The following is a 115,343-nucleotide window of genomic DNA, read 5'->3' as shown; positions in this document are numbered from 1 at the left end:
TCGTTGCCGGTTTCCTGCTTCCGTACGGGGCGCAGCTTGTTGCCGCGCTCCGGGGCTTCCTGTTGCGCATCGTGCCCGACCAGAGCGAGCACTTCCTGGAGCTCGCCGGGGCCACCATACGCGCGGTCTCACAGGGTGTCATCGGTGTCGCCATCGTGCAGGCCCTGCTGGCGGGCATCGGTTTCAAGCTCGCTGGCCTCCCAAGCGCAGGGCTGCTCGCAATCATCGTGCTCTTGCTATCGATCGTTCAGATCGGCGCGGCTATCGTGCTTCTTCCCGTGGTCGTTTGGATATGGATGGACAAGGACGTGACCGTAGCCCTGCTCTTGACGGTCTATCTCGTCGCCGTCGGTCTTCTTGATAACGTCCTGAAGCCGCTTCTCATGGGGCGAGGCCTGACGACGCCGACGCTCGTGATCCTGATCGGGGTCATCGGTGGTACGCTCGCGCATGGGATCATCGGCCTGTTCATCGGGCCGATCATCCTGTCGGTTGCTTGGGAGTTGGCGGCTGCATGGATCGGGATCGGCCGGGCTACGCCGATTCCGGTGGACCAGGCTGCCGTTGCCGAAACGGAAACCGTCGACGCGCCGTTGACCTAGATCAATCGTCCCCTTCGTCGATGGGCGCGAGCATGGTCACCATAGATACGATTCTCGTCGTCGATCATAACGAATTGGGTCTGCCGAATTGAGGTCGGGTTCGACGCTATGATGCTACAATTCCTTGTCGGCATCCTGGTCAGTGTGATCAATATCGGGCTCCACGCGCTGGTGACGGTGGTCGCGGTCGCCATCGCCCGCAGTGCGGGCCTGCGTCATACCAATCGGCCGAGGTTGCATCTCATGGGCGTCATGATCGCGGCCGCCGTCGTGTTGAAGATCGCCCACATGTTCGAAATCCTGATGTGGGCCGCGACCTACAATGTTGTTCAGGCCGCTGCCGCCGACACGGACTTGCTCTACTTTGCTTTCGTCAACTACACCACGCTGGGCTACGGCGACATCACGCCGGTGCGCGAATGGCGGCTGATCGGCCCGTTGACCGCCATGAATGGTGTTCTTCTGTTCGGCTGGTCCGCCGCCATTCTGTTCGAAGTCCTGCGCAAGACACTCGAACATCTCGGGCTGACGGAAGCGCCCGGCACAAGTTTACCACGGACCCAACGCAGTCGCGTGGACCCATCTTGATGGTCGTGGATTGTGGACCAGCACTCCGCCGGTTCAGGGCTGCAGATCGAGACTGGCGAGCTGGTGCCGGTCGAGCAGCACGATCTGACGCTGAGTGTTGCCGACGAAGCCGAGAACGCCAAGCTCATGGAGTCGCGACAGAGCGCGCGAGACAGTCTCCAGCGTCAGGCCGAGATAGTCGGCGATATCGCGCCTCGACATCGGAAGTGCCATGACGCCGGCGGCCGTCAGGCGCTTGTCCATTTCAAGCAGGAACGCTGCGACCCGCTCCAGGGAGGTCTTGCGGCCGAGAAGCAGCATGTGGTCTTCCGCATGCTGGAGGTTATCTGTCGTCATGCTGAGCAGGTTTCTGGTTACCATGACATCGCTCTCGGCCACGGTTTCAAGGCTTTGCCGTCTGATCAGGCGTACCGTGGTGTCGATGATCGCTTCCGTCGTGAACCGGTGCTCGCTGCCATTCTCGAGCCCGAAGATGTCGCCAACGAGGTGAAATGCGCCGATCTGCCTGCGGCCATCCGACAGCAGCTTATAACTTCGTACCGCTCCGGACTTGACCTGGTAAACATACTCGGCCGGCTCTTTCTCGCCATAGATCTCAGATCCCTTTCGGTAGGAGAACTCGCTTAAATTGACCAGCGCATTTGAATGATTTGTCATGCCGAGGTCGCGGAGGGTATTGGGACGCAGGGTGGAATCCGTTGTGATGCGAACGAACATGGGCCAACTCCTCAGCTTGTCGCCGAATTGGTCGGTCGGATGAAATATTCTCAGCCGGAAATGCGCCGCGCTACCCCACTCCCGCCGCAGTTGATTTTCGATCAAGGTGGTAGTTCAATCCATTGTCCCAAGGTTCATTGTACCATAGGACAGCAGCACTGGCGATTGCTGCGCAGGATGAGAAGTTTGCCGCGGTGGAGATGCGACATATTGCGAAGCAGATATTCCGACTTCCAAACGCGAAGATGTGACTTTGAAGAATAAGAGGGACGTCGAGCCGTCCTCATTAAATTGAGCGAGAGGTAAGAAAGTGCCAGGCCTCGTTCACGTTGTTGACGACGACGAGTCCTTTCGGACCGCGATCGAGCGCCGGCTGAAGCTCGCGGGATATGAGGTCGCGACCTATGCCTCAGCACTGGAGCTCCTGGATTCGGCGCCGGATGACGAGCAAGTGGGGTGTATCCTGCTCGACGTACGGATCCCGGGACTGAGCGGTCCCGACCTGCAGGCCCGGTTGATCGCGTCCGGTTCCGTGCTGCCCATTATCTTCCTGACCGGTCATGCCGACACGCCAACTACCGTGCGCGCGATCAAGGCGGGTGCGGAAGACTTCCTGACCAAACCGATATCCTCCGAGCAGTTGCTCGATGCGATCGAGCGCGCGTTGGCCAGTCAGCAAACGGCGCGCACCCAGCGCAGCAGGCTTGATGCTTTTCGTGGTCATCTGGCCACGCTGACGCAGCGCGAGCGACAGGTGTTTGATCTCATTGTGCGCGGCCGAATCAACAAGCAGATCGCGCATGAACTCGGAACCGCCGAACGCACAGTGAAGGCGCACCGTCACCAGGTGATGGAGAAGATGCAGGTTCATTCGCTGGCGGAACTCGTTTCGATCGCAGAGCGGCTCGGAATACTCGATTCGAACGAGCATTAGCCGCATCGTCGCAGCGGTACGGTTCTCCCCGCTCTGACTGCCCCAAAGGACAATACGGAGGCGTGTTGACAGTGCACGGCGAGCCGTATGCAATAGTGAATGTCCGCTCGTAAACGCGGCGCAATCGTATCCAGTATCCCACCGCCGTCTCCCGGAAAGGCAATCCCCTTGCCCCTACGCGAGTCCGTTTTCGTCGTCGATGACGATCCGTCCATGCGTGCCAGCATGGACAGACTTCTGCGCCGACACGGGTTCGACACTACGCTGTTCGACACCGCGGGTGCCTTGCTCGATCATGGCAAGTTCTACACCGCGATTTGCATCATCCTCGACATCAATCTTGGCGCAAAGTCCGGCATCGAGGTGCGGCGCAGACTGGCTGAGAACGGCGTCATCGTGCCGGTGATCTATGTAACCGGTAATGATTGCCCCGCGAACCGTACCGCGGCGATCGCGTCGGGCTGCTTCGCTTATCTGACAAAGCCATTTTCCGCAGAATCGCTAATCGAGTCGGTGATGCGCGCCGCCGCCGCATAGGCCGCGAGCGCTCACTCCTCGACATATTGCTCCAGCGTCTTCGCCGGCGCACCGTTGCGCACGGACGCGAACTGAGCCAGCGGAACCGAGGTCGTGAGGGCCAGGAGATTCGAATCGACGAGCTCGAGCGTCAGCGCCTTGCCTGATGCCATCTCCTTGAGGGTCTTTGGCGACGCCACGTCGGCTGCGATGCAGAGGTTGGTGACACACCAGGTATAGGGCACGCGGAAGGGAGTGCCTTGGTCGACCGTCAGCTTGGGGGCTTGTTGCAGGTACATGCCGATGGGCACGAACAACTGCAGCCGGGCTGTGGAAGCATCCTCGCGCTCGATCAGGTCGACGCGCACGGCCGTCTGACCGGTCGGGAATTTGCCTGTTATCGAAGTCCGGCACAGCATCGGCGCACCGCCGGCCTTGAAGCAGAGTTTCTGCCAGGCGCCATAGCTGATGTCCTTTGCTTCGCGCTGGCCGCGCGTTGCGACCTCGGCGGGCTTGTCGGCTTTCGCGGCCTCCTGCGCGGCGACGGTTGCGCTTGTGGCGGTCCCGACGACTGCAACCATCAAGAGACCGCAGAGACAATCAAGAGGGCGGGGCATAGTCGCGTGTCTGAAGTTTGCGCTCACTTCTGCGCATCCAAGAACTTCGTCACCAGCGGCGACCAGAGTGGGATCGCGTCCGGCGAGCCGATGAAGAAATGACCTTCATTGCCGAACGGCGGCATCAGATGATATTCGGCGCGGCCGCCGGCGGCGGTGAAGGCGGCATGCATGCGCTTGGACAGATCGGGTCCGAAGAACGTGTCGTTCTCGATGTAGATCCACAGCATCGGCACGCGCGAGGTGCGGCCGAAATCCGCGGTGGCCTCGACCAGCTTGTCGGGCGCGCAATTGTTGTTGGGCTTGCCGCCGACCCGGCCGCCGCGGCCTGCGGCGAAGGTGATGATTGCCTTCACCTGCGGCGGGTTCACGCTCGACAAGGCGATCGAAGCCCAGCCGCCGGCAGACTGCCCAACCACAATCACGTCCTTAGGGATGATCCGCTTCTCGGCGGCGAGGTAGTCGATGATCCAGAGATCGACCTGGGCGACAGCAAGGCCCGCATCATGAAAGTTGGGATTGGTGCACTTGCCGACTTTGGAGAAGAACGGGCCAAACAGTGCGCGCTCGGGAATGTCGATGGCGGCTGCGCCATAGCCGGTGCCGACCGGCGCCACCACCAGATAGCCGCGCTTGGCGAACCATTTGGCGGCATCACGGAATTCCACCAAAGGAAAGAAGCTGCGGTCGGTCGGGTTGAGCGAGACGCCGTGATTCATGATGACGAGCGGGAAGGAACCGTCGCCGACCGGACGCACCAGATAGGCGAACATTGGCAGCGGCAGCGGGAGCGCCCAGATCTCCTCCTGAATGCGGACCTCGTCCTCGGCGCGGGCAGACGATGCGAAGACAAGGATGAGGAGGGTGGTCGCGAAAGAGTAGAGGATCGCAGGCAAACGGCGCATCGCGACCTCCCTCAACCTTCAAAAGTTGCGGCGACCACGATCGGACCGAGCACCGTCAGCACGACGTTGCCGACCGCGTAGGGCACGGCGACGCCGAGCACCGGCGTCTGACTCTCGGCGACGTCGCAGGCGCCGGTGACGGCGGCATCGACCGTCATGGCGCCGGCCAGCGCGCCGCAGGTCACGACCGGGTTCATGCGCAGCAGGTAATAGGCAACGAGCGTTCCGACCGTCATCGGGATCAACGTGACGACGATGCCCATGCCGACCAGCAGCAGGCCATGGGCCTGGATCGCCGACCAGGCGGCAAGACCGTTGCCGAGCCCGACCGCCGCGATGAAGCCGCCAAGGCCGATGTCGCTCAAAGTCTGCTGCGCCGCCGGCGGTAGCGCGCCCATGGTCGGCTTGCGCGAGCGCAGCCAGCCGCAGACGAGACCAGCGATCAGCGCGCCGCCGCCGCCACCAAGCGTCAGCGCGACCGCGCCGATCTTGAAGCTGGCAACCCCGGCCAAGAGACCGACGGCGATGCCGGCGGCAAGGAAAGCGATATCGGTCCGGTCGCTCGCGTTCAGCGCGTGACCGACCTGAGCCGTCGCCCGTGCGATATTGCCGGTGCTGCCGACCAGCGTCATGACATCGCCGAGATAGACGCGCGTTTCGGGCCCGAGCGGCACTTCACGCCCCATCCTCGTGAGGGCGCGAAGGAAAACGCCGCGTGCACTGTCGCCGACGATATCGGCCACCTCCTTGATCGAGCGGCCGTGCAGCCTGCGGTTCTCCACGAGCACGTCGATCACGTTGCCTGGCAGGCTGCGCAAGAGCTCGTCCGCGTCGATTTCCTCGCCGATGACGGGCTTTGCCGCGACGATGGCCGCAGTCGGGCCGGTCAGGACGATGTCGTCGCCATTCTCGAGAGCGGTATTGCGGTGCGGCGCAATATCGGCGCCGCGGCGCACGATCCGCTCCACAATGGTGCGGCTGCCGATCTCCGCCTCGATGGCTTCGACCGTGCGGCCCGCCGCGGCCGAGATGCGATAGGCGCGGGCCTGGAATTTGCGATAGGACAGATTGTCCGTCTTCGCTGGCGCACCGCCGGCAAGCTCGGCCTCGAGCTTTTTCGCTTCCGCCTTCAAATCGATCCGCATCAGCCGCGGCGCGACGAAGGGAACGAACAGCAGCGTCAGGATGTAGCCGAGCACGTAGGTTACGGCGTAGCCAGCCGCGATGTTGGCCTCCTGCTGTTTCAACACATCGCCGGAGAGGCCGAGCTGCGCCAGTGCGCCCGATGCGGTGCCGATCACCGAGGATTGCGTCAGCGCGCCCGCGGTGAGGCCTGCGGCCGTTCCGGTGTCGAGCTTGAACGCATGAGCGAACATGAGCACGAGCATGAGGCCCGTCGCGCCGATCACCAGCGCCAGCACGACCTGCGCCAGCGTCCGCACACTCAGCGAGGCAAAGAATTCCGGTCCGGATCGGTAGCCGATCGTGAAGACGAAGAGGCTGAACAGGATCGCCCGCAGGATCGGTGGGAACGTGAAGCTGCCGAGCTGTCCGATCAAGACGGCGACGATCAGGATGCAAGCGGTGGTGCCGATCGAGAAACCGCGAACCTTGATGCGGCCGAGGATGGTGCCCACCGCAATCGCCAGCAGCAGGAATATCTCCGGTGCGGTGGTGATGATCCACCTGACGGTTTCCATGGTCGCATTCCCCCGGCGCTTTGGTGCGATTTGATTGGCGGTGCGGGGGACATTGCTTGATCCAGATCAAGCCTCGGCAGAGACGAGGCGATGCCTATGACCTCATGAAATGTTTGCGACAGCCCGTATTGCCGACATGAGCACCCTGTACGTCGCCGCCGGCGCGATCCGCCGCGATGAAACGGTCGAGATCGTCCTGCTGCTCGCCTTTGCCGGCGGCTATATCGACGCCTATACTTGGATCATCCACGGCGTAATGGCGAATGCCCAGACCGCCAATGTGATTCTTCTTTGGGTCTATGCGACCGCCGGCGATTGGACGAAGGCCTTTCACTTCGTGCCGCCGATTTTGGCCTTTGCGGTGGGAGTTGTGATAGCTGCATGGTTGCGCCGCATCGCCGGCGAACGAGCCAGCGCCATCAGCACGCTGGTAGAGATACTGCTTCTGGTTGCGATCGGAATCCTGCATAACCGCTTGCCGGATCTCGCAGGCACACTCGGAATCTCGGTCGTGGCGGCAATGCAGGCCGCGGCTTTCACAAGGGTCGAGGGCACGGCCTGCAGCACCGTGATGATCACCGGCAACATGCGCCAGGGGATCGAGACCATCTTTGCTGCCGCATGCAGGGGGGCGCCAGTCGGGGCGCTGCGCCGGTCGGGCATCTTCTTCGCATTATGTGCTGTGTTCGGGTTAGGCGCCGCAGTCGGTGCCTACGCCACCAAGACCATCCCCAACCTCGCGCTCGGCATTCCCGTGGTGGCGTTGCTGATTGTCCTGCTGCGTTGCGAAGCGCCGCATCGCGAGGTCTTGCGATGAATACTATCCTCAAACTGACCTGGACCCGGTTCTTTCCGCCGGCCGGCTGGCTTGGCGCTTACAAGCGCGAATGGCTGCCATCCGACGCGATCGCCGGCATCACGCTCGCCGCTTACGCCATCCCGGTCTCGCTCGCTTATGCCGCGCTCGCCGGCTTGCCGCCGCAGGTCGGCGTCTACGGCTACATGCTCGGCGGCATCGGCTACGCGTTGCTGGGGTCATCGCGGCAGCTTGCGATCGGCCCGACCTCGGCGATCTCCCTGATGATCGCCGCCACCGTCGGCGCGCTGGCCGGCGGCGATGCACTGCGTTATGCCCAGATCGCGAGCCTTGCAGCCTTTGCGGTGGCCGTGCTGTGCTTCATCGCCTGGCTGTTCAAGCTCAGTGTGCTGGTCCGCCTCGTCAGCGACAGCATTCTGGTCGGCTTCAAGGCCGGTGCCGGGCTCACCATCATCATGAGCCAATTGCCGAGTCTGCTCGGTGTTGCCGGTGGCGGCCACAATTTCTTCGATCGCGCCATCAAGCTGGGCGGTCAGCTCGGCGGCATCGAGCCGCTTGTGCTCGCCATCGGCGCAGTCGCGCTCTTGTTGCTCCTGCTTGGCGAGCGGCTTTTGCCGGGCAAGCCCGTCGGCATCACCATCGTTGCGCTTGCGATCATTCTGGCAACCCTTCTGGGCCTACCGGCCCTCGGTGTGCCCGTCACCGGGAAGATACCGGAAGGGCTGCCGGCGCTGGGAATCCCGACATTCGGCCTGTTGGAGTTCGACGATCTGTTTCCGCTCGCGGCAGGTTGCGTGCTGCTGGCCTATATCGAAGGCGTATCGGCAGCCCGCAGCTTTGCTGCCAAGCACGGCTATCCGCTCGATGTCCGTCAGGAGTTCCTGGGATTGGGCGCGGCGAACCTCGCCGCTGCCTTAGGCCATGGCTATCCCGTCGCCGGCGGCCTGTCGCAATCGGCCGTCAACGACAGTGCCGGCGCGCGGACACCGTTGGCGCTGGTGATCTGCTCGGTAGCGCTCGGGCTGTGCCTGCTGTTCTTCACGGGGCTGCTAACCAATCTCCCCAAGGCGGTGCTCGGGGCGATCGTCTTCGCCGCCGTCTACAGGCTGGTCGATGTTCGTGCACTGCTACGAATGTGGCAGGTCAGTCGGATCGATTTCTACGCCGCGGCGATTGCTCTGATCTCCGTGCTGCTGCTCGGCATCCTCCAGGGCATTCTGCTGGCATCGATCGCGTCGATCTTCCTGCTGCTGGCGCGGGCCTCGCGGCCAAACGTCGCATTCCTCGGACGCTTGCCCGGCAGCGGCCGGTATTCGGACAGTGCGAGGCATGAGGGCGTCGAGCCGCTGGTTGGAATCATCGCCTTCCGGCCCGAAGCGTCGCTGCTCTACATCAATGCCGAGACGATTCTGGAAACCGTCCTGATCGCCCTCGCGGGGTCGCCGGGCGTCCGGCTGGTGGCCTGCGACTTGTCGGCGTCGCCCTATATCGATCTGGCAGGCGCGCGCATGCTTCACGATCTCCATGACGAACTTGCATCACGCAGGGTGACCTTCTGCATTGTCGGCGCTCATGCGCAGCTCCGCGACCTCCTGCGCGCCGAAGGACTCGCGGCCAAGACCGACAGCGGCCAGTGGCTGCGGTCGCTCGATAGCCTGCTGAGCGATGATCAGGCGAGCACCGCGCAACGAACGGCCTGACGCCTTCCTATTGCGTTGCGAACGGCATGGCATTGGCTGTCACAATGCAACCGACCGTTGACTTGGATCAATGGAGCGACCGGCGCCGCACTCACGATCCCGCATCACCTTCGCCCCAAAGGATCGGGAGAGACAGATGTCCAAAGAGCCCAAGGCCGCGCACAAGCGCATCGACCAGTTCTTTTCCGGCCCCGGAGCGCGGGCGGACGACTGGCGTGATCTGGTCGAGGCCGCCAAGACCTGGGCCCGGGTCGGCAATCGCGCGATCTACGACGCAGCGCTGGCCGAGCTATCGGTCACGGAGGAGTTTCACGGCTATCCCGGTCTGCAATTGATGGCGGCGCTGCGGGAGGCCGCGGCTGCGGGCGACGGGGCAACCTCGTTGGCGCTTGCGAGCCGGATCAGCCAGGCACTGGCGACGCGATCCTTCCGCCAGCATGCCGGCGACTGGAGCGTGAAGGACGACGGCACTGGCGATGCGCCCGAACTGGTGCCGCCGAGCTTCGGCGCGCACACCGCACGCAGGCCCTATTTCGAGACCCTGATCGTCACCGGCGTGTCACCCAGCCAATGGCCGGCGCTCGCCGCCGAATGGCGCAAGCTGCGGCGTCCCGTCGATGGCTTCATCTATGAGCCGGTCATCGTCGGGAGCCTGGAGGATGCCTTCTGCGCGACGATGCTCAATCCCAACATTGGCGCCGTCATCATCAACGAAGGCTTCGCCCTGCGCTCGCGGCACGATGCCCCCGTGCTCCGCTCGATCACGGCCGCGGCCGGTCTCAATGACGAGGCCGACGCCTCCGCGCTGCGGCTCGCCCAGATCATCAAGCGCGTCCGACCCGAGCTCGATCTCTACATGATCTCGAACCGCGACGTCGAGGAGCTCGCTGGCAATCCTGAGGCCGACGTCGTCCGCCGCATCTTCTATTCCGTGGAAGAGCTTTTGGAGCTGCATCTATCGATCCTCGAAGGTATCCAGGATCGCTACGACACCCCATTCTTCGACAATCTCAAGAAGTACGCGCAGCGCCCGATCGGGACGTTCCACGCGCTGCCGATCGCCCGCGGCAAGTCGATCTTCAAATCCGACTGGATCCGCGACATGGGCGAGTTCTACGGCCCGAACCTGTTTTTGGCCGAGAGCAGCGCCACCACGGGCGGCCTCGACAGCATGCTCGAGCCGACCGGCAACATCAAGAAGGCGCAGGAGAAGGCTGCCCGTGCGCTCGGCGCCGATCGCGTCTTCTTCGTCACCAACGGGACCTCGACCTCCAACAAGATGGCGGTGCAGGCGCTGCTCGCGCCCGGCGACATCGCGATCGTCGACCGCAACTGCCACAAATCGCACCATTACGGCATGGTGCTGGCCGGCGCTCAGCCGCTCTATGTCGAAGCCTTCCCGATGACGGAATATTCGATGTATGGCGCGGTTCCGCTGAAGACGATCAAGCAGGCGCTTTTGAGCGCCAAGGCTGACGGCCGGCTGGACCGCGTCAAGATGATCGATCTCACCAATTGCACCTTCGATGGCCACATCTACAACACCCGCCGGGTGATGGAGGAATGTCTCGCCATCAGGCCGGACCTGATCTTCCTATGGGACGAGGCCTGGTTCGGCTTTGCGCGCTTCTCGCCGTTCCTGCGCCGGCGCACCGCCATGGGCGCCGCCAACGAGATCGAGGCGTGGATGCGCGATCCGAAGTCGGTCGCTGCCTATGAAAAGCAGCAAGCCGAGCTCGGCAAGAATCCGTCCGAAGAGGTTCTGCTCAAGACCCGGCTTATTCCCGACCCCCGGCAGATCCGCCTGCGCGTCTACCAGACCAACTCGACCCACAAGTCGATGTCGGCGATCCGGCAGGGCTCCATGCTCTCGGTCAAGGACATCGAATTCCACACGGTCGAGCAACAGTTCAAGGAGGCCGTGTTCACCCACGCGTCCACCAGCCCGAACCAGCAGCTCATCGCCAGCCTCGATATCTCGCGGCGGCAGATGGAGCTTGAAGGTTATGGGCTCGTCGCCAATGCGATGGAGATCGCGCTCGCGATACGCCAGGCGGTTAACAACAATCCGCTGATCTCGAAATATTTCCGCATTCTCGGCGCCGATGTCATGGTGCCCGCGCAATACCGTCAGAGCGGTTTTACTGACTATCTCGCGCCAGGCGTGAACTGGGTCACTGCGCTGAAGAGCCTCGACGACGACGAGTTCTGCCTCGACCCGACCCGCATGACGCTGGTGTGCGGCATGGCCGGCTATGACGGCACCCAGTTCAAGGGCATCCTCGCCAACGAGTACAACATCCAGGTCAACAAGACCTCGCGCAACTCGGTCCTGGTCCAATCCAACATCAACAACACCCGCAGCGACGTCGCGCATCTCGTGCGCGTGCTCGCTGAGATCGCGGGCGAAGTCGATCGCGGGCTGGCGCAAGGCGGCGCCAATGCGCGCAAGATGTTCGAGGCGCGGGTCAAGAGCCTGATGACTGACGTGCCGGACTTGCCGAATTTCTCGCATTTCCACCCGAGCTTCCGCGGCGATGCCGGCGCCAAGACCAACGAAGGCGACATCCGCTCCGGCTTCTACGCGGCCTATGACGTAGCGGGTTGCGAGCACATCCGCCTCAACGATCCCGAGATCGACCGGCGGCTGAAGGCCGGCCCCGAGCTCGTCTCGGCGAACTTCGTGATCCCCTATCCGCCGGGCTTCCCAATCATGGTGCCGGGCCAGGTCATCACCCAGGAGACCATCGACTTCATGCGCAAGCTCGATGTGAAGGAGATCCATGGCTACGACGCCAAGGAAGGGCTGAAGCTCGTGCGCACGGAAGCTCTGGCGAAACTCGGCCGGCCGAAGCCGGCCGCATCGCCCAAGCTCAAGGATGCCTCATAGGTTTGGAGGGGACGAACATGCAGGGCTTTTTCCAGTTTTTGCAGCAGTATCCGTATCTGCTGCTGTTCTTCGTCGTCGGTCTCGCCGTCTATATCGGCCGGGCCAGCATCAAGGGTTATGGCCTGGGCATGGTCGCCGGTGCCATCGTGGTGGGCGCAGGCATCTCGGTCTGGGCCTCCAGTTATGGCGTGAAGCTCGAGCTGAACAATTTCGCCAAGAGCCTGTTCTATTACCTCTTCATGTACGGGGTGGGCTTGCGCGTCGGTCCGTCCTTCATCAACAGCCTGAGGGGAGATGGCGTCAAGTTCCTGTTCCTCGCAGTCGTGTCCAGCATTCTGGGCCTGACCCTAGTCGTGCTTGGTGCGAAGCTCTTCGCGTTGCCGCCCGGTGCGGCCGGCGGCATGCTGGCGGGGTCGCAGACCATGTCGGCGGCGATCGGTTCGGCCGAGCAGGCGGTGACCTCAGGTGTCGTCAAGCTGCCCGAGGGCATGAAGCCCGAGGAAGCGTCCGGCATGATCGCGCTGTCCTACGGCATCACTTACATCTGGGGCACCGTTGGCATCATCCTGATCTGCAAATATCTGCCGCGCTGGTGGGGCGTCGACGCCAAGGCTGCCGCGAGGCGGTATGAGCAGGAGTTCGGCGTCAAGGATCTCGAAGGCGGGGCCCTGACCGGCTATCGGCAGTTCGGCCTGCGAGCCTACCGGCTGGAGAATCCAGCGACGGTCGGGATGAGCATCGCAAAATTCCGCTCGGTCAATCCGGAGTACCGGATCGTCAATGTGGGTCGTAACGGCGAGCCGCAAGGCGCCGATGCCGACCTTGTCCTACAAAAGGGTGACATCGTCGCGCTCGGTGGCGCGACCGAGCATCTCACCGAGAAGATGGGTCTGATTGGTCCGGAGGTCGCAGACGCCAAGACGCTCGGCGTTCCCATGGACCAGGCGGATATCCTCGTCACCAACAAGGAGATGGTGGGGCGCACCTTCGAATCCTTCCGCGACACGGCGATCGCCGGCCAGTTGCAGGTGACCAAGGTCGAGCGCGGCGGCGTGCAGATCCCGGCGGGTCTCAAGACCAAGCTGGAGCGAATGGATATCGTCTCCGTGGTCGGCTTGAAGTCCGCGGTCAACGAACTCGGCGAGATGTGGGGCCGCATCGCGCGCGCCAACACGTCGACCGACCTGCTGACTCTGTCTGTCGGCATGATCCTCGGCTTCCTGATCGGCATGATCGAATTCCCCGCGTTCGGGGCCAAGGTCGGGCTTGGCAACGCAGGTGGCCTGCTTCTGTCAGGCGTGATCGTGTCCTCGATCGTGTCGCGTCTGCGCTTCTTCGGCAACACGCCGAATGCGGCGCGCAACGTGCTCGAGGATCTCGGTCTCGTCGTCTTCGTCGCCATCGTCGGCGTCAACGCCGGCGCGGGCCTCTTGGCACAGCTCACCGGTGCGGTGGCCCTGAAGATCTTCATCGTCGGCTTCATTGCCTGCACGATCCCGCCGTTCATCGTCTGGGCGATCGGTTTCCACGTCTTCAAGATCAATCCGGCCGTGTTGATGGGCGGCGTCGCCGGTGCGCGGTCGCATTCGGGCCCGTGCCGCGAGGCCGCAGTCGAGATCCAGAGTTCCGTGCCCTGGATCGGATTCCCGGTCGGCTATGCCGTCTCGGGCATCCTCCTCACCATCTTCGGCTACTTCGCGATGATCCTGGCGCAATGACCATGACCACAAGAGAGGAAAGAAACGTCATGAGGAAAGTTACTATCGGCGCCGTCCTGATTGCATCGATCGCAGCCGCTACCGGATTCAGCACGCCGTCGCGTGCAGATACCGGCCAAGTTGCCGTCGTGTTCACCAAGGGCGGATTTATCGTCGGTGTCGGGGGTGGCGAAGGTGTCCTGCTATACCGGGGCAAGAAATATCCCTTCACTGTGTCCGGCATGAGCGTCGGCTTGACGGTCGGAGCGTCGACCACGAAGTTCGTCGGCCGCGCCCTCAATCTGAAGGGGCCGGCGTCCATCGAAGGCTCTTATGCCGTGGGGGGAGCGGGTGGGGCAGTCGCCGCAGGCGCCGGTGCCGTTCAGTTGCAGAACAGCAATGGCGTGATCCTCCAGCTCAGCGGCCCGCGGGTCGGCGCGGAAGTATCGGCGGCCGTCGGCGGCGTCACAATCCGCTTGAAGTGATCCGAACAGGCAACGGGCTGCGCCACCGCAGCCCGTTCGCGTTTCAATATCGCTCGGCGACGAAATTCATTCCCTTTAGGCTGGCCTGGTCGTTGTAGCGTCCCTTCTCGGAGCGCTTCGGCAGCTTGATCTTGTCCTTATTGATGCGCTTGTAGGGGATCGCGCCGAGGAGATGCGCGATGCAGTTCAGCCGTGCCTTTCGCTTGTCATCGGAGCGGATGATGTACCACGGCGCTTCCTTCGTGCTGGTCTGCTTGAGCATCAGATCGCGAGCTCGCGAATAGTCGTACCAGCGCCGGTAGGACTCTAGATCCATCGGGCTCAGCTTCCATTGCCGCACGGGGTCGTCGATGCGCGCATGGAAGCGGCGTTCCTGCTCGTCCATGCCCACTTCGAGCCAGATCTTGATCAGGATGATGCCGCCATCGATGACATATTTCTCCATCTGCGGGCACAGCGTGAGGAAGCGCTCGTGCTCGGCGGGGGTGCAGAAGCCCATGACGTATTCCACGCCCGCGCGATTGTACCAGCTTCGGTCGAAGATCACGATCTCGCCGCCGGCCGGAAATCTCTCCATGTAGCGCTGGAAGAAGAGTTGCGTCTTCTCGCGGTCGGACGGCGCCGGCAGGGCAACGACGCGGAACACGCGCGGGCTGACCTTCTCGGTGATCGCCTTGATCGTCCCGCCCTTGCCGGCGGCGTCCCGGCCTTCGAACAGGACGATGACCCGCAGCTTGTTCTCCCGCACATAATCCTGGAGGTGGCACAGCTCGACCTGGAGCTTTTCAAGCTCCTTCTCGTAGTCCTTACGCTTCATCCGCTCCGCAGATACGTCCTTGGCCATGCCGATCCTTCCTGTTGCTCGTCAATCGTCCCAGGAGATGGTCACGCCGATGTCGCCGGGCACACCGCCGGGGAACTCGATGATCTGATAGGAGATGCGATAGCCGCGCGGTTTCAGATAATCGGTCCAGAGCTGGAAGATCTCTTTGGGGATGCCGGTCAGGGTGTTCTCCCAGCCCTTTTCCATCTGGTTGATAGCGCGTCCCTTGTCGGTGCAGAGGGAGTTGGGGAAACGATAGACCAGCACCTCCGTCAGGCCATTTCGCACCGCACGCTGGATGATGGTCGAGGCGAGCTTGATCTTCTCCTCTTCGGTCTTGCCGGAGGGCTTGCGCAAGCGCTCGATCAGCGCGCGCTTCTCGGCCTCGGCAGCGGTTGCGAGACGGACATATTCCTCCGCCTTTTCGGCCTCCTTGAGGGCGGCTTCCTTCCGAATCTGGGCGGCGTTGGGGATGAGATCGTCGAGGCCGGGCATGGCTGCGGCTCCTGATGGTTATCCAATCAGCATCCGGGGAACGCTAAGTCCGGCGGAGGGCGTTCCCTTGATTCAAATCAAGCAAACCGGAAGCCTGTCCGAACACAGTGGCACACATGCGCATTTGACCGGGAGAGACGTTTGAGCGACCAGCTTCATCCGATGGCCCCGCACCATCTGCCATTCTATCTCGCGCCGGGCAGCGGGACCGATACGCTGATGGTGGTGATGGGCATATTTCTGATCGGGACCGTGCTCTGGGTCGGCACGCTCTATTGGAAGCTGCACAGCCTGCCGGAGCGGATGGCGCACAAATCGCAAAAATTGCAGTTCGAGCTCGTTGCAGTGCTCGGCCTGATCTCGCTGTTTACGCACATGCATATCTTCTGGATTGCGGGGCTTTTGCTCGCATTGATCGATCTTCCCGATTTCGGCACACCGCTGCGCAGCATTGCCGGGTCGGTCGAGAAGATTGCAGAGGCGACGCCGGCCGGCAGTGGCGAGGAAATCCCGACAGACGCTGCGGCTGCGCCACCTCCAGCGGAAAAGCTGGGACCCGCCAAGGAGAAGGAGCCGAGCCATGCTTGAGCTGCTGATCTGCTCCCTCGTCACGATCCTGCCGGACTACCTCTACCGTCGCTACGCCCAGGGCAAACGCTTCGGCAAGGAGATCACCTTCTTCTCGATCTGGTACGAGCTGCGCTGGGGCATCACCGCCTGCCTGATGCTGACGGTATCGCTGATCACGATGATCTTCTATTTCCATCCGTCCACGTCGTCGGCGGCTCTCTATTTCCGCACCGTGCCGATCCTGCCCGAAGGCTCGGGCCGCGTGGCGGAGGTCAAGGTCGGCTTCACTGCGCCGGTCAAGAAGGGCGATGTGCTGTTCACGCTGGACGCCTCGAAGCAGCGGGCCGCCTACGAGACGGCGAAGCGAAAGGTCGCGGAGGTCGACGCCGCCATGCAGACGGCGCAGGCCGACGTGGTCAAGGCCGAGGCGCAGATCGGCGAGGCGAAGGCGAACTATCAGCAGGCCAAGGACGAACTTGAGGTCAAGAGCGAGCTTCAGCGTCGCAATCCCGGCATCGTCCCGCAGCGTGATATCGACAAGCTCCAGGTGCTGGTTGACCAGCGCCAGTCCGGCATCGATGCCGCAACGGCCGCGAAGCAATCGGCATCCTTGCAGGTCACCACCCTGCTGCCGGCACAGAAGGCCAGTGCGGAGGCCGCGCTCGACCAGGCCCAGGTCGATCTCGACAAGACCCTCGTGCGCGCCGGCGTCGACGGGCGGGTCGAGCAGTTCCTGGTTCGTCCCGGCGACGTCGTCAATCAGCTGATGCGCCCCGCCGGCGTTCTCGTTCCCGAAGGTGCTGGCCGCAAGGCGCTTCAGGCCGGTTTCGGCCAGATCGAGGCGCAGGTGATGAAGGAAGGCATGGTGGCGGAAGCAACCTGCATCTCAAAGCCATGGGTGATCATCCCGATGGTGATCACGACGGTGCAGGACTACATCGCTGCCGGACAGTTCCGATCCGGCGAGCAGCTGATCGATCCACAGAACGCCGTCCGTCCCGGCACCATCCTGGTGTTTCTGGAGCCGCTTTACAAAGGCGGCCTGGATGGGGTCACACCCGGCAGCAGCTGCATCGTCAATGCCTACACCAGCAATCACGAGGAAATCTCGGCCAAGGACACTCCGACCAGCCGGAAGATCGCGCTGCACGTCGTGGACGGCGTCGGCCTCGTACACGCGCTGCTGCTGCGTATCCAGGCGCTGTTGCTGCCGATCCAGACACTTGTGCTGAGCGGTCATTGAGCGGGATCTGATCGCGTCTTCGGGCCTGTCCGCGTACCGCAATTCTCGCTAGAATTAACCGCAATGCAGCCGTTGGAAGCCGCGGGAACGGAGCTGAGCGGGCGGATGTCCAGTGTTTCGGTCAGGTCGTGGCCGGGCGCGGCCGCGTTGTTATGCCTAGGCCTGTTCGTCGCCCTGTGCCTGTCGCCCAAACGCGCCGAGGCAGTCGAGCGAAGTCTGCGCGGCGAGCTCAAGCGCGTGCTGGTGTTGCATTCCTTCGGTCGCGAATTTCGGCCGTGGAGTGAGTATGCGCGTGACATCAAGGCCGAACTGGAGCGGCAATCGCCCTGGCCGCTCGATATCCAGGAGCACGCGCTGCTCACCGCGCGCTTCAACAATCCTGGTCCCGAGGCGCCTTTCGTCGAGTATCTGCACTCGCTGTACCAGGGGGCGATGCCCGACATCGTGTTGAGCATCGGCGCGCCTGCCGCCCGGTTTGCGCAGAAATACCGCGCCAGACTGTTCCCCCATACGCCGTTGATTCTCTCGGCAGTCGAGCATCGACTGATCAATCGCGCCGATCTCGGCGACAACGATGTCGTCGTGGCGATCCGGAACGATTTCGTGGCGGCATTCGACAACATCCTTCAGGTTCTGCCGGACACCAGGTCGGTTGCGGTCGTCATCGGTGCCTCGCCGCTCGAGAAGTTTTGGCTAGAGGAGGTGAAGCGGGAGCTGAAATCTTTCGGCGAGCGGGTAGAGCTCGTCTGGTATTCGGATTTGTCATTCGAGGAAATATTGAAACGCGCATCAAAGCTCCCGCCGCACACTGTGCTGTTTTGGGGCCTGATGTCGGTCGATGCGGCTGGGGTCGTCCACGAGAGCGATATCGCCTTGCGCAGCTTGCACGCAGTCGCGAATGCTCCGATCTTCTCCTACCAGGAGCCGTTCTTCGGTAACAGCACGGTCGGTGGGCCGATGCATTTGATTGCGGACACGAGTTCGAGGACCGTCACCGCCGCGCTCGGCGTTCTCGGCGGCGCGAAACCGGCGAGCATCCATTATGAGCCGATCGGCTTCGCTGCGCCGAGATATGATTGGCGGGAATTGCAGCGCTGGGGCATCAGCGAGAGTCGTTTGCCTCCCGGCAGCCAGATCCTGTTTCGCGAGCCGAACATCTGGGTGCGCTATCGCTGGCAGATGTTGATGATCGCGGCGGTATTCTTGGTACAGGCAGGTCTCATCAGCGGGTTGCTGCACGAGCGTCGCCGCCGCCGCGTCGCCGAAGTGGAATCGCGCCAGCGGCTTACCGAGCTGGCCCACGTCAATCGCTATTCGACTGTCGGCGAGCTCACGACCTCGATTGCCCATGAATTGAACCAGCCGCTCGGCTCTATCCTGACTAATGCCGAGACGGCGGAGCTCATGCTCAAGGCCAGTTCGCCGGACATCAACGAGATTCGTCAGATTCTTGCCGACATCAGGCGTGACGATCAACGTGCAAGCGAGGTGATCCGCAGGCTGCGCAGCGTTCTGAGAAAGACGCCGTTTGAAGTCAAGGACATCGAGCTCAACGATACGGTCCGCGAAGCGATCGGCCTTGTGAAGGCCGTCGCCGACGGACGCCGGATTACGCTGATCTATATGCCTGTGCTTGCCGATCTGCACGTCAAGGGAGATCCGGTCCAGCTTCAGCAGGTTGTTCTCAACCTGATCATCAACGCGATGGATGCGATCTCCGATGCGGACACCGGAAAGCGCGAGGTCAGCGTTTCAACCCTCCGTGCCGGCAATCAAGCCGAGATCAGGATCACCGATACGGGACCCGGAATAGCCGCCTCCGATCTCGCAAACGTCTTCGATCCATTCTTCACGACCAAGCCGCAAGGCATGGGCATGGGACTCGCGATCGCCCGAACCATCATCGAGGCCCACCACGGCGCAATTGTCGCGGCGAACCAGCTCTTCGGAGGAGCCCTGTTCACGATCCGGCTTCCGATCACCCGCTGACAGGCGGTATTTTGATGATCATGCCTTTGGATCGGTGGGGGAAAGTCGTCCTGGCCTAAAATCTGGGGCGCATGATCGTGCGTCCTCGCGCTGCAGCAGCCGCGACGAACTCGTTTCGTTGATCTCGATCAACAAACGCCTGCGCTCCGGCTTGATCTTCCCACGTTGGAAGTCTGAGGGAGGATGTGATGTTTCGCTGCGGCACGACCCTGATGGCGCTTGCGCTCCTCATGGCGACTGCGGTCGCTGCAACGGCGCAGACCACAACGACACCTGCAGCCCCAATCCCGCAGGCGCAACCAGCGAGCCCGCCTGCGGCGACTGCCGAGCTCTTGAAGCCCGAGCAGCTTGAAGCCTTGGTTGCGCCGATCGCGCTCTATCCCGACGAGCTGCTGGCCAACCTGCTGGCGGCCTCAACTTATCCGCTGGAGGTGGTGCAAGCCGATCGCTGGCTGAAGGAGCGCAAGCAGCTCAAGGGTGATGCGCTCAAGACGGAGGTGGACAAGCAGGGCTGGGACGACAGCGTCAAGGCGCTGACCAGTACCGCCGACGTGTTGACCATGATGAGCGACCAGCTCGACTGGACCAAGAGGCTCGGCGACGCCTTTCTCGCGCAGCAACCCGATGTGATGGACGCGATTCAGCGCCTGCGCTCCAAGGCCTATGACAACAAGAAGCTGGTCACGACCAAGCAGCAGAAGGTCAGTGTCCAGGCCCAGGAAGGCAAGCAGGTTGTCGTGATCCAGCAGGCCGATCCTTCGGCGATGTACGTGCCGTATTACGATCCGGCGACGGTCTACGGCACCTGGCCCTATGCCGAGTATCCGCCGTACTATTGGGGCTATCCGTCCTATATCGGCGCCGGCATGGTTGCGGCCGGAATCGCCTTCGGCACCGCTTGGGCGATCGGACGCTGGGGCAATTACTGGGGCGGCGGCTGCAACTGGGGTAACCGCAACGTCTACGTCAACCATCGCACCACCAACATCGGCAATGGCTGGCAGCACAATCCGGCGCATCGCCAGGGCGTTCGCTACAATAACACCAATGTTCAGCAGCGCTTCGGCAACAACAATCTGAAGTCTGGCGTGTCGGACCGGATGGATTTCCGCGGTCGTGACGGCAATCAGGTGCTGCGTCCGAATCAAGGTGCGGGAGACCGGGCCGGTGATCGTGGGGGTCCGGGTGATCGCGCAGGTGACCGTGCGGGCAACCGCGGCGATCGGCCCGGCGGTGGCGATCGCGCTCGGGCCACGGATCGTGCCAAGGGCGGCGGCGACCGGGCCAAGGGCGCAAACAAGGGCGGCGGAGATCGCGCCAAGGCTGCCAATCGAGCCGGCGGCGGTGCTGCCGCCAACCGTGGCGGTGGTGGCAACCGCGGCGGGGCAATGAACGTTTCGTCGGCCCGATCGGCGGCCGCGGCATCGGCGCGCGGGCGTTCGAGCATGGCAAGCATGCCGCGCGGTGGCGGCGGCGGTGGCTTTGCTGGGCGGGGCGGTGGTGGCGGAATGGCCATGCATGGTGGAGGCGGTTTCCGTGGTGGAGGCGGAGGAGGCGGCTTCCGCGGCGGTGGCGGCGGCCGGCGCTCCGATATCGCGCTGAAGCACGACGTTGTCCTGCTCGGTCAGCTCTCAAACGGCCTCGGCTACTATCGCTTCAGCTACATCGGCAGCGACAAGGCCTATGTCGGCGTGATGGCGCAGGAGGTCGAGCAGGTGATGCCTGCCGCTGTGACCCGTGGCAGCGATGGATATCTGCGTGTCCATTACGAAAAACTCGGGCTGACATTCCGCAGCTATGCTGAATGGCTCGCCGGCGGCGCGAAGATTCCCGTGGAGGTGACGCCATGACGGGCCTGAAATCGTTCCGCCGCGCGGTGCTGCCGGGCATCATGGCGCTGGCTCTGCTTGGCTCTGCGTCACAGGCACAGCAATCCTATAAGACGCCGGAGGACGCGGCGGCTGCGCTTGCGGCCGCGGTCAAGAGCGGACCAAGCGACATTCTGAAGGTGCTTGGGCGCGCTGCCGAAGACATCGTCGCCTCCGGCGACGAGATCGCCGACAATGACATCCGTCAGCGCTTCTCGTCGATGTATGACGCCAAGCACGGCATCAAGGCCGAGGGCAACAAGACTGCGACCCTGATGCTGGGGCCGGACGATTTCCCGTTCCCGATTCCGCTGGTCAACACCAGGACCGGCTGGGAGTTCGACACCGACGAGGGACGGATCGAGGTGCTGCGCCGTCGCATCGGCCGCAACGAGCTCGACGCAATCCAGACCGCGCTCGCCTTTGTCGACGCGCAGAACGAATATGCCGACAAGGACCGCGGAGAGGGCGCCGGCGTCTATGCGCAGCGCATCGTCTCATCGCCCGGCAAGAAGGACGGCCTGTTCTGGCGCGACGACAGCGACCCGAGCCCGCTCGGCGCGCTGGCGGCCGAAGCCTCGAAGGAGGGGTATCGCGCGGGCGATGTCGGACCTGAGCCCTATCACGGCTATTACTTTCGCATCCTCAAGGGGCAGGGGCGGGATGCACCCGGCGGCGCGCTCAACTACGTCGTCAAGGGCAAGATGATCGGCGGCTTCGCCTTGATCGCCTGGCCTGCGGAGTACGGCAATTCGGGCGTGATGACCTTTCTGGTCAACCATGCCGGCACCGTTTACCAGAAGGATCTCGGCAAGCGCACGGCCTTCATTGCCGAGCGGACCACGCTGTTCGATCCCGACGAGACCTGGAAGAAGGTCGATGCCCAAAAACCGTGAATGGCGCCGGCGCGCATTTCGCCTGATCGCGCTCCTGCTGCTGGCAGTCGGACTAACCATGCCGGCGACGCCGTCCTTCGCGCAAGCGGCCGGTCATGTCAGAGTCAAGATCGTCAAGGCGGGCCTCCTGGTCGGCGGTGGCGCCGGCAACGGCGTGCTGACGTACCGCGGTAAGACCTATCCGTTCAAGATCAGCGGCCTGAGTTTCGGCATCACGGTCGGCGCCACGGTCGGCCGTCTCGACGGCTGGGCCTCGGGCATCCGCGAGATCAGTGATTTCGCCGGTACCTACAGCTCCGTCGGTGGCAGTTTTGCGCTGGTCGGCGGCGTCAGCGGCGTTCACCTCCGCAACGAAAAGGGCGTGACGATGGTGCTGCAAGGCCCGAAGGCGGGACTCGAGCTGGCGGCCAATATCAGTGAGATCACGATCGCCTTGAGATGAAGCTCAAGCCGGGCGCGGGGATGCAAGATCGAGAGTCAGGCGTACTGTCCTCGGATCATCGCTTCTCGCAGGCTTGAAGCCTGACTTCGCGAACACGCTGCGCATGGGCGCATTGTCGGACAGAACCTCGGCCGTAAGCTCTTGCATCCCATGCTCTTGCGCGATGTCGATGAGGTGCCGCAGCAGCAGGGAGCCGATCCCGCGGCCTTGCCAGGCATCCACCACGACGAAGGCCATCTCGGCCCGTCCGGGATCTGTGACGACATATCGCCCGCCGCCGATGATGGTGAGACGACCCTGTTCTTCGACGAGGGCGGCCAGCGCAACGTGATTGCTGAAATCCACGTCCATGAAGAAAGCGCGTTCCTTCTCCGAGAAGTATCGTTTCATGACGAAGAACCGGCTCTGGAGCGAGCTCGGCCCGGTGCGCTCGATGGCAGCAAGCATATCCGCCTCGTCGCTCGCTCGAAGCGCGCGGATCTGGACCGGAGTTCCGTCCTTCAGTACGGCTTGCGCGCTGTAACTTGCGATTTGTGACATGCCGATATCGTCCGGCGAAATCAGCTCGTCAAGTGAGCCGCGTCTCATGAACTCGATTGCAGGATAAGAGTCCTTCGAGCGTGCAGATCATCTTGACCTAGATCAACGTTCGTCCTTGCCCGGCGCCGTCAATTGTCGAACCCGACAAAGAGGTCGAAACATGTCAATAGACAAGGTGCAAATTCCGGGCGGTCCAATGTCGGGGCTGTTCGCCTCGGCGATCGAATACTTGGTCGATGCGGGACAACGCAGTGTCCTATTCCTGGATATCATGCGCCGGCGCGGTGATCAGTACAGGGAACACCTCGCGCAAACCGCGCCGCATGTTCTCCAATATGCGGCCGAACTGATCATGGACGGCCGCAAACTCGTCGAGCCGGTCAATTACGCGCTGGTGCGCATCGTTCCGCCGGACAATGTCGAGATCGACGTGAACCGTCGGCCTTTCATTGTGATCGATCCGCGCGCGGGCCACGGCCCCGGCATCGGCGGCTTCAAGGCGGACAGCGAGATCGGCGTGGCAATGAAAGCAGGCCATCCCTGCTATTTCATCGGATTTCTGCCGGATCCGATGCCCGGTCAGACCATTGAGCGTATCGCGCGTGCAGAAGCCATATTCATCGAAAAGGTCATGGGCCTTCACCCGGATGCCGACGGCAAGCCCTGTGTGATCGGTAATTGCCAGGCCGGATGGGCCGTCATGATCCTGGCCTCGCTGCGTCCTGAACTGTTTGGGCCGCTGATCATCGCCGGCGCGCCGCTCAGCTATTGGGCCGGCGTGCGCGGAAAATATCCAATGCGCTACTCTGGAGGCCTCTTGGGCGGGAGTTGGCTCACGGCGCTCACCAGCGATCTCGGCGCCGGCAAATTCGACGGCGCCTGGCTGGTGCAGAATTTTGAGAACCAGAACCCGTCGAACACGCTGTGGACCAAGCAGTACAACGTCTATTCGAAGGTCGACACCGAGGCAGATCGTTATCTCGAATTCGAGCGTTGGTGGGGCGGCCACGTCAATCTAAACTCTGAGGAGATTCAGTTCATCGTCGACGAACTGTTCGTCGGCAACAATCTTGCGGCAGGCAACATCGAATTGCCCGACGGCCGCAAGGTCGATCTCCGCAACATCAGGTCGCCGATCGTGGTGTTCTGCTCGGAGGGCGACAACATCACGCCACCGCAACAGGCGCTGCATTGGATCTTGGATTGCTACGCCGACGTCGACGAGATCAGGGCCTATGGGCAGACCATCGTCTACACCGTGCACAAGAGCATCGGTCATCTCGGTATTTTCGTCTCCGGTGGCGTTGCCAAGAAGGAACATGCGGAGTTTTCCAGCAACATCGACCTGATCGACGTTCTTCCACCTGGGCTTTATGAAGCCACCTTCGAGGCGAAAGGCGAGGAGACCGCGAGTTCGGATCTGGTGGTCGGTCAGTGGGTAATGCGCTGCGAGGCGCGGACCCTCGATGATATCCGTGCCATGGGCAGTAATTCTCCCGAGGACGAGCGGCGCTTTGCCACGGCCAAACGCGTCTCGGAGATCAATCTGGCGGCGTACCGGAAATTTCTTCAGCCATGGATCAAGGCCATGGTGACGCCCCAGATGGCCGAATGGGCCCACAACAGGCACCCGCTGCGGCTGCAATACGAGCTCTTCAGCAGCCGGAATCCCTATATGGCGATCGTGAAATCGTTGGCCGAGAAGGCCGTCGAGGAGCGCAAGCCGGTCGCGAAGGACAACCCGTTCCTGGCGTTCCAGGAGCAGATGTCGAAGCAGATCGTGCATGCCCTGGACAGCTGGCGCGATTCACAGGAGGCGCTCAGCGAAGCGATCTTCCTCAGCGTCTATGGGTCGCCGGCGCTGCAGGCCGCAGTCGGAATTGATCCCACTTCCGTGCCATCCGGGCGGCGTGAAATGTCCGTCGAGCATCGCGCCATGCTCGAAAAGCGCATCGACGATCTGAAGTCGCGGATCGGCGAGGGCGGCCTTCGTGAAGCGGCGCTGCGCGCCTTGCTCTATGTCGGCTCGGCGCGGGGGATGGTCGACGAACGAAGTATCGAGGCTCTGCGCCAGATCCGCCGCAAACATGGTGGCGCACGCATGAGCCTTGCCGAATTCAAAATGCTGGTGCGGGAGCAGTTCTTCATGCTGCTGCTCGATCGTGACGGGGCGCTCGGCGCTATTCCGAAGCTGTTGCCTGACGACATGAATCGTCGCCGCGGGGCTTTCGAGGCGATCGAGCAGGTGCTTTCGGCCAGTGAGGATGTCACGGGCGAGCGCGCAATCCGCCTGCGGCAGGTCGCCGGCTTGTTTGGCATCGACACAATGGAAGATGCCGAAAAGGCGTCGAACGTTGCCCCTTTCGATCCGAAAGCGAAGGCCTCGTAACGCGAGTTGCAACGATCGGGAGCGACATCATGTCACTAGATGCGACGGCCACGCACTCTCCCAGCAAGTATGATCGCCTGATCGCCGCGGCCAAGGCGATCCCGCCGACGCCGACCGTCGTCGTGCATCCCTGCGACGAGACATCGTTGCGGGGCGCCGTCGACAGCGCGGCGGCCGGCATCATCCGGCCCCTGCTGGTCGGGCCAGAACGGAAGATCAGGGATACGGCCGCCAGGTTCGGACTGAACATTTCGGGCTATGAGATCGTCGATGCCGCTCACAGCGACGATGCCGCGGCGAAGGGCGTCGAATTGATCCACGCCGCCCGCGGCGAACTGCTGATGAAGGGCAGCCTGCACACCGATGAGTTAATGCGGGCCGTCACCGCGAAGGCCGGAGGTTTGCGGACGGATCGACGTATAAGCCACGTTTTCGTCATGGACGTGCCGGCCTACGCCGAGACTATCTTTGTCACTGACGCCGCCATCAACATCTTTCCCGATCTGGATGCCAAGCGGGACATCATCCAGAATGCGATCGACCTCTACAACCAGGCCGGCTTCGGCCAGTCGCCGCGGGTCGCCATCCTCTCTGCGGTCGAAACGGTCACATCGAAAATTCCATCCACGATCGAGGCTGCGGCGCTCTGCAAGATGGCGGACCGCGGACAGATCACCGGCGGCGTGCTCGACGGACCGCTGGCGTTCGACAATGCGATCGACCTGGAGTCCGCGCGGATCAAGGGCATCAAATCCGAGGTCGCCGGCCGGGCACAGATCCTGGTCGTGCCTGACCTTGAATCGGGCAATATGCTCGCTAAGAATCTCGCCTATTTCGCCAAGGCCGACGGCGCCGGCATTGTGCTCGGCGCGCGCGTGCCGGTCGTCCTGACCTCGCGTGCGGACAGCCCGCGGGCACGGATGGCGTCCTGCGCGGTCGCGGCACTTTATGCTCACGCCCGGCGCCAGAAGGCGCCGACCATTGCGGCGTGACCGTCATGGACAGCATCCTCGTCGTCAACGCCGGCTCGTCGAGCGTCAAGTTCCAGGTCTTCGTGATCGAGGGGGAAGGCACGCTTCGCCGGTTGATCAAGGGGCAGGTGGACGGCATCGGCAGCCGCCCGCGCCTGCGGGCGAGCGGTGCGGGCAGCGATCCCATGGCCGACCGGGCGTATCCGGTCGAGGCCATTCCGGACGTTCCGGCGGCGATGAACGTGGCAGGCGAATGGCTGCGGAACGAAGTTCGTATCCATCCCATGGCGGTCGGGCATCGCGTGGTGCACGGTGGAGCGGACTATGATCGGCCGGTTCTGGTCGATCATGGCGTGGTGGCGCGGCTGGAGCGCTTCGTCGCCCTGGCGCCGCTGCACCAGCCACACAATCTGGCGCCGATCCGCTCGATCCTGGCCAATTTCCCGACCGTGCCGCAGGTCGCCTGCTTCGATACCGCGTTTCACCGCACGCACGGCCCGCTGGCCGATCATTACGCCATTCCGCACCAGCTCCATGCCGAAGGCGTGCGGCGTTATGGCTTCCACGGGCTTTCCTATGAATACATATCCAGAACGCTACCCCAGACTGCACCGGAGATCGCAGAACGGCGCGTGATCGTCGCCCATCTCGGCAGCGGCGCATCGATGTGCGCCATGAAGGGCGGACAAAGCGTCGAGAGCACCATGGGATTCACCGCGCTTGACGGGCTGCCGATGGGCACGCGCCCCGGCCAGCTCGATCCGGGCGTCGTGCTGTATCTAATGTCCGAGAAGGGCATGACTGCCTCGAAAGTGCAGGATTTCCTCTATCGCGATTGCGGATTGAAAGGTCTGTCCGGCGTCAGCAACGACATGCGCGAACTGGAGGCAAGCACCGATCCGCAAGCAAAGCTGGCAGTCGATTATTTCGTCTATCGCATTGGCCTCAACGCCGGGATGCTCGCCGCTGCGCTGCAAGGTGTTGACGCGTTCGTCTTTACCGCCGGCATCGGGGAGAACTCGAGCGGCATTCGGGCCCGCGTTGCGGCACACCTCGGTTGGCTCGGCGCCGCGCTTGATGCAACCGCGAATGCCCGCCACGCACGGCTGATATCGACGAAGAACAGTCGCCTCCCGGTCTACGTCATCCCGACTGACGAGGAGCTGATGATCGCGCAGCATACGTTGTCGCTGCTGATGAACGGCCAATCGCCGAACCCCAGACATGAGAGGGTGTCATGATTCCAGTATATCCGGACAGCAAAGTCGCCCTGAAGGGGAAGAAAGGTCTCGTCGTCGGCATCGCCAACGACCAGTCGATCGCCTGGGGCTGCGCCAGGGCGTTTCGCGCACTCGGCGCCGATCTCGCGGTCACTTACCTGAACGACCGCGCCAAGAAGCACGTCGAGCCGCTGGCGCAGGCACTGGCGGCGCCGATCTTCCTGCCGCTCGACGTCATGGTTGAAGGCCAGATTGAAGCGGTGTTCGAGCGGATCAAATCGGAGTGGGGCCAGCTCGATTTCCTGCTTCATTCCATCGCATTCTCGCCGAAGGAGGCGCTGCACGGCCGCGTCGTCGATGTCGGCCGTGACGGCTTCCTGAAGACCATGGACGTCTCCTGCTGGTCATTCCTGCGAATGGCACATCTTGCCGAACCCTTGATGAAGAACGGCGGCACGATGTTCACCATGACCTATTACGGCAGTCAGATGGTGGTGGAGAACTACAACATCATGGGCGTCGCGAAGGCAGCCCTCGAGGCCTGCGTCCGTTACGCTGCCGCCGAATTAGGCCCGAAAGGCATCCGGGTCCACGCGATCTCGCCAGGACCGCTCGCCACGCGCGCAGCATCAGGCATTCCCGAATTCGACGAGCTGATGGACAAAGCGCAGTCGAAAGCTCCCTCGCGCAGCCTCGTCAGCATCGATGATGTCGGCAATGCCACAGCGTTCCTGGCGCTCGACGGCGCCAAGCTGATCACCGGTGGTGTGCTCTATATCGATGGCGGCTATCACATCATCGATTGATCGCGCCGCCGCGTTGCCAAGCCGGGCTGGCAGTCTGGGCCATGGGCTGACGATGGCATATTGCCACTGTGTTGCCCGACGGGTCAACCTCTTTCGTAAAATAAGAAATCGTAATGCCCGTCAACCTCATGGCTACTGTGCATGGGGTTGTTTTTCGACTTTTTTGATTCAGCGATAGTGCAACGCGATCAACTCGGCGACGCAAGCAGGCTTCTTGCCGTGCTCGATCTCGATCACGAGGTGATAGTTGACGCGCAGCCCGTCCGGCGGCACGTCCTCGGCTTCGGCAATCGTGACGCGGCCGCGCAGTTTCGAGCCCGCCGGCACCGGCGCAAGATACCTGATCCGGTCGGCGCCGTAGTTGAGCGTGTTGCGCAGGCCCTTCAGGCCGATGACCGAGCGGATGAAGAGTGGGGCCAGTGCCAGTGACAGTAGGCCGTGGGCGATGGTCTTGCCGCCGGGCATCTCCTGCTTCGCGCGCTCCTGGTCGACATGGATCCATTGCTCGTCGCAGGTCGCCTCGGCGAATTGGTTGATGCGGTCCTGCGTGATCTCGATCCAGTCGCTGGCACCGATCTCGGAGCCGACGGCAGATTTGATCTCATCGAAGTCGCTGAATATTCGCATGGGTTAACCTGCTCAGAGTCTCATTTCCGGAACACTGTCGGGGATGGCGAGCTCGGCCTCCGTTAGCGCCAAGACCTCGCCGACGCTCATGCCGGGCGCGGTTTCGAGCAACGTGGCCTTGCCATCGGGGAAACCAATCACGGCCATGTCGGTCACAACCAAATTCACAGGACGCGCCGAGGTCAGCGGCAAGGAGCATTTTGCCACGATCTTCGACTTGCCCTTCGCCGCGTGCTGCATGGCGACGATCACGCGTTTGGCACCGCTGACGAGGTCCATTGCGCCGCCCATGCCCGGCACCATCTTGCCAGGGATCATCCAATTGGCCAGATGGCCGTGTGCATCGACCTGAAGGCCGCCGAGCACAGTGACATCGACGTGGCCGCCGCGGATCAGTCCGAACGACATTGCGCTATCGAAGGTGGAGGCGCCCGGCAGCGCACTGATCGGGCGCCCGCCGGCATCGGTGAGTGTTGGATGGGCCATGCCCTGCTCTGGAATCGGCCCGGTGCCGATCAATCCATTCTCCGACTGGAAGAAGACTTTCAGATCGGACGGCACGTAGTTCGCGACCAGCGTCGGAATGCCGATCCCGAGATTGACGAGATTGCCGCTCCTCAACTCCTTGGCGACGCGCCGGGCGATGATGATCTGGGGATCCACGATGTCACCCGTTGGTGATGAGATAGTCGACGAGCGGCGCGGGGGTGACGACGTGATCGGGCGCAATCACGCCGACCGGGACGATATGCTCTGCCGTCACGATGACGGTGTCCGCCGCCATCGCCATGACCGGGTTGAAATTGCGCGAAGTGAGCGCGTAGGCGAGGTTGCCGAGATAATCGGCAAGGAAGGCGTGCACCAATGCGAATTGCGCCCGCAGCGCCGTTTCCAGCAGGAATGGCTTGCCGTCGACTTCGATCTGACGCTTGCCTTCTGCAACCAGCGTTCCGACGCCCGTGGGTGTCAGCACGCCGCCGAGACCACATCCGCCGGCGCGGATGCGCTCGACGAACGTGCCTTGCGGAACGAGATCAACGGCGATCTGATTGGCGAGCATCTGCTGCTGCGCCTTCGGATTGAGGCCGATATGCGTTGCCGTCAGCTTGGATACCAACGCCTGATCGAACAGCTTGCCGACGCCCTTGCCGGGCGTCGCCGCGTCGTTCGAGATCAAAGTCAGGCCTGCCTTCTTCTGGCGAACGACTTCGTCGAGCAGCCGCTCCGGGGTCCCGACTCCCATGAATCCGCCAACCATGACGCTGGCGCCCGCCGGGATCATCGCAACGGCTTCTTCGACGGAAACGGCCTTCATGATTGAAACTCCCGGTCGGCCGACGATGGGCGGAAGGGCGGCAATGAGCTGATGTTGGAGCTCGACGATTGCTCTCCCTTGATCTGCATCAAGGCTTCCAATCATTCAATTCGGGGTGCGTGGATGCCGATGCTTCCGAGTATTTCGTGCCAGAGCTTGCGAACGCCGGCGTGACGCTGTTCGAGGACCGCATTCACCGCATTTCGATGCGGCGCCAGGTCCGCACCCGCTCCGCCAGCCGATAAGTAGCGAAGTTGTGTGTTTCTTTCCCTCCAGGAATGCGATCAACGAATCCATCTGCGGCCGGCTTGTGAACGAGATCGCCGAAATTGCCTTTGCGAGAACCGGCCCCGGAGAAGCTCGACCAACTCCTGACTGCCATTCACGGCCATACCAAGATGACGCTGGTCAAGGAAAGGTACATGCATGACTTGATTGCTACTGCCACGCGGGAGAACTTGGCGATCGCCAAAGCGCATATTGAGCGGATGGTAGCGATCGTGGAGGCGATCATACGCCAGGGCATCGAATCCGGCGAATTCCAGGTTGAAGATGCCGCGGAAGCCGCACGAGCGGTCAGGTTGGCGTTCATGCCATTCTTCCATCCGATTCTGATCGAGCACTGTGTTCAACAGCGCGGAGACACGGAGGCAGACATGCGCGGCCAGATTCGCTTTATCCTGAAGGCGCTCGGCAGGTCTGACCAAGCAGTCTGCCGTATTCCGGCATGATGCATTCACGCGCCGGCCGCGAGAGGTGGGACGCTCTTCCCCCGGAATAAACGTTTCTGATCCAAGAGTTCATCCTGACCCGTCGGCGAGCGTAGATTGAGGGTGCCGTTCTGGAACAAAGTCCCTCCTGGGCGTTGTTTTGGTATGGTTCGTGAAGGCCCAGCAGAGCCGCCCCCTCCGCCCAAGGAACCCTATCCGGCAGAGAAGGCAAGGGGCGGAGAGATCATTCTTCGCACGCCGGCGAGAAGAGCGATCTTCTTGGCCGGGCTTATCGGTGCCCTGGTGCTGGCGGCATTCTTCTTCGTTTTGGCCCGCTAGGTGCCGAGATCGGGCGGAGAGTAGCGGATGGCGCAGTCCCGAAAGGCTGGTGGCAGCTCGCCCGCGTTTCTCTTCGTGATGACGACGGGTATTGTCAACCTGTTCGGAGATATCACCTACGAAGGCGGCGCCAGCATTAACGGGCCCTTCATGGCGACGCTGGGCGCGAGTGCGGCCGTCGTCAGCGTCACGGCGGGGCTGGGTGAGTTTCTCGGCTATGCCTTGCGTCTGCCCGCCGGCTACGCCGCGGACCGCACCGGCCGCTATTGGCTGATCACCTTCGTCGGCTACGTGATCAACCTCTTCGCGGTGCCGGCGATGGCCCTCGCCGGGAGCTGGCAGTTGGCCGCCGCTCTCGTTCTCGCCGAGCGGATAGGGCGGGCGCTGCGGAAGCCGACGATCGAAGCCATGCTCTCCTACACGACGGGTGAGCTCGGCAAAGGCTGGGTCTACGCGCTGAACACCGCGCTCGACGAGATCGGCGCGACCTTGGGGCCGCTCATCGTTGCGCTGGTGCTCCTGCTGAAGGGGGATTTCAGGGCGGGTTACGCCTTCCTGACGATCTCGGCCGCGGCGGCGCTCATCGCGCTGGTGGTCGCCCGGGTGAACTTCCCGACACCGTCGCATCTGGAACAGGGCCGCACGGCACCGGCCAAGGACTTCTCCAAGGCCTATTGGCTGTACATGCTGGCCGGCGCGCTGTTTGCGTCCGGGTTGATGAGCTTCGAGCTGATATCCTACCATCTATCCAAGGCGAGGATTGCCTCCGAGCAGTGGATCCCCGTGATGCTTGCGATCTCGACGGCATTCGGCGTTCTTGCGAACTTGGCTTTCGGAAAGATCTACGATCGCATCGGGCTTCCCATCGTGATCGTCGCGGTGTGCATCTCGGCCGCGTTCTCGCCCTTCGTGTTCTTGGGTGGCTTCTGGCTGGTGCTGTTCGGCATGCTGTTCTGGGGCGCCGGCTATGCGATTCAGGACACGCTGCTCAAGGCGATCGTTGCCGAGGTGCTTCCCGAAGGAAAGCGAAACTTCGCGTTCGGGCTGTACTATGCGGGCTACGGCGTTGGGTGGCTCCTCGGCAGTATCGCGACCGGCCTGCTGTACGAAAACTCGCGAGCCGGATTGATCACGTTCTCGATCGCGATGCAGCTCGCCTCGGTACCGGTGTTTATAGTGGCGGAACGGCAGGGCGCCCCAACTGATGCTTCGAGGATGGTCTCCTAGGTGGTGCTGCTTCCGTAGACGATGTTCTTGATCGCATCCACGAACGCCTTCGGTGCTTCGCGAGGGACGAAGTGACCGACACCAGGAAGCAAGTGCCGCTCATAACGGCTGGTGAAATATTCCTCTTTGTTCTCGGAGGTGATCGGAAGATTGTCCCGGTCCTCGGCCCCCTGAAGCATGATGGTTGGCACGCCGATAGCGGGCGGCTCCGCCAGACGACACTCCACCCCTTGGTGCTCAGGAGCGCCCTGGGCATCGTGCCAGCGTTGGCGATAGGCATGGATGCTGATCGCGGCCCAGTCGAGATTGTCGAGCGAGTCTGCCATGGCATCGAATTCGGAGTCTCGGCTCGGCCACGCCGGCGACCAGGTCTCCCAAAGATAGTGACAGAGCCGCCTGCGATCGTCGCGGTAGGCTGTTTCGCCTCGCGACGTCGAACATACCATTCGTACCAATATGCCTTCGCTAGCTCATATGGCATTTCTCGCGGAGGAACGGCAGTGGCGTAACCTGCCGCCGCAGCAACCAGAGCGGCCACTCGACGTGGAAACAGCGCTGCCACGCCGTAACCGGCGCGCGCACCCCAATCGTAGCCGGCCAGCACGACATTGTTTAGGTTCAATGCATCCAGGAATTGCGAGAGGTCGAGCGCAAGTGCCGCAATCGCGCCGCTTCGCATCGTGGACTCGCGCAGAAACCGGGTTGGGCCACATCCTCGGAGATAAGGCACGTAGACACGGAAGTTTTGCTGGGTCAGTCCCTCGATCACCCTGTCCCAGCATCGGATGTCATCTGGCCAGCCATGAACAAGAACAAGCGGTTGCCCGCCGATCGGTCCGGTCTTTTCATATGCAATTTCCAGTTCATCTGTGCGGCAAGTGAGCTGCTCGTGGCGAGCCATGATTACACCTTCGGTTGGAACGGCGGTTAGGCTGGACGCGTCTTTGGAGCAGTTTGGTTCAGCGTACTTTGGTTGGTCGGTCAGGCGATGGCTTGCCATGCAGGATCGCGATGTTGTCGAGACCAGCTTCGCTGTTTCAACGATGAGCGCGGTCAACACCTATTGGCCTGGAACCGAAGTGCACAGAAGCCGGCTGATCTTCACGTCGGAGTGCGTATCTCGATCGTGCTGACCAGCCAACGCCTCAGAAAACCGCGACCATCGTATTCAACAGGACCCGCCCCTACCCGTTCCAGGTGATGCGTCTATTCGGGCCAACATCCCGCAACATAGTTCCAAATCGCCGATCTCGCCGAGTTGATCTCCACTGCGTCAGCTCGCTTGGATTGAGTTCATCAACGGCACCGCTTGCACCCAGTGGCACGAGGGCTGCCGTCAATCGGGGATCACTTATCCCGGTTTGACGGCTCCTCTTTGCAACCCCTCGAACGTCCGGGCGTTCGGCCCGCATGCGATGGACCACATTGAGGCGTTGCGAGATCTAAGAGGAGAGAACAATGGACGATAGGACGCTGCCGAGAAACTTGGTTACGGCCGGTTCGACGCCCGTCGAACGCATGTACTTTGCCTGGAATGATGCGCTGTCGCACAATGATGCGGATGGTCTTCTTGCACTCTATGCTGAGGACGCATGGTTCGAAAGCCCGCTTGTGCCGCACCTCATCAAGCAATGCTCTGCTATTACTCACAATCATAGATGTAAGGAGCGCTTGCCGCCGGACGTCTGCGGGGACGGCGAGCAAGGCCATCTGCGTCCGGTTCAACAACTGGGGAGGCGGCCGCGATACAGAGCTTGGGGATTAACTTGCATGTTCGCGGCAGCGCAGGTTCGGAAGCATGAGCAGGCGTTCGAGTTGGGTAGGCCGATCAGCATCCGCCGTATGAGGTAATCGGCTCCCCTGATCAATGATTCTCTGCCTAGTGATCAGTGTCGGCGGCTGCCGGTGTGAGCAATTGCAAAAACGATATTGCTTGCTCTCGAGCGCCCACGCGATACGCTGCATTCATTTGCAGATCGGGTTCATTTGAGACGGGCTAGGGCATTGCCGTGACCAGTGATACTGCGGTTTTCGATGCGTTGCGTTTTGATGCGGAAAGTGGCGACAGAGTCGCGACGGGTCTGATAGGCACTCGCGAAGCGATCGTTCGAGACGGGCTTATCATCGATCCGTTATCGCTCGGCTATTGTCCCCACGAATGGATCGATGGGAGCGGGTACGTCGACCCTGAACTTGCGCGGAAGTTCTGCTACTTGCTGGCATTTTGAGGCCGCGGCCGTTGAATCGGCACAGCAATCATACCATAAGCAACGTCCAAGCCGGAGACTGACAATGCGAACGCTCCTTCTACTCTGTGCTGCTTTGGCATGTTTTTCTGCATCGATCATTCTGAGTACGTCCGGCGCTCATGCGGTATTCTGGCGCGGCCTGACTGCACCAACCAACATCGACTATCACGGCTGGGTTATCGTCAGGGAGCTTCCGCCCAGCCCCTGCCAGTGGATACGGGTGAGTGGCGGCTACTACGTCCGGCAGTGCGTCTACTAGAGACGTGTCTTTCTAGCTGCAGGCGTAAGCGCTTACCTTGGAAGGCATTCGCTTCCTGCGGGGATCTGGTCGCCCGTCAAGTACTCGAAAGCCTAAATGACCAACGACAATCGTCGCATCTGACACGGCCTTGGCTGGTATGTGAAAGCATCCTGACCGGCCGTGGAGGAGAGGAAGGGCGGCTGCCGGTGGGCAACAGAGTTGATGGAGAAGACTTGCCCGACGTATCGATCGAGGATGTGGAGGCGACCCGAAGAAGACCCGCCATTGAAATGGAGGCGACCAACAGTCGCGTTAGGTGATCTTCTGCCTACGCGGCGATGTTGAACGACGCAATCAGAGCACGCACGTGGGTTTGCCAGCTCACGATGGTGCTGGCCCGCACGGAGATACAGCTCGCGTTACATCCATCCACTCGTTTGGCGATCAACTCGCATTCGACAGCGAGGTTTTCAACACGTTCCAGCTTGGCTTGGAAACCGGTCATTGGGCTTGAACTCTTTACTAAAGGAAGGCAACCGCACAGTTTTCCAACTCAGCCGGAGCCGAGCCCTAACGCGTAGCTCTTATTGCGCCTGGGATTGCACCGGATCCAGCGTAAGTGTTGGCCAGCCGGCTGGCCTGTTGCCTGGCTGCGTTCCGCGATGCGGCCGGTGAGTTTGGTCGCAATCATCAACAATTCTATCCCGTTCGGGATTGCTCGGAATACCGGGCCGGCGCCTGTATGCACCCTCTGAGGCGCGCGGCCGTGCGCAAGCGATCCCGCCAGAACTGTACTTCTAGGATTATCGACTTGGGTAAGTTCACGATCCTCGCTTGTTAGGATGGCAACTCGACAGATTCCAGCCACAGAACACGGCGTACAGCGACTGGTCGAATCCGTGCGCCATTTTATTGAAGCCGACAAATTAATGAGGCTGCGGAAAAAAAGAGTGAGCGGTTTAATTTGACGTCGCGCCGGCGAGGTTGCTGCATTCTTATCCTTGAAATGCGCTCTGCTTCAGTGAGGGAAAATGCCGTAGATTCCCGGGGTCTGTCGGAATCTTTTGGCATTAACGAGTAGATAATTTTCATATAGACAGCGTTGAAAATTTAAGTCACGTTGAATTTAATTTAGATTATTGGACTCGAGAATCGTGCTGCTGCGGATGAGCAGACCAAGTCTAAAGCTAGTTGCCAACAAGGATTGCGGTGTGTGCGGTGTGCAGCGCCGGACACAAAACAGGGCAGGGATGAGGGCGTTCCGAGTCTTTTCACGTTAGGTCGATACGCAAATCGAAAACAGGCAATTGCCTGTCGACCGCGCTTGCGACTTTTTGGAGCAGGCGTCGGCAGTGAATTGATTCTTCGTCGCACCCGCTCTGCGGCAGCGGAGTTTGAGGGAGTGCGTATTGACCAGCGTAAGTTTTTTCCTGCGGCCCCCAGCATCACTTGGCTGGTCGACGATCGAATCGCGCCTGCGAGCGCTAACGAGCTCCACTCCTTCCTCATCATTCGATCATGTGATCGACAGCGTTTTCCACGTGGACAATCCGCCGGCTCTGACCAATCGGGCGGCTCTCGAGCCGGCCTCTGATTGTGGCGAGCGATCGACGCCCACCGATCGGGAGCCTCTTGGCGACTTGTCCATCGTAACACCCATTCGATCTAGGCAACCGTTGCACGTGATTTTGTGAATTGTGAGGACCTAAGCCATGGCGACGCAGACGAGCGGTGGAAGCACGACTTCGTTTGGAAATACCCCTCAAGCCAACAACGACATCTTCACATTCACGGAAGAAGCCAACAACATTCTGATACTGAATGTGATGGCGAACGATCTGGGCGGCGCAGCAAAGACGCTGTTCTCCCTGGATGATGGAACGAGTACCTCGGCGTCGACCAAGTCCTATGCACCTGCGGATCTGCTGGTCAAAGACGTAAGCTACAGCAGTGACGCAGCTGGTGCGGCCGGAACGAGCGATCATAGTGCGCTGGGTGCGAGGATCTGGATCGAGTCGGATGGCACCGTTCACTACGACAAGGGCGACATCAATTCCCTTCTTCAGGGGCTCGCCGTTGGTCAAACACTGAATGATTCTTTTACTTACGCCATTCAGCTCGGCAACGGTACGCTCAGCTGGGCCACGGTGACGCTGCAGTTTAGCGGCGCAAACGATTCGGTTTATATTACGTCGAGCCCACAGAGCGGCGCAGTTGTGGAGGACGCGGCGACGACGCCGGCCCCTTCAGATTCGCTGACCGCGGCCGGAACGATAAGCTTCACCGATGCGGACCTGAGCGATACGCACACCGCAAGTTTTGTGGCGTCGCCCACGAATACGACCTCGCTGGGGATGTTTTCGCTCGATCCGGGTAACGAGGCAGCCAACGCAGCGGATGGTTCGGTGCAGTGGCACTACGCGCTGAATAGTGCCGCTGCGCAGTATCTCGCACAAGGCCAAAGTGTGGCCGAGAGCTATGTAGTGACGGTCAATGACGGCCACGGCTCGACCACGACCCAGACGGTGACCGTCACCATCACCGGCACCAACGACGCGCCCGTGATCACCGCGCAGGATCTCAGCGGCGCGGTCACCGAGCTCGTCACCCCGGCCGGCAACCTGGCCGACAGCGGCACCATCAGCTTCACCGACGTCGACCTCACCGACGTGCATCTGGTTTCCGCCACCGGCACCCCGATCGGCTCCGTGCTCGGCTCGCTCACCGCGGTCAAGGACAGCGACACCACCGGCACAGGCACCGGCGGCCAGCTCACCTGGACCTACACGGTTGCGGCCTCGGCCGTGGAGTATCTCGCCGCCGGCCAGACCAAGGTCGAGAGCTTCACCATCACGCTCGACGACCAGAACGGCGGCCTGATCACCAAGCAGATCGACGTCACCATCACCGGCACCAACGACGCGCCCGTGATCACCGCGCAGGATCTCAGCGGCGCGGTCACCGAGCTCGTCACCCCGGCCGGCAACCTGGCCGACAGCGGCACCATCAGCTTCACCGACGTCGACCTCACCGACGTGCATCTGGTTTCCGCCACCGGCACCCCGATCGGCTCCGTGCTCGGCTCGCTCACCGCGGTCAAGGACAGCGACACCACCGGCACAGGCACCGGCGGCCAGCTCACCTGGACCTACACGGTTGCGGCCTCGGCCGTGGAGTATCTCGCCGCCGGCCAGACCAAGGTCGAGAGCTTCACCATCACGCTCGACGACCAGAACGGCGGCCTGATCACCAAGCAGATCGACGTCACCATCACCGGCACCAACGACGCGCCCGTGATCACCGCGCAGGATCTCAGCGGCGCGGTCACCGAGCTCGTCACCCCGGCCGGCAACCTGGCCGACAGCGGCACCATCAGCTTCACCGACGTCGACCTCACCGACGTGCATCTGGTTTCCGCCACCGGCACCCCGATCGGCTCCGTGCTCGGCTCGCTCACCGCGGTCAAGGACAGCGACACCACCGGCACAGGCACCGGCGGCCAGCTCACCTGGACCTACACGGTTGCGGCCTCGGCCGTGGAGTATCTCGCCGCCGGCCAGACCAAGGTCGAGAGCTTCACCATCACGCTCGACGACCAGAACGGCGGCCTGATCACCAAGCAGATCGACGTCACCATCACCGGCACCAACGACGCGCCCGTGATCACCGCGCAGGATCTCAGCGGCGCGGTCACCGAGCTCGTCACCCCGGCCGGCAACCTGGCCGACAGCGGCACCATCAGCTTCACCGACGTCGACCTCACCGACGTGCATCTGGTTTCCGCCACCGGCACCCCGATCGGCTCCGTGCTCGGCTCGCTCACCGCGGTCAAGGACAGCGACACCACCGGCACAGGCACCGGCGGCCAGCTCACCTGGACCTACACGGTTGCGGCCTCGGCCGTGGAGTATCTCGCCGCCGGCCAGACCAAGGTCGAGAGCTTCACCATCACGCTCGACGACCAGAACGGCGGCCTGATCACCAAGCAGATCGACGTCACCATCACCGGCACCAACGACGCGCCCGTGATCACCGCGCAGGGCGGCTCGCTGTCCTATACCGAAAACCAGGCGGCGACAGCCATCGACACGGCACTTCTGGTGTCGGACGTCGATAGCCCGACTCTGATCGGGGCAACGGTGTCGATCACCGGCAACTTCGCATCCGGCCAGGATGTGCTTGACTTCACCAACCAGAACGGCATCACCGGCAGCTACAACGCCTCGACCGGCCTGCTGACGTTGAGCGGCACGACGACGGTTGCGAACTACCAGGCGGCCCTGCGTTCGGTAGCCTACTTCAACTCGAGCGACAATCCGTCCGGCGCGAGCCGCACCATCAGCTACCAGGTCGATGACGGCTCCGCTTCGAACCATGCCAGCAACGTCGCAACCGCCACGGTTGCAGTTACCTCGGTGAACGACGCGCCGACGCTGACAGCGACGGCATCGAGCCCGGCCTTTACGGAAGGGGCGGGCAGTTCGCAGGCGGCAGCGGTGACGGTGTTCTCCGGAACGAGCATCAGCACGGTTGAGGCCGGCCAGACCATCAAGACCCTGAAGTTTACGGTGAGCGGGCTGGTCGATGGCGCCAACGAGAAGATTGCCGTCGACAGCTCGACGTTCAGTCTGACCAACGGAACGAGCGGCACGACGACAGGTGGCAACAGTCTCGGCTACAGCGTATCGGTGAGCGGCGCCACCGCAACCGTAACGCTCACAAGCGCGGCCGGTATCTCGGCGTCCACGGCGCAGACGGTCGTCAACGGCATCGCCTATCAGGACACCAACATCAATGACCCGACCGCAGGCACACGGACGGTCACGCTGACCTCGATCCAGGACAGCGGCGGGACCGCCAACGGCGGCACCGATACCACAGGTCTGTCGATCGCATCCAACGTGACGGTCACGCCGGTGAACGACGCGCCGACGCTGACAGCGACGGCATCGAGCCCGACCTTTACGGAAGGGGCGGGCAGTTCGCAGGCGGCAGCGGTGACGGTGTTCTCCGGAACGAGCATCAGCACGGTTGAGGCCGGCCAGACCATCAAGGGCCTAACCCTCACGGTCGGTGGCCTGGTCGATGGCAGCAACGAGAAGATCGTCGTCGACGGCACCACGTTCAGCCTGACAAACGGGACCGCCGGCACGACCAGCGGTGGCAACAGCTTGGGCTATAGCGTCTCGGTTAGCGGTGCGACCGCAACAGTGACGTTGACCAGCGCAGGCGGGATCTCGACCTCTGCGGCCCAGACAGTCGTCAATGGCATTGCTTATCAGGACACCAATGTTGGTAACCCAACCGCGGGAGCGCGGACGATCACGCTGACCTCAATCCAGGACAGCGGTGGGACGGCAAATGGCGGTGTAGACATCAAGAGTCTGTCGACCTTTGCTGAACTAACCGGATCCAACAATCCTCTCAACGGTGTCGATGTCGGGGATTATGCGAACCCCGCATTCGTCGACCTGAATGGTGATGGCAAGCTCGATGTGGTGATCGGGGCTGACAACGGGACGCTGCTGTATTACCGCAATACGGGGACTGCCACCGCTCCGGCTTATGTACAAGAGGCCGGACCCAGCAACCCATTCAATACAGTCGATATTGGGCTACACGCCGATCCGACCTTTGTCGATCTTGATGGTGATGGCGACCTCGACGCGGTGGTAGGCGAGTTCGGTGCGACGCTCCTCTACTTCAAAAATACTGGCACGGCGACCGCACCGGTATTTACCCAGCAAACTGGAGCCAACAATCCATTTAATGGGATCACGGTAGGCGGTTCGGGCAGCCACTATTCCGCTCCAGTTTTCGCCGATCTCGATGGCGATGGCGACAAGGATGCTGTCGTCGGAGCGCAAGACGGCACGCTCTACTACTTTAAGAACACGGGAACGGCATCGGCGCCCGTTTTCACCGCCCAAAGTGGCGCTAACAATCCCTTTAATGGCATCACTGTCGGATCCTATTCGAACCCGACGCTCCTCGATGTCGACGGTGACGGCAAGTTGGATGTCGTCGTCGGCGCAAGCGATGGAACGCTCCACTACCTTAGAAACGTTGGAACCTCCACTGCACCGGCCTTTGTTGAGCAAACCGGTAGCAACAATCCATTTAATGGGTTGGACTTTGGAGATTTTTCAGGCCCAACGTTTGTCGATATCGATGGAGATGGCAAGCCGGATGCCTTCATCGGTACTTCGAACGGCCAACTTCATTACCTCCACAACGTTACGGCTTCGAGCACTGTAAACGTCTTTGCCGTGAACGACGCACCGGTGAATTCAATTCCTGGAGCTCAAGGCGTCGGAATCAACACGAGCTTCTCGTTCAGCAGTGCGAATGGAAGTGCGGTTTCCATCTCAGACGTTGACGTCGGCGCCGGGAGCGAGAAGGTAACGTTGAGTGTCAGTCATGGCACGTTGACGCTTTCCACGACGAGCGGTCTCTCCTTTACTGCGGGAGACGGTACATCCGATGCGTCGATGACATTCTCAGGAACCATCACTAGCATAAACAACGCCTTGAATGGCTTGGTCTACACTCCAACGGCGTCGTTCACCGGGACAGATACCTTCACAATCACCACCGACGATCAGGGCAGCACGGGTTCCGGCGGCGCCCTTTCCGATACAGACAACGTCACAATCAATGTACAGAACACGGCGCTCACGTCCGGTCCCGATATTCTAACCTTTACGGCAGGAACGAATTCGGTGACCGCAACAAATAACACCCTAAACAATGGGGATAAACTAACCGGAGGAACAGGCGTAGATACCCTTACGATTCCGAACAACCAGCCAGGGCCATTCACGTTTGGCGATGGGACTGGGAGCACAGTGGGTGTAAGGAACTTCGAGAAGATCGTGCTGAATGACACCAGCACGGGAACTCATACCGACACCGTGACTTTTGCCGCCTCATTCAGCAACGGCAGCACCATCACAATCGATGGGACGCCGATCACGGGCAACGCGAAGCTTAGCTTTGATGCTTCCGCGACCTCCAATGCCTTTGTTGTTCTGGGAGGATCGAACAATGATACGATCGTGGGTGGTTCCGGGAATGACATATTTATTGGTAAGTCGGGCAATGACACGCTGACCGGGAATGGTGGTGCCGACCAGTTCCGTTTGCAAACCAACGGTGGTACGGACGTTATAACCGATTATACGCAGGGCACCGATAAGATCGGGCTTCTCGGCGGCGCTGCTTTGGGTGGCGTTAGCTTTACAAATACTAGCGCCAGTGCTGCTGGTACGACGCTTAACAGTGGTGACTTTAATAACACACGGACAAGCATCGCTGGCATCAATGCTGCCGACGACAATCACGTAGATGTTCTAACTTCTTCGCAAACAACTTCCAACATCACGACCAACAATGGTGGAGCTGCGACCAATGCGTATGTGATTGTGTTTAACTCAACGACGGGACACGGGGAGATTTGGTTCGACACGGACTGGAGCAATACAGCAAACAGAGTCCAAGTTGCGACGCTCAGCAACATCATGACCTTGGCTGGTGTGACAGCGATCACGAATACGGACCTGGTCGTTTACGATAGTACCCTTGGGCCAGCTGGCGTAGCTGGTTCGTCGATGAACATGGGTCTGCTCGGTTCGATCTCAGGCCTTGTTGGACCGGCAACTATCGCACTAGACGCGGTGCCCGCGGATTGGGTGCTATCCGGCGGGATTCAATCCGCTGGTAGTTGGACCATTCAAACTAACGATCTGTCTTCGGTAAATTTGAATACCCCGGTCAATTTCACCGGGGCGGCTCTCCTAAACGTGACTGTGAGTTGGTCTAATGCGGATGGAAGCGCAGGGCTGGCAACGCTTCAGGAAAACATCGAGGTCTATGCCCCAGGCACACCGATTTTTGCTCTTTCTGGAGATGATCATCTCACTGGGCACCCAGGTAGCGATCTCTTCGTGTTCTCGCAGCCGATCGGCAAGGACGTCGTGCACAGCTTCGAGGTGTCCTCCGACGTCATCGACCTGATCAGCTACGGCTGGCAGAGCTTCGCGGACGTCCAGGCCCACACCGCGGACGACACGAGCGGTAATGCTGTGATCACGCTGGCCGACGGCCAGACGATCACTCTCGATGGCGTGCATGCGGCGGACCTGACCGCGGCGAACTTCGAATTCGACGTGACGCCGACTGTCGACAATCCAGGCGCGATGACGATCGGCGACGGCGCGATGCTGCCGCTGTCCGGGATCATCCACAACACGGGCGAGATAGACCTGCAGAGTTCGGGCGATGACACGCTGCTGCAACTGATCCAGACCGGCATCAAACTGGAAGGCGGTGGCCTCGTGACACTGTCGGACGATGACCACAACATCATCGCCGGCACGGCTTCCAACGTCACGCTCGACAACGTCGACAACGTGATCTCTGGCGCGGGCCAGATCGGCCAGGGCAGCCTGACGCTCAGCAACGAACGCACCATCGATGCCACGGGCACCCATGCCCTGGTGATCGATACCGGTGCCAACGTGATCGCCAATGCCGGCACGCTGGAGGCGACCGGTGCGGGTGGGCTCGTCCTTGAGAGTGCTGTGGCCAACAGCGGCATGATCTGGGCCAATGGTGGCACCGTCACAGCAGAAGGCGAGGTTACCGGCAGCGGCAATGCACTGATCAGCGGGGCCGGCACCATCGAGTTCGGGGCAGGCTCGACGGCAGGCGTCACCTTCGATGTGACGGCCGCCGGCCACCTGATTCTGGACGACGCCTTCCACTTCTCCGGAGCGGTGAGCGGCCTCGATGGCAATGACGACATCGGCATCAAGGGCATCGCCTTCGGCGCGGCCACGACGGTGAGCTTCACGGAAAACGAGGCGGGGACGGGCGGTACTCTGACGGTCTCGGATGGCGCTCACACCGCAAACATCATCCTGCTCGGGCAATACGATCCGACGGGTTTTAGTACAAAAGGAGACGCCACGAACGATGCCGTGATTGCCTATGACCCGCATCACATCGCCTGAGCGGCATAACGGCTAGTGGATAGCTGCAGACTTTGGATGTTCTTAATGAAGTCGATTGCGTGAGGTATCAGACTTGATGAAACCGTCCAAAAGACATGATGAGTTGCGGCGACTGCTGAAGCCTTCGCAAGGCTACTTCGTCACCGCAGCCATCTTCAGCCTGGCGATCAATCTGCTGTATCTGGCCGGGCCGCTGTACATGCTGCAGGTCTATGATCGCGTGATCTCGAGTGCGAGCGAGATCACGCTCGTGATGCTCACGATCGCGCTGCTCCTCGCACTTGTCGCACTTGCAGGGCTCGACGCGGTACGCGCACGGGTGCTTACGCGCACCAGCATCCGCCTCGATGGGAACATCGCGCCTCGCGTTATGACCGCCATCGTCGAACGCTCGGCAAATTCCGGTGGAGCGCGCAGCCACCTGCTGCGAGATTTCGATACGTTCCGCCAGTTCATCACCGGCACAGGGGTACATGCCATTCTCGATTTGCCCTGGACGCCGATCTACATCGCGGTGATTTTTGCCCTGCATCCGTTCCTGGGCGCGTTTTCGCTGGGCAGCGCGATCATTTTGATCCTGATGGCTCTCTTCAATGAGTGGATCGTCAAGCCTCCATTGTCGGAGTCAAACGAGGCCGCAACCCGAAACTACAATTTTACCGAGATGAGCTTGCGCAACACCGAAGTGGTGCGCGCGATGGGCATGACGGCAGGACTGCTGAAACGCTGGAGCAGGGACCGCAACCGAATGCTCGAGCGCCAGGTCACCGCAAGCGACCGCGCCGCGACGATGCAGAGCATGATCCGCTTCTTGCGGCTTTCGATGCAGTCCTTGATCCTTGGCCTTGGCGCCTATCTTGTAATCGAGCGGCTCACCACCGCCGGCGCGATGTTCGCCGCCAGCATCCTGCTTGGCCGGGCCCTGCAGCCGGTCGAGCAGATCGTGGGATCATGGCGCGGTCTTGTCTCGGCGCGCGGCGCGTTCTTGAGGCTGCGCGAGCTACTGGCCGGCCAAACGCAGGATCCTCGGCTCATGCTTCCGCGCCCCGAGGGCCGCCTTTCTGTTGAAGCACTTTCTTGTGCACCGCCCGGCCTTTCGAAGCCGATTCTGCGGAACGTCTCGTTTCAGATCGAGCCGGGCGAGGTGCTGGGAATCATCGGGCCGTCCGGTGCCGGCAAATCAACACTGGCGCGCCACATCGTGGGTGTGCAGGTGCCATCGGCAGGCGCCGTTCGCATTGACGGAGCCGATGTGTCCAGCTGGATCAAGACCTCGCTCGGCCAGCATCTCGGCTACCTACCGCAGGACGTCGAATTATTCGCCGATGGCGTCGCAGCCAATATCTGCAGGTTCAATGACGGAGGGGACAGGGAGATTATCCTGGCGGCTCGTATGGCCGGGGTGCACGAGATGATTCTGCGACTTCCCGAGGGCTATGACACGCAAATCGGAGAGGGGGGTGCGATCCTCTCAGGGGGTACCGCCAGCGCGTTGGGCTGGCGCGGGCGGTCTATGGCAACCCCAGCCTGGTTGTGCTGGACGAGCCAAGTTCGAACCTCGATTCCGATGGCGATGCTGCCCTCGCCGACTGCATCATGCAGCTCAAGAAGCGCGGAACGACGGTCGTGATCATTTCCCATCGGCCATCCACCATCGGCGTGGTCGACAAGATATTGGTGCTGCGCGACGGCGTCGTCGAGATGTTCGGGCCGCGCAGCGAAATTTTGGCTCGCTTGACACGGCCCGTACCGATTCACGCAGTCCGGGAAACGACTAGCTAGGACACAGCAGATGGCGCTGTTGGATTTTGCACACCGATCGCAACGACCCGCTCAGGCCCCGGGCTGGACGAGAGATGAGAACAAGGACAAGACGCCGAACGATTCTATCCGCCATGTGGCGCTCGCAGGGTGGCTGATCATCGCGATCTTCTTCGGCGGCATCGGCACCTGGGCGCTGACCGCACCGCTGAACGGCGCCGTGGTCGCCAACGCGGTCATCAAGGTCGACGGTAACCGCAAGAGCGTCCAGCACCTCGATGGTGGTATTGTCAAGGAATTGCATGTCAGGGAAGGCGAGCGGGTGCTGGCGGGCGACCTCCTGATCGTTCTCGACGAAACTCAAGCCCGCGCCGAGTATGAGGTGCTCACGCAGCAATACGCCGTGCTTCGTGCGACTGAAGTACGGCTTCTGACCGAGCTCGATCATGGATCCGATCTCGGCATGCCATCGGATCTGAAGGCACGCTCCGCCGATCCCTATTTCAAGAGCGTCTGGAGCGGTCAGCTCAGTCAGTTCGAAAGCCGGCGGGCGTCGCTGGAAGGGCAACGAAGCGTCATCCGCGAGAAGATCAACCAGCTTCGGTCGCAAATCGTTGGTGCGGAGGCGCAAGTCAAGGCGTTTACCGATCAGATCAACTCTGTCCGCAACGAGGCAAAGGATATTGCGCCGTTGGTCGAGCGCGGGCTGATCGCGCGTCCGCGCATCCTGCAATTGGAGCGGACTGCGTATGGGCTTGAAGGCCAGATTGCCGATACAAATGCCAACATTGCCAGGGCACGGCAGGCGATCGCCGAGCAGGAGCAGCAGATCTCTCAATTGGACAACGATCGAATGACCGAAGTCACCAAGGATCTCCGAGATACGCAAGCCAAACTCCTGGAGGTCATTCCGAAGGCGCTGAGTGCCAAAGCAATATTGAGCCGAATGGAAATTCGCGCACCCTATACCGGGCGGGTCGTGGGACTGAATGTCTTTTCCATGGGAGGCGTGATTCAGCGCGGCGACAAGATCCTTGACATCGTACCTGACGAGGATTCGCTCACGATCGAAGCGCAGGTTGCCGTCGAGGACATCAGCGACGTGCATCCGAACGCGCGCGCAGAGGTCCATCTCACCGCCTACAAGCAGCGCATCGTGCCGATCATTCACGGCGACGTCATTCAGGTCTCCGCCGACCGCCTCACGGACCCGAAAACGTATGCGCCGTACTACACGGCCTTTGTCCGGATCGACCAGGGCGAATTGGCGGGCATGCCGAACATCCGCCTCTATCCGGGCATGCCGGCGACCGTTATGATTCCGACCGTACAGCGCACGGCATTTGAATATATTGTCGGGCCGCTCGTGATGTCTTTCAACCAGTCGTTCCGGCAGAAATGACGCAGATGCCAAACCGGAAAGTCGTGTGCTTGCTCAAGCGTGCGAATGGCGCAGCATGAAAGCTGATGCGCGCAACCATGTGCTAGTTACAAAGAGTAGTGTTCCAGTTGCTTTCACCACGCACAGTGGTGGAACTCATCGCGGCTGGTTAATTACGGCGCAATTCAATGAAACAGCGATCTTGATCATCTACTGCTTCCGCAATTTTTAATATATTGTCCCATCTCTTCCGTATTAATACGGCGATTTTTATTTACTAGATGTCCATCTCCGAAGTTGAGCGCATTACGATCTGATGTTTATTATCTCGTTATATGCCGTGGGTTTTTCACCAGAGTTGCGTGCGACCTGTCGATGATTCATTTTTAGGAATATCAAAGGTAACGTTAAATGCCGCCGTCGATTTAATTTTCAATATTAAATATTGACTCGCTTCTGGATTTAACACAAAATTTATAAAGTGGTGCATCGGACATAGTCCGCAGCCGCTGAATCACCTGGCTGGCAGTTGCCCGCTAATGTTGCGATCGAACATTTCATCTCAAAAGAAGGAATTCTTCCTATGTTGAAGTACTATATTCAGACCACGGAAGCCTTGAAGCGCCTGCGCGCGGACACGGAAGGCGTTGTGTCGTTCGAGTACGTGATCGTCGCCGCGTGCATCGTCGCAGCAGTTGCCGCGGCGTTTGGCACCACCACTGCCAGCGGCATCGGCGCGGCGCTGACTACCGCGATCGGCAAGGTCACGACTGCGGTCACCACTGCCGCCTAATCCACAGCCTGTAGCCGGGAGGCCAGCTCTGGGCTGGTCTCCGACCGGATGCCGTTGGCAGCGTTTCCTGCCAACGGTCGCCTCGCAATTTTCACAAGGCACATTCTCAAAGCAGGATTCACTCTTAATTAGGGTTCACTCCTATGCGAAAATATTACGTTAAGGCGCAAGAAGCCCTGACACTTCTGCACAACGACGAGATCGGCGTTGTGTCGTTCGAGTACGTGATCGTTGCCGCCTGCATCGTCGCTGCAGTGGCTGCTGCGTTCGGTACAACGACTGCCAGCGGCATCGGCGCGGCGCTGACCACCGCGATCGGAACGGTCACCACCGCCGTCACTACTGCCGCGTAGGGTAGCGACCGTCCGGCGCTCGGGGGCGTTGCAACGCGCCCCCGTCTCGTCTGGGGCAAATTCTCATGAACTGGATTGCATCCACGACCGCGTGTCTGGAGATCGCATTGTTGTTGTATGTCGCAACGATCGATATCGCGACACGATTGATCCGAAACGAAATTTGTCTGGCGCTGGCGTTCCTTGGGATCGTCTGCCAATTGGCCAGCCCGATGCAAGTCGGTCAGTCGCTGATTGTCGCCTCGATTCTGTTTCTGTTTCTCTTCGTGGTCTATCAGCGCAGAATGATCGGCGGCGGCGATGTCAAGTTGCTGATCGCCCTGGCGATCGGTGTCCCGTTGACTGGCGTGATTGAGCTGTTGACCGTAACCGCACTCGCCGGTGGCGTCCTGGCCGCGATGCATCTGATGATGCGCCGCCTGCCGCACCCGAAGCTGGCGCCTGCGGGATCGTCGCTGATGCGCCGGGTTTACGCCGTCGAGCGCTGGCGTCATTTGAGACATGCACCGCTGCCCTATGGGGTCGCCATTGCATGCGGCGGTATCTGGACCATTTTGAGCAAAGGATTTTGACATGTCGTCGGCACTGCGCGTCTCGATCATCATGGTGCTGCTGCTTGCGGCTACGGCGCTCGGGATTATTGCCTATAACGTGAACCAGCCGAAAGCTCCGGTTGTAGCGGAGGTGGTCGCCGAAAAGCCGCCGGCCGCGGCGGCGACCGTCGGCTACTTTGTTACGACACGTCCGCTGTCGAAGGGAACGTTGGCGCGGGACGAAGATTTCAGCGTGCGTCAGGCGGCACCCGATCGCGTCCCTGCAGGAGCGATCCTCGAAACGCCTGACACCAAGGCCGGACTTCCCGGTTCTCTGGTTCGCAAGTTCGTCGACGCCGGCAGCGCCATTACATTGCAGGACATCCTGCGCCCGAAGGATCGCGGTTTCCTCGCCAGCGTCCTGGCACCGGACAGCCGCGCCATCAGCATAAAGGTTGACGAGGAGACTGGCGTCTCGGGTCTGATCAGGCCGGGCGACAATGTCGACGTAGTGTTGACCCAGGTGTTCGAGAAGGCGGATCCGGTGCGTCGGGCTGTCAGCGAAACCGTGCTGTCAAACGTGCGCGTCATCGCAATCGATCAGGAGATTGCGCAGGGCGGGCGCCCCGTCAGCAGTGCTCTTCCCGGCAAGACGGCGCAAACTGTATCGTTGGAGCTGAAGCCGGAACAGGTCAAGAAGGTCGCCGTTGCAAAGCAGCTTGGAACGCTCTCACTCGTCGTCCGATCTGCGGCCGAGCAGTGGGAAAAGGCCGACACGAGTGCGACATCCAGCTGCGATGTGTCGCCAGAACTGGCGCGCCAGAGTGCGGTTGCCGGTCAGAGCACGACGGTCGCGATCTATTCTGGTGGCGGGGTCAAGCAATACTCGGTCAGGAAGCAGGATGCGGACGATGACGCTCTGGCGGGCTGCAACGGGCAGTCCGAGGTCGAACGTCAGACGACGGCGGCGGCAGGTGACGTTGGCAAGGGGGCGGAGAAGCGCTGATGAGTGTGAACATGGCAGTGGTGGAATCATCTGAAGACACGACGTCTCTTGTCGCGCGCAACCGGATCGTCTGCTTCGTGAACGACGAGCTGAGCGCTGTGGCCCTTCGTAAGGGCCTCGACGGCAGCAATTTGGTGATCCGGCGCGGCAGCATCCGTCATGCGACACGAATGCTCGAGACCGACACCGATTTGTACGCGCTGGTGACCGACATCAGCGGGATGGATGATCCTTTCACCGAACTGGAGCGCCTGGCCAGTGTCTGTCCGCCAGATGTGAAGGTGGCCCTGATCGGCGACAACAGGGAGATCACCTTCTACCGAGAGCTGATGGAAGTCGGTCTCACCGAGTACCTTCCAACGCCGATCACCCGCGATATGGTGCTGGACCAGCTCCGCCCGAAGCTGCTTGGCGACGTCGCGCCCACTCACAATGACCGGGGCGGGCATGTGGTGTCGATCTGTGGCGCGCAAGGTGGGGCTGGAGCGACGAGTGTGGCGATCAACCTCGCGCTGCAATTGGCAGAAACCACTAAGGCCAAGGTCGCACTGCTCGACCTGCATCTGCAGGGCGGCGAGACAGCGGTGATGTTGGGTGTTCGCCCCGGGCCCGGCCTCCGCATTGCCCTAGAAAATCCGATTCGGGCCGACACGCTCTTCCTCGAACGGGCGGCGATCGAGGTGAACGATCGGGTTTGCCTGATTTCCGGCGACGAAGACCTCGATGCCAAGCTCGATATCACCGAGGCGGGCGTGCGGCACGTGCTGGGTCTGCTCCGGCAGCGGTTCAATTACGTCGTTGTCGACGTGCCGGTGCCGTTTCCGGCGTCGATCTATCCGGTCATTCAGATGTCCCGTCATGTGCTGGTGCTGCTGGAGGCCGAGGTGACCGGCCTGCGCAATGCCCATGCGCTGCGCAACGCCGTCACCAACATCGCCGGCAAGGACCGGGTCTTTACCTTGCTCAATCGCGCCGATCGCGCCGGCGGCCTGCCCAGGGCGGCAATCGTCAAGGCGCTGGGCGCAGAACCGGACATGGTGATCCCGGATCTCGGCAAGGGAATGACTCAGGCGGTCAACCTAGGCGTTCCGGCTCTCAAGCACGTATCCGGGCTACGGCGTCACCTCGCTCCGATCGTACGGGAGATTACTGGCGTCGGCACCAAGAAAAAGGCAGGATGGAAGAGGTGGCTCGGGCTATGAAAAAGTTCGGCAGGCGCGCAGACGAGATGCCAATACGTTTGCCTACGCTGATGGCGACCTCGCCGGCGGTGGCGCCCAGCGCGCCGCCCGAGTTGCCTCCCACGCCGCCGACTGCGCCAAGCGTGATATCGTCGGCGCCGAGTGCGGAGCCACCCGCGCTGCCCGCGTCGGCGCCGAAGCGCGAGGAATCTTCGAAACATCATAGCGTGATGTCAGCGTCGTTGCGCGAACGGGTCATCGAGCAGATCGAGCCGGCAGTGGCCGCGTCGGTCTCGCGCGATGTTCTTCGCCGGCAGATCGAGGAAATCATCCACGGCATTGCCAACCAGGAGCGGCTCGAGCTGTCAGGTCGCGAGCAGCTTCTGCTGGCGGAAGAAATAGCGGACGATATGACCGGTTACGGTCCGCTTCGTCAGCTTTTGCTGGATGAGACGATCAACGACATCATGATCAACGGGCCCAGCAATGTCTATGTCGAGCGCGGCGGCAAGCTGGAACGCGTCGCGGTGCGATTCCGCGACAACAACCATATTGCCGCTGTCGCGCAGAAAATTGCTGCGCAAGTCGGCCGACGCGTCGACGAATCCAGCCCAATGGTGGACTGTCGCCTGCCGGACGGCAGCCGCGTCAACATCATCCTGCCGCCGCTGGCCATCCATAGCCCCTGCGTCTCGATCCGAAAATTTCCAAACCGGCGCTTGAACATTGCCGGCATGATCGAAAACGGCACGATGACCGCTGCCCTCGGACAGCTGTTGGAGATTTCCTCTCGCTGCCGGCTCAATGTTTTGGTCTCCGGAGGCACTGGTTCGGGCAAGACGACGCTGCTGAATGCTCTCAGCCAGTTCATCGACCACAGCGAACGCATCGTCACAATCGAGGATGCGGCGGAGCTGCAATTGCAGCAACCGCATGTGATCAGCCTAGAGACGCGGCCGCCCAGCCTCGAGGGTACGGGACAGGTCACGCAACGCGATCTGCTGTGGAATGCCCTGCGCATGCGCCCCGATCGCATCGTAGTGGGTGAGGTGCGCGGCGCCGAAGCATTCGACATGCTGCAGGCGATGAACACCGGCCATGATGGTTCGATCTCGACGGTGCATGCCAACAGTGCGCGCGATGCGCTGACGCGCGTCGAGAACATGGTGCAGATGGGCCAGGTCAACCTGCCGTCGCGCGCTATCCGCGCACAGATTGTCGCTGCCCTCGACCTTATTGTGCAGGTCGAACGCATGCGGGACGGACAGCGCCGGATCGTGCAGATCACCGAGGTGATTGGCCTCGAAGGCGAGGTGATCACCACCAATGACGTCGCGGTGTTCGAGTACAAGGAGGAGGATGTGCACGGGCGCATATCGGGAACCTACCGATCCACCCATGCAGTTCCGAAATTCAAGAGCCGGCTTGTCTATTACGGACTTGACCGGGCCTGGGCAGAAGCGATGAGGCAGATCTGATGTCGACGCCCCTGGTCATCGTGCTGGTGCTTTTGCTGTGTGCGACGGTCAATACCCTGTGGCTCGACGCGCGGGAGCGGCGGCTGGAGCGCCGGGTCGAGAATGCTCTGCCGGAAGACGTGATCGCGAGCCTGCCGTCTATCCGTCGTGCGGCGCAAGCCGAGCGTTGGGATCTGCTCTATCGGCTCGTCAACTACCGCACCGACATCGTCTACGCGTGGCATCCGGCATACGTGTTTCTCGCCGGCGTCTTGGCCGCCTGCGTCGTTGTTTACGCCAATCGCATCCTGGAATTTTCGGCGTCCACGGTGTCGATCGCTGCTACTGTCGTCGCCATCCTCGTGGTGCGAGGCCTGTTCGGATGGCAGCGCAATCGCTTCATCAATCAGCTTTTCCGTCAGCTCCCCGACGCAATTCAGCTGGTGACCAGCACTGTCCGGTCGGGCTTGCCAGTCAACGAGGCGTTTCGCACCATCGCGCGAGAGATGCCACAACCGACCTCCGGCCAGTTCGCGATCGTCTGCAGCGAGCTGGCTCTGGGAAGGGCTCCGGAAGAAGCTGTCGAGGGGATTTATCGGCGAACGCGGGTTTCCGAATACGCCATGTTTGCGGTGACGCTCGCGGTCCAGTTGAAGGCAGGCGGCAGTCTGGCTGAGACGCTACAGATACTGGCCGAGACCGTGAGCCAACGGGTTGCGCTGGCTGCGCGCGCGAAGGCGCTGGCCGGAGAGGTCATCTTCTCGTCGCGTGCACTTTCAGTGTCGCCGCTCATCGTCGGCGGATTGCTCTACATGGTCAATCCGCAATCGATCGACATGCTGTTCTATGACCCGACCGGAAACACGCTGCTGGCTTACGCGATCGCGTCGGTTATTGTCGGACACTTCGTGATACGCTGGATGATCAAGAGGGAGACTGCACTATGACTGCGGGTCTCGGACTCGCTGCCCTTGCGACGGTCGTTGCGGCCGCGACGTTCATCCTGATCATTCGCGAGATGCATCTTCGCGCGCTGGATGCACGGGTATCGAACGCTGTGCTGGGCATTCCTGACCGGAAGGGCTCCTCGCCGGACGTGATCGGCTGGCTTTCTTCGATAGGCGTCCGCTACAAGCGCTTCTATGCGGAGGAAAATCTTGAGCAACTCCGGACGATTATTCAGTCGGCGGGTTTCAACCATTATCGCACCTTGCCGATCTGGATCGGCGTCAAAGCGGTCTGCATGTTCGCGTTTCCGCTCGCGGCTTACTTTACAGCCCTGGTTCTCGGAAAGCCGCTGTCCGATGCGATGATCTTCACGCTGCTTGGCGTCGTCGTCGGAATCATGGGACCACGTCTGATCCTTTTCTTCCTGAAAAGGCGCTTTGATACGGCCGTTCGGCTGGGGACCCCGGATACCATCGATCTGCTCGTTGTATGCAGCGAGGCGGGGATGGGTCTCGAGGGCGGCCTCGAGCGTGTTGCGGAGGAGATGAAGGAAACCAATCCCGCGATGGCTCAGGTATTGCGCGGACTGCTCGACGATCTCCGCATATTGCCAAGTCGCACTGAAGCGTTCGAGAAGTTGGGCGCCAGGTCGGAGGGGCTTCGCCGCTTTGGAACGGTGATCGGCCAAAGCCTGCAGTACGGAACGCCGCTGGGTCAGGCCCTGCGCGGTATCGCCGTCGATCTTCGAAGAGAGCGCATCACCAAGCTGGAGGAGCGAGCCCACAAGCTCGGCGCCAAGCTCACCATCCCGATGGTGCTGTTCATGCTTCCGGCCATGTTCGTCATTCTGGGCGCGAGCCCGTTCCTGCACCTCGTTCGTGCATTCAAGTAGGTAGTCGTCTATGAGTACCCTGACTTTATCCAACAGGTCGACTTACGATCGGACGATGCAGTTGCTCGGCGGCATGTGGTTCATGCTGCTGGCGCTTGGCCTCGCCATCAAGATCGGATCGCTTTCCGAGCCGTGGCCCCAACTCCTGTCGAGCCTTTGCCTCGCTAGCTTCTACATGCTTCTGGGGTTGCTGGTCATGACGCGGCCACCTGCAAAGGCGCACGCGGATGGCTTGCTGCCAAGAATAGCGGCATTTGTCGGCACCTATATGCCATGGACGATCGGCTTCTTCGGCGACACCGACCAGGCGCTGCCAAACATTGCATCCACGGTCTGCGTGTTCATCGGCATGACCATGATGCTCGTCACGATCAGGCATCTCGGCAAATCGTTCAGCCTGGTGCCGCAGGCGCGCTCCGTAGTGCAGACGGGTCCGTACCGGTGGATCAAGCACCCGCTCTATCTGGCGGAGGAGATCGCGGTGTTGGGTGTGGTGCTCAAGAGCCTTTCGTCGGTGACGCTGGCCCTGTTCGTGCTGCACATCGGCGTTCAAGTGTGCCGGATCTACTACGAAGAAGACCTGCTGCGTCGCAATTTTCCGGAGTACGCGAGTTACGAAGAGTCGCGCTGGAGAGTGATACCCTATGTCTGGTGAACGGCGTGTGCCCGCCGGATTTGTCGCGGGCAATGCACGATGGGATGCATCGGTCTGGCTGTAGCGCAAAGGTGCTAACGTGCTGATTTTTATGCCCCAGCGAGAAGGACCTGTGAGACGCCGACAATCTCTGATGACGGATCAACGCGGCGCCGTCGCGCTTGAGATGCCGTTCGTTTACCTTTTCCTGATCATGTTAATTCTTCTGCCTTTTGCTGATCTTGCGGTGGCTGGCTTCCGGTACATCTCAGCGCTGGCGGCACTGCGCGCATTCGGGCAATCCATCCAGTATTCCCCTCCACCCGACGTCACGAATGCGTCCAGTTGGGCGTCGGCAGCGCTCGCCAAGGCCGATAGCCGTTATCCGATCCCCAGCATTCAGCTCATTTGCGGCGAGAGCAACGCGGTCTGCTCTTCAGCCAACTCTGATCCTTCGCAGCCGAAGTACTATGTGTACTCAACAACGGTCACGCTGACGCCCATGGTGTTGACGTCGGTGTTGTGCACGAGCGGCAATACCAATCCCTGTTCTTTCACGTTTTCTTACTCAGAACGGTTTCAATAGGATGTGCCATGCGTAACATGCTCCGTTGCCGTCGAGGATCAGCCGCGTTCGCAACCGTGGTTGCGTTGGTACCGTTGATCGGAATGATGGCACTTGGTGGTGAGGCCGGGTCCTGGTACGTCACCAAGCAGCGCGCCCAGGGTGCGGCTGATGCGGCCGCCTATGCGGGCGCCTTGCGGTTGGCGTGCGACAACGCCCCACAACCTGGCGTGACCTGCAACAATACGCAAACAGTCGATTATCGCGGCAAGCAGGTTGCAGCCCAGAACTCGTTTTGCAATTCAGGCGACACCAGCTATCCCGGTGCCACGTGTGCCGTGAGCCTGCCGCAAGGCGTGTCGAAGTCGGTCCAGATCGCCTCGCTGACGTCGTGGAACGGGACCGCGGGAACTTTCGTCCAGGCCACCGTCAGCCAACAGCAGCCAGCATACCTGGCTCAGGTGCTTAACTTATCGACGGTGAATATCGTCGCGACGGCGGTCGCCCAAGTTGATAGTTTGGCGAAACCTCCATGTGTGTTGGCCTTGAAGGACGCTGTTACCTTTCAAGGTAGCCCTACCGTATCGTCGGCAACGTGCGGTATTTCGTCGGACAGTGCCGGTTCAAATGCGATCGGCTTCGTCGGCAATTCCGGCATCCAGGTGAACGCGCCGAGCTACACGGTCGGCGGCTGTTCCCAGACAGGCGGCACCCAGTGCACGGGCGTGTTAACCTACCAGCAGCCGATCCCCGATCCACTCAGTGGAGTGGGCGCGGCGATAGCCAATTTGAAGGCGTCGGATTTCCCGGGCGGGACGGCGGGGCAATGCGCATCATTGCAGTCGTATGAATCTGGTTTCTGCTACAACGCCGGCAACCAGACCTTAAATGGCACATTAAATGGCACCTACTACTTCATGAGCGGAAACATTAAAATTACTAGCTCTTCGACGACTCTAACATCTGGCATACTTGGGGCTACCTTGATAATTTTCGGAAGCGCAACGCTGACGATCAATGGGGGGCCATTGATTCAGCTTACGGCAGTGAAGAATCCTGCCGGGCCGCCGGCGCTTTCGTCGGTCAGCAGTAAGATGACAGATCTGCTCATCTATGATGGTGAGGCCTATTCGAAGCAAGGCGTTAACATCACTGGCAACTCAAGTAGCTATTTCAATGGCACGGTTTATGTACCAAATGCTCCCGTCACGTACGGAGGCAACAGCTCGTCGAGTGCCCCCACCACCGGTTGCTACCAGGTCATAGCCTATGCGGTGAATTTCCAGGGCGATACGACGCTCGACAACAGCAAATGTAAGTCGGATTCGGCAGCGACGCCGACTGTTCAAACTGTGCGTTTGGTGCAATGATGAGAACGCTCGACCAGCGCGGGGTGGCAGCTTTCGAGTTTTGCCTCGTCGGCGGAGCCTTGTTCATCCTGATCTTCGCCATCTTTGATTTCGGACGCTATGCGATCACGATGCAATCGTTGCGCATGCTTGCGGATGCCAGCGCTCGGGCGAACATGCTCAGCTGTTACTCGCCTGCAGTGTTGGCGTCCAATTCACCATCCAGTTGTACGGGTGACTATCTGACGGCCGCACAGAAGCAGGCCATTGCTCCGTTCCTGTACAATGGCGGTCTGTCGCCGACAGTGACGACGACCGCGGGGACCTCGGTGCTTACGGTGACCGCATCTCAGTCGGGCTTCACCATGCTATTTCCGGTGTGGGGCACATCGCTCAACGCCCCGAGCGTGTCGACCCAGATTCCGTTCTGAGGAGAGCCGAATCGTTCGGGCTGATCGGGGTCGGTTGTTCGGGGCCGGCAGCCCCAGAGCGGTCGTGGCCCGTTGCGTGGCTGGCGATTGGCCCTGACGGGCTACGAAGTGGTGCGCGCTGGCAACATCGGAGAGTTTTCTCAGGGGGGGCGCGGCTTGGCGAAGTTCTTTCCTTGCAATCAGGGCGCGTGGCGGAGGATGATCCTAGAGCCGCCATTTAGCGGCCTGGCGCGGGGGACGTGTCCGTCTGGAACCGGGGTGTACCCGGCTTGGGCGTGCCAGGGAATCGGAATTCGTTAGTAACTATTTGTAGTCGGACAGACTGTAAGCTCTAGGTCGTGGTGCGAAGGAGAGCGATCAGGAAGTCGTAGGCCGTGAAACTACGGATTTGGCCGTAGGTAACACGGCGAAGGGGATTCGGATGCGCGTTTGGGGTAGCGCGGGACGCGCGATTGTCGCCTTGGGAATGACAGCTCTTGGCGCTGCGGTTGCCTTGTTTGATTCCACCGACCGCGCAGGGGCCGCGGACCGCCGGGCTCCTTCGTCGGGCGGCGTCTTCGTCAGCGAGATGAACGACGTCCAGCGCGTCAGGGTGACGGTCAACAAGTCACGCACCTTCAGGGTCGATACGCCGTTCTCGACGATCGTCGCGGGGTCGCCTGATATCGCCGACGTGAAGTCGCTGAGCGACCACCTCGTCTACGTCCAGGGCAAGAAGACCGGCACCACCAACGTCATCCTATTCGACAGCTCGATGAAGCAGATCGGCATTCTGGATGTCGAGGTGACCGTCGACATCGGCAATCTGCAGCAGAACATCCAGTCCGGCACCGGCACGCGTGGCATTCGCGTTTCTGCATCCGAAGGCCAGGTGGTGCTGAGCGGCATGGCCGCCGACGCGGTCGCGGCGGAGCGGGCAATGACGATTGCCAAGGGCAGCGTTCCCGAGGGTGGAATCGTCGTCAATGCGATGAGCGTTGCGGCGCCGCAGCAAGTGATGCTTGAGGTGCGCTTCCTCGAGGTCGCCCGGCACGCGGGGCGAGACCTCGGCGTGAATCTTTATGCCGCGAACGCGAACGGGACCAACGTCGGCGTTTCGGGGCTGGGCGGCACCACAAACGTGGGCCGGATCCCGATAGGCGGTATCAATACCACCAACGGTGCCCTGGGTGCCGGGGGAGGGGCCGTTGGCTCCCCTCCCACCGGCAGCCTTCCTGTGCTTGGAACGCTGGGGACGCTCATTGGCTCCGCCGGCGGCGTAGCTCCGGCCCCGTTCGGAAGTCTGCTGACCAGCCTCGTCAGGACCAGCAACGGCGGCTCGGTGGACCTGCTGATTACTGCGTTGGAAACCAAAGGACTGGCGCGTCGGCTGGCGGAGCCGAACCTGACCACGCTGTCCGGCGATCCCGCGCGCTTCCTGGCCGGCGGGGAATTTCCGGTGCCGATTCCGACCCAGACGTCGAACGGCTTCCCGACCGTGACGATCGACTACAAGAAGTTCGGCGTCGAACTGGCCTTCGTGCCGACCGTGCTCTCGCGGGGGGTCATCAACCTCCGCGTCGAGCCTTCGGTCAGCGAGCTCGATTTCTCCAATGCGATCACGATCCAGGGCACGACCGTTCCAGCACTGACTCGTCGCGACGCGCGCACCACGGTCGAATTGCGCGACGGCCAGAGCTTCGCCATCGCCGGCCTGTTGCAGACCCGCAATCGACAGGACGTTTCGCAATTGCCGTGGATCGGCTCGGTGCCCGTGCTTGGAACCTTGTTCAGCAGCAAGTCGTACCAGCAGGAGGAAACCGATCTCGTCATTATCGTCACGCCCCGCCTGGTCGCGCCGGCGGCACCCGGTCAGCAACTGGCGTCGCCGCTCGACTCGCGCCTGCCGGCCAACGATGTCGACTTCTTTCTCAATGGCCAGATGGAAGTCCGCAAGCGTTATGACGATTATGTCAATTCGGGTGGCGACGTGAAGGGTCCTTATGGCCACATCATCGCTCCCGAGGTTAGGACGCCTGTCGTGGCCCCGGCCGCTGCTGCGAACCAACCGGTCGTGAAAACTCTCAACTAGAGGAAGCGAGAGATGACCATCAGGTATCTGGCTCTGTTCGCGCCCTTGCTGCTCGGGGGATGCTACGGCCTCGCCGGTCACGATGAGATGGACCGCTACGTCCAGCGTTCCGACACCATCACGATGAGTGCCGGCAATGCCAAGGAGGTCAACGCCGTCACCCACACGATTCACCCATGGCCGGCATACGTCGGCGATCGCAGGATCGCTTACGACGCTCGGCGTACGGGTGAGGCTGTAAAACGTTACGGCAACACGGTTCGGCCGGTGGATCAGCTTCCCGACATGGGCGATCCGACCAAAGCGATGGGCCAGCCGCCACCCGTCACCACCATTCAGAATGTCAACGCAACCGGATTGGGAGCAGGGACCGGAGGATCGGTGGCCGTCGGGGTAGGAGGAGTTAGGTAGTGAGCTGAAGGGGCCAGTCTCCTAACCAGTCGCGGTTAGGATGTCGATTTCTCGATAAACCCCATGCGGTGTGGGCCTGAGGCCGGCCAGGGACTTGGAAATGGAGATGTCACGTTGGCTTCTTGCGCTGACCTCAATGTTTCGGTCGTGCTGTTCGTTATTCGTAGGTAGTTTCGCGATGGTTCTTCGATTGATGCAGGCAAGTTGTTGGAGCTGGAGCGTGGGACGGGGACTACAGCGTCTCATGCCGGCGCTCACCTGCTGTTGGCTGGCGACGGGCCTCGCGGCCTGCGACTACACGACGCGGGAGGCCGCGATCGTAGCGCCCGTGGATCCGCCAGGTGGCGACCCCGTGCAGGAGCCGACCGACGTCAAATACTATCCCTCCGACGAGCCGGTGCGGATGGGGTTGGAGCAATACAACCGCGGCAACTACGGAATCTCGCAGCGTTATTTCAAGGATGCCGTCGAGAAAGCACCGAAGGACGTGACGGCCTGGATCGGGCTCGCGGCGAGCTATGACAAATTACGTCGCTTCGATCTTGCCGATCAGGCCTATGCGCACGCGATCCGGCTTGGCGGCGAGACCGTCCAGATCCTCAACGATCAGGGCTATTCCCTCATGCTACGCGGCAATCTGAATGGCGCGCGGCGGAAGTTCGAGAAGGCTTATTCGCTCGATCCGGGCAACCCTGTCATCGCCAACAACCTCGAGCTCCTCAACGGCAGCCGGAGGTTCATCGAGAGGCCGCCGAACAATCAGCCGTAGGGCGATGGCCGCGCGAGGTGGCAGCAACGTGCCCGCTCAGCGCTCAACGTCCTCGTCCGTGATCGCGGGAGAACCCGGAAGTTTGCCAAAGGCGACGAGGCCTTCTGCAGTGCCGATCGCGGATGGTATCTTGCCTTCGGGGGGCAACTCAATCCGGGATTCGGGACCACATCGTAGAGACGAGGTCGACGTACCCCAACAGCACGGTGAGGAGCAGCAGGAGATCTCTATTCCAACTCACTCTGGGACTGTCGACTGATCCAACTCATTCTTGGAATTCGATGCCGCAGATGTCGAATTGGCCAGATCACACTGTTGATAACATCCACTCGTTCAGCTGGCACAAGTCCCGTTGAAGGATACTCGTCTGCTTTCGGCACCCACGCCGTGCCAAATAGAATGTCCCAGAGCGGAAAAAAGGCGGCAAAGTTCTTGTCTCGATGCTCCATCTGGACCGAGTGATGGATCCGGTGCCATTGCGGGTTGTTTATCCATGTCACGAACCGACCGAGCGGGATGCGGACGTTCAAGTGAGCACAAGTGTCTGGGACGAAGAAGATAAATCCTGCGGCCAATGCCATATCCGCTGGGATCCGAAACAAGATCGCCAAAATTGGAAGAAAGGCGTCGGAAAGGACCCTCTCCAGCCAAAAATGGCGGCCAGCAGTGATGAACGTAAGGGCATTCGCGCTGTGATGAAACGAGTGCATAGCCCAAAGGAAGGGAATTGCGTGTTGAAGACGATGGATTGTGTACTTGTAAAGATCGAGAGCAACCACGACGAGTGCGAGAGAGGCGTACCACCAGTAACCGTCAGTCGGTAGTTGAATCCAGCCAAGCCCGGTGAAGCTCACAATCGTACCTGCGCATATCGCCGCGATCGGACCGAGCAGGTTTTCCAATCCGATGCTCACGATAACGGCGAGCCAATCATCGCGAAACTCGGGGCCCGGAACGTGCGCAATGGGCCACCATGTCTCCAAAAGACGAGTGCCGTAGATGACACTTAAATAAATCGCCGCAAGACGAACGGCGTCGAAAATCTCACTCGACATGACGAATGACTCGCCGATCAATAGGTCTCTGGTTGGTAAGCTAGCCCTTTGGCTTCGCCAGCGAAAATTTTAATGCCAATAAAACAGGGCCAAAAACTTAAAAACTCTGCTTTCGCCAATATTTCCTGAAACCTTGGTCGAGCGCAAGCAGCGATTTTTGCCGGGATTTTCCTTGCGTTAATTCCATCTGAGAGCGCACGCGCAACGCGCGGTCCGCGACCACCGTTCGCGACGACAGATTCTAGCTTGGCCGAAATACCTGAAGTGTTCGTGGTTCGTTCTTTGGCTGCCGCCGTGAGCCTCATTTCGGCGTCGCGCGTCGATCGCCGGGACTCGCTTTCCCCGGTGAGTGTCGGTGGAGCGTCGGACCATCCTTCAGCTCGACATCTCCTGTTAACGTTACGAGAGCAGCGAAAGCCCGCCCTCATCAGGTTACGGGCGCCGAAAATCTTCTTCAGGGCCGTCCAAGCGACCGCCCCCGAACTCCCTGGTCCGACACGACGGGACGAGCCGTTGTCTTGCCGTCTTTGCGGTCGGCTCGAGCCGGAACAATCCGGAGGGGGTGAAAGTGAAAAGACTGTAATCTCGGGTGAAGCGCTCGGAGCTTGAGGATGTGTAAAGATTTTTGGCTTAGAAGCCGAAAATTGCATCTTCGCGGATTCGTTGAATTGCCGGCTCAGGCATCTTCAGCATCGAGGGTTTACAAATGAACCGGGCCAAGGCGCTTCTGTTGCTCTTCTGCTTCTTACTGGGTTGCGCCGACCTCGTGACAACGAACGTGATCCTGGATCTCGGAATGGGCGAACTCAACCCGGTCATGAGGCTGGCTCAGACATGGCTCGGCATGTGGTGGCTTGTTCCCAAGCTCGGTTTAACACTTCTCGTGACGTGGCTGCTTTGGTGCAGCAAGAACGTCTACAACGTGGCCGTTGTGGTGGCCTTCTGCTCTACGCCCGTACTCAATAACCTGCTCCTCATCATCGCCGGCACGACCTGAACCGATTACTTCGCCCGTTTGCAGCGATTGGCGAATGAGGATGCAAGTGGTAGGCTTCTGCCATTTTCAAGGCGGCGGTTTGAATGGACGAGCTTTTTGGACTTAGTAGGTTTTTGCTGACGCTTTTGATCTTCGTTCCGATCGAACGACTATTTGCTGCGAGGCCTCAGAAAGTTTTCAGACGCGGCTTGCTAACCGATTTGGCCTTCCAGTTTCTCAACGGATGGCTGATCATTGTCGGCGTGATCGCCGTCGTCACGATGGCCATCGTGGTCAATCAATCGGTACTGCCGTCGGCAATGAAGCAGACGATCGACGGTCTTCCCTTTCTGGTCCAGGTCGTCCTGGTGATCCTGATCGGGGACCTCGGGGTCTACTGGACCCACCGCGTCCTGCACGCCGTGCCCACGATGTGGCATATCCACGCCGTTCATCACGCGGTCGAAGAACTGGATTGGCTTGCGGCCGTGCATCAGCACCCGCTGGACGTGATATTTATGAAGGCAGGCTCGCTGTTTCCGCTGTTCGCGCTCGGCTTCTCCTCAGAAGCAATCGGGACTTACATCCTCGTCTACTACTGGCAGGCCTATCTCGTTCATGCCAACGTGCGCTTGAACTACGGCCCTCTACGCTACGTCCTGGTGTCGCCGGAGTTTCATCATTGGCACCACAGCAGCGAGATGGAAGCCAGGGACAAGAACTTTGCCGGAATGTTCTCGTTCTACGACTTGCTGTTCGGAAGCGTCTATCTTCCGAAAGGGCAGAAGCCGAAGACGTTTGGCGTCGACCATCCGATGCCGTCAGGATATCTTGCACTTTTGGCGCACCCGTTCCTCGAATGGAGATCGAGGCAAAGATGCCGCAAATTGTCGAGTAAGACCGAAACCACAAGACCTTCGATCTGACACCAAGCCTGCGCGCTTCGTTTCGGAAGACCTCGACATGCGGCTGGTAGCCAACGTTATTTTTCAGAGCTTCATTTCATCGCTCGGATAGCTCTTCGGCCTGGCCTCAATCGTCGCTTAGTGCCGGCCAGCCGAACCTACCATCGCCAAGGGAGTCAGTTCGGCTCTGGCGAATCTTCTTTTCGCGTAGTTGATCAAGGGAGCTTCGACCACGCGCCAGCTTATTTCCGCGAGGAGGCATACGACGGGAAGCGCGACGAAGCCAGAAAGCGGCCGGCCGAGGTCGAAAAATATGTCGTAGACGACCATGTGGAACAGATATAGCGAATAGCAGCGGCGTCCCGGCCAGATGAGCGGGCGAAACAACTGGGGCCGCTCGATATTGGCGCCCAGCCAAACGATGAGACAACATGCGAACGCCGTTACCGAAAGAAAGGCGAACGCCTCAGCCGTTGCGGCATATGCGATATCGCAAAGCGGCGGAACAAAAGCCAGCATTGCCCATCCGATGACGGAACGGCAATAGCCGCGCGCGAAACAGGCGAGCAGAACGCCACCGAACAATTCATCCAAGCGTGCCGGAAGCAGGAATTGCCACGATTGATCCGGCAGATATGCGTGAAATAGCCAGCGCCAGCCCGGCGCAAGCAAAATCCCACCCCAGAGGATCCGGCCCAACCATTGCCGCGGTAGCCAGTAAATGAGGATCGGCAGGACCAGATAGAATTGCTCCTCGATGGCCAGCGTCCAGGTGACGAATGTCAGATCGGATTGAGAGAACCCGAACTGTAGCCAAGGCACTGCTTGCATGAAAATCAGATAGTAGCCCCAATGAGCAGGCGGCAGGAGCGCCAGCAGCAGCCAGTACAATGGCAGGATCCGGAACGCCCGTCGGCCGTAGAACGACGAGAAGTAGCCGGGCCGGTCGCGGCTATCGAGCAAAATGCCGCCAATCAGATACCCGCTGAGAACAAAGAACAGGTCGACGCCCAGCATGCCGTATTTGAAGCCGAAATAGTGGCGGGCGATGACGAGTGAAATGGCCAAGCCGCGGATCGCGTCAAGCGACTCGGAGCGCTTTTCCTGGGGAGTGAATTCCAATCCAAAATTACTCATGAAATGAGGCCGGGAGTCACGAAATGACGCAGGCTACCATCGCATTCAGCAACCGCCAAGCTCGCACGTCCTCGTCTCTGGTGGTTCTTCGTTGCGGACGCGGCGATCCAACTCAAAGCGCTTCGTCCAGTCGGCGGCGGCCCTCAAATCCGGTTGCCTCCGTCTGCCGTTTCAACGATTGGTTGATCAATGCAGCAACCGGCACAACAGCCAGACCGGCGAAGATGTCGATCAGATAGTGGCCACCTGATGTGAGCGCCGAAACGATCATCAGAACATTAACAGGTAAGAAGATTGGAAAAAGGAAGGTCCGCCTCGTGGCAATAATGAGTATCAGAGCAAGCGCGGCGTGAAAGGAGGGGAATGTGATCAGCCCGTTAGCCTTGGCGAGCACGATCTCCTTCATCTGTCCCGCCCGCAGCGCCGTGAAATCTGCCAGATGGTAGGCATCAACACGGGCCACGACACCGAAATGCACCCAGGCACTTTCGGCTGGAAACAGCCATGCAAAGACGATGATGATCAGGAGCGTCAAAACGAACAGCCACGTGAAGTCTCTCGCCTGTTCAAACCTACCGGTGACATTGAGGATCACGAGCAGAAGGAATATTTCGAATATGGAGCTATCGTAAGCTATACCGAGTGCTCGATCCAACGCTGGATGATCTTTCACCCAATCGAAGTACGCGAGCCAGTTGAAGCCAATTGCAGCGTCGGCGGTCTCCAACTGGCGGTCGATTAACGGGAATTTGGAAGTCACGGTCAGGTAGACGACAACCGTGCCGGCAGCAGTAAACGCGACCAACTGCATGGACGTCAGTGCGAATTGTGCAATGTGCCTGTTGGGTCGAAGTCTAGTGTAGATCAGATAAAGGGCAACGAGAGTTGTCAGTCCCACCACAAACGCTGGTCCGAGTGAAACTCCTATGCCAGACAGTCTGGCCCACACCGCGTCGATGGCGATCATGATGCCTATGATCAGCCAAAGCGCATTCGCCTCTGTAATCGCGGATTGCTTCCGGGCGGCTGAAACCGACGGCAATACCGTTTCGGAGCTGCTCATTAAAATAGGCCAAAGTTGTGAAATGGCGGCCAGTGTATCATTGCACTCCCGGGCTGGGCAACGGAGCAGCGACCCGTGGTTAACACGGAGCACCCCTGATGTGCGGCAATCGGCCAATGTTGATCTTGGTCGGGACCGCACTATGCTGCGGCATCGAAATCGATATTTTTGAGCTGATTGCAATGAAGGTCTGGATTTATACTGACAGAAGCAGGGTCGTCGGCGATCCGGGGCACCTGAAGGTGTTTGAGACCATCGAGGCAGCTCGGGCCTGGTTTGAGCATAACGAGCCGGAGGGCGTCGCGTTCGAATACGAGACCGTTGCAGCGCAGCGCTCGAACCGTCCGCTCAAACAATCTTCGGGAACGAACCCTAATGCGAGGCGGATCAAGGCGCTCCTTGTACTTTTCATCCTGTTCCTTGGCTGCGCCGACCTTGTCACCACGAATATCATCCTGAATCTCGGGCTCGGCGAGTTGAATCCGTTCATGCACGTCGCTCAGACATGGCTCGGTGCCTGGTGGCTTATCCCGAAGCTAGGTCTGACGTATATCATGATGTGGCTACTCTGGCGCAGTACCAACCCTTACAACGTCGCTATGGTAGCTGCGTTCTGCTGTGCGCCCGTGCTGAACAACCTCCTCATCATTGCCGGGACGGCCTGAAGCAACCACAGAGGCTGTAGAGGCGCCTAGACACCTCTCTCCGGTTTGGTTGCCGGGCCGTACCAACGCCAGAAGTAGGTGATAAACGTACTACGCTCGGTGAATAACAAAATATCAAATGGCGGATATGAACGCGAAGGGACAAGACGGAGAATTAGGACGCGGACTCATTAAGGCGCAGCCATAGCCTGATTGACGCGAGTTGAACGAAGGGAAGGTAGTTGGCGGCAAGCCTGTCGTAACGCGTCGCCACCCGCCGAATTTGTTTGATCCTGCTGAAGAAGCAAGCATCTAAGTCGTCATGGGAAATGTTCCTCGGAACGGTTGAGTAGCCGCGGCGCTGCCCTGCTTCCCTGTGATTTCCCTGTTCGCTGGGAAAGGATCCTTCCTCTGATTTAGTGCCTTGGTTTTGCTTTCGGATCCGAGCGGGGGATTGCCGGGGACTTCGGCCAAGCGTCAATTAGACCCGATCACAGCATCGACCTGACGGCTGCCATTTCTTGAAATGGCAATGATGCCGTTGCGGATCGTGAATCTCGCGCCAACCAGTTTCGGCACCTTCTCCGTGATCGGAGAAGGGAAGGGGATGGTTTCTCCCGCGACGGGATCGCCGACCCTGATCGACTCAGTGAAGGACCCCGTAACCGGGGCGGGCTTGATATAGTCGCGGATCAGCTGAATCTCTTCGCGCGACAGGTTGAGCGAAGCCTGGTCAGGCCGGGTCTCTGCCGCCGGCTTGGGTGTTTCACTGCTTAGCTTCTCACGAGTGTTATTGGCGCTTGCGGTCTGATCAAGCCTAGCAACGCGGAGCTTGAGCGCGATGATCTCGCGTTGCAGCATTGCGATCTCCACTTTGAGCGACTTGACCTGCGTGAAGACAATGGTCGCGCAAACGCAGCTCACGAGGACGACAACGCTCAGGAATCCGAGCAACCAGCGCTCGATATTTCCCATCGACCCTGTGCCCCCCTCGGGGAGTTGATCGTGCTGCAAATGCCTGTACCAAATTTGGCGTCCTCGCTTCATCCAATCTGTAAAGGCGGTCACAAGTTTGGCCTCACCTCGTCCAGAACCGAAATGCGAGGATGACACAGCAGAGGCCTCTTAGGCCGGATGGACCATGGGCGCTTTGTTGCTTTGCTCGGTGCGTGTCTCCGGCTTTCGGTTCTCGGCGCGGTGATGCTCCACGGGCCGATGAGCGGCAGTGTGGACGGATCACACCCCATGTGCTGATCAGCCTTGTCTATGTTTTTTCTCGAAGGATCCATCTATCAACTTTAGCGGGTGACGAGGCGCCTTTAAATAGGCGCCAAACGGTCATTTGCACGTTGCGTTTGCGTGCCGACGTCGCCGGATCTGCAAATCGTTCAGCATTTGCGTGGGCGCAAAGCGTGCCGAAAGGGGAAAGCGGGAGTTCATAGCGGGCACTGCGGCGCTGCTTAAGGTCCGCGCGCGCCCCAGGCTTGATGCTACGACTGCGAGCGTCTCGTGTCCCTCCCAAGGAGTGGCGGTCGACTTAGAGGGAAGCAACAAAGCCCAGGTGGCGAATAAGCCGCGATTAAACGATAGCCCCACCATCCAGATTTAATTGGATAGAAGGCAGCGAAAATGGCCTGACAGCGGTAACATTGAGGCAGACCGTGAAAAAAGGACCTTTCTTTGGTCTAGTGTCGGGAGTTGCCCGCTATGACGAATGCGCTCGTAATTCGTAAGCCCTTGCTTCCGAGCCAGCCCTATGCCTCCCGAGCGGCTCAATATGTTCGTATGTCGACCGATAAGCAGCGGTACTCCATTCAGAACCAGGCGGCGGTGATCGGTGCCTACGCTCACGCCCATAGCCTGCAAATCGTTCGGACTTACGCAGATGAGGGGAAGAGCGGCCTTCATATCAAGAACAGAGCCGGCCTTCAGCAACTCATCGCGGACATCAGCAATGGCGAGGCGGACTATAGCCACGTCCTAGTCTACGACGTGAGCCGCTGGGGAAGATTCCAAGACACTGACGAAAGCGCGCACTATGAATTCCTCTGCAAACAGTCCGGCATCAAAGTAGCCTATTGCGCCGAGCAGTTCGACAACGACGGAACGATGTTGTCCAGCATTGTGAAGAACCTCAAGAGAGTCATGGCTGCCGAATATAGCCGGGAGCTATCTGCAAAGGTGCACGCCGGTCAATCGCGCACCGCTGGGCTCGGTTTCCGGCCGGGAGGCCCGATCACCTATGCTCTGCAGCGTGAATTGGTGGACGCGAATTTGCAGGTGAAGGGGCTTCTTAAAAAGGGTGAACACAAATGTCTGAAGACCGATCGTGTCAGGGTCAGGATTGGTCCACCGGATCAGGTTGCCGTCATTAGATGGATTTTTGAACAGTGCTTGCAGTCGAAGCCAGCTACAAGGATCGCCAACGAGCTTAATCAGAAGGGGATTCCGACACCCCATGGTCGCCCCTGGAGTCCAGCCATTATCCGGGCGATATTGCACAACGAGACTTACATCGGCAACATCGTCTACAATCGTCAGTCACAAAAGTTGGGAGGACCACGAGTCGACAATCCATCTGATATTTGGATCCGTGGGGAGCGGTGCGTGGAACCGATCATCGAGCCTGAGGTGTTCCGACGAGTGCAGCGGCTAACCGAGCACCAGCGCATCGACCTTCCCGATGGGGAAATGCTGTCTCGACTGCGCCGGGCGCTCCACAAGATAGGACGGCTAAGCTCCGAGATCATCGATAAACAGATCGAACTGCCCTGCGTGCATACGTACATCAAGCGATTCGGCAGCCTCCGGAATACATACCGCCTGATCGGATACACTTCGGGGCGGGACTACACTTTCATCGATGCCAAGCAACGTTGGGCTGAAGTTACGGCCGGCCTCATATCAGAAGTGGCAGCTTGGTTTAAAAACTCAGGCAGGCACGTCCTCATCGAAAGTTCGAGCGACGCGCTGTGCATTGATCAAAACATCCGCGTCCTGTTCCGGGTTGCTCGAGCGTACCCGAGAGGAAGCTATTCGACGCAGTGGCGGATTCCTCGGATAAATGACACGCTGTGTGACTGGATCATCGCCATCCGGCTGGCGGATGATAGTAACACGGTCATCGATTATGTCGTTATTCCAGCAAAAACTATAAAGAAAACCCCCACAACGCAGACATGGCTCAGCGAAAAGTCTCGCGTCCGACTCGGTTACGATCAAACCGAAACTGCCGACGCTCTGGCTCGTTATCTTAGTCTGCGGGCTACGCCTTAGCTGGCCGCTTTGCACCATTTGCGTCAAACGCCGCCGCCACAACGAAGCCATCGCTACGGCGGTTCTTCCGTTTTTGTTTTCCCGCCCGCTCTGTTGGGCAAGATGCGCGGCGCGCAAGAGGAAGACGCCAATGAGTGCGCCGGCGACGGAAGGCGCATAAGGAATGCGACGCCGGCCTGTCTCGGTTTGCTGGCTCCTCACCCCAACCAGCTTTTGCTAGAACGGTGTGGGCGGTCGAGAACAGGCGAGCAACACAGCGAGCGACAGGGCGCCCGACAGACCGCTCCACAGGAAAGCCACGCTCAGGATCTTGACGTCTCCCCCGCCCATCCAACCGCGGGCATAAACTGCGAGCAGCATCGCGAACATCAGAGCCGCGAAGGCGAGGTCCCACTTGATGTCGGACCAACGTCGAAACAGAACCGCGTCGAGAACGAATATGGCCGCGAGCGCCAGTACAAGGTCATTCCGGATATTATATTCGCGCAAGTCGGTCCGGGGCGGGACGCTCCAAAATCGGTGTTAGCGCTTCTGGCATTGCGAACGTCATCTTCTGCTGGAAAATCATCTGAAATGCCGCTGTATTTTTTTGATTTCCACGATGCTGGTGGAGTTACTGTCGAGAATGTGGGAGTTGAACTTCCCGGCCTGGATGCTGCGCGCGGCGAAGCCCAGCAAACGATTGGAGAGGCCGGGCGGGCCTTAATGGCGAAGGGTGCTGACGGGCGAAGTATGGTACAGGTCAGGGACGAAGGCGGCCCCCTCATGACCGTGACGGCAACCTTCGTTACTACCTTCAACTGAGCGGCCTTGCCCGCAGTGGTTCACGCTGCCTACGCAGGCAGCCCTGGGCTTGACCTATCGCAAGTTGGCTCCCTCATTCCTCGCTCATGGGCACCGTACCGCTTCGCCTGGAGCGAGACGATGATCGCGTGCGTCTGATCAGCCGGGGTGGGCACAACTGGACCGGCCGCTATCCTTGGATCGTGGAGGCCGCGCGAAAGATCCGCCAAAAGCGCATTGTACTCGATGGCGAAGCCGTTGTGCTCGGTGTTGATGGTGTAGCTGATTTCAATGCACTCCACTCTCGCAAGCATGACCACGAAGTTCAGCGGAAACTGCCGTTGCATCTTCGCAAGACTGCGCTTTAACGGCTGCTGGCGCGCAGGCCGGAGGGGTTTTTCGTCAACCCGTTTGAACGCGGCGAGATTGGTCCGGAGCTTTTTTTGCGCTGCCTGTCGAATGGATCTAGAGGGCTTGGTCTCCAAGCATCGCGACCGCCCTTACCAGGGCGGCAGGTCTAGGCCCTGGATAAAGGTCAAGAACCGCGCGCATCCCGGCATGGAGCGGGTTCTCTAAAAGGACCGGGCAGCGCAGTCGAACTATTGGAGCAACATCAACAGCAATCCAAATCACGCGGCTGCAAAGTGAAGCGCCATCGCTTGGACATCGTTACTTTTCCTTTGAAGGCGCCGCCCCTGGGCTGGCGCTGACTGAGCGCTTAGTTCGTGATAAAGGGTCTTAGAGTTGTCATTCCAATCATTTCATGCCGCACCTTCCGAACCCTAATCCCGTTCGACCCGGTCCCCGTCCTGAACAGCGACTGCGCAAATTGCAGCGCCGGTTCCGTGCGGTATCGGCGCGCCATGATCGTGCTGTCAAGCTGCGCCGGGTCACGAACGCAGCGATGGCGATCTTAGCCGTTACACTGTTGCGGTCTTCGGGGTTTTGGCTTCGAGGCCTTGGCCGGTCACGACAATGCTCAAACATATCGCGTCCGCGCCCAACTGTGAGTTTGCTCGCTTGTTTGGCTTGGCACCCGCGAGACTGGGAGAGCCGGGGTACTGGAGACATCATGATCGCGACAGGGACGGAGTTGCATGCGAGCCACGGCCGCGGCGGTAGTTTAAGGTTCGCGTTTGTCGGCTAACTCTTTAGCCGCCAAGCTAAGCTCCAGCTCCCTAAGCTGCTCGATCAGCAGTTCTACGATCTCTTCATAGTCGGATGGCGTCAGTGCATGCACACCACGCAATCGCATTTGGTCTTGCAGAATGTTCGCCATCATGGCTTTGACGCTCATGAACCCTCGTCCGAAAATTAGATCGTCATGAAAACAATCTGAAGTAGATGCCGAACATGGTGGATGCGCAATGTCCGTAGAAGTACTGGGCCGTATTTGCAAGCACATAACCCATAATTCTTGAATGGCCGGACGACTGCGGGAAATTTGGCGAGGCTTCGGGTTGTAAGTCGGCCGCCTCGAAGGTTCGCAACACGCCGCTCCTGATGGCTACTTCTTCAACAGTATCCTCATCGACCGCGCCATCCGCCGGCCCGCTTCCACGTGACGCCGCGCGGCTTTGCCGGGCCCAACCTCCTGGCCATGATCCTGTTCACGCGCTCAAGCTTCGACCACTTGGTCGTTTCCGCGGATTTGTAACGCTGGAGCAGCGTCTCGGAAAATTTTCGCGGGATGTTGTTCGATCTTGCTGTCTCTTGCTTGCAAGGCAGGAGGCTTCTCCGCGCATGAGGTCCAGCTATCTTCCTGCGACATGGACAATCAGGGAGTATTCCCGCGGTCCTCAAAAAAATAATGGCTTAATTTCATTCCCATAAAATTGAAAATCTTGTGGCGCGTAGCATGGGAACGAGCGGTAATGCCCCGCGCTTTCTTCGGTCTCGACCCCAAATCCCATCCACGAAAGCGAGCGTCGAAGCCGAACCAGCTCCGGGCATTGGCGCGGCCCGTGTTGTCTGAATGGTGGGCCGCACTCTGAAATTCAGTACGTCTTCAGCACCGTGAGCTCGCCTCCGTCGGCCCGGTTCTTTGCAGCGAGCAAGATCTCTCTTATCTGCTTGATAACCGGCGGTTCGAGCGCCTCGATTTTTGCTGCGATCTGCGGATCAAGAATGCCTTTGCGACCATAACGCCCACGAACGTCGCTGGCGTGTCCCAGAATGCGATCGCGTGTGCGTTGTGCAATCGCTTCGTTGTCGAGCCAGTCGGCCATCAGATGCCGCGTGGAGTAGAGGGTAAGGTCCGCGCGATCGAGTTTCAGCTTAGTCTTCACGTATTGCCACGCCTTGCTGAGCGGCTGCGACCAGCGGATAGTACCGTCTTTGCGGGTATAGGCGTCCCATTCGGGGAAGAGCCGTTCCTCTTCCTTGTCCATCAGGTCCTGCATTCGGTCCAGCCGCCCTAACTCGATGAGAAGCGGATGGATTGGAATCACACGGCCGGCGGCGTTCGTCTTGAGATTGCGCAGATCCTTGACTGCGACGCGGCCGTTACGGGCGTCGAACGGGCGCAAGTCGAAATAGTAGAACTCGCCGTCAGTGCGAATGTCGGCACATTTGAGCTGGCCGACCTCGCCCGGCCTCATGCCGGTGAGGATGCAGATCAAGAAGCCCCAGTAGATATGCGACTGCACGAAATATCCGCCCGGCTGCCAGACGTGCACGCGATTTTTGCAGCCCGTGAAGAGCGGCAAGTTCAAGAGCGTCAGCAACTCGTCGTCGTCGAAGGCATCGCGCGGCAGCGGCGCCAGGTTTTCGGGATCGATACACACGAACTTGGGACGCGGTCCGCGGTAGTGCTTTTCGGCGATGGCGAAGTCGACGTACTTATAGAGCCCGGCCCAATACCGGCTCTTGATGGTCGTCGTGGTCACGCGCTCGAGCTTCGACCACTTGGTCGCTTCCGCGTATTTGTAACGCCGGAACAGCGTCTCGGAGAATTTTCGCGGGATGTTGTCGCGATTGGGAATGTCGGGCAGCGCCTCGTCGAGCAGCTTCCACTTCGCTTCGGTCAACTCGTCCATCCGGGGATCACCGAGAAAATCGACCGCGAACTGGACGACCGGCGCTGCTTCCCCACGGCCCTTTGCGGTGTGCTTGCGCTTGCGGTCCAACGGTTTGAGAAACTCTGCCAGCACGTCCGACATCCGGCAGGAATTATTTTCGGCGGCCTCGTCGGTGCGGGCCGGTACCGCGGGCTCGTTGGCGGGCGAGATCGAGCCCACCTGCGGTGCCGGAAGCAACGGAAGCCTTTGGGCGACAGCATCCTGGACGAGGCGATCGATCATCGCGATGGGATCGAACGGTTGCCATCGCCGGGGTGGTGGGCGCGGTCCAGCCTTCCTTGACCGCCTCGGTCGCCTCGTGCCGGCCGCTTTCATAGGCGCGCCGAACGTTCAGGCGGGCGATCTGGCTTTCGGCCGCCTTGTTTTGGTTGACGAAATCGACCCAGGTGCTCGGCATGCGGGGAAAACGCTGCGGGTAGGCATAGCCGCGCTCCTGCGCGCGGGTCAGGTAGCGCCTGACTTCGTGCTCGAAGGCGCAGCGCTCGGCCAAAAGCCGCTCGTTCGCCGGCGGGCCGCGATCGACATAGGCGTGCAGCCGCGCGTCGAGCACGGTCCCCAACGCCTCCAGGTCCGGAGCCTCGATCAGCTCCTGTACCCATCCGAGATTGTCCACCAGCCGGCGCCTCGCCTCATCAAAATTCCCGGTCCTGAGGCTGACACGGAGAAGGGGCAGCCCAAAGAGCTGAGCGGCCTGTTTCCCCAGCCGAATCTGCAGGAAATAGCGACCGTCGCCGCGCCGGGCGAGGTAGGAGGGACGCGCCACGCGTAGGCCTTTCCGGGCGGCGGGCCGAGTGAGACATCCGGGCGGGATGTAACACCGTCTAATCCGCTACCACATTCCGGCCAACGTACTGGAAAATATCAGGATTTCGGTTCGGATTTGGACCTGGTAGCGCGTCGCCGATCGCTATCAGCAATGCTATGGGCCGATCGGCAACTACGCAGTCGAGCGGAGCGCAGGCTCGATTGGAACATTGCCGAAACGGCAGGCCGTGCTGGCCGCGCTAAGCAAGGTCCGATTTCAGGGCGTCGCCTATCCCAGGCCGGTCGTCTGGGACGAGAAGGGCGATAACCTCTCTGCTGTCACCGCGCTCAATGTGGTCGACGGCGGCGAGTTTCGGGAGGTGGCGGAGTTTCCTCGTTCAGGCTGCTGACGACCTTTGCGCCAGCCACAATGATCGGATCTCCTCGGGCAGCGAGTGTTGCACCTTCTCTATCTGATTTGGATCGACATGGTGACTTAGCACGCGGAACACTGCACGCGCCGCTTCGACGGTATCGACCGGTTTCGCCGACTTCATCTGTGCCGATACGAGCGCAATAAATTCATCCACCGACCTCCAGGTTTGTGGCGTGTCGCTCGGACGCCATTGTTCGAAATAGCTGCCGCGCACCAAGAGCGGTAGTTGCGCCCCAAGGTGAACGGCGAGGTTGAGCGGAACGCGATCACGCACGGTCCGTAGTACCGCCCCCAAGGCGTGCCACGCCAATTGTCTGTCGCGCGGCAGTGTCGTCATGATCTCATCCAGCCAGACGTTCGTCAGGTGGATCGTTCTGTCGAATACATCGAGACCTGTGGCGCTCATGGGATCACTCCATCGCTGGTTTGCGAAGGCAATGGAGCGTCCGCGGATACGTCCCAAAAAGGCTCAGCCAAAGTCGAAGATGTGAAGCCTGCGGTTCTTCCCAAGGTTCTGACGGGCCGTGCCAACCCGTCGTCAAGCCGCCCGTGGCGCAATGGACGATCCTTGCGACCCGCTGCCCGTCAAACCAATCTTGACACGCACCACCTAATCTCGATCCTGCAATTCGGGCAGGTCGGTGGCTCCAAAATGGGTCAGCGAGCTCCTGAGGCGATGCACGACGCCAGCGTGTGTCCACGCGTCAAGCGCGTTTCTCTTCCTTCGGGAATAGTTCGAACGTTCGGCGGCCCAGAAATGTGTCCGGGATGGGTGGACGCAGCACCTCGGCGGCTTCCCTGGCCATTTCGTGCATGCGAGCGAGCTGTTCGGCATCCCCGCGCTTCGAATGGTCGAGGCGATAAATCCGTGTGGCATGCTTCATGATTTGGCTCCGCCTTTCGGGATCTTCTCCGCCAACACCACTACTCCAGATGGTTCGCAAGGGAACAGACATTCAGCGATTCACATTTGGTTGTGCTGTGCCTCGAACGCATCTCGCGAGCTATCCTTCCGGTGTCGGGGCTAGATGGAGGCTGCAAGGAATATTTTCTGTATTGTGCGGACGAGCCTGCTGAAGTGGCGTGCCGGACTCATCCGGTTCGGTCCAAAACTCGTCGAGTCATCGCTCGATCGTTCCGGTTCGCCGAATCTTCTTCTGAAGGAGAACGAGTCCGTAGAGCAGGGCTTCAGCCGTCGGAGGGCAGCCGGGCACATAGATGTCAACGGGCACGATACGGTCGCAGCCGCGCACGACCGAGTACGAATAGTGATAGTAGCCGCCCCCGTTGGCGCACGATCCCATCGAGATGACGTAGCGCGGCTCCGGCATCTGGTCATAGACTTTGCGCAGGGCTGGCGCCATTTTGTTACAGAGCGTGCCCGAGACGATCATGACGTCAGACTGCCTTGGCGATGCGCGCGGAGCGGCACCAAATCGTTCAATATCGTACCGCGGCATCGATACCTGCATCTGCTCGATCGCACAGCACGCAAGCCCAAATGTCATCCACATCAGAGAACCCGATCGCGCCCATGTGATGAGGTCGTCGAGCGGAGCCACGAAGTAGCCACGGTCACCGAGATGGTCCTGGACATTGTCGAAGGGAACGTTTTCGAGATAGTTCATGGCGATATCGCCTCGCAAGCCCTGCCCGTTGCTGCAAGCACTGCTCCGTCTCGGTGTTCCTAATTCTCCTCCGTCCTAATCGACTTCAAGCTCAAATGTTTTTGGCAGTTCGGCCGGAGAGGAACAGTCTGGCGGGATAGGCAGTTGACCGCCAAATCTGGAACTCGGGTCATCCTAAACCCAAGCCATATGGCAGCGCAGCCGCTCTTGCCGGGCAGCTCAAGTTCAGGGAAGACCAGAACATCCTGCACGAGAGCCTGGGAGGAGGAGAAGGCGACCGACGCCATGCTGACGACGCTTGCGAAGAGCGAAGTCAACTCCGACGCTCTTGCAGCCTGACTGGAACGCGAACGACTTCCCAAGGAGGCTTGATCGCCGCTTGTGGGTTTGCCGTGCCGGTCCAGTTCTCTGCCAATAGTTCTCTGCCAATGACCAATGTCGGGAATACGGGGCTTGGTGGTGCAACTAGCGCGACGGGCCGACGCCCAATCGGTGGTAATTAATACGGTCCAAAACCCCGTAATACTGGCGGTACGCCTGTTGGCGCCTCTCCTACGGGAAGTCTTCCGATACTCGGAACTTTAGGAACGCTCGCCGGGACCGCAGGCGGCGTCGCTCCGGCTCCGTTCGGAAGCTTGTTGACTCGCATTGTCAGGACCAGCGGCGGCGGCTCGGTGGACCTGCTGATCTCTGCATTGGAAAGCAAAGTATTGGCACGCCGGCTGGGGAGCCAAACTTGACCACGCTTTCCGGCGATGCCGCGCGCTTCTTGGCCGGCGGTGAGTTTCCAGTGCCGACCGACCCAGACGACGAACGGCTTTCCCACCATCACGATCGAATACAAGAAGTTTGGTGTTGAGCTCGCCTTCGTCCCCACCGTGCTCTCGCGCGGCGTGATCAATCTTCGGGTCGAGCCGTCGGTCAGTGAACTTGATTTCGCCAATGCGGTGACGATCCAGGGGACGACCATTCCTGCGCTGACCCGCCGCGACGCGCGAACCACGGTTGAGTTGCGCGACGGCCAGAGCTTTGCAATCGCCGGCCTGCTCCAGACCCGCAATCGCCAGGACGTTTCGCAATTGCCATGGATCGGCTGGGTGCCAGTGATTGGGAGCCTGTTCAGCAGCAAGTCGTATCAGCAGGAGGAAACCGATCTCGTCATCATCGTAACGCCGCGCCTGGTCGTACCGGCCGCACCCGGCCAGCAATTGGCGTCTCCGCTCGATTCCCGCCTTCCAGCCAATGATGTCGATTTCTTCCTCAATGGCCAGATGGAAGTCCGCCAGCGTTATAATGATTATGTCAATTCCGGAGGTGAGGTGAAAGGACCGTACGGCCACATCATCGCTCCCTGAAGTCAGGGCGCCCGTTGTAGCTCCGGCCGCTGCTGTCGAGCAGCCGGTCGTGAAAACACTTAACTAGAGGAAGCGAGAGATGACCATCAGGTATCTGGCTCTGCTCGCGCCTTTGCTGCTCGGAGGATGTTACGGGCTCGCTGGTCATGACGAGGTGGACCGCTATTTACAGCGTTCCGACACCATCACGATGAGCGCCGGCAATGCCAAGCAGGTCAACGCCGTCACCCACACCATCCATCCGTGGCCGCGATACGTCGGCGATCGCCGGATCGCGTACGACGCTCGGCGCGTGGGGGCAGCCGTTTCGCGTTACGGCAACACGCAACAGCCGGTAGTTCAGCTTCCCGACATGGGCGATCCGACGAAACTCATGGGCCAGCGACCTCCGGTCACGCAGAATGTCAACGTAACTGGATTGGGCGCGGGAGCATCATCGGGAATATCGGTGCCGGTCGGCGGGCCAGCAGCGGGGGCTAGGTAGCGGTTTTTTTGGTAAGTGAGTCTAGCGACGCGTATTTTGCGCTCGGTGGAGTGAGACCGTTAGGCCGGGCTGGGGACAGGGTTATGCGACGTGCCATTGTAATGCTGACCTGTTGTTGGTTGGCGCCAGGCCTTGCAGGCTGTGACCACACAACGAGGGAGGCCGCGATCGTGGCTCCCGTAGATCCGCCGGGCGGAGACCCCGTGCAGGAACCGACCGACGTCAAGTATTATCCATCGGACGAACCCATCAGGCTGGGGCTGGAGCATTTCAACCGCGGCAATTACGGGATCGCACAACGCTACTTCAAGGACGGCGTGGAGAAATCGCCCAATGATGTGACCGCTTGGATCGGGTTGGCTGCGAGCTATGATCGGATACGTCGTTTCGACCTTGCCGATCAGGCCTATGCCCAAGCGATTCGGCTAGGAGGCGAAACCGTTCAGATCCTGAATGACCAGGGATATTCGTACATGCTGCGCGGCAATCTGAGTGCGGCGCGACGGAAGTTCGAGAAGGCCTGTTCGCTCGATCCAGGTAATCCGGTCATCGCCAATAACCTCGAACTTCTCAACGGCAGCCGGCGGTTCATTGAAAGGCCGCCGAACAACCAGCCATAACTATCCGCCCTGCGATCACGGCCAGTTCTCGTCAATTTGGCCCAATCACAGCATCAGCGTGACGGCTGCCGCTGCGGATGATGACAATGATGCCATTGCGAATGGTGAATCGCGCCCCAAGCAGTTTCCGGCGACGGTTTCTCCCGCAACGGGATCGCCGACCTTGGTCATCTCAGGCGCGGTGCCCGCAACTGGCGCAGGTTTAATATAGTCTCGGATAAGCTGAATCTCTTCACGTGACAGGATGAGCGGAGCCTGGTCAGGATGGGTCTCCGACGGCTGTCAAGCGACGTCCGGATTTGACCCCGCAGCGACATGAGGAAGTGACCCCCTTGTTGTTTGCAGGACTGTAGCAAGCCGCTCGCGAAGCGCGCCCGTCATAGCGCTGTAGCGAGCGAGCGGCTTGCTACACGACTTCTTCTCCGATTTGGCTTCTGGTGCAGCGGGCTTCTGCAGCAGTCCGCTGCGGCGCTTCTCCTTCAAGCGATAGCTGTCGCCGCGGATCGTGATGACGTGACTGTGGTGCAGCAGACGATCAAGGATCGCGGTGGCAACCACGGGGTCGCTGAAGACCGAGCCCCACTCGCCGACACTGCGGTTGCTGGTCAGCAGGATCGCGCCTCTCTCATAGCGACGGCTAACGAGCTGGAAGAACAGATGCGCGGCATTGGGTTCAAAGGGCAGATACCCGAGCTCGTCGATGATCAAGAGCTTTGGCTTGGCAAATTGCGCGAGTCGCTCCTCGAGCCGCCCTTCGCCGTGACCTTTAGCAAGCTGCGCAACGACAGTCGTGGCTGCGACGAACTGAACGGAATGCCCAGCCAGGATCGCTTCGCGACCAAGAGCGACCGCAAGATGCGTCTTGCCAACGCCAGGTGGCCCAAGCAGCAGCACGTTCTCGCCATTGGCAATCCAGCGGGCGCTCGCAAGCTCGCGTATCTGCTTGGGATCCAGCGAGGGCTGGGCCGAGAAGTCGAAGCCCGACAGATCGCGAACGAACGGGAAGCGAGCAAGTTTGAACGTCATCTCGACGCGCCGCTCATCCTTGCGGGCGATCTCGCGCTCGCACAGCAGCACCAGGGTCTCGCGTAGGCTCAGCTCTTGCCGGCCGGCCTCATCCAACAGCCCATCCAGCTGGTCGCGGACAGCCGTCAGCTTCAGGCGCGTCAGCATATCGCTAAGGCGGTCGGGGACAATGGCTCGCATCAGAAGCCCCCTCCCACAATCGCTTCGTACTCGCCGAGCGGCCGCAGCAGCGTCGGCGACGGCGGCGCGACAGGCGATAACGCGAGATCGCCAGCACGACTCGGTTTAAAGCCAGTCAGGCCCTCAAAGTGTTTAGGGTCGACGACGCGACGGCGACGGCCGACACAGATCGGATGAGCGGCCACCTCATGGATCCCGTGGTGGATGCACACCACGCCATCGGCGATCGTCGCTCTCACCGTCTCGCCGATCAGCCGCCATGGCACAGAGTAGGCATTGCCATCGATCTCGACCGCGCAGTCGGCCTGCACGCGACGGATCAGTTCACGTGCGGCCTGGAAGGGCGGCCTCCCGGCGATGGGCTTCAGCGCAGGCGCCTCAGCGCGCCTGAAGCGCTCAATCGGTACTTCGCCCGTCGTGCCATGCTGGCGTAGGTCGGCGATCTCCCGCGTCCAAGCCTCAAGGTGCGCCTCAAAGGCCTCCCAGCTCGGGAAGGTGCGGCCGGCGACCGCATTCCGCTTGACGTAGCCGACGCCATTCTCGGTCTTGCCCTTGGTGCGGGCTCGATATGGCGCGCAGGCCCGTGGCCGGAAGCCCCAGTGCTTGGCAAACGCGGTCAGCTTGTCATTAAACACGACGGTGCGCGTCGCGGCATCGTGTTCCACGACCAGCGCACGCGCATTGTCGAACAGCACCTCCTCGGGCACGCCGCCAAACTTCACGAAGGAGCTTTCCAAGCCATCGAACCAGCTCTCTTGCCGTTCGTTGCGGAATGCCCTGACATGGTGCCGGCGCGAGTAGCCCAACGTGGCGACGAACAGGTAGGCGCGAACCTTGCTACCGCCGATCTCGACCAGCCGCTCGCCAAAATCGATCTGCAGCTGTTTGCCGGGCGGTGTCTCGAACCGCACCGTCGCACGCGCCTCGGCCGCAAGCTCCTGGCGATAGCGCTGGACGGCCCGCTCGACCGTGCGCAGGCTGACGATGATGCCTTTCTCGGCTGCCAGCTCCTGGCGGATCACGTCGGCATTGCCGTGGTGCTGCCGTAGGCGCTCCTTGAGCCAGATCTCCTGGCCATCGAGTGCCTTTTTGCGGTGCGGCTGCCGATACGGCGTCCAGCCGCCGGCCGCCACGTAGTCCTTCACCGTGTTGCGGCTAATCCCGAGCTCCCGGGCAATCCGTTTACTACCCCACCCCAGCTCGTTGAGCCGGAGTATCGCCGAAACCTCGTCCGGCTCCAGCATGGCCTCCCTCCGCGGATCTTTGAACCGCAGAGGACCTGAACTGAGTCGCTGAATAAAACCCCCGTTCTGACCGTGTCGCGAGGGGGGCAATTCCTCGTGTCGTCAGGGGGGCAATTTTCCACGTCGCCCGACAACGGCGGCTTGGGTGTTTCACTGCTTGCCTTTTCACGTATCTCATTGGAGCTTGCGATCTGATCGAGCCTGGCTACGCGTAGCTTGAGCGCGATGATGTCACGTTGCAGTGTTGCGATCTCCAATTTGAGCGAGTTGACCTGCATGAAAACGATGATCGCTCAAACGCACCAGCGCTCAAAGTTTCTCGTCGACCCTCCGGCCGTCCGGGGGGTTGATCGCGCTGGAGATGGCTCTCGGTCCATCCAATCTGTAGAGCCCGTTACGCCGGCCGCCGCCCGGCCCGACCCAAAATGCGCGGGCGACCAGTGGCTCGCTGGTGATTGAATAACCACGCTTCCGCGCCCAGCTCGGCGCATTCGCCACCGCCGGCGGAGGGCTTTGCCTCCATATATTTGGGCCGGCCTGGTGGTTTGCATTGCGAAAAAATCGAAACGAATATCGCCTGGGCCGCTTAAGGGATCGCTGTTCGATGTATTTGACGAGATCCACGTTAGTCTTGCGAAGCAAAGTCAATACAATGCTCTCGCTGCCTGCGCGGCCGGCGCGGCACTTATTGCAAGCGATCCTAATCTTCTAGCTCCGGTTCCCCCGCGTTCGCCATCTCCGCCAATGGCAAATTCTATGCAAGCGCGCATGGATACTGACGCGCGCTGTGCGCCCATGTGATTATCTCGATGCCCGCTACTGCTCTGGCTAACCTGACAGCCGCACTAAAGTTTTTCCGAGTTTCTGCAAGCTAAGAAACAATCCGGACGCCTCAATCAAAAAGATGACCACAAGTGCATGGACAATATACATGCGACTCTCAAACAGGATCAGCGTGCGCTCAAACAGCGTCCGCAGGTATGGAACGGTGTTGAAGAGAAGAACGCATGCCAGTCCCAAAACTAGAGAGCCAACGATGTCGGTCGGATAGTGCCAACCAAAGATGACGCGCGGGACTGCTATGATCACGGCGACCCAGAGAAGGCAGAACAGCCCGACCAATCGATTTTCTAAGAAGATCACTGTAGCGAAGGCAAAAAACAGTGTCGCGGTGTCGCTCGGAAACGAGTCTCTACGACCCCAATCTACAAAGCGCCATTGTGGGTCGATGATATCCAGCTCGGCCATGTTTAAAGGAATGGCTGGGTCCAGAAGTGGGCGTGTATGCGTGGCAAGATGAAATTGTATCCACACGGAGAGGACTGTCGCCACACAAGTCGCAAGGAACCCGGCCAGCATCCGGCAGCGTCGTTCTCTGCTGTCGTCGGCGAACCACAACGCGACAAGAGAAAACAAGACCGGAAATCCCCTGAACAGCGAATTGTTAGCAAGCTCCCACAGGTACCCGTGACTTGCAGCGAACGAGTTGAGCCACAGTAGGAGGTCCCGATCCCAACTGCTGCCTGCCGCTTGACTGAACCTCGCGGAGAAAAACAGAAAACCGAAGATTGCGGCGGCGGCGATGATTAGCGCCGGTGCTGCCTTTTTCGTCATTCCGTCCGCCAAGACCATCGAGCCTGTAAATGTCCCGCCCGGTTGATTTGCGAGTTTCTCAATCAAGGACCGATCCCTTGCGCCCAACCAACCAATGCTGAGCGCTTCCAAGGAGTAGACCATATCGGCCCTGTGCGCCTGGAGGTCCGCACCGAATCCGCAGCACAGGGCCGAAAGGTCCGCTGCTCAGGCCAGCCCCGAGGCAGACGCCTCTATCATGAGCGACCGCGGCCGCCTGTGCACTAAGAAAAAAGGTGGTGGGGAGTCCCCCATGCCGACGAAGAGGCCGATTTGTTGCAAGGCTCGTCACTGCCAAGATCGAGCCCGTCAGAGAGCTGGGACCGAACACGCGAAGTCATACGAACAGCTCGCCCTTTCGGAAAAAGCACTCCAAATTGTCACGCAAAGACGGCCCCGGCCCAAGGGGCTATGAGAGGCCGGGGTCGCTGGAGTGGTGCTTGGTCCTCCGGCTAGCAAGGCCAAGCGAAAACGAGACTCGCTTCAGCACTGTTCCGGGCAGGAACTTAAGGAGATTCGTAAATCCTCTGCGAGCCCCTATCTTCGTTAATGCGTATGGCGTATGAGCTCTGCCTCTTTACCGCCGGCAAGCAGGTCGCCTCAGGGCCGGATTGCCTTCATGAAGTGAAACACGACGGCTACCGGATATTGGGCATCCGGGAGGACAAGCGCGCGCGCCTACTATCGCGCAATCGTGCCGACTGACCAGGCGCTTTCCTTGGATCGCCGAGGCGGCGTTGAAGAACCGCACCCACCCAGCGACGGGAAGGGAGCTATGACAGGAGCTGAGAGCCCTGAATGCCGATTTGGAGCCTTGCCACCTCGCGCGACTGAAGCTGGCGGAACGGGCTCCCGGCCGATCCCAAGAGCCCCCTGCAGCCGGGGCCTTCCCAACTGAGGCGACCTTGTCACATTTCGTGATTGAACTGATTTACTATTGAAAGTTATTTAAATCGCGTTAGGTTAATACATATGACCTGAAGTTTTGGAGATTGCAATGACCGAACGGGACGACGACGATCGCCGCGAATTCCTGAAGACCTGCGGCAAGTTCGCCGCCGTCACGCCTCCGGCCATTACGCTCCTGCTGTCGACGTCTCTCACGTCGGATGCAATTGCTAGGTCGGGCGCCGGACCGGCCGGTCCTCGTGGCAATAATGGCAATGGCAACGGCGGCGGTGACGGCAGCCCTAACGGCAAACCTGATAAAGATCGCTGACAGCGAGGCCGAGAAGCGGCAAAGCGATTCGGGCTTCTTGGATAAAGAAAGAACCTTCCGACAAACTAGAACAAGGCCCGGCCGCTCGTTATTGCCTCAGATACTCCGCAAGCCGCCAGTCCCATGGGACTGGGCCGTGAGGGACATACGTGCGGCCTTGTGCTTGGGGAAGAACCTTCTCGACATAGACTTCGAAGGCGTCGCGATTGATCGGTCCGTCGAGGACCCAGGGGGCGATGATGCCGCTGGAGGTGATTCCGGCCACGAAGGTCGTGGTCTTCCAATGGCCGTGGGGGATCCCGACCTTCAGCCGCTCTCCACGCGGACAGCGGCCGTAGCGGCGGGCCATATTGGTCGAAGCCCAGGTCTCATCGATGAAGACGAGGCGCTTGGGATCAAGCGCAGGCTGGCCCTCGAGCCAATCCTGGCGCCGCTTTACGACGTCCGGCCGGTCCTGCTCGCTGGCGTGTGCGGTCTTTTTTTGCGCGTGATGCCGTGCCGCATCAGGAAGCGACGGAGTGTGCCTTCGCCGAACACCAGCCCCTTTTGGGCCAGGCTCCGGCGCAGCTCCTCGATCGAGACATCCGGCGTCGCCTTCAGCATCGCAAGGATCGTCTCCTTGTGCGCCTCGATGCGGCCGGACCTGCGGTCTCCACCGAGCGCCTTCGGGCGTGCATCACCCTGCTGGCGCTCGCGCATTCCCCACCGGCTCACGCTTGCCGCGCTCACCCCAAACCGTTCACCTGCCTCGCGGTGCGATGCCCCCGCCTTCACCGCGGCCAGAACCCTAACTCGAAGATCCAGCGAAAGAGCCTTCGACATGCCCGCCGGCCTCCAGCCCCGGCAGGCAGTTTGAATCACCTCACAGCTGATTTGGGAATCTTGAGGGTTCTATGAGGTCGCGGGGCAAAGGCCAACCGCGCGCGCGATGGCGCGTGCGACTCATAGAAGCCGGATTGAACGAAGCCGCGGAGTTGTGGCCCTATGGGGATAGTGCGGCGGGTTCGCCTGCGGCGAAGGCGCGCCTGTGATCACCGCGCGTCCGCGCGACCTTCAGCTGATGTGAGGGGTTCCATTGATCGGGCCAAAGGCGCGATCCAGTGAGAGATTTGCGGCGCTGGGATGCGTGGTCGAACGATCGGCCGGGTGTTCGGTGACGAGTGCACCTACGGCGGCTTCGGACGTTGCCACCGCGAAGGTGATCATGGACGGAGTGGATGGTGCAGGCGTGGCTCATGACGTGTCACAACGAAATGGACGGTCGCGGGCGCAGGCTCGCGGGACGACGTCGACGCGCCGCATGGTGCCGCCGCAATGTGGGCAGGCGGGTATCTCGCATTTGGTGAGGGGATCGTCGCCGGCTTCTTGATCAGTCGGAGCGTTGCGGACGGCAAGGAGTTGACGGCAGAGGACGATTTTATCGTTGCGCCCGCCATTGGCGAGGAAGCCATAGTGGCGGATGCGATGGAAGCCGTCCGGCAGGGTGTGCAGGAGGAAGCGACGAATGAACTCACCGGCATCGAGCGTCATCACTTTGGCTTTACGATTCTGCCGATAGTCCTTCCAGGCAAAGCTCACCTTGTCGTCGGCAAGCGAGATCAGCCGACTGTTGGCGATGGCGACGCGATGCGTATAGCGGCCGAGATAAGCCAGCACCTGTTCAGGCCCGCCGAATGGCGGCTTGGCGTAGACGACCCAGTCGGTCCGTCGGAGCTGAGCGAGGCGCTCGGCGAATGCGGCGGGATCGGCGAGATCGCCAAAGAAGCCCAACTGGCCAGCCGCGAAGGCAGCTTGCAGCTCTTGCAGAAACAGGCGGCGGAACAGCCTGGAGAGGACGCGCACCGGCAGGAAGAAGCCGGGCCGGCAAGCGACCCAGTGTGTGCCGTCGAGTGAAGGTCCACCACCAGGCACGACGCAGTGGATATGCGGATGGTGTTGCAGGGTTTGACCCCAAGTATGGAGGACGGCGGTCAGACCGAGCTGAGCGCCAAGATGCTTGGGGTCGGCCGCGATGGTGGTGAGCGTCTCGGCCGCGCAGCGGAACAGAATGGCATAGACCACCGCCTTGTTCTGGAAAGCAATCTCTCTGGCCGGCGCCGGCAAGGTGAAGACGACGTGGAAGTATGGCACGGGAAGGAGTTCGGCTTGTCGCTCGGCAAGCCATTGCGCGCGCGCCGAGCCCTGGCACTTCGGGCAATGCCGATTGCGACAGGAGTTGTAGGCGATCCGGGTGGCACCGCAGTCGTCGCATTGCTCGATGTGGCCGCCAAGCACAGCCGTCCGGCATGCCGTGATCGCGCCCATGACGCGCCGCTCGGCGCGGCCCAGATGTCCGGCACGAGCTTGCCGAAACGTTCGCCGTAGCGGCGGAAGATATCCGCCACTTCCAGAACCGGAGCCATCAGGTTCGCTCAGCCGGGCGGCACGACCTCCAGGCGGAGCCGGTCAAGTGGACTTGGCGTATTGCTGATGGTCTTTGTGGCGACTTGGGTATAGCGCGCCGTGCTGGCCAGACTGGCATGGCCGAGCAGCACCTGGATGATGCGTACGTCGGCCCCGTTCTCCAGCAGATGGGTCGCGAATGTGTGCCGAAGCGTATGCACTGTCACCGACTTGCTCAAGCCAGCCGCAGCACAGGCTGAGCGACAGGCGGCGTGCAGCACATTTGGGACGAGCGGACGCTCGTCGTCGCGGCCGGGAAATAGCCATCGTTTGGGCCGAGTGAGCCGCCAATATGTCCGCAGAATACTCAAAAGCTGCGGCGAGAGCATTACGTAACGGTCCTTGCCGCCCTTGCCGTGCTCGACCCGGATCAACATCCGTTGGCTGTCGATGTCGACAACCTTCAAGAGGACCACTTCCGATACGCGCAAGCCTGCGGCATAGACAGTGGTCAACGCGGTACGGCTCTTGAGGCTCGGGATTGCTTCCAGGAAGCGGACGACCTCGTCGGCGCTCAGCACGACCGGCAGTTTGCGCGGTTTACGCGCATAGGCGATGCGCTCCGGAACGGTGTCATGACCAAGCGTCACACCGTAGAAGAACCGCAGTGCGCAGACGATCTGGTTCAGCGCCGGCCAAGACATCCCCGTCGCAACCAGATGAACCTGGAAGGCGCGGATATCCTCCAGGTCGAGGCGGTCGGGAGAACGACCGAAATATCGGCTCAACTTCGCTACGGCGTTGAGGTAGGATTGCTGCGTCGCCGGTGACAGATTGCGGACCGTCATGTCCTCGATCATGCGGCGGCGAAGCGGACTGATCTCAGCCATCGGAAAACCTTCTGTCTAAAGGGTTGGGCTTCGAAAACCCGCAATCCTCTCAGACAGGAGGCAATCCTTGCTATGCCTCCCTACATGCCGCGCCAGCGGCTTCGTTCAATCCCTTTCGATTCATTCAGCTCGGCGGATGCTCTAACAGGGCGTAGGAGCCAGAGAGCAGAGCAGCAACTCTCTGAAATATGGCGTGAGGAGAACGATCACGAGGGCGTAGCTTTTCGAGTAACGAGGTGATCGGAGCGGCGGCGTAGAAGAAAGAACTATCAGTCCCGGTTAGGTTCGTGCCGAAACCGTCGATAGCGTCGCGGCGCGGGCTCAATGTTCGACAAGTCACCTTCGCCGAGAATCGTATGAACGAGTTCATCGTTCACGACCTTCTCCATCACAAACCGCACAAGCTTGGAGCGAGAAATTCCACGGTCCTTTGCTGCCTTTTGCAAATACTCGACTTCCAAAGGAATGACGATGTTCTTGACGACCACTATCTGCCCTCCCGTGCCTTCTTGCCGTCTTTCCTTTTGGAATGTGCGGCAAACTTGGTGAGAATTGGGGCGCATTGTGACGTTAAACCAATGTATAGGGGCGCATTCCTCCTCTACTGGTAGTCCGCACCAGTACACCCTCAACGACTCGCGCAAAGATCGGAAAAGCGTACAGTCATCGCTAACGGAAACGACACCCGCAAGACTACTGGTGATCGACGTTATCCACGTCTGCCTGTTGCGTATCCCCGCATCGTAGTGTCGGCGCTGCTTAGTATTCCTTCAGCTCCAGGCACAACGAGCAACTTACGACATGCGAAGGCTCATTTTTTCGACGACGGCCCAACCCCGATGGGAGCAGCATCAAAAGAAACACCAATGCGATTTTGCATGGCCCAAACCAGGCGGCATTTCCTTACGGAGCGATCATGTTCAAGCATGAGTTCGAACCGAGAACGTGCGAGCCTCGCGTCCCGGAGTTCGATAGCGGCGCCCTGGTCAGACAGGTTTACGACGCGACACCTGATGCTCGAGCCATCCCCGAACATGATCGCAGGTTCGCCTTCTCTTGGCGGTTGCGCCCTGATGTCGCGAGATTGGGCAGCAGCAAAATCTTTTTCGAACCTCATAGCGTTGAAGGAATTGCGACGTCTCTTTGCGATCCTATGCAGATCGTTGCAGCGTGCACTGCATATATCTCTAGGTGAGACGCATCTCTCTTGCGGGTTGCAGCCAGCGTGCTGTCCGCGTTTCCTTTGGCGTAGTCGCGAAAGGTGTGCTCGGTCTCATTTCTGGACAGCGCACGACCTGGCGCCTGTCAGCTTGGCTTCCTTTAGCTTGGTCGTGGCGCCGGGCTGCCAGATATCCAGCGTGAACAACTCCTACTTGGCGTCAACTTTCTGGCGCATCTGCCGCCCGACTTTTTCCATGTCAGCCGGCAAGGTCATTCGCATCCCTGCAGTGAAAACCTGAGCTGACACCGAAAGAGGCGGAATTCACAGATATCCACTCCACGCCAACTCGCAGTTAGTTGCCACCTCGCACAGTGTAGGCCCAGCCTATGAGGAGCGTGATTCGAGAAGATGATGAATCTGGAGCAATTCAAGGACATGTCCATTGATGAGCTGTGGGATCTCCACAGCGTCGTCGAAGCTATTCTTGCGGCGAGGCTCATTGCCAAGAAGGACGAACTTGAAAAGCGTTTGGGGCTACTCCACACGAAGTCCCCGATCGGCCGCCAGTCAGAGCATTGATCTGCCGAAGGCTGCAAGATCGGTTTAGATCGGCGCCTGGACAACGGCGCCACGCTCGTCGCAAGTTTCGCCAAGCGGCATGGCGGACTGAAAAATCGCCGAATCCGAACGGAGACGGCAAAATTTAAACAATTAAATGCGCGATAAAACAAAAAATAATATAGAATAAACATTTAATTTGGGTTATGATGAGCCAATTGTGCCGGACGGACGCACAAGGATCTCGGAAGAGACGACTCCAGCATCCCGCTTTAGCCCCAGGATGCAGGAGCCGTTTCTCCGAGTACTCGGGTGAGAAGTATCGGTTTGAGCGTGCTCCAGGCGCTGGCCAAGATGCGAAGACAAGATTTTAGAAGCTGGTGAACACTGAGCGTCACCGGGCTTTGTCGCTCAACTTTGAACTTAACCGGAAACGAGTTGAAGAGGCGAGGCTATCTCCTCGATTGCCGCTGGCCATGCAGAAGCAAATCGCAATTGCCCTTTGGTCGTTGGCCGCCGCATGCGTGCTGGCCTTTATCTTCGCGGCGATCGTCTCGGGCCGCGAGTTCCGTAGCGCCCATAAGCGTGCGAGCACGGGAACAACCCAAGTTTCAAGTTCGCTCAGCGGTGGCCTGTAACCGACAGGTGAAGCATGCAGAAAGACCGTGATCATCCCGGACACGTTGCCGCGCGAAGATGGGCGATCGCTTGGTCAGCAGCTCCGAGCCTTCCACACGGCACAGCCCCGTACCATAGCGGCCGATTGAACAAGTCGGTCTTGAGTACATGCCGAGATATCGAACCGGCTCGTCGCACGCTCGCGAACGAAAATGACGGTCATGAGCCATTAGAGCCTTTCCCGGATGGCTGGTGGGCTTCGTCATGAAAGTTTTCCTCCCGGTTTCACCTCGATGCGAGAACCAATCGTAGATTGGTCCTTGATTGTAGGTGGCTTTTGCATCGCCTCCGTCTGCCTCACATCGGAGCTTATTCGGGTCCACTTCACGGCCGAGAAACAAGGATCGGCGGTACGGAAATTGTCTTGACCAGCGTACCTGCGAATACATTGACCTCATCGAGTCGCAAATTCAGGGCGAACGCAACGACCTCCAGTTGTTGGACCTAGTTCTCCAGCCGTACTCCTGATGCTGGATCGTTGTGGCAATATCGATGTCTTTGCCGGCCGACAGTCGCCAGGCTGCCACCCCGAAGCACAAGGTCAGGGTCAGTGCGAGGGCGAGCAGAAGCATGGAGAGGAAATGGCTCACGCGTGTATACCCGCAAGATCTGAAACTAACAGTGAGAACGAGCACATAGGCGCGATTCGGAAAATGCAGGCGATCTGACCCATTGGCCGTTTTCCATTGGCCAAAGGCGCTCACGATCGCGATCGTGATTGAGACGTGCGCAACAACCGTCCGCCAAGTTGGTAAGTTGGACGACAGCGTCAATGACGACTAGTATGGGATACCTCATGCCCGCGAGGACCCCCGAGATGGCCTAGACGACTGCTTTTTCGATCTGCCCCACAAAAACAACGAAAGATCGATTGCATGCGGCATGCCGGCCGGCCGAAGAGACGGAAACCAGCGGTCCGCCGCTTCACGTTGGAGAGCCCTCGCTTTACGGAAGACAAGCGACGATCGCGAGAACTACGTCGGCGCCGAGGTCACCCGAATACATCGACAAGAACAACTCGGCGCCAAACTGCAATTGCTTTGAGCGTGATCATTTTGAAATCCCTCGCCAAAAGAGGGGCAACTAGACCCGCACTGTTTCCGGATTGCTTCGGGGAAGCGGCAAATGATTTCGTTCACCAACCCGTTATCTGCGAAGGTATCCACAGGCTGGCGATGGGAGCATCAGCGAGCCTTCAATCCAAAACACCAGGCCTTATCTGTCCCACGGCCGTCCCAGGGTCACGTTCAGAGACATTTTTAACAAAGATCTGCTGACCGCGCAGTGTGAAATAGGTTATTTCCACAACCACAAAAGAGGCTAATATGATGGCATTAACTGGTAAGGTCATTTGATGCTATATATTGTGAGGGGCCAATGGATGTTTATAGTGCGCGTCTCCATCGCGTTTTTCGGAAAGGCCAAAAGCTGAAAGATACAATGCTGGAGATCCAGCGGCTACGCAGGCTTATCAACCTGGCAGAGGCCGAAGTGAGAAGCAGACATCAGCACGGCCGGCACAAGACGGAACAACCTCAGGCTCGTTATAGATACGAGCGCCGCAACGAGCGCCAATTCTCACTGACCTCTCTTCGAGGAGGATTCCGATGAGACTAGCTCTGCCTTATACCGGCCTTGCAGTTTGTCTCGCAGTCTCGGCCTGGCTTACCTTCGTTCACATTTTATAGGGCGATCAAAGCAAGTGCTCCGCCATGAGGCCTCAATGGCGACCAGCCAACAGGCTTGGCTCGCTGCCGCCGCGCACAATTGCGCCGCGTAGCCGTAAGCCTCGCAGATGACCCGGTAGCTGCGGCTCGTCAGCGAGTCGACGAGGGCCGGTCTCAGATTCTCCTTGTGGCTTTCATCGGTGTAGCCCTGTCAGAAGGCGAGCAGGTCACGGGCGCCGGTTCGCGTATTTCACCCAACCTCATCTTCACGGGACGGCCGCGAGGATGCAACGAAGGTCGGACTCTCCCCTCAGGCTCAAGCACGGCTTTTGGAGCGGATGGAGCTCGAGCTCGAAGAGCTGGAATCGTCAGCAATCGATGATGAACTGGCGGTCGAAGTCTGCGGCTCGGAAAGCAGTCGCCGTGCTCAGGTTTCCACGGCGCTGGGCCACTCATTGGAAATTGGCGCTGTCTGGTGGATGTGGCCCAGCAATGACCGGGCCGCCTGTTCAATGCCCGCCGGAGCGCCGCCGCGCGCTCAAGAACCTGCGGAGCCGGGTGTCGAAGGTCGAGGAGAGCAAAGTGGCAAGACGCCGGCGACGCCTGCTTCTCCATAATGCGCCTTGTTGGGCTGTCACCCGGCAAAGGGCGAGCGGCGCGTAGAGATCAACGAAGCACTACGCAGTGATGGGCGCGCTCGATCCTGCGGGATTCGGATTATCTGCGATTGGCGGGAGTGAGGAGCCGGCCGTGCGCTGTTCGACATGCTGCCGAAGGGCGTCATTAGCCAAGTGCTCCCAGAACTCAGCCTCGGCGAGAAGCTTCCAGCTTCGATCAGGATAATGCGCAGAAGTCTGTCGGCACAGCAACGCCATCGCGCGCAAGCGGCGTACGGTCTCCATCCACTCCTCCCATTAGTTTTCCCCACCTTATTTTCCGTTTTGCTTGGGAGCAATTATTATTATACCGAATAATCAATTTTAACTTTCAAGGTGGCACGATTCGAAGGCAAGCAACTCACGCTTTGCTTTCAAATCGCCTCTCGAGCGCCCGACTGCCGGACATAGTTGAAGCGACGCCTCAATAAAACGAGATAAGCAGATCCAACTCAGTTGGAGCGCATGATCAGCGGCAGCGCGTCGCCGGCGGTCGTGTAGCTCGGTAGAGCAAAGCCACTTGGAAGCCATCGCTAGGATTGGACGCGCGTGCGGTAACTCGTCCCACACCGGTGTCGTCGCATCCGCGAGGCCGAGCCCGATCTCCGTCTTTCTCCGGAGCTTCGCGCTTCCGCCCTTCGTACTTTCTCTCGGAGCCTCTCCAATTGAGCAAGCAGGCTAACGAGTGCGATGGCCGTGTGACGCAGAACAGCCAGGCGGCTGCAAACCCCGCTACTCACTACAGTACCCCCAAACACGTCCTTGCTGGATCAGCGACGGGAACCTTGATCTTGTGACAACGTACCGGCGTGACGTCTAGCCGAGGGATCGTCAGAACGTTCGCTTTGCGACAATGCGCCGAAATATGGACGTCTCTTCAAAAACCTTCTTCAATATAAGAACTTCATGGATGCATGCGACATGACGCGAGTGAGGACTGAGCGCTCGATGATCAAGAATCTCCTGAAGCCCGGCTCGCAATTGAGCCGGTGCATGCCGGCGGCAACGCCGCTCCAGCTGAATTCAGCAAGCGTGGTGTCAGATGAGGCCGTCCGCCCGAATTGGCGTGATGTCGCTTAGTTCGGCTCCGCGTCCGTGTCCAAACACGCTACGCATCGGCTCAACGCGCGGCAACGAACATTTCCACGGCCCGAACGATCGGCTGCTCGACCCAGGCCTCGCGAGCGAACCAGTTGTGATTGGCACGACAGTCCGGGCAGTGAGTATTGCCAAAAAACACAACGCTCCGCAGGAAAGTCTCACGGTCGGACTTGATACCAGTTGGAATCACACGACCAGTTTGCGGGCATTTGACCATGACCATACCCATGTGAGCCTCCCTTGGAAATTTATTCGTTGTTGAAGCGAAGAGGACCGGCCGGCTGAGGTGCATCGTCATCAGTGCGGGTTACTTGGGGGCATCGCGCACTGGGGGTCGTTTGTTCGAGCAAAGGGCGGCGTGCTCGTGACGGTGCTTCTCCAACCGGCCGGATCGCTGCTTGAGCGATTCCTTGGATGCTGCCGGAATCTGGCTCGGCAGCGCGTGAGTATCGATTATGCGGCCGCGCCCGAGAACTCCTTGGGCGCCATTGAAAACTGGCCTAGCTGAGCGGATGCGGAATTGTGTCTCGCGACGAAAACGATCATGTCGCCCGTGATGGGCCAATCGGCTAACTCGATCACTGGCTTCGCTCCCACGCTCGTCTACCAGGCAAATATTCGTTGTCGGATTTTAATGTGCAAACTAAAGTCGGCGCTGTCGGTCTGGTTTGCGACTCTTGTTCAGATTTATTTTGTGCCGTTGTTCGTGCGGCGAGGAAGGCAATTGAAGGCGTCAGGCTCAACAGCGCCGGGCCCTTGATCGACGGCTTCCGTCCCCTCTATCGCTTCGATGCAATGTGCTTCTTTGTCTTTGAATGGTCGCGTCCGGTTCGAAGATGAAACAAATTTTTATTATACGGTAAAGATATAATTGCGTTGTTAATTGCCGCCAATGGCGTAAGCTGATTTCTTCAGATTTTTCGGTCGGAGGTGACGATGTGGGAATCAATTCATAAGCACGATTCCGCCTCGGCTGCGCAGCAATTGGCCCAAATGCGCGAGGAATTAGCGAGCATCGGCGAAAAGGAGCGCGTTCTAAGAGAGCGGAGTGCTGCTCGAGAAGTTTACCGGTATTTGCTGGAAGCTCACCGGTTGATCGCGCGGACGAGCTTTCTCGAAGAACAAGTGTCGAATATTCCTCCACCTGCGGCGGGCGAGGGTAGTCAGCTGGCGGCATGACTGGGGTCAGGTTGTCATTTTGAAACGAAGCGCAGCCGGGGACGTGCACCCGCGCCGGATGAGGACTTGCATCGCGTAGTGGTCAGGCTGAATTTCTGGGCAACAGCAGTTCGTTTGATCGCGGTGAACAATGCATCTCAGGAAGTTGTCGCCGCCGCGTCGAGACCACGGCGAGACAGATATCGTTCATATTGGTCGGAGCCGTGCTGGAAAAATCATCGGTAGAGATGGCGTTGAAACCGGCCGTGGGTGCAGTCTTCGCGCTGCTGGACGGTCGATCAGTGCTTTTCAGCGAGACAAGTCAAAAGATCTATGAGCTGGACCAGGTGGGGGCATTCATTTGGTGCAAGTTGGCACAGGGCGCTTTTTTGGAAGACATCCATCGGGAACTCGGCCGGCTAGGCATTGATGAGCACGCAGCGCGCCAGTTCACGCGGCAGGCCATGAACATCTGGATCGATCGAGGGTTGCTCGACATCGACTGGCGAATGCCGGCCAATTGTACCTTCTCAGCGGATCTGGGGCGGCGCAGGATCAGTGTCCGGGCCGCAAACTGGGACCTCTTGCAACAGTTGATCCCGCTGTTTTGCGCTCCGGACGACAACGGCGGCGAAGAGGATATCGTGATCGAGGCAATGGTGCTGGACGATCAGGTATTCTTCCGTGGGAATGATGCTCGGGTCCACAGGTGCGAAGCTGGTGCCCTGGCACCTACAATCAAGGCTCACATCACCGAGCGACTTATCCGAAGCGATCGTTGGGTTTTCGCGCTCCATGCCGCTTCTCTCGCGAAGTGCGGTACGGGCTTGCTGCTGTGCGGCCAACCGGGAGCCGGAAAATCGACTCTTACACTGCGACTGGTGAACGCTGGATTTCAGTATGCCGGTGATGATGTTGCGCTGATCGGGGCTGACGGAACGATCTGTGGAATCCCATTTGCCCTCACCCTCAAGGAGGGGTCGTGGGAGGTGCTGTCGCGACTATATGGCGATTGGAACGACGTGACGCATTGCCGGCCCGATGGCGCTCAGGTGCGGTATTTGCCAATTCCCGACGCGCACAAGGGATGCCTTTCCGCCAGTTGGATCGTCTTTCTGAACCGGGTTGCCAGCGGTCCCGTCGAACTGACCCCGCTGGATCAGCTTGATTCGATGAAGCGGCTCATTGAGGGGGCATTTGCCGCGGACGGGAGACTGTCGCATGCCGGCTTTCTCGCTTTGAAGCGCATAGTTGCGGGCGCGCGATCGTTCCAACTTACCTATTCCGATTCGGCTGAGGCTCGGGGGCTGCTGATGGACTTGTGCAATGGCAAGGCATAGTGCGGCACTGACGAGCCTTTGCAATTGCTTGCGAGGCAAGCCGACCATCGATGTAGAGTGGACGTCCGTAGTCGGACTCGCAAATCAGACGTTGACGACGCCGGCGCTTATCGATTTCGTCGACCAATTTGCATCGGAGTTGCCGGAAGACGTCTGCACGTATGTCCGCCAGATCTACCGCCGAAACGTGCTGCGGAACGACCGCTTGGTCGCTCAACTGGAAGAAGCCGTCGTCGCGATGAATGGCCACGGAGTTACGCCAATCCTGCTCAAGGGGGCGGCGACGCTGGCTACCTCACCCAGTGAGCGACGAGGCGTTCGGCTGATGTGTGATCTGGATATCATGGTCATGCCGGAGGAAACGGAACGAGCAGTTGCCGCTCTGGGCGCGATCGGCTATGGAATACATCACCAGGCTCCTCCCGAAAGCGAGAGATGGCATGTCGATCTGAATCGGTCGCGCGATGTCGGAACTATCGATCTGCAGCAGGCCGCTCCCGGCCCGGCGTACCTATACCATGGCTCCGGACATGCACTGAACCATTGCGTCCCTGCGCTCCTGGGTCGGGGAAACGTATATATCCCAACCCCAACTTACCAAGCGCTCATGTTGATCATTCATGATCAGTTCCAAGATTATGGTTACTGGCTTGGCGAGCTCGATCTGCGACATCTTGTTGAGTTGCGCGACCTGAATAATTCTGTCGAGGGCCTGGACTGGAAGGAGCTTGCTTCTCATGTCTCAGGCGAATTGATGAAGAACGCGGTCGAAACCCAGCTGCTCGCTCTCGCTGCGCTGCTCGGGGTCGAAGTCCCGCACTCGATGCGCTCCCGACTGATTCCTCGTCTGCAGTTCATGCGACAATTGATGCAAGCGCGCTTTCCGGCCACACGTGTGCCCTTCCTCGCAATGACGGTCCTGGACCTCAGAAATTACCGGAGGGAGGCGGTCACCCGCTACACGCAAACCAGCGTGCGCCGGCCTGGATTGTGGTCCATGCCAAGAGCGGACACCTTACAGTTTTTGTTGAGGGCGGCTACCGCAGTTCGTGTGGGAAAGGTCTAAAACCAGCGACGGTCAGACGAGCGCTTTCGAGGGGTTTGGCGGCAGATTTCATGCTCGGAACGGATTTGAATTGGCTGCGGTCCGAAACCTAACCAGGTCGGCATATGGCTTTCCGGAATCCGCAGGAGCCATAGGCAGCCTAAATCTGTGCAGTTGCGCAGAGCTAGGAATGCCCTCGACCACCGGCATTCCGATCGGACGATTCGCCGTTCTCGCGAATCCTGAACTCTTCGAGCGTGTGCCCCGATTGGAGCGCCGCAACCAGCCAGCGAGGCTGTTTACCGCGTCCCGACCAAGTCTCCGTCGGCTGGAGTGGATTGAAGTATTTCGGCACGACCTTCGGGTATTTGCGGCGCGGCGGCTGGCCCGTTCCCGTCTCGGCGGCGCCGCTTTCAGCTGCAGCGGACTGCTCCGGCTGGTTGAGCTGCGCAAGGCGTTTTTCGAGTTCCCGCTTCTCGGCCGTGATCTTTTCGGCAAGTATCTTTGTTAGCTCCTCGTGGAGGAGCCAAAGTTCTTCAAAGTCCATGGCTTCGAGATCTTGCCGATGCAGCATTCACGTCACCGTTTGCCTGACCCCTGATCCATCATCCTCCACCTTTCGGAGTATCGTTGTTCGAGCGGCGAATGAAACGATGGACCCCGGTCAGCGCTTCAATTGACGCGACAATAAATAAATAGTATATTATTTAATAATTATTGCGAGGATTATTTTATTAAATTGGCTCGACGAGTGAGCAAAAGTGGTGGTAGGCACAAGAGCAAAATGGATATTGTCGATTACCCTCTTAGACGTCTCGAGAGTTCGATCAGCCGGTTTATCGTTCCCTCGGCTGCATTGATGGACGTCCGGGCTCTGAAGGAGCAAATTGAGCTTCGACGGCGCGCGCTCAGCGACATCGAGGCTATTTGCCTCCAGTTGCAGCTATCGGACGGGCGTATCATAAGAAGTTTCCCCAGAAGGGGGAAAAGCCGCCTCGCCCGCCGTGCACATTCGCTGAGAGTGCGGCGTGCCAGATTGGCCTTGCGGCCCGCCTAATTGATTCCTTCATTTTTAGAATCGTCGCTTGCCTGCGGATGCGGCTACACGTAAGGCGACGCGATGTTCGCTTCCCCGCAATTAAATTCTGCGGATAGCTTATTTTTCCGCCTTGATTAGCTCCGATTACTTAGTTAAGTGGAACGCGAATTTCGGTTCGTGTTCCATACATTTTTTTGGAAAACTGACACCTCGGACTTGATTAATCAATCGGGGCCGTATCAAATGGGCGCAACTACAGGATGCTCGCATGACGACTAAGAAGCTTGAACTAGAAGCAATGTCCCTCGACGATCTTTGGTCGCTTCATGAGGAAATTAGCGGGATTTTATCAGCCCGGATTAGGGCTGAAAAGCAGGAACTAGAGAAGCGGCTGGCGGTGCTCGGGGGCGGTATGGGCACTTTTGTCAATTCCTCGGCGGGACCCGAAATTTCACCCCCCGGAAAGCCCAGACGCAAATATCCGCGAGTGCTCCCGAAATACCGCAATCCTCAGACGTCCGAAACCTGGTCGGGTCGGGGAAAGCGGCCACGATGGCTGGTTGCAGCTATAAAGTCGGGCCGCAAAATCGAGGAGTTCCGATTGGGCGAAACAAATTCGAGGGTCCGGCAGCGGGCGTGATTTGATCCGATCGCACCATCCAGTTTCGCGCGGCTGAAAAGTGACTGCCGGGTGGCCGCCAAGAGTAATGCAACTCAACAGGCATTGCGGCCCCGCAAAACCTCAAGAGGAGTCCGCAGCAGGATCTCGAGATCAAGGCGAAGACTCCAATTGTCGATATACCAGAGATCGTACTCCACACGCCTCTCAACCATGGTCGCTGTAGGCGTTGGTCCGCGGCAGCCATGGATTTGGGCCCATCCGGTCAATCCGGGTCTCACTCGGCGCCGGAAGGCGTACTTCCGGACGAGCTTGTCGAACTGTCCGTCGTGGGCCAAGGCATGGGGGCGTGGGCCTACCAGTGACATGCTGCCGTCAAGAACATTCAACAACTGCGGCAGCTCGTCCAAGCTCGTTCTCCGTAGCCATCTGCCGACCCTGGTGATGCGAGGGTCAAGAGGCGTTGCCTGAACGACGACAGGTCCATTCTCAAGCACATGCATCGTCCGAAACTTTCGGATGGAGAATATTCGGCCATTGAAGCCGCATCTTTGTTGCTTGAAGAGGATCGGACCGGGAGAATCCAATCTGATCGCGACCGCAGCTATCGCGAGGAATGGTGCAAAGACTGTCAAAGCAAGTCCCGCACCGATGATATCAACTACTCGCTTGCTTGCGCACTCGATTGCGCTGAGGGGGCCGGGCTGGATCTCTACGCAAGCGGCACTTCCCAAGCTCCTCGTCGGATGTCGAAGCAGTTCGGATGCAGCACCAACCGGGACGAACACGATAGGGAATGGCAGCACTCTCAAATCGGAGATAAAGGCACGAAGGTCGGCCCAACGTTCCGGATTGGCCTCCAGCACGATTTTATCGACTTCGGAGTTACGAATATGTTCGATCACGCGGGAGCTGAGCCGTTTTCTGAAACCAGGGTCCGAACCTATCGCAGGCAAACCAAAGCGGCCCTTAACGCGATAGCCGAGGATCGCGAGAGTCTCGGCCAGACCAGCATGAGTCGAGGGCGGCTGATCGGTGATCAGGACGAGATTCGTCCGAGCGAACCTCCTGCCACTGAAGCATTTTATTAGCAGTATCCTGGCAACGCACCGTTGCGCAATCAAAGATGCCAGGCCGAGTGCCGCAAACAGGAGCCCGGCACCTCGGAAAAACTGTGGATTGTCATCGAGCATCTCCACGGCGGCGGCCAGGACATGCAACAAGATCCACGTGAGGCAAATGGCGCGAACTTGGCTTCGGAATACGAGGAGTTCGGTTGGCCGATACAGTCCCCTGCCTTTCAGAATGTAGACAAAAGATACTGATGCTGCTGCTGCGTAGGCGCATGCCTGGGCTAGTCCAGCTGGTGCCGGGCTGCCAGGTGAAAGAAGCGCGGAGAGGAAGCCGGCGAATAGAATGGTCGCGATATCGGCGCAGACCGCTACAAATTCGACAGAGTCGTACCGGACGGGCCATTTGCCTTCATCAGCAATGGACGATTGTGAGCTGACGAGAGTTAGATCGCTCTCATGGTCGCCGATATGCCGGTTGATAAAATTCATGGCTAATCAACAAGGAGCGCAGGCGGTTAATGATTAATATACTATAAATTTAAATGTATTTAATCAACCTGAATTCGTTGCGAGTTCGATAAATTTAATCGGAGCTGTTAAACGCGTCGCGACCAGGACCGATTTGGGTGCAATTGGGGCATACCGCTGAAAAAAGCTATGGGCCTCGCGAGCGCAACTTCTGAACGTAACCTGGGTCGAGCTCCGAAATCGAGCTCTCGGCAAACGCCCTGCCGTCTGCTGATGCCGACCGGTATGCGGTGGCGATGGCTGGCCGGAGTGCGGCCTGGCCGGTCATTGCAACTTTGAGGTCGCGTCGGATAAGATCTCGAAGCTCAGGCTCCTTGATCGCAGCATCAGTGCCGAGAGCAACGGATAGCCGTAGTGGAATAAGATCCAGCGCGTTTGGTGCAGTATAGTAGGACATCTTAAGTAAGCTTGTCGTGTCATAAGTCGCCGCGTGCTGCTTTGAAAGCGCCGCAAGCATGAGCCAAACGTCGCCTCGAAGGGGTGAGTATTCCAGCACTGCAGAAAAAGCATTCAAGTCCGCGGACCGGCCGGTATTCTGCGGGTCCGTAGCCTTGTCAGACTTAAGGCGCACAGTTGCAGATCCCGAGATGGTCGCGATGTTCTCGCGCGTGGATTGGAGCGCTGAGGTCCAGGCTTCGTTCGAACCGGCAACCGATGTAACTGAGAGGCGATCACCAAAAGGCCAGCTTTGCGAGACCAAAGCTGCTTGCGCAGCTAACAGCAATCCGATCATTGTCAGAGCAACGCGCGTCAGAGGCCATGGGCAAGCGAAGATGGTTGAAGGAATTCGTCGCGCTGCCGTGGTCCGGTCGCTGGTTTCCTGCGTAAGCTGCCGCAACTCGATGGACTTCACGTCGCGGGCTGTACCGGACAGGCTTTGAGCAAAAGCCAGGCCGTAGACCGCCGCCACCAATAGTGATGCCCATAAATCGAAAAGGCTGCTTTCGGCAAAGGCCAGTATTGTCAACGATATGGAAGCCCCTGCGCCGACGGCTGGGTACAAGTAACCGTGATTGCGAGACAAGGCGCGCCCGAACAAGATGCAGGCGCTGATGACGGTGACTATCAACAGGCCGCAGAGGAACGTCCGTCCCATTTCGACCGCGACTGCCGCGGCAGCGGTCGGCCGTTCGCGCATTGCGAGCATGCCAACATCCCCATAAATCGGCAGAAGCGCAACAAACGTGCCTGCACCGGTCCCGATCGGGTGAGTGTCCTGTAGCATCCGCTCAGTTGCTGCCCGAGCTTGCGTCGACAAGGCCATCGTCAGGTCAGCATTCCGATTAATCGGAACGAAAGTGAAGCTGGCGACGAACAACATGGTGGCGCTCGCAAGAACACCAGCTCTGCCCCACAGGCCAAAAAACCATTTGCGAATAGCGACCACCGTGAGGATGGTTGTCGCCCCGAGCAGAACGGCAATCAGCGCGGTCGAACCGCTAAAAAGCGCGATCGCCGCAACGGAGACGATCAATGCTAGAATTGCGCAGGTAAGAATGACGAGCGGTGCTGTCGGCGAGCGAGGCGAGCGTCTAGGCAGCCGCAGCTGGTCGACCGCACGGATAGCCATTGCAGTGGAGAGAAGGGCACCAAGTGCCGCCGCGGTCGAGCCTGTCCAGGCTTGTTCGGCGGACCAGGGGCCACCCAGGTTGCTTTTTCTCCATATAGAAAATATGCAGATGACGGCGGTGATCGATACGAGGATATAGAGGACCTGCGCCGCCCGATGTTTGTCCAGAGCAACGATCGCGGTGACGAGGGCCGCTGCGAGGACAACGTTATAATGTGAAAGTGCCAGCATCGTCTCGCGTACATCAACCGAGAACCTCTCTGCGAGAGGCTGGTCCAGGGCTGCCGACGCTGTCGCCCAGATCTGATTTCCGAGGCCGCGGAGCGGGATCGGAACAACTTGCAAGGCGATCCAAAGCACCGGTGCGGCTAGAGCCAGAATGAAGAGGGGCCGCAGAAGCTTCGCGAAGCAGGCGAGGGTTGACGAGCTGGAGAAGAGGCCGACAGCCAGTATAGCTGCCGCAAGAATGCCCGATACCCCTGGACCCCATAGGTTCTCAGCCGCAGCAATGGCCGCAGGCACAGCGAGCATTGTAGACTGGACAACCATTTCACACCAAATCTGACCCTGCCCCGCTCAAATCGGAGAGCATACTGCTGAAGGCGCTGACTCCATCGTTAGGTCTGACGTATGTCAGAGAAAGTCATCCTAAGAGTCCGACAAGCCGTATCTGACGTAGTGGCTGTCATCGTAGTAATCACTTCGGTGAGCGTCGTACCGTGCCATCGCCCTTATATCAGTCTTGTTGAGGACTACGCCGATCAAGGAATCAGAGATGGTCGGCGCAGTATGCAGGGCATGCTGAACCACATCGATTTTCGTCCGCCCCCATTCGACGACGAGAACATAGCAGTCGACCAAGGGCGCAGTGACGCGCACATCCACCAGTGGCGAGAGTGGAGGGAAATCCACAATGACGTAGTCATAGGCCTGCCGCAAACGATCGAATAGCTTGCTTATATTTTCGGCAGAAAGGATCTCGCTCGTGTGAAGCAGGGGCCCGCGGCGGACGGCTGGCAAGAATGCGAGATTAGTTTTGGGATCGTGCCAGATCGTCTCTTCGAGGGAACGCTTTCCGCTTGCAACCTCGAGTAATCCGAATGTAGCGTTTGGAGCCATGGCAGCAGAAAGTGAAGGGTTTCTAAGATCGCAATCGACCACAATAGCCCGCTTGCCGCTATGTCCGATGAGGTGAGCTAGAGAGGCTGCAATCGTCGTCTTGCCCTCATTTGGCAGAGCCGACGTGATTCCGATCACCTGATTGGAAGCCTTCGCGGAGGTGTGATCTATAGCAAGCTTGATTGAACGGATGGCTTCCGTGAAGCGGGAAAGGGGCATTCCGATGACGGCTCGGTGAAGCGTCGGCACGTTTGACATCGTGCGTGATCGCAGATCTTCATTCGATTGCTGGGATCGGACGGTCGACTTCTGCGCCTTCGGAGACGACAGCAAAGGGACCAACGACAAGCACGGTAGCTCCAGTGCGGCCTCCACCTGTGAAGACGTGCGAAAAACTCTGTCCATAATATCTCTCAGAAGAGCCAAGCCGATCCCGAGTGCGAGCCCCGCGGCTAGGCCGAAGCCCAGCACCAACTTTGCCTTCGGCTTGCTTTTGCGCTCTGGCGGGGAGGCGGCAAGGATCACACGTGTTTCCGAAATCGGAAATGTCTCCTGCTGAGCCGTCCCCATGGAGTGCTGCAGAAACGCCTCATGCATGGCGCGCAGACTTTTCGCTCGGCTCTCCAGTTCCCGTATGGTTAGTTCTGCGGAGTTCGTTAGGCGCGACTGCGAGACGGCTCGAGTAAGCTGCTTCTCGAGTTCCTGCTGCCGCTGCTGAGCAGCTTCCAATTCGTTTCTGCTGGTTTCAGCGAGCCTCTTAACCTCTTCGAGGATGGATGTGCGAATGTCACGTATCCGGTTCCGCAGGTTGACAACGGCCAAATGGTCGCGCCCGAACCGGGCTGACCAATCAGCTTCGCGACGTGATAACTCGAGATATTGCTGGCGAAGCGTATTGATAATCGTACTCTGCAGGACATCGGCGCTCGCCGCGTCAGGAGTGCTGATGGTGGATGAGCCAGCTGCATTAGCGTGCAGGATCGCGCCGTAGCGGTTGAACTTGACCTGTGCATCGGAAGTCTGGGTTCGGGCGGCTACCAATCGGGCGTTGAGATCGTTGACGGGCTGTTCGTCAATTGATTTTCCGCCGGTCGAGACGATGTTGTTTTGGGATTTATATGCGCTCACGGCTCGTTCGGCCGTCAGTGCTTGCTCATTGAGATTATGCAGACGTTCCTGCAACCAACTGGCTGCCGTTCGCGTGGCCTCGAATTTGGCATTCATTTGGTCGTTAATGTACGCGTTAGCCACGGCATTAGCGATCTCCGCCGCGCGTTCCGCGTTGCTCGAACTGTAGCTGACCTCGATGATCTTGCTAAATCCGATCCTGTACGCGGTGAGCCTATCCAACAACGCGTCGATCGCGCCCTCCTTGGGCGTATCAGCCTTCGAACCGTACTCCGGCTGCTGGCCGTGGTTTCGAATGCGATGTAGTAGCAAGCTGAAGGACCACCACGAACCGGTAAGGTCTGGATCGTTGGCGAGTTCCAGCTGCGTTATGACTGCCGCTGCAATGCCTCGCGATCTTATCATCTGCAGTTGCGTTTCGATTTGGGCCGCGTCGACGACGGGCTCCGGAAGAAAGGACTGTTGCTGAACGAATTGAGCTCGAGGATTCGACAACAGGAGTTGTGCTTGAGCTGTGTAGGTGGGGGGAGCGAACCGCAGGTAGAGCACCGCGCCAGCGAATACGAGAGCCGCGGTGACGATGATCATAAGATATCGACGTCTTACAAAAACGATCGCGAATTTGACGAGATCGCCGATCCCCCCGCCGTCGATTTGGTTCGACTGGGCCTGCCCACCCAGAGGCAAGCGCGTTCTGTCAGTCTGTAGAAGATTGCTCTGAAGCATGGGGTACCTGTCTGGGTCGGGAGCATGTCGGATCGGTCGCCCGCATGCGAGCGTTCGGTGCATGATTTATTAATTGAATATAACGCAGAAAAATATGATTGCCAAATTAAATATTATTCTGATATTAATCGAACGGCTCCTGTGGGGAAGGGTGTTTGGCCGTTTTGCGCAGTGCCGCTGTTGCGCCTGACAGGGATCGGCGGATGTAATTAAATGCGATTTGAATTTCGGTGGTAATGGTGCCCCGGCGGGACTCATGGGTGAAGTTAAAAAGCGCGTCGGGCCGACACGATCATTCAACGACGGTCGAACGGCTTGAATGGGCCGCGTTTTTGCTGACATGGCGAGGCACGGCGAGTTGGCTCAAGGCCTCGGATTCCTCTAGCGCCGCAAACGCGTGGCATCCGCGAGCGCCCATCATGACAGCTCGAATGACAACGGCGAGAGCAGTTTCGACGAGAGCAATTCGGTGCTTTGAAGATCTCGTTGCGACTACGTACCTGAGGACGTTTCTATGCTGGAAGTACGGTCTTTAGAGATCCCAGATATTAAGATGATTCACACGGATCGAGTATGCGACGCCCGGGGCTATTTCTGCGAGACATTTCGGCGATCGGCGTTCGCAGAGAAAGGGATTCTCGTCGATTTCGTTCAGGACAATCAATCCAGCTCAGATAAGGTTGGCACCGTCCGAGGCTTGCACTTCCAGCGACCGCCGTTCGCCCAGGCCAAGCTCATACGAGTGCTAAGCGGCGCTATTCTGGATGTCGTGGTCGACCTTCGGCGCTCATCGGCGACCTTCGGAAAGCATATAGCTGTCAAGCTGGATAGCAAAGCGGGTGAGCAACTGCTTGTCCCGAAAGGCTTTGCGCACGGTTTCTGCACGCTGCAACCTGAGACCGTCGTGTTCTACAAGGTCGACCAGGTCTACGCTCCAAGCCATGACGGAGGGCTCTATTGGGCCGATCCGGCACTGGCGATCGAGTGGCCGGTGACAACAGTCGAGGCCCAAGTGTCGCCAAAAGACAGGTCCCTGCCCAGGCTGGACCAGCTTACGGCCATTTTCGAGTGACGGAGAGCGGTCAGATGCGCGTTCTGGTGACCGGCGGAGCGGGATTTATCGGCTCTGCAGTGTGCCGTAGCTTGGTGCTGCAGAAGGGCGCCGCAGTAATCAATGTCGACAAGCTGACCTATGCGGCCAACTCAGCCTCGTTGGCGTCTATCGAGGGGCTAAAGTCATACTTGTTCGAGCAGCAGGATATCTGCGACCGCGGGGCCATGGATTTCGTGTTCAGCAGCTACCAGCCCGATGCGATCATTCACCTCGCAGCCGAGAGTCACGTCGACCGCTCGATCACCGGATCGGCCGCTTTCATTGCCACGAATATCGTGGGCACCTACACGTTGTTGGAAGCAGCCAGAAATTACTATGAGGGCCTCTCGGTGCCACGACGAAAGCGGTTTCGCTTCGTTCACGTCTCGACAGACGAGGTCTACGGCTCACTCGGACTTGCCGACTACTTCCGGGAGGAAACGGCTTACCAGCCGAGTTCGCCCTATTCGGCGAGCAAGGCAGCCTCGGATCATCTCGCGCTTGCATGGTTCAAGACCTATGGCCTGCCGGTCATTGTGTCGAATTGCTCGAACAACTATGGCCCGTTTCAATTTCCAGAAAAGCTCATCCCTTTGATGATTCTTAATGCGATCGAGCGCAAGCCGCTGCCGGTGTACGGCGACGGCCGAAACGTACGCGATTGGCTGCATGTTGAAGACCATGCGGCAGGTTTGATAACGCTACTGTCGGAAGGCAAGCCCGGCGAGAAGTACAATTTCGGCGGCGATAGCGAACGCTCCAACCTCGACGTGGTCACCCAGATCTGCGACGTCGTCGACAGACTGTATCCCGGTCCGGCAACGAGACGATTGATGATTACCTTTGTGCCGGATCGTCCGGGACACGATGTCCGCTACGCGATTGACGCATCGAAAGCTCGCCGTGAGCTCGGCTGGCGTCCCACAAGGACGTTCGAGCAGGGGCTGACCGAAACAGTCGCATGGTATCTCAAGAACCGCGCGTGGTGGGAGCGTGCCCGCAGCAGGGTTTATGACGGCTCACGTCTAGGGCTCTTGGCCACACAACATTGAGGCTGCAAATGACGGAAAGGCCCATTTTGATTGCCGGTCGCAATGGTCAGTTGGCAAGGTGTCTTCATGACCTCGCGGTGCTGGACAGCATGCCCGTGGTCTCCCTTGGACGCAGCGAATTCAATCTGGAGGCTCATGGGGAACTCCGTCGAGCGATCGATCCATTCGCACCATCCATGATCATCAACGCTGCCGCTTACACGGCGGTGGACCTAGCAGAATCGGAAGTAGCAAGAGCATTCAGCATCAATCGCGACGCAGCGGCCGCGTTGGCCGATGTCGCATGGCAAATGAATATACCGTTCATCCACATTTCAACCGACTATGTCTTTGACGGCACAAAGCTGGATGCTTACGATGAAAGCGATGTTCCTGCGCCAATGAATGTGTACGGCGCATCGAAGCTCGCTGGCGAAGCTGCAGTTCTAGCGGCTCACCCGCTCGCAACGGTAATTCGCACTTCATGGCTATACAGTCCTCATGGCAACAACTTTGTTCGGACGATGCTGCGGCTCTGTGAATCGCAACCGATCGTCAAAGTCGTTCAGGATCAATGCGGAAATCCAACTTCCGCGCTCGACCTTGCGTCGGCGATCCTTCAGCTCTCGGCGCGGCTGCTAATCCACGATCGTAGAGCCATGGCCGGCATCTTTCATCTTGCCGGACAAGGTGAGACGACCTGGCATGGGTTTGCCCAAGCGATCTTCGACTTGCTCGCTCATCGCGGAATCCGAGTGCCGCAGCTTGAGGCTATCACGAGCGAACAGTACCAGACGGCCGCGCGACGGCCGCGGAATTCGCGCCTCGATTCATCCAAGGCCGAACGCGTCTTAGGCATTCGATTGCCGCTATGGCTTTGTTCTCTCGAAACTTGTCTCGACCAACTCGTGGAAGGTAGCATCGATGCTGAAAGGAATTGTGCTGGCCGGGGGCAGCGGAACTCGACTGTATCCAATCACGAGGGCGGTCAGCAAGCAGCTACTGCCCATCTATGACAAGCCGATGATCTACTATCCCTTGTCGACGCTGATGTTGGCAGGCGTGCGCGAGATCCTTATCATAACCACGCCATCAGATCGGTGTCAGTTTGAGCGCTTACTGGGGGACGGCAGTCAATGGGGAATTAAGCTCAGTTACGCGGAGCAGCCCCGACCCGCCGGTCTGGCGGATGCGTTCATTGTTGGCGCAGACTTCATCGGGAACGATCGCGTTGCGATGGTGCTTGGAGACAACATCTTCTTTGGCGACGCCCTGAGCGAAATGCTCGCAAGGGCTGCCGAGCGTGAGGAAGGTGCAACCGTTTTCGCCTATCATGTACGAGACCCGGAGAGGTATGGCGTCGTTACGTTCGATGAGGACGGTCGCCCGCTGCGAATCGAGGAGAAGCCGAAGCAGCCGAGCTCGAACTGGGCGATCACCGGTCTCTATTTCTTCGACAACAACGTCGTGCGCTACGCACGGCGCATCGAGCCGTCGTCTCGCGGAGAACTCGAGATCACCGATCTGCAGATGCGGTATCTTTCGGCCAAGGCACTCCATGTCGAGCGGATGGGGCGGGGTTTCGCTTGGCTAGATACTGGCACAGTGGAATCGCTGATCGATGCGGCGATGTTCGTGCAGACGCTCGAAAAGCGCCAGGGGATGAAGGTTGCCTGTCTTGAGGAAATTGCGCTGAGGCAGGGCTTCATCGATCGCGACCAAGTCGCCACGCTGGCCAGACCCTTGGAGAAAAGCGGCTATGGCATGTATCTGAATGAAGTCTTGCACTTCGTCCGATAAAACCGAGATGACAGTCGACTGTCTCGGAGCCGGCTGCAGATTGGGATCGAAAACTTTGCGCTGTCCATATGGTCCCCTGTCGGGCAACTTCTGATGGCTGGCTTTCGGCCGATTTAAGCCGACCCGCGTTATGTGGTGCAGCTTGAAAATATGTTATCGGAATTTTGTCATTTATGATTTGAATTAAAATAAGTAATGATATTAAATCGTCTGAGTTGTCGGACCAGCGAGCATGGTACCAATACCTTTCTTGGACTTGAAGGCACAAGCTCAGACAGTCGGTTCGCAAATCGACGTTGCGATCGCGCGTGCCATTCGAGGCGAGCGGTCTGCATCGAGGTCTGAAGCGGGCTCTTTCGAGAAACGCTTCGCGGATTACTGCAACGTCGCTTGCTGCTGCGCCGTTAACAGTGGCACATTGGCGCTCCGGCTCGCATTGCTGGCCGCTGGAGTGGGCCCGCGCAATGAAGTGATCACGGTCTCGATGAATTTCGTCGCGGCGACGGCTGCCATTATCAGCTGCGGTGCAACACCTGTCTTTGTGGACGTTGATCCAGTTACCTGGACAATGAACCCTGCTCTAATCGAGGCTGCGATTACGAACAAAACGAGGGCGATCCTGCCGGCCCATCTGCATGGACTCATGGCCGACATGGATCCAATCATGTCGATTGCCCGCCGCCATGGTCTCTTTGTAATCGAGGACGCTGCGCAGGCGCATGGTGCTGTGTATAAGAGCAGCCGTGCCGGCTCGATCGGAGATTTCGGCTGCTTCAGCTTCTATCCCGACAAGAACCTCGGAGCCCATGGTGAGGCCGGAGCAGTTGTTACCGATCAGCCGGAACTCGCGCGACGTGTGTCGTGGCTTCTCGATCGGACTCAGGATGACGAGCGCAATCACGTTTTCGCAAGATACGATGATCGAATAGACGAATTGCAGGCGGCAGTACTGAACGTAAAGATGGACCACATCGAAGCCTGGACCGAGGCACGTCGATCGATCGCCGCGCAGTATGATCAGGAACTGTCCAATCTGGCACTCGCGCGTCCGCGGCCACCCAGCCACAGCCGGCATGTCTGTCATATCTACGCCCTTAGGCTTCAGCATCGCGATCAGGCTCTTGCCATGCTAGGCCGCGCGGGGATCGGCGTCGGCATTCATTACCCGGTTCCGGTCCATTTACAACAGAGCTACGTAGAACTTGGATATCGCGTCGGCGATCTGCCTGTAAGTGAGAGGCTTGCGCGTGAATTTCTATCGCTTCCGATTTATCCCGAGCTGTTGCCGGAGCGAGCCGGCATTGTTGCCGCCGAAGTGAGAAAAGTCGCTCCACGAGAGGCCCAGATATTTCGGAGCGACTGGGCATTTCACGACAAAAGGCCTCGATATGGCCGATTAGCCTAGAACCAGGAGAGCGGTCAGGATGGATCTCAAGGGTAAACGCGTTCTCGTTACCGGAGGTGCCGGATTCATCGGTTCGCATATCGTAGATTTGTTGTGCGACGAAGGCTGCGTCGAGATCGTCGCGCTCGACAATATGACGACCGGCCGACCGGAGAATCTTAGGAAGTCGTTTAATCGAGGACCCGTGCGATTGGTCCGCGGCGATTTGCGCGACACCAAGTTGGTAGAAGCTCTCGTAAAGGGAGCCAACATCATCTTTCACCATGCTGCACCATGCAGTGCCCATTGCATGGCCGAACCGCGTCTTGCCATGGAGGTCATGGTGAACGGTACCTTTGACATGCTTGAACTTTGCGTCAAGTATGACGTCGAGAAGTTCATCGCCGCGTCTTCCGCTTCGGTGTACGGCGCGGCGGAGGAGTTTCCGACGACGGAGCATCAGAACCCGTATGGAAACCGTACGTTCTGTGGAACAGCGAAGGTCTGCAATGAAGGCCTGCTCCGCGCCTATAACGATATGCATGGTCTCGACTATATCGCTTTGAGATATTTTGACGTGTATGGCAGCCGAATGGACGTGCACGGTCGATACGCCGAGATGTTGATCCGCTGGATGGAGGAAGTGGAGGCTGGAACGCCGCCGGTAATAGTTGGGCACGCCCAGCAGACCTTGGACTTAGTGCATGTCCGTGACGCAGCACGCGCAACCATCCTTGCTGCGAGGGCAAAGGTCAGCGACGAGGTGTTCAACGTGGGGAGCGGTATCGAAACAAGCTTGGTGCAGCTCGCTTCGGCCTTGGCTTCCGTTATGGGCCATGACGGCGTGCTCCCGCAAATCGCGCCCGAGCACTCGATCAATCCTGTACCGCGCCGGGTGGCGTCGACAGGCAAAACGGAACGTCTGTTGGGCTTCCAAGCCACAGTGCCGCTCGAACTCGGACTGACGGAGTTTGTGAAGTGGTGGCGCTCCGAACGAGGACTTGCAACCGCGCGGCAACGACAGGCTCTGGCTTCATGAGTCCCCCTGCTGTGCCACAACATCCCGTGAAGAAGCCGAAGCCGTGCGTGCAGCCGTCCTGGCACTGCACTTTGCGTGCTCGAGGCGGTCTTCCCGATAGGAGGACCGGCACTTGACAGAAAGCTGGCCGAAACACGGAAGCCGGGCAAGTTTCGTTCATGAAATTGAGTGCGATGGAGAATGGCAATGCGAGTTCTTGTAACAGGTCATCTTGGCTACATCGGCACGGTCTTGACGCCAATGCTGGTCGGCGCCGGTCACGAGGTGGCTGGAATGGACAGCGACATCTACTCCCGGTGTACATACGCTGCTGGCGGTAGCATTCTCGAGGTCCCGACGATTTGGAAGGACGTCAGAGACGCGGAGGTTGCGGATCTCGTTGGCTTCGACGCTGTGCTGCATCTAGCGGCGCTCTCAAACGATCCGCTCGGCAATCTGAGGCCTGAACTGACCGACGAGATCAATCATCGTGCAAGCGTTCGCATGGCCGAGATAGCGAAATATGCCGGCGTACGTCGTTTCGTGTTCGCCTCGTCTTGCAGCAACTATGGAAAAGCCGGCGAGGAAATGATCGATGAGACCGCCGCGCTCAATCCGGTGACGGCCTACGGGGAATCCAAGGTTGCCTCCGAACGTGATATTTCGACGTTGGCCGGCGACGGGTTTTGCCCGGTGTATCTGAGGCCAGCGACAGCGTACGGAGTCTCACCGCGGCTGCGCTTCGATATTGTCCTGAACAACCTTGTTGCATGGGCGTTTACGACGGGACGAATTCACCTGAAATCTGATGGCTCGCCCTGGCGGCCGATCGTCCACATCGAGGATATTTCTCGAGCTTTCATCGCCGCATTGGAGGCGCCCGCCGAATCCGTCTTCAATGAGGCATTCAATGTGGGTCAGACTGCTCACAATTATCGAATTCGGGATCTAGCCGAGATCGTCGCGAGTGTGGTGCCGAATTCTACGGTGGATGTTGCCGAGGATGCGAGTCCAGATGAGCGATCCTACCGAGTGAGCTTCGAGAAGATCCGCTGCAAGTTGCCAGGGTTTGAGCCGCTGTGGGACGCTCGAATGGGCGCCGAACAGCTTTACAGAGTCTATCGTTCCTCGAAGTTGACTTTGGAGGAGTTCGAAGGGCCGCGATATCAACGTATCGGCCATATTCGGAAGCTGCTGGCGGAGCGAATTCTCAGTAGCGACTTGCGCCACTCGAAACCGCGGCTTCAAGCGGCATCATGAACGGTCCGCTGACGGTCGGCGAAAGGCTGGTAAGCGGGAATCTTGGCGAGGATATATTCGCCTTCGCGGCCGAGATATATCCGATCTGCCGCAGCATCACCGGCAAAGGGGTGCGGAAAACGCTGCAGGCGATCCGTTCACATATCAATCTTGAGTTGCACGAGGTTCCGACCGGAACGGAGATATTTGACTGGGCGGTCCCGCGGGAATGGAACGTCCGTGAAGCGTACATCCGCGACCAGCGTGGCCGAAAGATCGTGGATTTTGCCACGTCAAACCTTCATCTGATGAGCTACAGCGTCCCAGTTCATCGTTGGGTATCGTTGGCAGAACTCAAGCAACATGTGTACACGCTACCGGACCAGCCGGACCTGATTCCTTATCGGACTTCTTACTATGCCGAGAATTGGGCGTTCTGCATGCCCCATCGACTGCTTGAGAGCCTCGAAGACGAACGGTACGAGGTGGTCATCTATACCGAGTTTTCTGATGGCTCTTTGAGCTATGGCGAATATTTGCACAAGGGCGAAACGGACGATGAGTTTCTGCTTTCCGCGCACATCTGCCACCCTTCACTTGCCAACGACAACTGCTCGGGAGTTGCGCTACTAACCCATCTCGCAAAACGGATGGCGGGGCTCAGAACCCGACACAGCTTCCGATTTCTGTTTGCGCCAGGAACGATCGGTGCGATCACGTGGCTTGCACGCAATGAGGATCACGTAAAGCACATCAAGCATGGGCTCGTCGTGTCCATGGTCGGAGACGGAGGAGGTCCAACATATAAAAAGAGTAGGCGAGGCGACGCCAAGATCGACAGAGTGCTCACTCACAGCCTTCGGCATTGCGGGCTAACCCCGACGATTCTCGAATTTTCTCCGTATGGTTATGACGAGCGTCAGTATTGTTCGCCAGGATTCAATTTACCTGTTGGTCTCTTCCAGCGCAGCCAGTTCGGCGGAGTACCACAATATCACACCTCAGCCGACAATCTCGATTTCATCGCGCCAGATCATCTGGCTCAGTCCTACCGCCTCATAGCCGAGACTATCGATATCGTCGAAAACGACATGGTGTATCGTAACACAAACCCCAAATGCGAACCACAACTGGGGCGGCGCGGACTTTATGGGGCCATCGGAGGGGACAAGGACGCCGTAGCTGCCAATATGGCCATGCTCTGGATCCTCAATCTGTCTGATGGGATACATTCGCTACTTGATATTGCCGAACGCGCCAATTTGCCGTTCGGCCTAGTGCGAAAGACGGCGCAGCTGCTGCATCGAAACGGGCTCTTAACGCCGTATGGCGATGTCGATCCGAGCAAGAGCTGAGCGCAAAAGCGATGGGTCGAATCTTTTAGAAACGACCTCGGGCGGCCTGAACTTGGTCCGCAGGGTTGGTTTCGAGAAGTAGAACCCAGTCACCATCGCCAGCGCTATTGGACCCCGGCGGAGAAAACCTGCGAACGCCTCCGTTTATGAGGGGGGACCGGGCTGCCGGCCGGTAGGTGGCGTTGGTTGGGTCATACCAGCGGGCTGTGGCCGGCGCGGCCAGTTTCGACATGTCGATCGTGATGGGGCGATTGGTCGGAAAATAGACAATCACGAGCGAACCGTCGGCCGTTCGAGCCGTGGGTGCATATGTATTAGTCGCTATCGATCCGAAGTGCGTGAACCCTCTGAATTTGGAGAAGAGACCTTGGACGAATGTGGAGACCCGACAGCTGCCGAGATAAGCAGCCAACTTCGCGATGTGCTCGGAAAGCCAATCGTAGCCGTCAATCGTAACGGTATGTGTCCGATCGGGAACGAGATCATGCCACTTTCGGTGAACGAACAGATTTCTCATATAGCTGAGCTCAATCACGCCTCGACTATCCAACTCCTTCTCCCAGCCCTTATCGAAACGCCAGGTGCGCGCACCGTAGAGCTGCCCGGTCGCACCGCTTAGCATCGTCCAATACTCCTGTCGTCGCAGATTTTGCGTCGTCCCGCCATCCGTCCCGGCATTGTGCTCAAACTCGTAATTTGCTTCGACTAAGAAAACGGGCTTGTGGTCGGTGCGATTGTATTCGGTCAGTATCTGAGCGTAGGTTGGGAAGTACGTATATGCGGCACTCAGATCGATCAGCGGTCGCCAGCTTGGATCGTCCAGCGACCCGCTCGTCAGAAAATTGAGCTCCACTGTGTGGAGGTGGTTCAGGTCCGCATCCCGGATTCCCTGTGCGACAGCCTGCACCAGCGAGCGGTCATCGCTGTCTTGCCAGGACCGGAAATCGTTGCCGTGCATCCAGATGATGTTCGGAACGTCTCGGTAGCGGCTGCCAAGGTATTGGCCATAACCGTATGCCTTTGCAACGCCATTTGCCCTTAGAGTGGCCAGCCACCCGACGGTTTCGATAGGGTCGAGGATCACGACCATCCCACGCTTGTCGGCAAGACGGATCATATTGTCGGCGCGCCGAAAATAGGCTGGGTTTGGACGCGAGAGATCGGCCGGCACCGTAAACGGCACAAGACCGTCCGCGGTGGCGCCATCGGACCGGCATCCGGTGCCTGCATTGCACAGCAGATTTATCCAAAGAGCGTTGATCCCGTACCTTTCCCGGTTGGCAATGTACGCCGCCGCTTCGTCTTCGGATAAATTGCCGATGAGACTTTGGGGAGAGTCGCCAACCATCAGGAACGGTGCGCCGTCTCGGTCGACCAGGTAGCGATTGTTTGCACTGACCTTGAGGGGAAAGGCTGGCTTGGTCGAGAGAGAGACGGCAATTGGTCCCGAATTATGTACCCACGAAAGATCAAGTGCAAAAGCTTCGGCGCCAAACGACAGCAGCGCGCAAACCACGAGAATGCGGCTAGCTGGCGTGCGCATCCGCCTCTCCTGGGGTGGCATTGCTTCGGCCACGCGGGAGCGGATACGCCCGTCGTCGTGTTTCGGCGAGCGGTACGAATGTGGCTGCGTCTGTCATCCTCTTAGCCGAAGGTTCAGCGCTTTCAGCGCTCAAATCGGGGCCAATGCAGATCCTTTTCGGAAATTTCCGCTATCGGCAACGGCCATTCAATTCCGAGCGCGGGATCATCGTAGCGAATGCCGTCAGCATATCCTGGTTGGTAAGGTGTAGAGATTAGGTAGCTCACTTCAACGTCAT

General features: G+C 59.5%; 99 protein-coding genes and 6 pseudogenes (2 of these 105 only partly in view). 66 read left to right on the top strand and 39 right to left on the bottom strand.

Annotated elements, in window-relative coordinates; translation table 11 throughout:
* Together LRP30_RS29835 and LRP30_RS29830 are read left to right on the top strand one after the other, a co-directional pair.
* On the top strand, window positions 1–602 hold the 3' portion of the coding sequence (locus LRP30_RS29835) for an AI-2E family transporter (RefSeq protein WP_249757066.1). Its footprint begins 523 nt before the window's first position; the window shows 602 of its 1,125 coding nt (coding positions 524–1,125); its start codon lies off the left edge, out of view; the stop codon is at window positions 600–602.
* Between the two features lie 108 nt (window positions 603–710).
* Entirely contained in the window at window positions 711–1,190 is a 480-nt protein-coding gene (locus LRP30_RS29830; protein WP_128956328.1) for a potassium channel family protein, read from the top strand.
* A 33-nt stretch (window positions 1,191–1,223) separates the two neighbouring features.
* Here the strand turns inward: LRP30_RS29830 and LRP30_RS29825 are convergent, their stop codons facing one another.
* The gene (locus tag LRP30_RS29825) at window positions 1,224–1,907 is read right to left on the bottom strand and encodes a helix-turn-helix domain-containing protein (RefSeq protein ID WP_091880224.1); all 684 of its coding nucleotides are present in this window, start codon (window positions 1,905–1,907) and stop codon (window positions 1,224–1,226) included.
* Between the two features lie 310 nt (window positions 1,908–2,217).
* Here LRP30_RS29825 and LRP30_RS29820 point away from each other — a divergent pair, with 310 nt between their 5' ends.
* Window positions 2,218–2,841 carry a response regulator gene (locus LRP30_RS29820; RefSeq protein ID WP_128932312.1) on the top strand — a complete coding sequence of 208 codons (624 nt, stop codon included), beginning with the start codon at window positions 2,218–2,220 and terminating at the stop codon, window positions 2,839–2,841.
* A gap of 213 nt (window positions 2,842–3,054) precedes the next feature.
* Window positions 3,055–3,378, top strand: a complete 324-nt coding sequence (locus LRP30_RS29815; RefSeq protein WP_245473501.1) for a response regulator — start codon at window positions 3,055–3,057, stop codon at window positions 3,376–3,378.
* An 11-nt stretch (window positions 3,379–3,389) separates the two neighbouring features.
* On the opposite strand, the gene LRP30_RS29810 is transcribed toward LRP30_RS29815, so the two are convergent.
* From LRP30_RS29810 to LRP30_RS29800, 3 genes are read right to left on the bottom strand one after another with little or no spacing between them, the layout of a single operon-like run.
* Window positions 3,390–3,974, bottom strand: a complete 585-nt coding sequence (locus LRP30_RS29810) for an invasion associated locus B family protein (RefSeq protein WP_249757065.1) — start codon at window positions 3,972–3,974, stop codon at window positions 3,390–3,392.
* A gap of 23 nt (window positions 3,975–3,997) precedes the next feature.
* Complete coding sequence (locus tag LRP30_RS29805) at window positions 3,998–4,879, bottom strand: dienelactone hydrolase family protein (protein ID WP_249757064.1); 882 nt, start codon at window positions 4,877–4,879, stop codon at window positions 3,998–4,000.
* A gap of 11 nt (window positions 4,880–4,890) precedes the next feature.
* The gene (locus LRP30_RS29800; RefSeq protein WP_249757063.1) at window positions 4,891–6,579 is read right to left on the bottom strand and encodes a transporter; all 1,689 of its coding nucleotides are present in this window, start codon (window positions 6,577–6,579) and stop codon (window positions 4,891–4,893) included.
* Between the two features lie 136 nt (window positions 6,580–6,715).
* Here LRP30_RS29800 and LRP30_RS29795 point away from each other — a divergent pair, with 136 nt between their 5' ends.
* From LRP30_RS29795 to LRP30_RS29775, 5 genes are all read left to right on the top strand, one after another.
* A complete protein-coding gene (locus LRP30_RS29795) occupies window positions 6,716–7,396 on the top strand; it encodes a YoaK family protein (RefSeq protein ID WP_249761855.1) in 681 nt (226 codons plus the stop codon).
* Window positions 7,393–9,096 carry a SulP family inorganic anion transporter gene (locus LRP30_RS29790; protein WP_249757062.1) on the top strand — a complete coding sequence of 568 codons (1,704 nt, stop codon included), beginning with the start codon at window positions 7,393–7,395 and terminating at the stop codon, window positions 9,094–9,096. Before LRP30_RS29795 ends, LRP30_RS29790 begins: the two co-directional genes overlap by 4 nt.
* Before the next feature lie 136 nt (window positions 9,097–9,232).
* Window positions 9,233–11,986, top strand: coding sequence for a decarboxylase (locus tag LRP30_RS29785; protein WP_249757061.1), 2,754 nt, complete (start codon window positions 9,233–9,235; stop codon window positions 11,984–11,986).
* Window positions 11,987–12,003: 17 nt separating this feature from the next.
* A complete protein-coding gene (locus tag LRP30_RS29780) occupies window positions 12,004–13,704 on the top strand; it encodes a transporter (protein ID WP_249757060.1) in 1,701 nt (566 codons plus the stop codon).
* Between the two features lie 29 nt (window positions 13,705–13,733).
* Window positions 13,734–14,168 (top strand): hypothetical protein, encoded by a 435-nt coding sequence (locus LRP30_RS29775; RefSeq protein WP_128932320.1) that lies wholly within the window; start codon window positions 13,734–13,736, stop codon window positions 14,166–14,168.
* Between the two features lie 43 nt (window positions 14,169–14,211).
* On the opposite strand, the gene ppk2 is transcribed toward LRP30_RS29775, so the two are convergent.
* Window positions 14,212–15,012, bottom strand: a complete 801-nt coding sequence (ppk2, locus tag LRP30_RS29770; RefSeq protein ID WP_128932321.1) for a polyphosphate kinase 2 — start codon at window positions 15,010–15,012, stop codon at window positions 14,212–14,214.
* 21 nt (window positions 15,013–15,033) lie between these two features.
* A complete protein-coding gene (locus LRP30_RS29765) occupies window positions 15,034–15,486 on the bottom strand; it encodes a hypothetical protein (RefSeq protein ID WP_128932322.1) in 453 nt (150 codons plus the stop codon).
* 162 nt (window positions 15,487–15,648) lie between these two features.
* Between LRP30_RS29765 and LRP30_RS29760 the strand changes: the two genes are divergently transcribed.
* From LRP30_RS29760 to LRP30_RS29735, 6 genes are all read left to right on the top strand, one after another.
* Window positions 15,649–16,074 (top strand): hypothetical protein, encoded by a 426-nt coding sequence (locus LRP30_RS29760; protein WP_128939518.1) that lies wholly within the window; start codon window positions 15,649–15,651, stop codon window positions 16,072–16,074.
* Window positions 16,067–17,299, top strand: coding sequence for an HlyD family secretion protein (locus LRP30_RS29755; RefSeq protein WP_249757059.1), 1,233 nt, complete (start codon window positions 16,067–16,069; stop codon window positions 17,297–17,299). Before LRP30_RS29760 ends, LRP30_RS29755 begins: the two co-directional genes overlap by 8 nt.
* A 105-nt stretch (window positions 17,300–17,404) precedes the next feature.
* On the top strand, window positions 17,405–19,288 hold the full coding sequence (locus tag LRP30_RS29750; protein ID WP_249757058.1) for a HAMP domain-containing sensor histidine kinase: 1,884 nt from the start codon (window positions 17,405–17,407) through the stop codon (window positions 19,286–19,288).
* Between the two features lie 188 nt (window positions 19,289–19,476).
* Window positions 19,477–21,138 carry a DUF3300 domain-containing protein gene (locus LRP30_RS29745; protein ID WP_249757057.1) on the top strand — a complete coding sequence of 554 codons (1,662 nt, stop codon included), beginning with the start codon at window positions 19,477–19,479 and terminating at the stop codon, window positions 21,136–21,138.
* A complete protein-coding gene (locus LRP30_RS29740) occupies window positions 21,135–22,052 on the top strand; it encodes a DUF2950 domain-containing protein (protein ID WP_128932326.1) in 918 nt (305 codons plus the stop codon). Before LRP30_RS29745 ends, LRP30_RS29740 begins: the two co-directional genes overlap by 4 nt.
* Window positions 22,036–22,494: a hypothetical protein gene (locus LRP30_RS29735; RefSeq protein ID WP_249757056.1), complete on the top strand. Its 459-nt coding sequence runs from the start codon at window positions 22,036–22,038 to the stop codon at window positions 22,492–22,494. Before LRP30_RS29740 ends, LRP30_RS29735 begins: the two co-directional genes overlap by 17 nt.
* 3 nt (window positions 22,495–22,497) lie before the next feature.
* On the opposite strand, the gene LRP30_RS29730 is transcribed toward LRP30_RS29735, so the two are convergent.
* Window positions 22,498–23,034 (bottom strand): GNAT family N-acetyltransferase, encoded by a 537-nt coding sequence (locus LRP30_RS29730; protein WP_128939409.1) that lies wholly within the window; start codon window positions 23,032–23,034, stop codon window positions 22,498–22,500.
* A gap of 160 nt (window positions 23,035–23,194) precedes the next feature.
* Between LRP30_RS29730 and LRP30_RS29725 the strand changes: the two genes are divergently transcribed.
* From LRP30_RS29725 to fabI, 4 genes are read left to right on the top strand one after another with little or no spacing between them, the layout of a single operon-like run.
* Window positions 23,195–25,423, top strand: coding sequence for a DUF3141 domain-containing protein (locus tag LRP30_RS29725; RefSeq protein WP_249757055.1), 2,229 nt, complete (start codon window positions 23,195–23,197; stop codon window positions 25,421–25,423).
* A 29-nt stretch (window positions 25,424–25,452) separates the two neighbouring features.
* The gene (locus tag LRP30_RS29720; RefSeq protein ID WP_249757054.1) at window positions 25,453–26,415 is read left to right on the top strand and encodes a phosphate acetyltransferase; all 963 of its coding nucleotides are present in this window, start codon (window positions 25,453–25,455) and stop codon (window positions 26,413–26,415) included.
* Between the two features lie 5 nt (window positions 26,416–26,420).
* Window positions 26,421–27,635, top strand: coding sequence for an acetate kinase (locus tag LRP30_RS29715; RefSeq protein WP_249757053.1), 1,215 nt, complete (start codon window positions 26,421–26,423; stop codon window positions 27,633–27,635).
* Complete coding sequence (gene fabI / locus LRP30_RS29710; RefSeq protein WP_249757052.1) at window positions 27,632–28,420, top strand: enoyl-ACP reductase FabI; 789 nt, start codon at window positions 27,632–27,634, stop codon at window positions 28,418–28,420. Before LRP30_RS29715 ends, fabI begins: the two co-directional genes overlap by 4 nt.
* 168 nt (window positions 28,421–28,588) lie before the next feature.
* Here fabI and LRP30_RS29705 read toward each other — a convergent pair whose 3' ends face one another.
* From LRP30_RS29705 to LRP30_RS29695, 3 genes are read right to left on the bottom strand one after another with little or no spacing between them, the layout of a single operon-like run.
* Window positions 28,589–29,047 (bottom strand): MaoC family dehydratase, encoded by a 459-nt coding sequence (locus LRP30_RS29705; protein ID WP_128932333.1) that lies wholly within the window; start codon window positions 29,045–29,047, stop codon window positions 28,589–28,591.
* A gap of 12 nt (window positions 29,048–29,059) precedes the next feature.
* Window positions 29,060–29,710: a 3-oxoacid CoA-transferase subunit B gene (locus LRP30_RS29700; RefSeq protein ID WP_128939405.1), complete on the bottom strand. Its 651-nt coding sequence runs from the start codon at window positions 29,708–29,710 to the stop codon at window positions 29,060–29,062.
* A gap of 4 nt (window positions 29,711–29,714) precedes the next feature.
* Window positions 29,715–30,362 (bottom strand): 3-oxoacid CoA-transferase subunit A, encoded by a 648-nt coding sequence (locus tag LRP30_RS29695; RefSeq protein WP_128939404.1) that lies wholly within the window; start codon window positions 30,360–30,362, stop codon window positions 29,715–29,717.
* A 398-nt stretch (window positions 30,363–30,760) separates the two neighbouring features.
* Here LRP30_RS29695 and LRP30_RS29690 point away from each other — a divergent pair, with 398 nt between their 5' ends.
* Window positions 30,761–31,093, top strand: coding sequence for a hypothetical protein (locus tag LRP30_RS29690; RefSeq protein ID WP_249761854.1), 333 nt, complete (start codon window positions 30,761–30,763; stop codon window positions 31,091–31,093).
* Window positions 31,094–31,438: 345 nt separating this feature from the next.
* The gene (locus LRP30_RS29685) at window positions 31,439–32,638 is read left to right on the top strand and encodes an MFS transporter (protein WP_249757051.1); all 1,200 of its coding nucleotides are present in this window, start codon (window positions 31,439–31,441) and stop codon (window positions 32,636–32,638) included.
* On the opposite strand, the gene LRP30_RS29680 is transcribed toward LRP30_RS29685, so the two are convergent.
* Entirely contained in the window at window positions 32,635–32,964 is a 330-nt protein-coding gene (locus tag LRP30_RS29680; protein WP_249757050.1) for an alpha/beta hydrolase, read from the bottom strand. The genes LRP30_RS29685 and LRP30_RS29680 overlap by 4 nt on opposite strands.
* Before the next feature lie 1,132 nt (window positions 32,965–34,096).
* Between LRP30_RS29680 and LRP30_RS29675 the strand changes: the two genes are divergently transcribed.
* The gene (locus LRP30_RS29675) at window positions 34,097–34,489 is read left to right on the top strand and encodes a hypothetical protein (protein WP_249757049.1); all 393 of its coding nucleotides are present in this window, start codon (window positions 34,097–34,099) and stop codon (window positions 34,487–34,489) included.
* A gap of 967 nt (window positions 34,490–35,456) precedes the next feature.
* Here LRP30_RS29675 and LRP30_RS29670 read toward each other — a convergent pair.
* Complete coding sequence (locus LRP30_RS29670; RefSeq protein ID WP_249757048.1) at window positions 35,457–35,633, bottom strand: hypothetical protein; 177 nt, start codon at window positions 35,631–35,633, stop codon at window positions 35,457–35,459.
* A 1,207-nt stretch (window positions 35,634–36,840) separates the two neighbouring features.
* On the opposite strand from LRP30_RS29670, the gene LRP30_RS29665 reads away from it, so the two are divergent.
* The 18 genes and pseudogenes from LRP30_RS29665 (at window position 36,841) to LRP30_RS29580 (ending at window position 60,677) form a co-directional block, all read left to right on the top strand.
* A complete protein-coding gene (locus LRP30_RS29665; protein ID WP_249757047.1) occupies window positions 36,841–44,142 on the top strand; it encodes a VCBS domain-containing protein in 7,302 nt (2,433 codons plus the stop codon).
* Window positions 44,143–44,218: 76 nt separating this feature from the next.
* Window positions 44,219–45,924, top strand: a pseudogene (locus tag LRP30_RS29660) (type I secretion system permease/ATPase).
* A 10-nt stretch (window positions 45,925–45,934) separates the two neighbouring features.
* Window positions 45,935–47,305, top strand: a complete 1,371-nt coding sequence (locus LRP30_RS29655; RefSeq protein WP_249757046.1) for an HlyD family type I secretion periplasmic adaptor subunit — start codon at window positions 45,935–45,937, stop codon at window positions 47,303–47,305.
* A 562-nt stretch (window positions 47,306–47,867) separates the two neighbouring features.
* The gene (locus tag LRP30_RS29650; RefSeq protein WP_249757045.1) at window positions 47,868–48,077 is read left to right on the top strand and encodes a hypothetical protein; all 210 of its coding nucleotides are present in this window, start codon (window positions 47,868–47,870) and stop codon (window positions 48,075–48,077) included.
* A 143-nt stretch (window positions 48,078–48,220) separates the two neighbouring features.
* Window positions 48,221–48,430 (top strand): hypothetical protein, encoded by a 210-nt coding sequence (locus LRP30_RS29645; RefSeq protein ID WP_249757044.1) that lies wholly within the window; start codon window positions 48,221–48,223, stop codon window positions 48,428–48,430.
* Between the two features lie 65 nt (window positions 48,431–48,495).
* Window positions 48,496–49,002, top strand: a complete 507-nt coding sequence (locus LRP30_RS29640; RefSeq protein ID WP_249757043.1) for an A24 family peptidase — start codon at window positions 48,496–48,498, stop codon at window positions 49,000–49,002.
* 31 nt (window positions 49,003–49,033) lie between these two features.
* Complete coding sequence (cpaB, locus tag LRP30_RS29635; protein ID WP_249757042.1) at window positions 49,034–49,969, top strand: Flp pilus assembly protein CpaB; 936 nt, start codon at window positions 49,034–49,036, stop codon at window positions 49,967–49,969.
* Complete coding sequence (locus LRP30_RS29630; protein WP_249757041.1) at window positions 49,969–51,171, top strand: AAA family ATPase; 1,203 nt, start codon at window positions 49,969–49,971, stop codon at window positions 51,169–51,171. The genes cpaB and LRP30_RS29630 overlap by 1 nt, the downstream gene beginning before the upstream one ends.
* Window positions 51,168–52,628, top strand: coding sequence for a CpaF family protein (locus LRP30_RS29625; RefSeq protein WP_249757040.1), 1,461 nt, complete (start codon window positions 51,168–51,170; stop codon window positions 52,626–52,628). Before LRP30_RS29630 ends, LRP30_RS29625 begins: the two co-directional genes overlap by 4 nt.
* A complete protein-coding gene (locus tag LRP30_RS29620) occupies window positions 52,628–53,554 on the top strand; it encodes a type II secretion system F family protein (protein WP_249757039.1) in 927 nt (308 codons plus the stop codon). The genes LRP30_RS29625 and LRP30_RS29620 overlap by 1 nt, the downstream gene beginning before the upstream one ends.
* Before the next feature lie 71 nt (window positions 53,555–53,625).
* Window positions 53,626–54,447: a type II secretion system F family protein gene (locus tag LRP30_RS29615; RefSeq protein WP_249757038.1), complete on the top strand. Its 822-nt coding sequence runs from the start codon at window positions 53,626–53,628 to the stop codon at window positions 54,445–54,447.
* A gap of 55 nt (window positions 54,448–54,502) precedes the next feature.
* Entirely contained in the window at window positions 54,503–55,102 is a 600-nt protein-coding gene (locus LRP30_RS29610; RefSeq protein WP_249757037.1) for a methyltransferase, read from the top strand.
* A 133-nt stretch (window positions 55,103–55,235) separates the two neighbouring features.
* Window positions 55,236–55,667, top strand: coding sequence for a hypothetical protein (locus LRP30_RS29605; RefSeq protein ID WP_249757036.1), 432 nt, complete (start codon window positions 55,236–55,238; stop codon window positions 55,665–55,667).
* Window positions 55,668–55,675: 8 nt separating this feature from the next.
* Complete coding sequence (locus LRP30_RS29600) at window positions 55,676–57,016, top strand: pilus assembly protein TadG-related protein (protein ID WP_249757035.1); 1,341 nt, start codon at window positions 55,676–55,678, stop codon at window positions 57,014–57,016.
* A gap of 59 nt (window positions 57,017–57,075) precedes the next feature.
* Complete coding sequence (locus LRP30_RS29595; RefSeq protein ID WP_249757034.1) at window positions 57,076–57,426, top strand: pilus assembly protein; 351 nt, start codon at window positions 57,076–57,078, stop codon at window positions 57,424–57,426.
* A 421-nt stretch (window positions 57,427–57,847) separates the two neighbouring features.
* On the top strand, window positions 57,848–59,497 hold the full coding sequence (locus tag LRP30_RS29590) for a type II and III secretion system protein family protein (protein ID WP_249757033.1): 1,650 nt from the start codon (window positions 57,848–57,850) through the stop codon (window positions 59,495–59,497).
* Between the two features lie 12 nt (window positions 59,498–59,509).
* Complete coding sequence (locus LRP30_RS29585; RefSeq protein ID WP_249757032.1) at window positions 59,510–59,908, top strand: hypothetical protein; 399 nt, start codon at window positions 59,510–59,512, stop codon at window positions 59,906–59,908.
* A 220-nt stretch (window positions 59,909–60,128) separates the two neighbouring features.
* Window positions 60,129–60,677 (top strand): tetratricopeptide repeat protein, encoded by a 549-nt coding sequence (locus tag LRP30_RS29580; RefSeq protein ID WP_249757031.1) that lies wholly within the window; start codon window positions 60,129–60,131, stop codon window positions 60,675–60,677.
* A gap of 227 nt (window positions 60,678–60,904) precedes the next feature.
* Here LRP30_RS29580 and LRP30_RS29575 read toward each other — a convergent pair whose 3' ends face one another.
* Both LRP30_RS29575 and LRP30_RS29570 read right to left on the bottom strand, forming a co-directional pair.
* A complete protein-coding gene (locus LRP30_RS29575) occupies window positions 60,905–61,732 on the bottom strand; it encodes a sterol desaturase family protein (RefSeq protein WP_249757030.1) in 828 nt (275 codons plus the stop codon).
* 17 nt (window positions 61,733–61,749) lie between these two features.
* Window positions 61,750–62,037: a hypothetical protein gene (locus tag LRP30_RS29570; protein WP_249757029.1), complete on the bottom strand. Its 288-nt coding sequence runs from the start codon at window positions 62,035–62,037 to the stop codon at window positions 61,750–61,752.
* Between the two features lie 401 nt (window positions 62,038–62,438).
* On the opposite strand from LRP30_RS29570, the gene LRP30_RS29565 reads away from it, so the two are divergent.
* Together LRP30_RS29565 and LRP30_RS29560 are read left to right on the top strand one after the other, a co-directional pair.
* Window positions 62,439–62,729 (top strand): DUF5658 family protein, encoded by a 291-nt coding sequence (locus tag LRP30_RS29565; RefSeq protein ID WP_249757028.1) that lies wholly within the window; start codon window positions 62,439–62,441, stop codon window positions 62,727–62,729.
* Window positions 62,730–62,917: 188 nt separating this feature from the next.
* Entirely contained in the window at window positions 62,918–63,634 is a 717-nt protein-coding gene (locus LRP30_RS29560; RefSeq protein ID WP_249757027.1) for a sterol desaturase family protein, read from the top strand.
* Window positions 63,635–63,751: 117 nt separating this feature from the next.
* Here the strand turns inward: LRP30_RS29560 and LRP30_RS29555 are convergent, their stop codons facing one another.
* Together LRP30_RS29555 and LRP30_RS29550 are read right to left on the bottom strand one after the other, a co-directional pair.
* On the bottom strand, window positions 63,752–64,735 hold the full coding sequence (locus LRP30_RS29555; protein WP_249757026.1) for an acyltransferase: 984 nt from the start codon (window positions 64,733–64,735) through the stop codon (window positions 63,752–63,754).
* Window positions 64,736–64,862: 127 nt separating this feature from the next.
* The gene (locus tag LRP30_RS29550) at window positions 64,863–65,813 is read right to left on the bottom strand and encodes a phosphatase PAP2 family protein (RefSeq protein WP_249757025.1); all 951 of its coding nucleotides are present in this window, start codon (window positions 65,811–65,813) and stop codon (window positions 64,863–64,865) included.
* 116 nt (window positions 65,814–65,929) lie between these two features.
* Between LRP30_RS29550 and LRP30_RS29545 the strand changes: the two genes are divergently transcribed.
* A complete protein-coding gene (locus LRP30_RS29545) occupies window positions 65,930–66,478 on the top strand; it encodes a DUF5658 family protein (protein ID WP_249757024.1) in 549 nt (182 codons plus the stop codon).
* A gap of 154 nt (window positions 66,479–66,632) precedes the next feature.
* Here LRP30_RS29545 and LRP30_RS29540 read toward each other — a convergent pair.
* Window positions 66,633–66,761 (bottom strand): annotated as a pseudogene (locus LRP30_RS29540) (IS5/IS1182 family transposase); the annotation flags it as partial.
* A gap of 173 nt (window positions 66,762–66,934) precedes the next feature.
* Complete coding sequence (locus LRP30_RS29535; protein WP_249757023.1) at window positions 66,935–67,432, bottom strand: hypothetical protein; 498 nt, start codon at window positions 67,430–67,432, stop codon at window positions 66,935–66,937.
* A 732-nt stretch (window positions 67,433–68,164) separates the two neighbouring features.
* On the opposite strand from LRP30_RS29535, the gene LRP30_RS29530 reads away from it, so the two are divergent.
* The 3 genes from LRP30_RS29530 (at window position 68,165) to LRP30_RS29520 (ending at window position 70,884) form a co-directional block, all read left to right on the top strand.
* On the top strand, window positions 68,165–69,733 hold the full coding sequence (locus LRP30_RS29530; RefSeq protein WP_249757022.1) for a recombinase family protein: 1,569 nt from the start codon (window positions 68,165–68,167) through the stop codon (window positions 69,731–69,733).
* A 9-nt stretch (window positions 69,734–69,742) separates the two neighbouring features.
* Complete coding sequence (locus LRP30_RS29525) at window positions 69,743–70,537, top strand: hypothetical protein (RefSeq protein ID WP_249757021.1); 795 nt, start codon at window positions 69,743–69,745, stop codon at window positions 70,535–70,537.
* Window positions 70,538–70,623: 86 nt separating this feature from the next.
* Window positions 70,624–70,884, top strand: a complete 261-nt coding sequence (locus LRP30_RS29520) for a hypothetical protein (protein ID WP_249757020.1) — start codon at window positions 70,624–70,626, stop codon at window positions 70,882–70,884.
* A gap of 755 nt (window positions 70,885–71,639) precedes the next feature.
* On the opposite strand, the gene LRP30_RS29510 is transcribed toward LRP30_RS29520, so the two are convergent.
* The 3 genes from LRP30_RS29510 to LRP30_RS29500 form a co-directional block, all read right to left on the bottom strand.
* A complete protein-coding gene (locus LRP30_RS29510) occupies window positions 71,640–71,813 on the bottom strand; it encodes a hypothetical protein (protein ID WP_249757018.1) in 174 nt (57 codons plus the stop codon).
* 700 nt (window positions 71,814–72,513) lie between these two features.
* Window positions 72,514–73,755, bottom strand: a complete 1,242-nt coding sequence (locus LRP30_RS29505; protein WP_249757017.1) for a tyrosine-type recombinase/integrase — start codon at window positions 73,753–73,755, stop codon at window positions 72,514–72,516.
* Entirely contained in the window at window positions 73,688–74,359 is a 672-nt protein-coding gene (locus tag LRP30_RS29500; protein ID WP_249757016.1) for a hypothetical protein, read from the bottom strand. Before LRP30_RS29500 ends, LRP30_RS29505 begins: the two co-directional genes overlap by 68 nt.
* A 211-nt stretch (window positions 74,360–74,570) precedes the next feature.
* On the opposite strand from LRP30_RS29500, the gene LRP30_RS29495 reads away from it, so the two are divergent.
* Complete coding sequence (locus tag LRP30_RS29495) at window positions 74,571–74,750, top strand: hypothetical protein (RefSeq protein ID WP_249757015.1); 180 nt, start codon at window positions 74,571–74,573, stop codon at window positions 74,748–74,750.
* Here LRP30_RS29495 and LRP30_RS29490 read toward each other — a convergent pair.
* The 3 genes and pseudogenes from LRP30_RS29490 to LRP30_RS29480 form a co-directional block, all read right to left on the bottom strand.
* Window positions 74,739–75,182: a DUF2267 domain-containing protein gene (locus LRP30_RS29490; protein WP_249757014.1), complete on the bottom strand. Its 444-nt coding sequence runs from the start codon at window positions 75,180–75,182 to the stop codon at window positions 74,739–74,741. The two genes, LRP30_RS29495 and LRP30_RS29490, sit on opposite strands and share 12 nt — an antisense overlap.
* Before the next feature lie 298 nt (window positions 75,183–75,480).
* Window positions 75,481–75,660 carry a hypothetical protein gene (locus LRP30_RS29485; RefSeq protein ID WP_249757013.1) on the bottom strand — a complete coding sequence of 60 codons (180 nt, stop codon included), beginning with the start codon at window positions 75,658–75,660 and terminating at the stop codon, window positions 75,481–75,483.
* Between the two features lie 237 nt (window positions 75,661–75,897).
* Window positions 75,898–76,353: pseudogene (locus LRP30_RS29480) on the bottom strand (NADH-quinone oxidoreductase subunit B family protein); the annotation flags it as partial.
* Between the two features lie 455 nt (window positions 76,354–76,808).
* Between LRP30_RS29480 and LRP30_RS29475 the strand changes: the two are divergent.
* From LRP30_RS29475 to LRP30_RS29465, 3 genes and pseudogenes are all read left to right on the top strand, one after another.
* Window positions 76,809–77,826, top strand: a pseudogene (locus LRP30_RS29475) (type II and III secretion system protein family protein); the annotation flags it as partial.
* A gap of 12 nt (window positions 77,827–77,838) precedes the next feature.
* A complete protein-coding gene (locus tag LRP30_RS29470; RefSeq protein ID WP_249757012.1) occupies window positions 77,839–78,243 on the top strand; it encodes a hypothetical protein in 405 nt (134 codons plus the stop codon).
* Between the two features lie 203 nt (window positions 78,244–78,446).
* On the top strand, window positions 78,447–78,863 hold the full coding sequence (locus tag LRP30_RS29465) for a tetratricopeptide repeat protein (protein ID WP_249757011.1): 417 nt from the start codon (window positions 78,447–78,449) through the stop codon (window positions 78,861–78,863).
* A gap of 282 nt (window positions 78,864–79,145) precedes the next feature.
* Here the strand turns inward: LRP30_RS29465 and istB are convergent, their stop codons facing one another.
* The 3 genes from istB to LRP30_RS29450 all read right to left on the bottom strand — a co-directional run bounded on the left by istB (window position 79,146) and on the right by LRP30_RS29450 (window position 82,993).
* Window positions 79,146–80,069 (bottom strand): IS21-like element helper ATPase IstB, encoded by a 924-nt coding sequence (gene istB, locus LRP30_RS29460; RefSeq protein WP_276017360.1) that lies wholly within the window; start codon window positions 80,067–80,069, stop codon window positions 79,146–79,148.
* A complete protein-coding gene (gene istA, locus LRP30_RS29455; protein ID WP_249757010.1) occupies window positions 80,069–81,313 on the bottom strand; it encodes an IS21 family transposase in 1,245 nt (414 codons plus the stop codon). Before istA ends, istB begins: the two co-directional genes overlap by 1 nt.
* A gap of 828 nt (window positions 81,314–82,141) precedes the next feature.
* A complete protein-coding gene (locus LRP30_RS29450; RefSeq protein ID WP_249757009.1) occupies window positions 82,142–82,993 on the bottom strand; it encodes a phosphatase PAP2 family protein in 852 nt (283 codons plus the stop codon).
* Between the two features lie 949 nt (window positions 82,994–83,942).
* On the opposite strand from LRP30_RS29450, the gene LRP30_RS29445 reads away from it, so the two are divergent.
* The gene (locus tag LRP30_RS29445) at window positions 83,943–84,164 is read left to right on the top strand and encodes a hypothetical protein (RefSeq protein WP_249757008.1); all 222 of its coding nucleotides are present in this window, start codon (window positions 83,943–83,945) and stop codon (window positions 84,162–84,164) included.
* A 157-nt stretch (window positions 84,165–84,321) separates the two neighbouring features.
* Here the strand turns inward: LRP30_RS29445 and LRP30_RS29440 are convergent.
* The 5 genes and pseudogenes from LRP30_RS29440 to LRP30_RS29420 all read right to left on the bottom strand — a co-directional run.
* Window positions 84,322–84,986: pseudogene (locus tag LRP30_RS29440) on the bottom strand (IS630 family transposase); the annotation flags it as partial.
* A 411-nt stretch (window positions 84,987–85,397) separates the two neighbouring features.
* Window positions 85,398–86,569 (bottom strand): annotated as a pseudogene (locus LRP30_RS29435) (IS91 family transposase).
* Between the two features lie 6 nt (window positions 86,570–86,575).
* On the bottom strand, window positions 86,576–87,436 hold the full coding sequence (locus tag LRP30_RS29430) for a site-specific integrase (protein ID WP_249757007.1): 861 nt from the start codon (window positions 87,434–87,436) through the stop codon (window positions 86,576–86,578).
* Between the two features lie 269 nt (window positions 87,437–87,705).
* Window positions 87,706–87,924: a hypothetical protein gene (locus tag LRP30_RS29425; RefSeq protein WP_249757006.1), complete on the bottom strand. Its 219-nt coding sequence runs from the start codon at window positions 87,922–87,924 to the stop codon at window positions 87,706–87,708.
* Between the two features lie 323 nt (window positions 87,925–88,247).
* Complete coding sequence (locus LRP30_RS29420) at window positions 88,248–88,472, bottom strand: PilZ domain-containing protein (RefSeq protein ID WP_249761853.1); 225 nt, start codon at window positions 88,470–88,472, stop codon at window positions 88,248–88,250.
* Between the two features lie 534 nt (window positions 88,473–89,006).
* On the opposite strand from LRP30_RS29420, the gene LRP30_RS29415 reads away from it, so the two are divergent.
* The 3 genes from LRP30_RS29415 (at window position 89,007) to LRP30_RS29405 (ending at window position 92,118) form a co-directional block, all read left to right on the top strand.
* Window positions 89,007–89,177: a hypothetical protein gene (locus LRP30_RS29415; protein ID WP_164934580.1), complete on the top strand. Its 171-nt coding sequence runs from the start codon at window positions 89,007–89,009 to the stop codon at window positions 89,175–89,177.
* A gap of 359 nt (window positions 89,178–89,536) precedes the next feature.
* Window positions 89,537–89,794, top strand: a complete 258-nt coding sequence (locus LRP30_RS29410; protein WP_249757005.1) for a hypothetical protein — start codon at window positions 89,537–89,539, stop codon at window positions 89,792–89,794.
* 2,045 nt (window positions 89,795–91,839) lie between these two features.
* A complete protein-coding gene (locus tag LRP30_RS29405; protein WP_249757004.1) occupies window positions 91,840–92,118 on the top strand; it encodes a hypothetical protein in 279 nt (92 codons plus the stop codon).
* Between the two features lie 1,159 nt (window positions 92,119–93,277).
* Here the strand turns inward: LRP30_RS29405 and LRP30_RS29400 are convergent.
* Window positions 93,278–93,487: a hypothetical protein gene (locus LRP30_RS29400; RefSeq protein ID WP_249757003.1), complete on the bottom strand. Its 210-nt coding sequence runs from the start codon at window positions 93,485–93,487 to the stop codon at window positions 93,278–93,280.
* Between the two features lie 707 nt (window positions 93,488–94,194).
* Here LRP30_RS29400 and LRP30_RS29395 point away from each other — a divergent pair.
* The 3 genes from LRP30_RS29395 (at window position 94,195) to LRP30_RS29385 (ending at window position 96,822) form a co-directional block, all read left to right on the top strand.
* On the top strand, window positions 94,195–94,437 hold the full coding sequence (locus tag LRP30_RS29395) for a hypothetical protein (protein WP_249757002.1): 243 nt from the start codon (window positions 94,195–94,197) through the stop codon (window positions 94,435–94,437).
* A gap of 203 nt (window positions 94,438–94,640) precedes the next feature.
* The gene (locus LRP30_RS29390) at window positions 94,641–95,756 is read left to right on the top strand and encodes a serine/threonine protein kinase (RefSeq protein ID WP_249757001.1); all 1,116 of its coding nucleotides are present in this window, start codon (window positions 94,641–94,643) and stop codon (window positions 95,754–95,756) included.
* Window positions 95,757–95,847: 91 nt separating this feature from the next.
* On the top strand, window positions 95,848–96,822 hold the full coding sequence (locus LRP30_RS29385) for a nucleotidyltransferase family protein (RefSeq protein ID WP_249757000.1): 975 nt from the start codon (window positions 95,848–95,850) through the stop codon (window positions 96,820–96,822).
* A gap of 163 nt (window positions 96,823–96,985) precedes the next feature.
* Here LRP30_RS29385 and LRP30_RS29380 read toward each other — a convergent pair whose 3' ends face one another.
* Window positions 96,986–97,375 (bottom strand): H-NS histone family protein, encoded by a 390-nt coding sequence (locus LRP30_RS29380; RefSeq protein WP_249756999.1) that lies wholly within the window; start codon window positions 97,373–97,375, stop codon window positions 96,986–96,988.
* Between the two features lie 733 nt (window positions 97,376–98,108).
* On the opposite strand from LRP30_RS29380, the gene LRP30_RS29375 reads away from it, so the two are divergent.
* Window positions 98,109–98,480, top strand: coding sequence for an H-NS histone family protein (locus LRP30_RS29375; protein WP_249756998.1), 372 nt, complete (start codon window positions 98,109–98,111; stop codon window positions 98,478–98,480).
* Between the two features lie 74 nt (window positions 98,481–98,554).
* Here LRP30_RS29375 and LRP30_RS29370 read toward each other — a convergent pair whose 3' ends face one another.
* From LRP30_RS29370 to LRP30_RS29360, 3 genes are all read right to left on the bottom strand, one after another.
* Window positions 98,555–100,021 (bottom strand): exopolysaccharide biosynthesis polyprenyl glycosylphosphotransferase, encoded by a 1,467-nt coding sequence (locus LRP30_RS29370; RefSeq protein WP_249756997.1) that lies wholly within the window; start codon window positions 100,019–100,021, stop codon window positions 98,555–98,557.
* Between the two features lie 166 nt (window positions 100,022–100,187).
* The gene (locus LRP30_RS29365) at window positions 100,188–101,861 is read right to left on the bottom strand and encodes a hypothetical protein (RefSeq protein WP_249756996.1); all 1,674 of its coding nucleotides are present in this window, start codon (window positions 101,859–101,861) and stop codon (window positions 100,188–100,190) included.
* A gap of 417 nt (window positions 101,862–102,278) precedes the next feature.
* Window positions 102,279–104,465: a polysaccharide biosynthesis tyrosine autokinase gene (locus LRP30_RS29360; protein WP_346016180.1), complete on the bottom strand. Its 2,187-nt coding sequence runs from the start codon at window positions 104,463–104,465 to the stop codon at window positions 102,279–102,281.
* Window positions 104,466–105,117: 652 nt separating this feature from the next.
* On the opposite strand from LRP30_RS29360, the gene rfbC (LRP30_RS29355) reads away from it, so the two are divergent.
* The 8 genes from rfbC (LRP30_RS29355) to LRP30_RS29320 all read left to right on the top strand — a co-directional run bounded on the left by rfbC (LRP30_RS29355) (window position 105,118) and on the right by LRP30_RS29320 (window position 113,523).
* On the top strand, window positions 105,118–105,675 hold the full coding sequence (gene rfbC, locus LRP30_RS29355; RefSeq protein WP_249756994.1) for a dTDP-4-dehydrorhamnose 3,5-epimerase: 558 nt from the start codon (window positions 105,118–105,120) through the stop codon (window positions 105,673–105,675).
* A gap of 14 nt (window positions 105,676–105,689) precedes the next feature.
* Window positions 105,690–106,748, top strand: a complete 1,059-nt coding sequence (gene rfbB / locus LRP30_RS29350) for a dTDP-glucose 4,6-dehydratase (RefSeq protein WP_249756993.1) — start codon at window positions 105,690–105,692, stop codon at window positions 106,746–106,748.
* An 8-nt stretch (window positions 106,749–106,756) separates the two neighbouring features.
* Complete coding sequence (rfbD, locus tag LRP30_RS29345; protein WP_249756992.1) at window positions 106,757–107,743, top strand: dTDP-4-dehydrorhamnose reductase; 987 nt, start codon at window positions 106,757–106,759, stop codon at window positions 107,741–107,743.
* Window positions 107,652–108,527 carry a glucose-1-phosphate thymidylyltransferase RfbA gene (rfbA, locus tag LRP30_RS29340; RefSeq protein ID WP_249756991.1) on the top strand — a complete coding sequence of 292 codons (876 nt, stop codon included), beginning with the start codon at window positions 107,652–107,654 and terminating at the stop codon, window positions 108,525–108,527. The genes rfbD and rfbA overlap by 92 nt, the downstream gene beginning before the upstream one ends.
* 232 nt (window positions 108,528–108,759) lie before the next feature.
* Window positions 108,760–109,932 (top strand): DegT/DnrJ/EryC1/StrS family aminotransferase, encoded by a 1,173-nt coding sequence (locus tag LRP30_RS29335; RefSeq protein ID WP_249756990.1) that lies wholly within the window; start codon window positions 108,760–108,762, stop codon window positions 109,930–109,932.
* Window positions 109,933–109,951: 19 nt separating this feature from the next.
* The gene (locus LRP30_RS29330) at window positions 109,952–110,950 is read left to right on the top strand and encodes an NAD-dependent epimerase/dehydratase family protein (protein WP_249756989.1); all 999 of its coding nucleotides are present in this window, start codon (window positions 109,952–109,954) and stop codon (window positions 110,948–110,950) included.
* A gap of 186 nt (window positions 110,951–111,136) precedes the next feature.
* Window positions 111,137–112,189: an SDR family oxidoreductase gene (locus LRP30_RS29325; RefSeq protein ID WP_249756988.1), complete on the top strand. Its 1,053-nt coding sequence runs from the start codon at window positions 111,137–111,139 to the stop codon at window positions 112,187–112,189.
* Window positions 112,186–113,523, top strand: coding sequence for a DUF4910 domain-containing protein (locus tag LRP30_RS29320; protein WP_249756987.1), 1,338 nt, complete (start codon window positions 112,186–112,188; stop codon window positions 113,521–113,523). The genes LRP30_RS29325 and LRP30_RS29320 overlap by 4 nt, the downstream gene beginning before the upstream one ends.
* A 25-nt stretch (window positions 113,524–113,548) precedes the next feature.
* Here the strand turns inward: LRP30_RS29320 and LRP30_RS29315 are convergent, their stop codons facing one another.
* Window positions 113,549–115,066 carry a DUF4038 domain-containing protein gene (locus LRP30_RS29315; RefSeq protein ID WP_249756986.1) on the bottom strand — a complete coding sequence of 506 codons (1,518 nt, stop codon included), beginning with the start codon at window positions 115,064–115,066 and terminating at the stop codon, window positions 113,549–113,551.
* Window positions 115,067–115,188: 122 nt separating this feature from the next.
* On the bottom strand, window positions 115,189–115,343 hold the 3' end of the coding sequence (rfbC, locus tag LRP30_RS29310; RefSeq protein ID WP_249756985.1) for a dTDP-4-dehydrorhamnose 3,5-epimerase. Its footprint extends 376 nt past the window's final position; the window shows 155 of its 531 coding nt (coding positions 377–531); the start codon falls outside the window, past its right edge — the gene reads right to left on this strand; it ends in the stop codon at window positions 115,189–115,191.

Origin of the sequence: Bradyrhizobium sp. C-145 (assembly GCF_023375135.1) — a bacterium.
GTDB classification, from domain to species: Bacteria; Pseudomonadota; Alphaproteobacteria; order Rhizobiales; family Xanthobacteraceae; genus Bradyrhizobium; species Bradyrhizobium zhanjiangense.
Note: the sequence above shows the minus strand (reverse complement) of the source record. Positions and strands in the feature narration are given on the sequence as shown.

Bases quoted from the DNA above. Each gene is read 5' to 3' on its own strand.
- rfbC (WP_249756994.1), top strand. From the start codon at position 105,118: ATGCTGGAAGTACGGTCTTTAGAGATCCCAGATATTAAGATGATTCAC.
- LRP30_RS29395 (WP_249757002.1), top strand. From the start codon at position 94,195: ATGTGGGAATCAATTCATAAGCACGATTCCGCCTCGGCTGCGCAGCAA.
- LRP30_RS29490 (WP_249757014.1), bottom strand. From the start codon at position 75,182: ATGAGCGCCACAGGTCTCGATGTATTCGACAGAACGATCCACCTGACG.
- LRP30_RS29575 (WP_249757030.1), bottom strand. From the start codon at position 61,732: ATGTCGAGTGAGATTTTCGACGCCGTTCGTCTTGCGGCGATTTATTTA.
- LRP30_RS29585 (WP_249757032.1), top strand. From the start codon at position 59,510: ATGACCATCAGGTATCTGGCTCTGTTCGCGCCCTTGCTGCTCGGGGGA.
- LRP30_RS29430 (WP_249757007.1), bottom strand. From the start codon at position 87,436: ATGGCTGAGATCAGTCCGCTTCGCCGCCGCATGATCGAGGACATGACG.
- LRP30_RS29520 (WP_249757020.1), top strand. From the start codon at position 70,624: ATGGGCACCGTACCGCTTCGCCTGGAGCGAGACGATGATCGCGTGCGT.
- LRP30_RS29645 (WP_249757044.1), top strand. From the start codon at position 48,221: ATGCGAAAATATTACGTTAAGGCGCAAGAAGCCCTGACACTTCTGCAC.
- LRP30_RS29320 (WP_249756987.1), top strand. From the start codon at position 112,186: ATGAACGGTCCGCTGACGGTCGGCGAAAGGCTGGTAAGCGGGAATCTT.
- istA (WP_249757010.1), bottom strand. From the start codon at position 81,313: ATGCTGGAGCCGGACGAGGTTTCGGCGATACTCCGGCTCAACGAGCTG.
- LRP30_RS29605 (WP_249757036.1), top strand. From the start codon at position 55,236: ATGACGGATCAACGCGGCGCCGTCGCGCTTGAGATGCCGTTCGTTTAC.
- LRP30_RS29650 (WP_249757045.1), top strand. From the start codon at position 47,868: ATGTTGAAGTACTATATTCAGACCACGGAAGCCTTGAAGCGCCTGCGC.
- rfbD (WP_249756992.1), top strand. From the start codon at position 106,757: ATGACGGAAAGGCCCATTTTGATTGCCGGTCGCAATGGTCAGTTGGCA.
- LRP30_RS29620 (WP_249757039.1), top strand. From the start codon at position 52,628: ATGTCGACGCCCCTGGTCATCGTGCTGGTGCTTTTGCTGTGTGCGACG.
- LRP30_RS29795 (WP_249761855.1), top strand. From the start codon at position 6,716: ATGAGCACCCTGTACGTCGCCGCCGGCGCGATCCGCCGCGATGAAACG.
- LRP30_RS29780 (WP_249757060.1), top strand. From the start codon at position 12,004: ATGCAGGGCTTTTTCCAGTTTTTGCAGCAGTATCCGTATCTGCTGCTG.
- rfbB (WP_249756993.1), top strand. From the start codon at position 105,690: ATGCGCGTTCTGGTGACCGGCGGAGCGGGATTTATCGGCTCTGCAGTG.
- LRP30_RS29695 (WP_128939404.1), bottom strand. From the start codon at position 30,362: ATGAAGGCCGTTTCCGTCGAAGAAGCCGTTGCGATGATCCCGGCGGGC.
- LRP30_RS29790 (WP_249757062.1), top strand. From the start codon at position 7,393: ATGAATACTATCCTCAAACTGACCTGGACCCGGTTCTTTCCGCCGGCC.
- LRP30_RS29535 (WP_249757023.1), bottom strand. From the start codon at position 67,432: ATGGGAAATATCGAGCGCTGGTTGCTCGGATTCCTGAGCGTTGTCGTC.
- LRP30_RS29830 (WP_128956328.1), top strand. From the start codon at position 711: ATGATGCTACAATTCCTTGTCGGCATCCTGGTCAGTGTGATCAATATC.
- fabI (WP_249757052.1), top strand. From the start codon at position 27,632: ATGATTCCAGTATATCCGGACAGCAAAGTCGCCCTGAAGGGGAAGAAA.
- LRP30_RS29750 (WP_249757058.1), top strand. From the start codon at position 17,405: ATGTCCAGTGTTTCGGTCAGGTCGTGGCCGGGCGCGGCCGCGTTGTTA.
- LRP30_RS29400 (WP_249757003.1), bottom strand. From the start codon at position 93,487: ATGGGTATGGTCATGGTCAAATGCCCGCAAACTGGTCGTGTGATTCCA.
- LRP30_RS29800 (WP_249757063.1), bottom strand. From the start codon at position 6,579: ATGGAAACCGTCAGGTGGATCATCACCACCGCACCGGAGATATTCCTG.
- LRP30_RS29685 (WP_249757051.1), top strand. From the start codon at position 31,439: ATGGCGCAGTCCCGAAAGGCTGGTGGCAGCTCGCCCGCGTTTCTCTTC.
- LRP30_RS29615 (WP_249757038.1), top strand. From the start codon at position 53,626: ATGCATCTTCGCGCGCTGGATGCACGGGTATCGAACGCTGTGCTGGGC.
- LRP30_RS29590 (WP_249757033.1), top strand. From the start codon at position 57,848: ATGCGCGTTTGGGGTAGCGCGGGACGCGCGATTGTCGCCTTGGGAATG.
- LRP30_RS29775 (WP_128932320.1), top strand. From the start codon at position 13,734: ATGAGGAAAGTTACTATCGGCGCCGTCCTGATTGCATCGATCGCAGCC.
- LRP30_RS29485 (WP_249757013.1), bottom strand. From the start codon at position 75,660: ATGAAGCATGCCACACGGATTTATCGCCTCGACCATTCGAAGCGCGGG.
- LRP30_RS29375 (WP_249756998.1), top strand. From the start codon at position 98,109: ATGACGACTAAGAAGCTTGAACTAGAAGCAATGTCCCTCGACGATCTT.
- LRP30_RS29420 (WP_249761853.1), bottom strand. From the start codon at position 88,472: ATGTTCGGGGATGGCTCGAGCATCAGGTGTCGCGTCGTAAACCTGTCT.
- ppk2 (WP_128932321.1), bottom strand. From the start codon at position 15,012: ATGGCCAAGGACGTATCTGCGGAGCGGATGAAGCGTAAGGACTACGAG.
- LRP30_RS29725 (WP_249757055.1), top strand. From the start codon at position 23,195: ATGTCAATAGACAAGGTGCAAATTCCGGGCGGTCCAATGTCGGGGCTG.
- LRP30_RS29665 (WP_249757047.1), top strand. From the start codon at position 36,841: ATGGCGACGCAGACGAGCGGTGGAAGCACGACTTCGTTTGGAAATACC.
- LRP30_RS29785 (WP_249757061.1), top strand. From the start codon at position 9,233: ATGTCCAAAGAGCCCAAGGCCGCGCACAAGCGCATCGACCAGTTCTTT.
- LRP30_RS29690 (WP_249761854.1), top strand. From the start codon at position 30,761: ATGACGCTGGTCAAGGAAAGGTACATGCATGACTTGATTGCTACTGCC.
- LRP30_RS29550 (WP_249757025.1), bottom strand. From the start codon at position 65,813: ATGAGCAGCTCCGAAACGGTATTGCCGTCGGTTTCAGCCGCCCGGAAG.
- LRP30_RS29330 (WP_249756989.1), top strand. From the start codon at position 109,952: ATGGATCTCAAGGGTAAACGCGTTCTCGTTACCGGAGGTGCCGGATTC.
- LRP30_RS29445 (WP_249757008.1), top strand. From the start codon at position 83,943: ATGACCGAACGGGACGACGACGATCGCCGCGAATTCCTGAAGACCTGC.
- LRP30_RS29565 (WP_249757028.1), top strand. From the start codon at position 62,439: ATGAACCGGGCCAAGGCGCTTCTGTTGCTCTTCTGCTTCTTACTGGGT.
- LRP30_RS29415 (WP_164934580.1), top strand. From the start codon at position 89,007: ATGATGAATCTGGAGCAATTCAAGGACATGTCCATTGATGAGCTGTGG.
- LRP30_RS29655 (WP_249757046.1), top strand. From the start codon at position 45,935: ATGGCGCTGTTGGATTTTGCACACCGATCGCAACGACCCGCTCAGGCC.
- rfbA (WP_249756991.1), top strand. From the start codon at position 107,652: ATGCTGAAAGGAATTGTGCTGGCCGGGGGCAGCGGAACTCGACTGTAT.
- LRP30_RS29360 (WP_346016180.1), bottom strand. From the start codon at position 104,465: ATGATCATCGTCACCGCGGCTCTCGTATTCGCTGGCGCGGTGCTCTAC.
- LRP30_RS29570 (WP_249757029.1), bottom strand. From the start codon at position 62,037: ATGAGGCTCACGGCGGCAGCCAAAGAACGAACCACGAACACTTCAGGT.
- LRP30_RS29610 (WP_249757037.1), top strand. From the start codon at position 54,503: ATGCAGTTGCTCGGCGGCATGTGGTTCATGCTGCTGGCGCTTGGCCTC.
- LRP30_RS29325 (WP_249756988.1), top strand. From the start codon at position 111,137: ATGCGAGTTCTTGTAACAGGTCATCTTGGCTACATCGGCACGGTCTTG.
- LRP30_RS29670 (WP_249757048.1), bottom strand. From the start codon at position 35,633: ATGACCGGTTTCCAAGCCAAGCTGGAACGTGTTGAAAACCTCGCTGTC.
- LRP30_RS29640 (WP_249757043.1), top strand. From the start codon at position 48,496: ATGAACTGGATTGCATCCACGACCGCGTGTCTGGAGATCGCATTGTTG.
- LRP30_RS29335 (WP_249756990.1), top strand. From the start codon at position 108,760: ATGGTACCAATACCTTTCTTGGACTTGAAGGCACAAGCTCAGACAGTC.
- LRP30_RS29470 (WP_249757012.1), top strand. From the start codon at position 77,839: ATGACCATCAGGTATCTGGCTCTGCTCGCGCCTTTGCTGCTCGGAGGA.
- cpaB (WP_249757042.1), top strand. From the start codon at position 49,034: ATGGTGCTGCTGCTTGCGGCTACGGCGCTCGGGATTATTGCCTATAAC.
- LRP30_RS29705 (WP_128932333.1), bottom strand. From the start codon at position 29,047: ATGCGAATATTCAGCGACTTCGATGAGATCAAATCTGCCGTCGGCTCC.
- LRP30_RS29625 (WP_249757040.1), top strand. From the start codon at position 51,168: ATGAAAAAGTTCGGCAGGCGCGCAGACGAGATGCCAATACGTTTGCCT.
- LRP30_RS29735 (WP_249757056.1), top strand. From the start codon at position 22,036: ATGCCCAAAAACCGTGAATGGCGCCGGCGCGCATTTCGCCTGATCGCG.
- LRP30_RS29680 (WP_249757050.1), bottom strand. From the start codon at position 32,964: ATGGCAGACTCGCTCGACAATCTCGACTGGGCCGCGATCAGCATCCAT.
- LRP30_RS29715 (WP_249757053.1), top strand. From the start codon at position 26,421: ATGGACAGCATCCTCGTCGTCAACGCCGGCTCGTCGAGCGTCAAGTTC.
- LRP30_RS29810 (WP_249757065.1), bottom strand. From the start codon at position 3,974: ATGCCCCGCCCTCTTGATTGTCTCTGCGGTCTCTTGATGGTTGCAGTC.
- LRP30_RS29365 (WP_249756996.1), bottom strand. From the start codon at position 101,861: ATGCTGGCACTTTCACATTATAACGTTGTCCTCGCAGCGGCCCTCGTC.
- LRP30_RS29675 (WP_249757049.1), top strand. From the start codon at position 34,097: ATGGACGATAGGACGCTGCCGAGAAACTTGGTTACGGCCGGTTCGACG.
- LRP30_RS29510 (WP_249757018.1), bottom strand. From the start codon at position 71,813: ATGAGCGTCAAAGCCATGATGGCGAACATTCTGCAAGACCAAATGCGA.
- LRP30_RS29405 (WP_249757004.1), top strand. From the start codon at position 91,840: ATGGAGCTCGAGCTCGAAGAGCTGGAATCGTCAGCAATCGATGATGAA.
- LRP30_RS29755 (WP_249757059.1), top strand. From the start codon at position 16,067: ATGCTTGAGCTGCTGATCTGCTCCCTCGTCACGATCCTGCCGGACTAC.
- LRP30_RS29765 (WP_128932322.1), bottom strand. From the start codon at position 15,486: ATGCCCGGCCTCGACGATCTCATCCCCAACGCCGCCCAGATTCGGAAG.
- LRP30_RS29530 (WP_249757022.1), top strand. From the start codon at position 68,165: ATGACGAATGCGCTCGTAATTCGTAAGCCCTTGCTTCCGAGCCAGCCC.
- LRP30_RS29600 (WP_249757035.1), top strand. From the start codon at position 55,676: ATGCGTAACATGCTCCGTTGCCGTCGAGGATCAGCCGCGTTCGCAACC.
- LRP30_RS29740 (WP_128932326.1), top strand. From the start codon at position 21,135: ATGACGGGCCTGAAATCGTTCCGCCGCGCGGTGCTGCCGGGCATCATG.
- LRP30_RS29825 (WP_091880224.1), bottom strand. From the start codon at position 1,907: ATGTTCGTTCGCATCACAACGGATTCCACCCTGCGTCCCAATACCCTC.
- LRP30_RS29720 (WP_249757054.1), top strand. From the start codon at position 25,453: ATGTCACTAGATGCGACGGCCACGCACTCTCCCAGCAAGTATGATCGC.
- LRP30_RS29630 (WP_249757041.1), top strand. From the start codon at position 49,969: ATGAGTGTGAACATGGCAGTGGTGGAATCATCTGAAGACACGACGTCT.
- LRP30_RS29370 (WP_249756997.1), bottom strand. From the start codon at position 100,021: ATGAATTTTATCAACCGGCATATCGGCGACCATGAGAGCGATCTAACT.
- LRP30_RS29815 (WP_245473501.1), top strand. From the start codon at position 3,055: ATGCGTGCCAGCATGGACAGACTTCTGCGCCGACACGGGTTCGACACT.
- LRP30_RS29730 (WP_128939409.1), bottom strand. From the start codon at position 23,034: ATGTCACAAATCGCAAGTTACAGCGCGCAAGCCGTACTGAAGGACGGA.
- LRP30_RS29380 (WP_249756999.1), bottom strand. From the start codon at position 97,375: ATGCTGCATCGGCAAGATCTCGAAGCCATGGACTTTGAAGAACTTTGG.
- LRP30_RS29760 (WP_128939518.1), top strand. From the start codon at position 15,649: ATGGCCCCGCACCATCTGCCATTCTATCTCGCGCCGGGCAGCGGGACC.
- LRP30_RS29545 (WP_249757024.1), top strand. From the start codon at position 65,930: ATGTTGATCTTGGTCGGGACCGCACTATGCTGCGGCATCGAAATCGAT.
- LRP30_RS29805 (WP_249757064.1), bottom strand. From the start codon at position 4,879: ATGCGCCGTTTGCCTGCGATCCTCTACTCTTTCGCGACCACCCTCCTC.
- istB (WP_276017360.1), bottom strand. From the start codon at position 80,069: ATGCGAGCCATTGTCCCCGACCGCCTTAGCGATATGCTGACGCGCCTG.
- LRP30_RS29745 (WP_249757057.1), top strand. From the start codon at position 19,477: ATGTTTCGCTGCGGCACGACCCTGATGGCGCTTGCGCTCCTCATGGCG.
- LRP30_RS29315 (WP_249756986.1), bottom strand. From the start codon at position 115,066: ATGCGCACGCCAGCTAGCCGCATTCTCGTGGTTTGCGCGCTGCTGTCG.